This window comes from Streptosporangium sp. NPDC004379 (genome assembly GCF_042873875.1).
Classification (GTDB): Bacteria; Actinomycetota; Actinomycetes; order Streptosporangiales; family Streptosporangiaceae; genus Streptosporangium.
Window position 1 is genome coordinate 1 of the sequence record NZ_JBIAMC010000007.1, and the last position, 111,374, is coordinate 111,374.

At 73.2% G+C, this 111,374-nt stretch carries 109 protein-coding genes and 2 tRNA genes (1 of these 111 running past the window's edge); 39 read left to right on the forward strand and 72 right to left on the reverse strand.

The window, feature by feature from the left end:
- Positions 1–536: 536 nt before the first annotated feature.
- The 10 genes from ACFYSC_RS16655 to ACFYSC_RS16700 all read right to left on the reverse strand — a co-directional run bounded on the left by ACFYSC_RS16655 (position 537) and on the right by ACFYSC_RS16700 (position 7,100).
- Positions 537–1,052 (reverse strand): hypothetical protein, encoded by a 516-nt coding sequence (locus ACFYSC_RS16655; protein WP_389961868.1) that lies wholly within the window; start codon positions 1,050–1,052, stop codon positions 537–539.
- The gene (locus tag ACFYSC_RS16660; protein ID WP_389961870.1) at positions 1,049–1,549 is read right to left on the reverse strand and encodes a hypothetical protein; all 501 of its coding nucleotides are present in this window, start codon (positions 1,547–1,549) and stop codon (positions 1,049–1,051) included. The genes ACFYSC_RS16655 and ACFYSC_RS16660 overlap by 4 nt, the downstream gene beginning before the upstream one ends.
- 373 nt (positions 1,550–1,922) lie before the next feature.
- Positions 1,923–2,318: a 50S ribosomal protein L7/L12 gene (gene rplL / locus ACFYSC_RS16665; RefSeq protein WP_362936767.1), complete on the reverse strand. Its 396-nt coding sequence runs from the start codon at positions 2,316–2,318 to the stop codon at positions 1,923–1,925.
- Between the two features lie 82 nt (positions 2,319–2,400).
- Complete coding sequence (rplJ, locus tag ACFYSC_RS16670; protein WP_362936770.1) at positions 2,401–2,925, reverse strand: 50S ribosomal protein L10; 525 nt, start codon at positions 2,923–2,925, stop codon at positions 2,401–2,403.
- A 448-nt stretch (positions 2,926–3,373) separates the two neighbouring features.
- The gene (locus ACFYSC_RS16675) at positions 3,374–4,225 is read right to left on the reverse strand and encodes a DUF1396 domain-containing protein (protein ID WP_389961873.1); all 852 of its coding nucleotides are present in this window, start codon (positions 4,223–4,225) and stop codon (positions 3,374–3,376) included.
- 198 nt (positions 4,226–4,423) lie between these two features.
- Complete coding sequence (rplA, locus tag ACFYSC_RS16680; protein ID WP_389961875.1) at positions 4,424–5,137, reverse strand: 50S ribosomal protein L1; 714 nt, start codon at positions 5,135–5,137, stop codon at positions 4,424–4,426.
- A 167-nt stretch (positions 5,138–5,304) separates the two neighbouring features.
- Positions 5,305–5,736 carry a 50S ribosomal protein L11 gene (rplK, locus tag ACFYSC_RS16685; RefSeq protein ID WP_362936779.1) on the reverse strand — a complete coding sequence of 144 codons (432 nt, stop codon included), beginning with the start codon at positions 5,734–5,736 and terminating at the stop codon, positions 5,305–5,307.
- Positions 5,737–5,853: 117 nt separating this feature from the next.
- Positions 5,854–6,624: a transcription termination/antitermination protein NusG gene (nusG, locus tag ACFYSC_RS16690; RefSeq protein ID WP_389961878.1), complete on the reverse strand. Its 771-nt coding sequence runs from the start codon at positions 6,622–6,624 to the stop codon at positions 5,854–5,856.
- Between the two features lie 77 nt (positions 6,625–6,701).
- Entirely contained in the window at positions 6,702–6,950 is a 249-nt protein-coding gene (secE, locus tag ACFYSC_RS16695; protein WP_362936785.1) for a preprotein translocase subunit SecE, read from the reverse strand.
- 77 nt (positions 6,951–7,027) lie between these two features.
- A tRNA-Trp gene (locus ACFYSC_RS16700) sits at positions 7,028–7,100 on the reverse strand.
- Between the two features lie 301 nt (positions 7,101–7,401).
- Here ACFYSC_RS16700 and ACFYSC_RS16705 point away from each other — a divergent pair.
- Positions 7,402–8,607: a pyridoxal phosphate-dependent aminotransferase gene (locus ACFYSC_RS16705; RefSeq protein ID WP_389961881.1), complete on the forward strand. Its 1,206-nt coding sequence runs from the start codon at positions 7,402–7,404 to the stop codon at positions 8,605–8,607.
- Between the two features lie 177 nt (positions 8,608–8,784).
- Here the strand turns inward: ACFYSC_RS16705 and ACFYSC_RS16710 are convergent, their stop codons facing one another.
- Complete coding sequence (locus ACFYSC_RS16710) at positions 8,785–9,075, reverse strand: hypothetical protein (RefSeq protein ID WP_389961883.1); 291 nt, start codon at positions 9,073–9,075, stop codon at positions 8,785–8,787.
- Between the two features lie 196 nt (positions 9,076–9,271).
- On the opposite strand from ACFYSC_RS16710, the gene ACFYSC_RS16715 reads away from it, so the two are divergent.
- Positions 9,272–10,291 carry an adenosine deaminase gene (locus ACFYSC_RS16715; protein WP_362936794.1) on the forward strand — a complete coding sequence of 340 codons (1,020 nt, stop codon included), beginning with the start codon at positions 9,272–9,274 and terminating at the stop codon, positions 10,289–10,291.
- Positions 10,292–10,469: 178 nt separating this feature from the next.
- Here ACFYSC_RS16715 and ACFYSC_RS16720 read toward each other — a convergent pair whose 3' ends face one another.
- From ACFYSC_RS16720 to ACFYSC_RS16740, 5 genes are all read right to left on the reverse strand, one after another.
- Entirely contained in the window at positions 10,470–11,402 is a 933-nt protein-coding gene (locus tag ACFYSC_RS16720; protein WP_389961885.1) for a hypothetical protein, read from the reverse strand.
- Positions 11,389–11,991 (reverse strand): RNA polymerase sigma factor, encoded by a 603-nt coding sequence (locus ACFYSC_RS16725; RefSeq protein ID WP_389961887.1) that lies wholly within the window; start codon positions 11,989–11,991, stop codon positions 11,389–11,391. The genes ACFYSC_RS16720 and ACFYSC_RS16725 overlap by 14 nt, the downstream gene beginning before the upstream one ends.
- Before the next feature lie 327 nt (positions 11,992–12,318).
- Positions 12,319–14,679, reverse strand: a complete 2,361-nt coding sequence (locus ACFYSC_RS16730; protein ID WP_389961889.1) for a hypothetical protein — start codon at positions 14,677–14,679, stop codon at positions 12,319–12,321.
- A 436-nt stretch (positions 14,680–15,115) separates the two neighbouring features.
- On the reverse strand, positions 15,116–17,185 hold the full coding sequence (locus ACFYSC_RS16735) for an ATP-binding protein (RefSeq protein WP_389961891.1): 2,070 nt from the start codon (positions 17,183–17,185) through the stop codon (positions 15,116–15,118).
- Between the two features lie 78 nt (positions 17,186–17,263).
- Complete coding sequence (locus ACFYSC_RS16740; protein ID WP_389961893.1) at positions 17,264–19,528, reverse strand: ATP-binding protein; 2,265 nt, start codon at positions 19,526–19,528, stop codon at positions 17,264–17,266.
- Positions 19,529–19,929: 401 nt separating this feature from the next.
- Between ACFYSC_RS16740 and ACFYSC_RS16745 the strand changes: the two genes are divergently transcribed.
- From ACFYSC_RS16745 to ACFYSC_RS16755, 3 genes are all read left to right on the forward strand, one after another.
- Positions 19,930–20,661, forward strand: a complete 732-nt coding sequence (locus ACFYSC_RS16745; RefSeq protein ID WP_389961895.1) for a class I SAM-dependent methyltransferase — start codon at positions 19,930–19,932, stop codon at positions 20,659–20,661.
- Between the two features lie 127 nt (positions 20,662–20,788).
- Positions 20,789–22,663: an acyl-CoA dehydrogenase family protein gene (locus ACFYSC_RS16750; protein ID WP_389961897.1), complete on the forward strand. Its 1,875-nt coding sequence runs from the start codon at positions 20,789–20,791 to the stop codon at positions 22,661–22,663.
- Between the two features lie 377 nt (positions 22,664–23,040).
- Positions 23,041–23,232 carry a hypothetical protein gene (locus ACFYSC_RS16755; RefSeq protein WP_389961899.1) on the forward strand — a complete coding sequence of 64 codons (192 nt, stop codon included), beginning with the start codon at positions 23,041–23,043 and terminating at the stop codon, positions 23,230–23,232.
- An 82-nt stretch (positions 23,233–23,314) separates the two neighbouring features.
- Here the strand turns inward: ACFYSC_RS16755 and ACFYSC_RS16760 are convergent, their stop codons facing one another.
- The 7 genes from ACFYSC_RS16760 to ACFYSC_RS16790 form a co-directional block, all read right to left on the reverse strand.
- A complete protein-coding gene (locus ACFYSC_RS16760; RefSeq protein ID WP_389961901.1) occupies positions 23,315–24,460 on the reverse strand; it encodes an acetyl-CoA C-acetyltransferase in 1,146 nt (381 codons plus the stop codon).
- A 75-nt stretch (positions 24,461–24,535) separates the two neighbouring features.
- Positions 24,536–26,401, reverse strand: coding sequence for a DUF2079 domain-containing protein (locus ACFYSC_RS16765; RefSeq protein WP_389961903.1), 1,866 nt, complete (start codon positions 26,399–26,401; stop codon positions 24,536–24,538).
- On the reverse strand, positions 26,398–27,231 hold the full coding sequence (locus ACFYSC_RS16770; protein WP_389961905.1) for a class F sortase: 834 nt from the start codon (positions 27,229–27,231) through the stop codon (positions 26,398–26,400). Before ACFYSC_RS16770 ends, ACFYSC_RS16765 begins: the two co-directional genes overlap by 4 nt.
- Before the next feature lie 12 nt (positions 27,232–27,243).
- Entirely contained in the window at positions 27,244–28,218 is a 975-nt protein-coding gene (locus ACFYSC_RS16775; protein WP_389961907.1) for a hypothetical protein, read from the reverse strand.
- Between the two features lie 283 nt (positions 28,219–28,501).
- Complete coding sequence (locus tag ACFYSC_RS16780; protein WP_389961909.1) at positions 28,502–29,809, reverse strand: MFS transporter; 1,308 nt, start codon at positions 29,807–29,809, stop codon at positions 28,502–28,504.
- A 107-nt stretch (positions 29,810–29,916) separates the two neighbouring features.
- Positions 29,917–31,323, reverse strand: a complete 1,407-nt coding sequence (locus tag ACFYSC_RS16785; RefSeq protein ID WP_389961911.1) for a glycerophosphodiester phosphodiesterase family protein — start codon at positions 31,321–31,323, stop codon at positions 29,917–29,919.
- Positions 31,324–31,385: 62 nt separating this feature from the next.
- On the reverse strand, positions 31,386–32,930 hold the full coding sequence (locus ACFYSC_RS16790; RefSeq protein WP_389961913.1) for a glycerophosphodiester phosphodiesterase: 1,545 nt from the start codon (positions 32,928–32,930) through the stop codon (positions 31,386–31,388).
- 175 nt (positions 32,931–33,105) lie between these two features.
- Here ACFYSC_RS16790 and ACFYSC_RS16795 point away from each other — a divergent pair, with 175 nt between their 5' ends.
- Both ACFYSC_RS16795 and ACFYSC_RS16800 read left to right on the forward strand, forming a co-directional pair.
- Positions 33,106–33,606: a SigE family RNA polymerase sigma factor gene (locus ACFYSC_RS16795; protein ID WP_389961915.1), complete on the forward strand. Its 501-nt coding sequence runs from the start codon at positions 33,106–33,108 to the stop codon at positions 33,604–33,606.
- Positions 33,603–34,907, forward strand: coding sequence for a TolB family protein (locus ACFYSC_RS16800; protein WP_389961917.1), 1,305 nt, complete (start codon positions 33,603–33,605; stop codon positions 34,905–34,907). Before ACFYSC_RS16795 ends, ACFYSC_RS16800 begins: the two co-directional genes overlap by 4 nt.
- 88 nt (positions 34,908–34,995) lie before the next feature.
- Here ACFYSC_RS16800 and ACFYSC_RS16805 read toward each other — a convergent pair whose 3' ends face one another.
- The 4 genes from ACFYSC_RS16805 to ACFYSC_RS16820 all read right to left on the reverse strand — a co-directional run bounded on the left by ACFYSC_RS16805 (position 34,996) and on the right by ACFYSC_RS16820 (position 39,470).
- Positions 34,996–35,298, reverse strand: coding sequence for a hypothetical protein (locus ACFYSC_RS16805; RefSeq protein WP_389961919.1), 303 nt, complete (start codon positions 35,296–35,298; stop codon positions 34,996–34,998).
- Positions 35,299–35,593: 295 nt separating this feature from the next.
- Positions 35,594–36,073, reverse strand: coding sequence for a hypothetical protein (locus tag ACFYSC_RS16810; RefSeq protein ID WP_389961921.1), 480 nt, complete (start codon positions 36,071–36,073; stop codon positions 35,594–35,596).
- Between the two features lie 715 nt (positions 36,074–36,788).
- On the reverse strand, positions 36,789–37,652 hold the full coding sequence (locus tag ACFYSC_RS16815; protein WP_389961923.1) for a class F sortase: 864 nt from the start codon (positions 37,650–37,652) through the stop codon (positions 36,789–36,791).
- A gap of 15 nt (positions 37,653–37,667) precedes the next feature.
- Positions 37,668–39,470, reverse strand: coding sequence for a hypothetical protein (locus tag ACFYSC_RS16820; RefSeq protein ID WP_389961925.1), 1,803 nt, complete (start codon positions 39,468–39,470; stop codon positions 37,668–37,670).
- Positions 39,471–39,816: 346 nt separating this feature from the next.
- Here ACFYSC_RS16820 and ACFYSC_RS16825 point away from each other — a divergent pair, with 346 nt between their 5' ends.
- Positions 39,817–40,962: an acyl-CoA dehydrogenase family protein gene (locus ACFYSC_RS16825; RefSeq protein ID WP_389961927.1), complete on the forward strand. Its 1,146-nt coding sequence runs from the start codon at positions 39,817–39,819 to the stop codon at positions 40,960–40,962.
- A 101-nt stretch (positions 40,963–41,063) separates the two neighbouring features.
- Here the strand turns inward: ACFYSC_RS16825 and ACFYSC_RS16830 are convergent, their stop codons facing one another.
- The gene (locus tag ACFYSC_RS16830) at positions 41,064–41,606 is read right to left on the reverse strand and encodes a hypothetical protein (RefSeq protein WP_389961929.1); all 543 of its coding nucleotides are present in this window, start codon (positions 41,604–41,606) and stop codon (positions 41,064–41,066) included.
- A 101-nt stretch (positions 41,607–41,707) separates the two neighbouring features.
- Here ACFYSC_RS16830 and ACFYSC_RS16835 point away from each other — a divergent pair, with 101 nt between their 5' ends.
- A complete protein-coding gene (locus tag ACFYSC_RS16835; protein ID WP_362936864.1) occupies positions 41,708–41,869 on the forward strand; it encodes a hypothetical protein in 162 nt (53 codons plus the stop codon).
- A gap of 299 nt (positions 41,870–42,168) precedes the next feature.
- Positions 42,169–42,981, forward strand: a complete 813-nt coding sequence (locus tag ACFYSC_RS16840) for a hypothetical protein (protein ID WP_389961931.1) — start codon at positions 42,169–42,171, stop codon at positions 42,979–42,981.
- Positions 42,982–43,158: 177 nt separating this feature from the next.
- On the opposite strand, the gene ACFYSC_RS16845 is transcribed toward ACFYSC_RS16840, so the two are convergent.
- The 5 genes from ACFYSC_RS16845 to pdxH form a co-directional block, all read right to left on the reverse strand.
- Positions 43,159–43,935, reverse strand: a complete 777-nt coding sequence (locus ACFYSC_RS16845; protein ID WP_389962743.1) for an alpha/beta fold hydrolase — start codon at positions 43,933–43,935, stop codon at positions 43,159–43,161.
- Positions 43,936–44,203: 268 nt separating this feature from the next.
- Positions 44,204–46,444, reverse strand: coding sequence for a SpoIIE family protein phosphatase (locus ACFYSC_RS16850; protein ID WP_389961933.1), 2,241 nt, complete (start codon positions 46,442–46,444; stop codon positions 44,204–44,206).
- A gap of 126 nt (positions 46,445–46,570) precedes the next feature.
- A complete protein-coding gene (locus ACFYSC_RS16855; protein ID WP_362936873.1) occupies positions 46,571–47,272 on the reverse strand; it encodes a metal-dependent transcriptional regulator in 702 nt (233 codons plus the stop codon).
- A gap of 196 nt (positions 47,273–47,468) precedes the next feature.
- Positions 47,469–48,716, reverse strand: a complete 1,248-nt coding sequence (locus ACFYSC_RS16860) for an MFS transporter (RefSeq protein WP_362936876.1) — start codon at positions 48,714–48,716, stop codon at positions 47,469–47,471.
- 58 nt (positions 48,717–48,774) lie between these two features.
- Complete coding sequence (pdxH, locus tag ACFYSC_RS16865) at positions 48,775–49,428, reverse strand: pyridoxamine 5'-phosphate oxidase (RefSeq protein ID WP_389961936.1); 654 nt, start codon at positions 49,426–49,428, stop codon at positions 48,775–48,777.
- 170 nt (positions 49,429–49,598) lie between these two features.
- Here pdxH and ACFYSC_RS16870 point away from each other — a divergent pair, with 170 nt between their 5' ends.
- Positions 49,599–50,705, forward strand: coding sequence for a citrate synthase 2 (locus ACFYSC_RS16870; RefSeq protein ID WP_389961938.1), 1,107 nt, complete (start codon positions 49,599–49,601; stop codon positions 50,703–50,705).
- Between the two features lie 170 nt (positions 50,706–50,875).
- On the forward strand, positions 50,876–51,985 hold the full coding sequence (gene serC / locus ACFYSC_RS16875; RefSeq protein WP_389961940.1) for a phosphoserine transaminase: 1,110 nt from the start codon (positions 50,876–50,878) through the stop codon (positions 51,983–51,985).
- A gap of 50 nt (positions 51,986–52,035) precedes the next feature.
- Here the strand turns inward: serC and ACFYSC_RS16880 are convergent, their stop codons facing one another.
- Together ACFYSC_RS16880 and ACFYSC_RS16885 are read right to left on the reverse strand one after the other, a co-directional pair.
- The gene (locus tag ACFYSC_RS16880; RefSeq protein WP_389961942.1) at positions 52,036–52,698 is read right to left on the reverse strand and encodes a response regulator; all 663 of its coding nucleotides are present in this window, start codon (positions 52,696–52,698) and stop codon (positions 52,036–52,038) included.
- On the reverse strand, positions 52,695–53,822 hold the full coding sequence (locus ACFYSC_RS16885; RefSeq protein WP_389961944.1) for a sensor histidine kinase: 1,128 nt from the start codon (positions 53,820–53,822) through the stop codon (positions 52,695–52,697). Before ACFYSC_RS16885 ends, ACFYSC_RS16880 begins: the two co-directional genes overlap by 4 nt.
- 211 nt (positions 53,823–54,033) lie before the next feature.
- Between ACFYSC_RS16885 and ACFYSC_RS16890 the strand changes: the two genes are divergently transcribed.
- The gene (locus ACFYSC_RS16890; RefSeq protein WP_389961946.1) at positions 54,034–54,441 is read left to right on the forward strand and encodes a DUF6223 family protein; all 408 of its coding nucleotides are present in this window, start codon (positions 54,034–54,036) and stop codon (positions 54,439–54,441) included.
- 132 nt (positions 54,442–54,573) lie between these two features.
- On the opposite strand, the gene ACFYSC_RS16895 is transcribed toward ACFYSC_RS16890, so the two are convergent.
- From ACFYSC_RS16895 to ACFYSC_RS16935, 9 genes are all read right to left on the reverse strand, one after another.
- Positions 54,574–55,182: a GntR family transcriptional regulator gene (locus tag ACFYSC_RS16895; RefSeq protein WP_389961948.1), complete on the reverse strand. Its 609-nt coding sequence runs from the start codon at positions 55,180–55,182 to the stop codon at positions 54,574–54,576.
- Between the two features lie 189 nt (positions 55,183–55,371).
- Positions 55,372–56,025, reverse strand: coding sequence for a rhomboid family intramembrane serine protease (locus ACFYSC_RS16900; protein ID WP_362936900.1), 654 nt, complete (start codon positions 56,023–56,025; stop codon positions 55,372–55,374).
- 328 nt (positions 56,026–56,353) lie between these two features.
- Positions 56,354–57,118 (reverse strand): crotonase/enoyl-CoA hydratase family protein, encoded by a 765-nt coding sequence (locus tag ACFYSC_RS16905; RefSeq protein ID WP_389961951.1) that lies wholly within the window; start codon positions 57,116–57,118, stop codon positions 56,354–56,356.
- Positions 57,119–57,143: 25 nt separating this feature from the next.
- Positions 57,144–57,917 (reverse strand): SDR family NAD(P)-dependent oxidoreductase, encoded by a 774-nt coding sequence (locus tag ACFYSC_RS16910; RefSeq protein ID WP_389961953.1) that lies wholly within the window; start codon positions 57,915–57,917, stop codon positions 57,144–57,146.
- A gap of 37 nt (positions 57,918–57,954) precedes the next feature.
- Positions 57,955–58,302 carry an STAS domain-containing protein gene (locus tag ACFYSC_RS16915; protein ID WP_389961955.1) on the reverse strand — a complete coding sequence of 116 codons (348 nt, stop codon included), beginning with the start codon at positions 58,300–58,302 and terminating at the stop codon, positions 57,955–57,957.
- A 114-nt stretch (positions 58,303–58,416) separates the two neighbouring features.
- Positions 58,417–59,226 carry an energy-coupling factor ABC transporter ATP-binding protein gene (locus tag ACFYSC_RS16920; protein WP_389962746.1) on the reverse strand — a complete coding sequence of 270 codons (810 nt, stop codon included), beginning with the start codon at positions 59,224–59,226 and terminating at the stop codon, positions 58,417–58,419.
- Between the two features lie 86 nt (positions 59,227–59,312).
- Entirely contained in the window at positions 59,313–60,077 is a 765-nt protein-coding gene (cbiQ, locus tag ACFYSC_RS16925; RefSeq protein WP_362936912.1) for a cobalt ECF transporter T component CbiQ, read from the reverse strand.
- Positions 60,077–61,114 (reverse strand): energy-coupling factor ABC transporter permease, encoded by a 1,038-nt coding sequence (locus tag ACFYSC_RS16930; protein ID WP_389961957.1) that lies wholly within the window; start codon positions 61,112–61,114, stop codon positions 60,077–60,079. The genes cbiQ and ACFYSC_RS16930 overlap by 1 nt, the downstream gene beginning before the upstream one ends.
- A 70-nt stretch (positions 61,115–61,184) precedes the next feature.
- Positions 61,185–63,020, reverse strand: a complete 1,836-nt coding sequence (locus ACFYSC_RS16935) for a glycosyltransferase family 2 protein (protein WP_389961959.1) — start codon at positions 63,018–63,020, stop codon at positions 61,185–61,187.
- Between the two features lie 439 nt (positions 63,021–63,459).
- Between ACFYSC_RS16935 and ACFYSC_RS16940 the strand changes: the two genes are divergently transcribed.
- Both ACFYSC_RS16940 and ACFYSC_RS16945 read left to right on the forward strand, forming a co-directional pair.
- Positions 63,460–64,134 (forward strand): hypothetical protein, encoded by a 675-nt coding sequence (locus ACFYSC_RS16940; protein ID WP_389961961.1) that lies wholly within the window; start codon positions 63,460–63,462, stop codon positions 64,132–64,134.
- 266 nt (positions 64,135–64,400) lie between these two features.
- Entirely contained in the window at positions 64,401–65,147 is a 747-nt protein-coding gene (locus ACFYSC_RS16945) for a hypothetical protein (protein ID WP_389961963.1), read from the forward strand.
- A 33-nt stretch (positions 65,148–65,180) separates the two neighbouring features.
- Here ACFYSC_RS16945 and ACFYSC_RS16950 read toward each other — a convergent pair whose 3' ends face one another.
- Positions 65,181–65,612 carry an anti-sigma factor antagonist gene (locus tag ACFYSC_RS16950; RefSeq protein ID WP_389961965.1) on the reverse strand — a complete coding sequence of 144 codons (432 nt, stop codon included), beginning with the start codon at positions 65,610–65,612 and terminating at the stop codon, positions 65,181–65,183.
- 430 nt (positions 65,613–66,042) lie between these two features.
- Between ACFYSC_RS16950 and ACFYSC_RS16955 the strand changes: the two genes are divergently transcribed.
- On the forward strand, positions 66,043–67,293 hold the full coding sequence (locus tag ACFYSC_RS16955; RefSeq protein ID WP_389961967.1) for a glutamate--cysteine ligase: 1,251 nt from the start codon (positions 66,043–66,045) through the stop codon (positions 67,291–67,293).
- A gap of 94 nt (positions 67,294–67,387) precedes the next feature.
- Here the strand turns inward: ACFYSC_RS16955 and ACFYSC_RS16960 are convergent, their stop codons facing one another.
- The 3 genes from ACFYSC_RS16960 to ACFYSC_RS16970 all read right to left on the reverse strand — a co-directional run bounded on the left by ACFYSC_RS16960 (position 67,388) and on the right by ACFYSC_RS16970 (position 72,697).
- A complete protein-coding gene (locus tag ACFYSC_RS16960; protein ID WP_389961969.1) occupies positions 67,388–68,554 on the reverse strand; it encodes an FAD-dependent monooxygenase in 1,167 nt (388 codons plus the stop codon).
- A 196-nt stretch (positions 68,555–68,750) separates the two neighbouring features.
- A complete protein-coding gene (locus ACFYSC_RS16965) occupies positions 68,751–71,981 on the reverse strand; it encodes a BTAD domain-containing putative transcriptional regulator (protein ID WP_389961971.1) in 3,231 nt (1,076 codons plus the stop codon).
- Positions 71,982–72,043: 62 nt separating this feature from the next.
- A complete protein-coding gene (locus ACFYSC_RS16970) occupies positions 72,044–72,697 on the reverse strand; it encodes a CGNR zinc finger domain-containing protein (protein WP_389961973.1) in 654 nt (217 codons plus the stop codon).
- A 68-nt stretch (positions 72,698–72,765) separates the two neighbouring features.
- Here ACFYSC_RS16970 and ACFYSC_RS16975 point away from each other — a divergent pair, with 68 nt between their 5' ends.
- Positions 72,766–73,140 (forward strand): YybH family protein, encoded by a 375-nt coding sequence (locus ACFYSC_RS16975; protein WP_389961975.1) that lies wholly within the window; start codon positions 72,766–72,768, stop codon positions 73,138–73,140.
- A gap of 126 nt (positions 73,141–73,266) precedes the next feature.
- Here the strand turns inward: ACFYSC_RS16975 and ACFYSC_RS16980 are convergent, their stop codons facing one another.
- The gene (locus tag ACFYSC_RS16980; protein WP_389961977.1) at positions 73,267–74,130 is read right to left on the reverse strand and encodes a helix-turn-helix domain-containing protein; all 864 of its coding nucleotides are present in this window, start codon (positions 74,128–74,130) and stop codon (positions 73,267–73,269) included.
- Between the two features lie 159 nt (positions 74,131–74,289).
- On the opposite strand from ACFYSC_RS16980, the gene ACFYSC_RS16985 reads away from it, so the two are divergent.
- Positions 74,290–74,946 (forward strand): NADPH-dependent FMN reductase, encoded by a 657-nt coding sequence (locus ACFYSC_RS16985; protein ID WP_389961979.1) that lies wholly within the window; start codon positions 74,290–74,292, stop codon positions 74,944–74,946.
- A 34-nt stretch (positions 74,947–74,980) separates the two neighbouring features.
- Positions 74,981–75,292, forward strand: a complete 312-nt coding sequence (locus ACFYSC_RS16990) for a hypothetical protein (protein WP_389961981.1) — start codon at positions 74,981–74,983, stop codon at positions 75,290–75,292.
- A gap of 30 nt (positions 75,293–75,322) precedes the next feature.
- Here the strand turns inward: ACFYSC_RS16990 and ACFYSC_RS16995 are convergent, their stop codons facing one another.
- Complete coding sequence (locus ACFYSC_RS16995) at positions 75,323–75,880, reverse strand: TetR/AcrR family transcriptional regulator (RefSeq protein ID WP_389961983.1); 558 nt, start codon at positions 75,878–75,880, stop codon at positions 75,323–75,325.
- Positions 75,881–75,937: 57 nt separating this feature from the next.
- On the opposite strand from ACFYSC_RS16995, the gene ACFYSC_RS17000 reads away from it, so the two are divergent.
- The gene (locus ACFYSC_RS17000) at positions 75,938–76,915 is read left to right on the forward strand and encodes a DsbA family protein (RefSeq protein ID WP_389961985.1); all 978 of its coding nucleotides are present in this window, start codon (positions 75,938–75,940) and stop codon (positions 76,913–76,915) included.
- Positions 76,916–77,159: 244 nt separating this feature from the next.
- Here ACFYSC_RS17000 and ACFYSC_RS17005 read toward each other — a convergent pair whose 3' ends face one another.
- On the reverse strand, positions 77,160–78,728 hold the full coding sequence (locus ACFYSC_RS17005) for a family 43 glycosylhydrolase (RefSeq protein WP_389961987.1): 1,569 nt from the start codon (positions 78,726–78,728) through the stop codon (positions 77,160–77,162).
- Positions 78,729–78,931: 203 nt separating this feature from the next.
- On the opposite strand from ACFYSC_RS17005, the gene ACFYSC_RS17010 reads away from it, so the two are divergent.
- Positions 78,932–79,942, forward strand: coding sequence for a LacI family DNA-binding transcriptional regulator (locus ACFYSC_RS17010; RefSeq protein ID WP_389961989.1), 1,011 nt, complete (start codon positions 78,932–78,934; stop codon positions 79,940–79,942).
- A gap of 14 nt (positions 79,943–79,956) precedes the next feature.
- Here the strand turns inward: ACFYSC_RS17010 and ACFYSC_RS17015 are convergent, their stop codons facing one another.
- The gene (locus tag ACFYSC_RS17015) at positions 79,957–80,613 is read right to left on the reverse strand and encodes a hypothetical protein (protein WP_389961991.1); all 657 of its coding nucleotides are present in this window, start codon (positions 80,611–80,613) and stop codon (positions 79,957–79,959) included.
- A gap of 75 nt (positions 80,614–80,688) precedes the next feature.
- Here ACFYSC_RS17015 and ACFYSC_RS17020 point away from each other — a divergent pair, with 75 nt between their 5' ends.
- The 7 genes from ACFYSC_RS17020 (at position 80,689) to ACFYSC_RS17050 (ending at position 84,705) form a co-directional block, all read left to right on the forward strand.
- Positions 80,689–81,126 carry a MarR family winged helix-turn-helix transcriptional regulator gene (locus ACFYSC_RS17020; protein WP_389961993.1) on the forward strand — a complete coding sequence of 146 codons (438 nt, stop codon included), beginning with the start codon at positions 80,689–80,691 and terminating at the stop codon, positions 81,124–81,126.
- Entirely contained in the window at positions 81,123–81,968 is an 846-nt protein-coding gene (locus tag ACFYSC_RS17025) for an alpha/beta fold hydrolase (protein ID WP_389961995.1), read from the forward strand. The genes ACFYSC_RS17020 and ACFYSC_RS17025 overlap by 4 nt, the downstream gene beginning before the upstream one ends.
- A gap of 171 nt (positions 81,969–82,139) precedes the next feature.
- On the forward strand, positions 82,140–82,418 hold the full coding sequence (locus ACFYSC_RS17030) for a CopG family transcriptional regulator (protein ID WP_362936977.1): 279 nt from the start codon (positions 82,140–82,142) through the stop codon (positions 82,416–82,418).
- Between the two features lie 89 nt (positions 82,419–82,507).
- Positions 82,508–82,837, forward strand: coding sequence for a hypothetical protein (locus tag ACFYSC_RS17035; protein ID WP_389961997.1), 330 nt, complete (start codon positions 82,508–82,510; stop codon positions 82,835–82,837).
- A gap of 163 nt (positions 82,838–83,000) precedes the next feature.
- Positions 83,001–83,414, forward strand: coding sequence for a ribonuclease domain-containing protein (locus tag ACFYSC_RS17040; RefSeq protein ID WP_389961999.1), 414 nt, complete (start codon positions 83,001–83,003; stop codon positions 83,412–83,414).
- Between the two features lie 67 nt (positions 83,415–83,481).
- The gene (locus ACFYSC_RS17045; protein WP_389962001.1) at positions 83,482–83,850 is read left to right on the forward strand and encodes a barstar family protein; all 369 of its coding nucleotides are present in this window, start codon (positions 83,482–83,484) and stop codon (positions 83,848–83,850) included.
- Positions 83,851–84,165: 315 nt separating this feature from the next.
- Positions 84,166–84,705 (forward strand): hypothetical protein, encoded by a 540-nt coding sequence (locus tag ACFYSC_RS17050; RefSeq protein ID WP_389962003.1) that lies wholly within the window; start codon positions 84,166–84,168, stop codon positions 84,703–84,705.
- A gap of 102 nt (positions 84,706–84,807) precedes the next feature.
- On the opposite strand, the gene ACFYSC_RS17055 is transcribed toward ACFYSC_RS17050, so the two are convergent.
- Positions 84,808–85,191: a DoxX family protein gene (locus ACFYSC_RS17055; protein ID WP_389962005.1), complete on the reverse strand. Its 384-nt coding sequence runs from the start codon at positions 85,189–85,191 to the stop codon at positions 84,808–84,810.
- A 179-nt stretch (positions 85,192–85,370) separates the two neighbouring features.
- On the opposite strand from ACFYSC_RS17055, the gene ACFYSC_RS17060 reads away from it, so the two are divergent.
- The 5 genes from ACFYSC_RS17060 to ACFYSC_RS17080 all read left to right on the forward strand — a co-directional run bounded on the left by ACFYSC_RS17060 (position 85,371) and on the right by ACFYSC_RS17080 (position 90,447).
- Positions 85,371–86,351 carry an RNA polymerase sigma-70 factor gene (locus ACFYSC_RS17060; RefSeq protein WP_389962007.1) on the forward strand — a complete coding sequence of 327 codons (981 nt, stop codon included), beginning with the start codon at positions 85,371–85,373 and terminating at the stop codon, positions 86,349–86,351.
- Positions 86,352–86,630: 279 nt separating this feature from the next.
- On the forward strand, positions 86,631–87,503 hold the full coding sequence (locus ACFYSC_RS17065) for an LLM class flavin-dependent oxidoreductase (RefSeq protein ID WP_389962009.1): 873 nt from the start codon (positions 86,631–86,633) through the stop codon (positions 87,501–87,503).
- A gap of 133 nt (positions 87,504–87,636) precedes the next feature.
- Positions 87,637–88,350, forward strand: coding sequence for an ABC transporter ATP-binding protein (locus ACFYSC_RS17070; protein WP_389962011.1), 714 nt, complete (start codon positions 87,637–87,639; stop codon positions 88,348–88,350).
- Between the two features lie 32 nt (positions 88,351–88,382).
- On the forward strand, positions 88,383–89,165 hold the full coding sequence (locus tag ACFYSC_RS17075) for an ABC transporter permease (RefSeq protein WP_389962013.1): 783 nt from the start codon (positions 88,383–88,385) through the stop codon (positions 89,163–89,165).
- Between the two features lies 1 nt (position 89,166).
- Positions 89,167–90,447 (forward strand): erythromycin esterase family protein, encoded by a 1,281-nt coding sequence (locus ACFYSC_RS17080; RefSeq protein WP_389962015.1) that lies wholly within the window; start codon positions 89,167–89,169, stop codon positions 90,445–90,447.
- Between the two features lie 149 nt (positions 90,448–90,596).
- On the opposite strand, the gene ACFYSC_RS17085 is transcribed toward ACFYSC_RS17080, so the two are convergent.
- Positions 90,597–91,313: a hypothetical protein gene (locus tag ACFYSC_RS17085; protein WP_389962017.1), complete on the reverse strand. Its 717-nt coding sequence runs from the start codon at positions 91,311–91,313 to the stop codon at positions 90,597–90,599.
- A gap of 438 nt (positions 91,314–91,751) precedes the next feature.
- On the opposite strand from ACFYSC_RS17085, the gene ACFYSC_RS17090 reads away from it, so the two are divergent.
- Positions 91,752–92,228 (forward strand): lamin tail domain-containing protein, encoded by a 477-nt coding sequence (locus tag ACFYSC_RS17090; RefSeq protein WP_389962019.1) that lies wholly within the window; start codon positions 91,752–91,754, stop codon positions 92,226–92,228.
- Positions 92,229–92,383: 155 nt separating this feature from the next.
- On the opposite strand, the gene ACFYSC_RS17095 is transcribed toward ACFYSC_RS17090, so the two are convergent.
- From ACFYSC_RS17095 to ACFYSC_RS17105, 3 genes are all read right to left on the reverse strand, one after another.
- The gene (locus ACFYSC_RS17095) at positions 92,384–92,536 is read right to left on the reverse strand and encodes a hypothetical protein (RefSeq protein WP_389962021.1); all 153 of its coding nucleotides are present in this window, start codon (positions 92,534–92,536) and stop codon (positions 92,384–92,386) included.
- A gap of 110 nt (positions 92,537–92,646) precedes the next feature.
- Positions 92,647–93,027: a DUF2283 domain-containing protein gene (locus tag ACFYSC_RS17100; RefSeq protein WP_389962023.1), complete on the reverse strand. Its 381-nt coding sequence runs from the start codon at positions 93,025–93,027 to the stop codon at positions 92,647–92,649.
- Positions 93,028–93,070: 43 nt separating this feature from the next.
- Positions 93,071–93,307, reverse strand: a complete 237-nt coding sequence (locus tag ACFYSC_RS17105; RefSeq protein ID WP_389962025.1) for a hypothetical protein — start codon at positions 93,305–93,307, stop codon at positions 93,071–93,073.
- A gap of 194 nt (positions 93,308–93,501) precedes the next feature.
- Here ACFYSC_RS17105 and ACFYSC_RS17110 point away from each other — a divergent pair, with 194 nt between their 5' ends.
- On the forward strand, positions 93,502–93,762 hold the full coding sequence (locus ACFYSC_RS17110) for a hypothetical protein (RefSeq protein ID WP_389962027.1): 261 nt from the start codon (positions 93,502–93,504) through the stop codon (positions 93,760–93,762).
- A gap of 315 nt (positions 93,763–94,077) precedes the next feature.
- On the forward strand, positions 94,078–94,392 hold the full coding sequence (locus tag ACFYSC_RS17115) for a tyrosine-type recombinase/integrase (protein ID WP_389962749.1): 315 nt from the start codon (positions 94,078–94,080) through the stop codon (positions 94,390–94,392).
- Between the two features lie 61 nt (positions 94,393–94,453).
- Here the strand turns inward: ACFYSC_RS17115 and ACFYSC_RS17120 are convergent.
- The 4 genes from ACFYSC_RS17120 to cysS form a co-directional block, all read right to left on the reverse strand.
- Positions 94,454–94,526, reverse strand: a tRNA-Thr gene (locus ACFYSC_RS17120).
- Between the two features lie 185 nt (positions 94,527–94,711).
- Complete coding sequence (locus ACFYSC_RS17125; RefSeq protein WP_389962029.1) at positions 94,712–95,599, reverse strand: DMT family transporter; 888 nt, start codon at positions 95,597–95,599, stop codon at positions 94,712–94,714.
- A gap of 423 nt (positions 95,600–96,022) precedes the next feature.
- Positions 96,023–96,991, reverse strand: a complete 969-nt coding sequence (gene rlmB / locus ACFYSC_RS17130) for a 23S rRNA (guanosine(2251)-2'-O)-methyltransferase RlmB (RefSeq protein WP_389962031.1) — start codon at positions 96,989–96,991, stop codon at positions 96,023–96,025.
- Between the two features lie 23 nt (positions 96,992–97,014).
- On the reverse strand, positions 97,015–98,415 hold the full coding sequence (cysS, locus tag ACFYSC_RS17135) for a cysteine--tRNA ligase (protein ID WP_362937109.1): 1,401 nt from the start codon (positions 98,413–98,415) through the stop codon (positions 97,015–97,017).
- 388 nt (positions 98,416–98,803) lie between these two features.
- Between cysS and ACFYSC_RS17140 the strand changes: the two genes are divergently transcribed.
- Complete coding sequence (locus ACFYSC_RS17140; RefSeq protein WP_389962034.1) at positions 98,804–100,417, forward strand: DUF2637 domain-containing protein; 1,614 nt, start codon at positions 98,804–98,806, stop codon at positions 100,415–100,417.
- A 696-nt stretch (positions 100,418–101,113) separates the two neighbouring features.
- Here the strand turns inward: ACFYSC_RS17140 and ACFYSC_RS17145 are convergent.
- The 4 genes from ACFYSC_RS17145 to ACFYSC_RS17160 form a co-directional block, all read right to left on the reverse strand.
- On the reverse strand, positions 101,114–101,386 hold the full coding sequence (locus ACFYSC_RS17145) for a GlsB/YeaQ/YmgE family stress response membrane protein (protein WP_362940658.1): 273 nt from the start codon (positions 101,384–101,386) through the stop codon (positions 101,114–101,116).
- A gap of 91 nt (positions 101,387–101,477) precedes the next feature.
- The gene (locus ACFYSC_RS17150) at positions 101,478–101,744 is read right to left on the reverse strand and encodes a GlsB/YeaQ/YmgE family stress response membrane protein (RefSeq protein WP_389962036.1); all 267 of its coding nucleotides are present in this window, start codon (positions 101,742–101,744) and stop codon (positions 101,478–101,480) included.
- A gap of 217 nt (positions 101,745–101,961) precedes the next feature.
- Positions 101,962–102,429 carry a 2-C-methyl-D-erythritol 2,4-cyclodiphosphate synthase gene (gene ispF, locus ACFYSC_RS17155; RefSeq protein WP_389962038.1) on the reverse strand — a complete coding sequence of 156 codons (468 nt, stop codon included), beginning with the start codon at positions 102,427–102,429 and terminating at the stop codon, positions 101,962–101,964.
- A 17-nt stretch (positions 102,430–102,446) separates the two neighbouring features.
- Positions 102,447–102,929 carry a CarD family transcriptional regulator gene (locus ACFYSC_RS17160; protein WP_362940668.1) on the reverse strand — a complete coding sequence of 161 codons (483 nt, stop codon included), beginning with the start codon at positions 102,927–102,929 and terminating at the stop codon, positions 102,447–102,449.
- Between the two features lie 261 nt (positions 102,930–103,190).
- On the opposite strand from ACFYSC_RS17160, the gene ACFYSC_RS17165 reads away from it, so the two are divergent.
- Positions 103,191–103,799: a copper chaperone PCu(A)C gene (locus ACFYSC_RS17165; protein ID WP_389962041.1), complete on the forward strand. Its 609-nt coding sequence runs from the start codon at positions 103,191–103,193 to the stop codon at positions 103,797–103,799.
- A gap of 204 nt (positions 103,800–104,003) precedes the next feature.
- Here the strand turns inward: ACFYSC_RS17165 and ACFYSC_RS17170 are convergent, their stop codons facing one another.
- Positions 104,004–104,693, reverse strand: coding sequence for a response regulator transcription factor (locus tag ACFYSC_RS17170; protein WP_362940674.1), 690 nt, complete (start codon positions 104,691–104,693; stop codon positions 104,004–104,006).
- The gene (locus ACFYSC_RS17175; RefSeq protein WP_389962044.1) at positions 104,690–105,886 is read right to left on the reverse strand and encodes a sensor histidine kinase; all 1,197 of its coding nucleotides are present in this window, start codon (positions 105,884–105,886) and stop codon (positions 104,690–104,692) included. The genes ACFYSC_RS17170 and ACFYSC_RS17175 overlap by 4 nt, the downstream gene beginning before the upstream one ends.
- 146 nt (positions 105,887–106,032) lie before the next feature.
- On the opposite strand from ACFYSC_RS17175, the gene phoU reads away from it, so the two are divergent.
- The gene (gene phoU, locus ACFYSC_RS17180; RefSeq protein WP_362940680.1) at positions 106,033–106,689 is read left to right on the forward strand and encodes a phosphate signaling complex protein PhoU; all 657 of its coding nucleotides are present in this window, start codon (positions 106,033–106,035) and stop codon (positions 106,687–106,689) included.
- A 162-nt stretch (positions 106,690–106,851) separates the two neighbouring features.
- On the opposite strand, the gene ACFYSC_RS17185 is transcribed toward phoU, so the two are convergent.
- The 5 genes from ACFYSC_RS17185 to mshA all read right to left on the reverse strand — a co-directional run.
- Positions 106,852–107,595, reverse strand: coding sequence for a phosphoglyceromutase (locus ACFYSC_RS17185; protein ID WP_389962047.1), 744 nt, complete (start codon positions 107,593–107,595; stop codon positions 106,852–106,854).
- A gap of 62 nt (positions 107,596–107,657) precedes the next feature.
- Positions 107,658–108,482 (reverse strand): isocitrate lyase/phosphoenolpyruvate mutase family protein, encoded by an 825-nt coding sequence (locus ACFYSC_RS17190; RefSeq protein ID WP_389962049.1) that lies wholly within the window; start codon positions 108,480–108,482, stop codon positions 107,658–107,660.
- Positions 108,479–109,453 carry a cytochrome P450 gene (locus ACFYSC_RS17195; RefSeq protein ID WP_389962051.1) on the reverse strand — a complete coding sequence of 325 codons (975 nt, stop codon included), beginning with the start codon at positions 109,451–109,453 and terminating at the stop codon, positions 108,479–108,481. The genes ACFYSC_RS17190 and ACFYSC_RS17195 overlap by 4 nt, the downstream gene beginning before the upstream one ends.
- A gap of 56 nt (positions 109,454–109,509) precedes the next feature.
- A complete protein-coding gene (locus ACFYSC_RS17200; RefSeq protein ID WP_389962053.1) occupies positions 109,510–109,989 on the reverse strand; it encodes a YbjN domain-containing protein in 480 nt (159 codons plus the stop codon).
- 171 nt (positions 109,990–110,160) lie between these two features.
- Positions 110,161–111,374: the 3' portion of a D-inositol-3-phosphate glycosyltransferase gene (gene mshA, locus ACFYSC_RS17205; protein ID WP_389962055.1), read on the reverse strand. 70 nt of this gene lie beyond the right edge of the window; only the last 1,214 of its 1,284 coding nucleotides appear in the window; the start codon falls outside the window, past its right edge; the stop codon is at positions 110,161–110,163.

A 111,374-nucleotide genomic window follows, 5' to 3' on the forward strand; every position in this document is an offset into this window, starting at 1 on the left:
GGTCGGGAACCTCAAGCGGTTCCTGGATGCGTGCGAACGACACACGACGGGGACCAGCGGGTACGGCGGAGGCGTTGCGCGAGGCTGCCAACAGATGTCCTTCCGAGGGCTCGCGGCGGACTGACTACACGCACGCCAGACGACCATGCATCGGAGCACCAAAAGAAGCGGGTCGTCAAAGGGCAGCGCAAAGGGGCAGTGTAGCCGAACGGCACACACCTGTCCAGTCCACTCTCGCTGCATGCTCCACGTTGGTCGCAGCATCGCCCGTCAGCGCCGAAACGTCAAGCCCGCGAGCTGACATTTCAGCCGAGGAACGGCCAAGACGCCGGGAGTTCTTCCCGTCGCGAACCACGCGTCACCATCGGCCCCAGGACGATACCCGACGACCCGCCGAGGCTAACGCTCAGTCACACGACGGCTCGAACGCTAGCCCATGCCGGGCCGACGATCGACACTACCGTGGCTCATCTACCCCGCCTGGCACCGAACTCAAACATGAATTTTGCCGACAATTGACCGACGCGCCACGCCGGTCAGGCGGGAGGAGGGGCGCCGAGCAGGGTGGACAGCTCCGCCACCAGCCAGCGCGACCCCTGCTTCACCATGCCGAACCGGGCACGGTTCTGGACGACCTGCCGCCGCGGCTCGCTCTCGCCGGGCGGGGTCCTGACCGTGCCGACGTTCGTGAACAGCAGCACGTCCACCCGGCCGGCCCGCACCGACTCCACCGCCGCGCCCGCGACCGTCACCTGCTGGACCGTGCGTTCCTGCCTGACCTGCGGAGCCAGTGACTTGGCGAGCTGACGGTAGTGCTCGGTGAGGCCGCCCGTGGTGTATCCCGCCGCCCGCGTGAAGTCCTGCTCGATCGTGCGGTAGTCGTACGAGAGCATGTCGGGGGCGGCCAGGCGGGCGGCCGCCAGCGCCTCGCGGCCGTCGGCCTCCTCCTGGCGCAGCCGGCTCAGCTCGCCGTACATGACCCAGGTCACCGCCGCGAGCACGAGCGCGACGGCGCCCAGCGCCGCGGCGACCGTCCGGGATCCGCCCCTCATGAGACCTGCTCCACCTTCGACACGAGCCAGCCTCCGGAGGCCCTGGTCAGCTGCATCCGCCACCGGTAGAACTGCTCCCGGGGGGCGCTCTCGCTCCCCTCCCCCCGGACCACCGCGTCGCCGACGACCAGCGCCTCGGCCGTGTCCCCCCGCAGCGAGACGAGCCCGGAGGCGCGCAGCGCCCCGGTCCGCAGGAGCCTGTCCCCGACCGTGGTCTCCCGCAGGGCGGCGGCGTCGCGGACGTACTCCGCCCGCGCCTGCCCCGTCGAGGTGCCGAGGACGCGTCGCATGTCGGCGTCGACGTTCTGGTATCCGACCGACATCAGGGCCACGGCGTGCTCCCCCGCCGCCCTGAGCGCCGCCTCGCGGTCGCCGGCCGCCGCCCGGGCCTCCCGCAGGCCCATGCCCGCCCACAGGGCCGCCCCTAGCAGCACCAAGGCCAGCGCGCCCAGCACGAGGCCGACGGGCCCCGGGACGCGACGCCGGGAGGCGTCCATCGGCACCGCATCCTCCCCTCCCGGCCCGCGTGACGCGAGCCGGCGGCCGTACGGCGCGGGCCACCGGGCCGGTGAGCCCCGTCGGGCGGATCATAACCCGCCCGCGGCCGGAGCCATCGGCCTTTCGGCCCCGAGGAGCACGCGGAAGACGTCTGGGGCGGAGGGGTGCGGGAGCGGAGGACGGGAGGCGCCGGAGAGGACCGGGAAGGGCCGCGGAGCGCGAGGCGGCGAGCCCAGGGAAGGTCCCGAGGCCCGAGAGACGGGCGGACCCGGGGAGAAGGGGCCGGGAAAGAGCCCGGAGACACAAAAAGAGCGGGCCACCGGCACCTGGTGGACCCGCTCTTCTCGCGGTGATACTGCTTACGTGACGGTCTTACTTGACGGTCACGGTGGCGCCGGCGCCCTCAAGGGCGGCCTTGGCCTTCTCAGCCTGCTCCTTGTTGACCTTGCCGTCGAAGACGGGCTTGGGAGCGCCGTCCACGAGGTCCTTGGCCTCCTTCAGGCCCAGGCTGGTCAGGGCGCGGATCTCCTTGATGACCTGGATCTTCTTGTCGCCGGCGGCCTCGAGGATGACGTCGAACTCGTCCTGCTCCTCGGCCTCCTCGGCGGCACCGCCGGCGCCACCGGCGGCCGGGGCGGCCGCGACGGCGACCGGGGCGGCAGCCTTGACGTCGAAGGTCTCCTCGAAGAGCTTCACGAAGTCGGACAGCTCAAGGAGGGTCATCTCCTTGAAAGCGTCGAGCAGCTCGTCGGTGGTGAGCTTCGCCATGGTTTCCTCCGTATGGATCTAAGAACTTAAGAACTGGGACCGCGGTTCGTGTGCGCTAATCCCCCGGGCCGCCTGCGCGGACCTACTCGCCCGCCTCCGCGCGCTTCGCGCGCAGGGCCTCGGCCAGCTGAGCCATGTTGGTGGGCAGCGCGCTGAAGACAGCGGCCGCGTGGCCCTGCTTGGCCTTCAGAGCACCGGCCAGCTTCGCGAGGAGAACCTCACGCGACTCAAGGTCGGCAAGCTTGCTGATCTCGTCCGGCGTCATCGACTTGCCGTCGACGACACCGCCCTTGATGACCAGGAGGGGATTGGCCTTGGCGAAGTCACGCAGACTCTTGGCAGCCTCGACCACGTCGCCCTTGACGAACGCGATCGCCGACGGGCCCGCGAGCAGGCCGTCGAGCTGGTTGATCCCGGCCTCGTTGGCCGCGATCTTGGTCAGCGTGTTCTTCACCACGGCGAACTTCGCATTCTCACCGAGAGAGACACGCAGCTCCTTGAGCTGCGCGACGGTGAGACCGCGGTACTCGGTCAGAACGGCGGCGCTCGAGCCTTCGAAGCTGCTCTTGAGCTCGGCTACGGCCGTCGCCTTCTCCGCCTTCGCCATGGGCCTCCTTCCAGATGTGCCGCCGGCAAAGGCCCGAGAAAAGAACAAGCCCCGGCGCAGGCGCACGGGGCTCACATAAGGAAGACATTTTCCCAATGGAAACTCACTACACACCTACGCGGGCCGTCCACGACGTGGATCCTTGGGTCGCCACACCATGAGGCATGACGACGACCGGCGGTCTTCGGCACGGACAGCATACGCCCTGCCGGGGCGTGCGCCAAATCGCCGTACGAACCGTGTCCGCCCCCGGCGCTCTCCCCGGTTCTCCGGGCCCTGCCGGACGTACGGCGGCGCGCCCGGATCCGCATGGCACCGCCGGGCCCGTACGGCGCGCACAGGCCCGCGGATCGACGACGCCGCCCTCGAAGCCGTACGGCCCGCGCCCCGGACCACAGGGGGCCGGGGCGCGGGCCGTACGAGAGGCCGGTCGAGCCGGGCGGGGGCGTCAGTTGCCGCCGGTGCGCCCGCGCAGCTCCTCCACCTGCTCGGCGGGGGGATCCGCGATCTGCACGGGCTCGTTGAAGTTCTTGAAGAGCGCCGTCGCGTTGAACGTGGCGCCCTGCTCCGAGCCGCTCAGCGTGACCTTGCGGGGCAGGCTCTGAGCGTCGGCCCACAGGTCGAACTTCACGTCCTTGACCTGCGCGAGCTGGCGCTGGAGCTGCTCACGCCTGGCCGGGTCGGCCGCCTGGGCGGCCTTGTCCACCGGGAAGGTGCCGCTGTAGTGGGTGGTCTCCACGCCGCCGACCGTCTCGGTGCCCACCGCCTTGACGTCCTCGGACGTCGTGAGCATCTTGACCGTCCCGGCCAGGTCGAACTGCTGGGCCTGGGTCATGAAGTCACGGATCTTGGCCTGCTCGCCGGATTCGAGATCGGTGAGCGAGACCTTGGCCCACGGCTTGGTCGTGTCGGCGAACTGCCGCAGGGCATCCGACTTCACGTAGACCGAGTCGCCGGTGAGGACCGCGCGCACCCCGCCGGGGACGTTCTGCCCGCCGAAGGTGATCGTGTTCAGCGTGACGTCCGCGGCGAGAGCGGGCTTGCTCTGGTACCGCACGGTGCCCTGGATCTTGCCCGTCCCGTGGTCACCGCCGGTGGTCTCGGCGACCAGATCGGCGGTGTAGGAGGTGGCCTCCTCCGCCTGCCGCGCGCTCTGCAGCACCGCGTCGGCGGCGGCCAGCTTGATGTTCCCGAGGGAGGCGGCACTCGTCCCCCCGGACCCGGCGCTCTGCGCACCGCATCCCGTGACCGTGACCAGCGCGGCCGCACCCAGCGCGACTGCGGGAGCATATCGGCGCATTAATCATCACCCCTTCGTTTCCCCCTCAACTGCCCTCGACATTACGCGGCGAACCTGTCGTCCGCGTCGTCCGGAGGAACGAAGGAAACACGAAGGGCCTCAACCGAATGGCCGATTCGGCTGAGGCCCCAGGTCCGCGCGGATCCCCGCCGTAGCGGGGATCCGCGCGGGTTCGCGCGTTCGGAGAGGTGATCGCCGTCAGGCGTCGGCGTCGGCGGCCGCCACCCGCGTCACGTTCGGGTCGACGGGGATGCCGGGGCCCATGGACGTGGTGAAGGCGACCTTCTTGACGTAGCGGCCCTTGGCCGCGGACGGCTTGAGACGCAGCACCTCCTCAAGGGCGGCGGCGTAGTTCTCGACGAGCTGACGCTCGGTGAACGACACCTTGCCGATGATGAAGTGCAGGTTCGAGTGCCGGTCGACCCGGAACTCGATCTTGCCGCCCTTGATGTCGGTGACGGCCTTGCCGACGGCCGGGGTGACGGTGCCGGTCTTGGGGTTCGGCATCAGGCCACGCGGGCCGAGCACGCGGCCCAGGCGGCCGACCTTGCCCATGAGGTCGGGCGTGGCGACGACCGCGTCGAAGTCGAGGCGGCCCTTGGCGACCTCGTCGATCAGCTCGTCGGCGCCCACGATGTCGGCGCCCGCGGCGCGGGCCTCCTCGGCACGGTCACCGGTCGCGAAGACCAGGACCCGGGCGGTCTTACCGGTGCCGTGCGGGAGGTTGACGGTGCCGCGGACCATCTGGTCGGCCTTGCGGGGGTCGACGCCCAGCCGCAGCGCGACCTCGACGGTCGCGTCGAACTTGGAGACGCTCGTCTCCTTGGCCAGCTTGACCGCCTCGGCGGGGCTGTAGAGGTTCTCGCGGTCGATCTGGGCCGCTGCGTTGCGGTAACCCTTGCTGCGCTTCACTTGCTCACTCCTGGATCCGAGTGTCCGTGGTACGGGCCAGCGCCTGGCCCCTCCACTTGCTTCGAGATTGTGGTGCCGGCGCGACGTCGGCCGCGCCCGCCTCCGGGACCTCCGCGGGACCGCCGGACCTCCTCGGTCCGCGCCCGCTCACGCCCGGCTCGCCGTGGCTAGTCGGCGATCGTGATGCCCATCGACCGGGCGGTGCCGGCGATGATCTTCTCGGCCGCCTCGATGTCGTTGGCGTTGAGGTCCTGCATCTTGGTCTGGGCGATCTCGCGCAGCTGGTCGCGGGTCAGCTTGCCGACCTTGTCCTTCTGCGGGACGGCCGAGCCCTTGGCCACACCGGCGGCCTTCTTGATCAGCTCAGGCGCCGGGGGCGTCTTCGTGACGAAGGTGAAGCTGCGGTCCTCGAAGATGGTGATCTCAACGGGGATGATGTTGCCGCGCTGGGCCTCGGTGGCAGCGTTGTACTGCTTCACGAAGTCCATGATGTTGACGCCGTGCGGACCGAGGGCGGTACCGACCGGCGGGGCGGGCGTGGCCTGGCCAGCGGGAAGCTGGACCTTGACCAGTGCCGCGATCTTCTTCTTAGGAGGCATGGTTTTCTCCGGGTCCTCTTCAGGTTGACGCGGCTCCCGCGCAGAGCGTGCGGGAGCATGTCGGCGGGCCGTGCTTCGCGGACACGGCCACCGAACGACTTAGTGTATGTGAACCGGTCAGATCTTCGAGACCTGGTTGAACGACAGCTCAACCGGGGTCTCGCGGCCGAAGATCGACACCAGCACCTTGAGCTTCTGCGACTCGACGCTGATCTCGCTGACCGTCGCGGGAAGTGTCGCGAAGGGGCCGTCCATGACCGTGACGGACTCGCCGACCTCGAAGTCGACGGTCGCGGCGGCGGCCTTGGCGGTCGTCTTCTTGGTCTCCTCGGACGGCTCGGGCGCGAGCAGCTTGGCGACCTCGTCGATGCTCAAGGGGCTCGGCTTGTTGGACAGGCCGACGAAGCCGGTCACGCCGGGGGTGTTGCGCACCGCGGACCATGACTCGTCGGTGAGCTCCATCCGGACGAGGACGTAGCCGGGCAGCACCCGCTCCTTGACGAGCTGACGCTTGCCGCTCTTGACCTCGGTCACGTGATGGGTCGGCACCTCGACCTGGAAGATGTAATCCTCCATGTTGAGGGACTGCGTGCGGGTCTCGATGTTGGACTTCACGCGGTTCTCGTAGCCGGCGTAGGAGTGGATGACGTACCACTCGCCGTACTGGCCCCGCAGCTCGCGCTTGAACTCCTCGACCGGGTCGACGTCGGGAAGGACGTCTCCGTCCTCGTCGACGGCGCCGGCCGGGGCCTCCTCGGCCTCGGCGTCGGCCTCGACGTCAGACTCGGCGGGCTCGACCGGCGAGCTCGCCTCGACGTCGACGGCCTCTTCCGGCTCGCTCACCCGCTCCTCGGGGTGCTCGCCGGCCGCCTGTGAAGACTCGGACACGGTGACTCATTCTCTTTCCGTCGATGGCTATTGACTTACCGCGGTACGACGCGGTGACGAACGCGCCCGGAGGCGGATCAGGCTCCGCCGAAGATCCGCAGCACGCCCTCGGTGAGGATCGCGTCGAAACCGGCCACGATCGCGACCATGATCAGAACAAAGACCAGGACGATGACGGTGTAAGAGATGAGCTCCTTGCGCGTGGGCCAGATGACCTTGCGCAGCTCAGCGATGACCTGTCGGTAGAAAAGGGCAGGAGAAGTACGCTTGGCCTTCTTCTCACCGCTCGGCTTGTCTGCGGTTTCGCCGCGCGTGTCGATCGCCACAGTCCTCACCCGAAATCCGTCGTGTCCAACGCATGTCTGCGGCGCGCTAGACGCCCTGATGCGCGGACCGCTCCTCGCAGGGCACGAGGGACTCGAACCCCCAACCGCCGGTTTTGGAGACCGGTGCGCTACCAATTGCGCTAGTGCCCTAAGACATGAACCACCATACATCGGTTGGACCGAAGTTTGTCCGTGGCTCACGGTCTTGACCGCCGATTCACGCGGAAGGCGGTAAGACCATGCCGGAGTCTACGGGTGAATGGCCCGTACGTCGAACCGGGGGACGATCGTCCTGGTCACGCCTCCTTTCCACCCGCCGGGTCGCTCTCCGCCCCGCCCGGGGCGGAGCCGTACGATTTCGGCCCCACGAATCCGCCCGGTCCGGCGCGGGCCGCGTCCACATCATGGATGGGCGTCGGGAGGCGGGCCACGGTTCTGTAACCATGGAGCCATGACCCGTCCTCGCATCTCAGCGCGCATCTCCGCGATCTCCGAGTCCGCCACGCTCGCCGTGGACGCCAAGGCCAAGGCCATGAAGGCGGCGGGCCGCCCGGTCATCGGCTTCGGCGCGGGCGAGCCGGACTTCCCGACTCCCGGTTACATCGTCGAGGCGGCCGTCGAGGCGTGCCGGAACCCCCGGTTCCACAAGTACACCCCGGCCGGCGGCCTTCCCGAGCTGAAGCAGGCCGTCGCCGACAAGACGCTCCGCGACTCCGGCTACCGGGTCGAGGCGGCCCAGGTGCTGATCACGAACGGCGGCAAGCAGGCGGTCTACGAGGCGTTCGCCACGCTGCTCGACCCGGGCGACGAGGTCCTGGTCGTCGCGCCGTACTGGACGACCTACCCCGAGGCGATCAAGCTGGCGGGCGGCGTCCAGGTCGATGTCGTGACCGACGAGACCACGGGATACCTCGCGAGCGTCGAGCAGCTGGAGGCGGCCCGCACCGACCGGACCAAGGTCCTGCTGTTCGTCTCGCCGTCCAACCCGACCGGGGCCGTCCACAGCCCCGAGCAGGTCGAGGCGATCGGCCGGTGGGCCGCCGAGCACGACCTGTGGGTCGTCACCGACGAGATCTACGAGCACCTGACGTACGGCGACGCGAGCTTCGTGAGCATCGCCGCCGCCGTCCCCGAGCTCGGCGACAGGGTCGTCGTCCTGAACGGCGTCGCCAAGACCTACGCGATGACCGGCTGGCGGGTCGGCTGGCTGATCGGGCCCAAGGACGTCGTCAAGGCCGCGACCAACCTGCAGTCGCACGCCACCTCCAACGTCTCCAACGTGGCCCAGGCCGCCGCGCTGGCGGCCGTCTCCGGCGACCTGGCGGCCGTGGCGGAGATGCGCGAGGCGTTCGACCGCCGCCGCAGGACCATGGTCCGCATGCTGAACGACATCCCCGGTGTGGTCTGCCCGGAGCCCAAGGGCGCCTTCTACGCGTACCCGTCGGTCAAGGAGCTGCTGGGCCGGGACTTCGGCGGCCGGCGTCCGCAGACGTCCGCCGAGCTCGCCGAGCTGATCCTGGAGGAGGCCGAGGTCGCGCTCGTGCCCGGCGAGGCGTTCGGCACCCCGGGCTACTTCCGGCTGTCCTACGCGCTCGGCGACGACGACCTCGCCGAGGGCGTCAGCCGGGTCGCCAAGTTCCTCACCCAGGGGCGCTAGCGGTACGGATCCTCGGCGGGCCGGGCCCGGCCCGCGCCGCCCCCTCACCCGGGGGCGCCCGTCCAGGCGCGCCGGCCGTACGGTGGCCGGCCCCGCCGCGGGACGCCCGGCCGGCGGCCCTGCCCGGGGCGCCGGCCGTCCGGCCGCGGGGAGGCGCGCCCCGCGGCCGGGCCGGGCTCACTCGACGGAGACGCTGACCCCCTCCTCCACGACGGCGGCGGTGTCCGGGCTCAGCACGAGGACGACCTCCCCGGTGCAGTAGGGGCCGTTCCAGATGTAGGCGTAGCCGTCGCTCTGGTTGTTGACGTCGAGCGGGAAGACGTCGGAGCCGTAGCAGCCGCTGGGGTCGTAGTAGACCGCTCCGTTGACGATCAGCGCTCCCTGGGCCGCCTGGGCGGGGTGGGAGACGGTCAGCGCGAGCGCCGCGGCCGCGGCGAGGACGCCGAGTGTGGTGGTCACGCGTCTCATGGGTGCCTCCTGCGCGTGCGGGGCCGCCGTCTGCGGCCCGGCCCTCCATAACGTAAAGTAAGCATAAAGAGTCGTAGAGTAACCGCATGGTGAAACCCGTCTTCCCCTGGAGCCCCAATCGTCCCTGCTGTCTCCCGTCGCGGGCCGGCCCGACGTACGGTGCGCGGGAGCGCCGCGGGTAGGGCACCATATGGAAATGGCACGTCCCCTGCGCGCACTGCCCAAGGCCCATCTCCACCTGCACTTCACCGGCTCGATGCGGCACACCACCCTGGTGGAGCTGGCCCGCGAGCAGGGCCTGCACCTGCCGGACGCGCTGGTCAGGGACTGGCCTCCGAAGCTGCGGGCGACCGACGAGCGCGGCTGGTTCCGCTTCCAGCGGCTGTACGACATCGCCCGGTCGGTCCTCCAGCGGGAGGACGACGTCTACCGGCTGCTGCGGGAGGCCGCCGAGGACGAGGCGGCGGAGGGGTCGCGCTGGCTGGAGATCCAGGTGGACCCGTCGGGATACGCCCACCGGTTCGGCGGCCTCACCCCGACCCTGGAGCTGATGCTCGACGCCGCGCGCAAGGCCGCCGGGCACGCGGGGATCGGCGTGGCCGTCGTGGTGGCCGCCAACCGCACCCGGCACCCCCTCGACGCCAAGACGCTCGCCAGGCTCGCCTCCCGTCACATGGACCAGGGCGTGGTCGGGTTCGGCCTGTCCAACGACGAGCGCCGGGGCCGGGCCCGCGACTTCGACGGGGCGTTCCGGCTCGCCAAGCGGGCCGGGCTGCTGTCCCTGCCGCACGGCGGGGAGCTACTGGGCTCCGGCAGCGTGGCCGAGTGCGTCGACCTGCTGGGCGCCGACCGGGTCGGGCACGGTGTGCGGGCGGCCGAGTCCGAGCGGCTCATGGAGCGCCTGGCGGAGCGGGGGATCACCTGCGAGGTCTGCCCGTCCTCCAACGTCGGGCTCGGCGTGGCCGAGCGGGCCGAGGACGTGCCGCTGCGGCGGCTGTTCGACGCGGGCGTGTCGATCGCGCTGGGCGCCGACGACCCCCTGCTGTTCGGCTCGCGGCTGCTGCGCCAGTACGAGCTGGCCAGGGAGGTGTACGGCTTCACCGACGCGGAGCTCGCCGAGCTGGCCCGGCAGTCCGTCAGGGCGTCGGCGGCCCCGGAGCACGTGCGCCGGGACCTCCTCGCGGAGATCGACGACTGGCTGGCGTCCCCGGCCTGAGCCGTACGGCGGGACCCGGCGGGGCGGGGCGGAGGTCCCGGGGGCCGCGGCGGGCTCCGGGATCCGAGCGGATCCGGCCGGTCGGCGAGGCCCCGGGCCGGAGGGCTCGGCGGCCCCGACGGGCTCGATGGGTTCAGCGGGCTCAGTTGACCCGGTGGGCTCGATGGGTTCAGTGGGCTCAGCGGGTCGACCTGGCGATCTCCAGGGCCCGCCGGAGGTCCGCGACCCCCTCCAGGCGCAGGCCCGTCCGCCCCTTCTGCCAGATGAGGGTCGGGTCCGCCCGGCGGGGACGGGCGGGCGCCTCGCCGACCGCCGTGCGGGGCAGGTAGATCAGGCCGTGCGGGCCCGGGATCCACCACCCCTGCGAGGCTCCGACCGTCACCTGCTCGGGCCAGGGCGGTCCCAGTTCCTTGCGGAAGACCACCTGGAGCACCCCGTCGTACTCGTCCAGCCGGACACCCGGCCAGAGCAGCGACACCACCCGCCCGCCGTCGGCGACCCGTACGTCGGCGGGGTCCTCCAGCCCGGCGGGGACCGAGACGGGGAAGGCCGCTTGCCGCCGGGCCTCCTCCAGCGTGACCCGCCGCTCCCCCGGCAGCGGCGCGGCCACCCCGGCGGGCAGCGGTCCGGGGCCGCCGACGCGCAGCTCGATCCCGGCGAACCTCAGGACCCGGGCGACCGCCGCCTGCCCCGCCGGGGTGACCCCCAGGAGGAGGGCGGCGGCGACCGCGACCGCGACGGCCGCGCGCCGCCGGGTGACGCGCCCCGGCCCCCGGCCGTCGCCGCGCCGTGCCGGCGCGCGTCGCGCCCCACGGCGGGCGGGCGGCTCCGGGCGCGGCCCCGCGCCGGTGGGCGCCCCGGCGGGACGGCCCTCCCCGGCGGCTTCGAGCCGGGCCCGTACGGCCGCCGCCACCTCGGCCGGGGGCGGCGCGGATGTCTCCAGGACCTCTCCCAGGGCCAGGAGCGCGGACTCGACGCCACCGACGCCATCGGGGGCACCGGGGGCACCGGGCCTGGCGGCCCGGGAAAAACCGTCATCGGCCGGCACTCGGCCACCGGCTCCGGCGTCCTCGGGCGGGACGCCCCGCGGGGCGTCGTCAGGTGAGGTCACGGTCCACCTCCTCGCGCAGCCGGCGCAGGCCCCGGGAGGTCCGGGACTTGACGGTGCCGACCGGCAGCCCGAGCACCTGCGCGGTCTCGGCCTCGGACAGCTGCAGGAAGTACCGGCAGACGACGGCCTGACGTTCCCGTTCCGGAAGCGCGCGTACCAGGCCGAGGAGGCGGGTGCGCCGGTCGGTGGCGACGGCCGCGTCCTCGGAGCTCTGCGCCGCGCCCGGCGGGTCGAGCTCGGTGACCCGTGCGGTCAGCTCCGCGCGACGGCCCCGGGAACGGGTCAGGTCGTGGGTCTCGTTGGCCACGATCCGCAGCAGCCAGGGGCGGAACGGCGCGTCGCGCCGGAAACCGCCCAGGTGGCGGTACGCCTTGACGAACGCCTCCTGGACGACGTCCTCGGCCTCGTCGCCGGCCCCGAGCATCGCCGCCGTGCGGTGCGCGAGCGCGCTGTAGCGGGCGACCAGGACCTCGTAGGCCGCAAGGTCGCCGTCCAGGGAACGGGCGATCGCCTCGTCGTCGTCCGTCGGGGGGCTCCTTCGGGGGGGCGCCGCCCCGGGATCGGGGCGGGCCCCAAGATTCCACCGCATCGCGGCGTCCCCGGGGAAGCCCCGGACCCGGAGAATCACCGGGACACGCGGAGTCTCCGGGTGCGGGAGGACCCCGGGTGCGGGCGAACCGGGATTCCGGCGAGCCGCTCGGAACGGACGCCGTGCCTCGAATACGGGAGAACCGGGATTCCGGCGTATGACCCGGAACGGACGCGGTGCGAACCCCCGGGCACGTGGAAGAAGCCCGCGGGCACGCGGAGGCCCTCAGGCTCGTGGTGAATCCTCAGTGGTGAACCCTCAGCCGAGGACGGCCGAGGACATGCGCCCCGCGGACGTCCATGGGCACACGCCGATCGTTCCGGAGCCTCAGCCGAGGGCGTGGAGCGCCGCGGAGCCGGGGTCGTCGTCGTACCCCTCGGCGAAGGCGGCGTCGTAGGCGTCGTCACCGAGGAGTTGCCGGGCCGTCCTCTCGGCGACCGTCCCGGGCTCGCACACGCTCTCCCGGCCGGATCCGCGCGCCCCGGACAGGCCGCGCATCCGCTTCTCGGCCCCCTGGAGGCGGGCCGTACGGCGGGCGTCGCCCTGGATCGAGGCGATCACCGCGAGCTGGCCCAGGGTCTCCGCCGCGCCCGCCGTGTCGCGCAGGCGCCACCGGGCGGCGAGCGACCGTCCGGCCGCCCGCGCCGCCTCGTCGGCCTCGCCGAGGCCGAGCCGGGCGATGGACAGCACGTGATCGCACTGGGCGCGGGCCCAGAGCTCGCCGCGGGCCTCGCACAGCCGCCCGGCCTCCTCCAGCACGGTGACCGCCCGGGCGAACTCACCGCGCCAGGTGTCCGCGATCGCCGCGACCACCAGGGCGAGCGGCTCGCCGACGGTCATCACCCCGGCGCGGTGGAAATGCTCGCGGGCCCGCCGTACGGCGGGCCGTACCTCGCCGAGGGCGCCGGTGAGCAGCGCCTGGCAGGCCAGTGCCAGGCGGGCGTGCCCCGCGGCCGCGTGGTCGGACCAGTCGCGGGCGGCCGACAGCGCCGCCTCGGCCCTGCGGTGGGCGCGCTCCGAATCTCCCTGGGCGGCGGCCACGCACGCGTCGGCCCACAGGAGCCGGGGCAGGCCGGGGTCGGCCACCGGCGCGGCGGCGATCGCCCGTCCCAGGTGGCGGCGGCCCTCGTTCAGCCGGCCCAGGCAGTGCCAGACGATCCACAGGGCCCCGGCGAGCTCGGCGGACAGCGGATCGGACGGTGAGCCGAGCACGCGGCGCAGGTCGGGCAGCGAGAACCGCAGGCGGGCGGCCCACTCCTCCTGCGCCGGGCCGTACCATCCGGCTTCGGCGCGACGGGCCAGGCCGAGGTGGTGGTGGCGGTGCCGCCGGACCGTGCGGTCCTCCTCCCCGAGCCGGGCCAGGCGCTCCGCGCCGTACTCCCTGACCGGTTCCGGCTGCCGGTAGCCGCCGGGGACCGGGGTGAGCAGTCCCTTGGCCGAGAGGCCGGTCAGCAGGCCCGGCACGTCGGTGAGACGTTCGTCGCCGCACACCCACCGGGCGGACTCCGGGTCGATGGGCCCGGCGAAGACCGACAGGCGGGCCCAGAGCAGCCGTTCGGCCGGGGAGCAAGACTCGTGACTCCAGTCGATCACGGCGCGCAGCCGCTGGGGCCGGAAGAAGGACGGCTGGACGACCGCTCGGGAATCGAACCGCTCCTCCAGCCGGTCGGCGAGCCACTCCACCGGTCCCGCCGGAAGAGACGCGGTGGAAGGCGAAGCGGCCGGGCCGGTGGGAGCCGGGCCGGGAAGAGGCCGAACGTCCGGGCCGGTGGAGCGCGGAGCCGCAGGGAGGGAGCCGGTGCGGGACGAAATGGCCGGGCCGGTCGGACGTGGGTTCGCGGAGAGGGAGCCGGTGCGGGACGAAATGGCCGGGCCGGTCGGACGTGGGTTCGCGGGGAAGGAGCCGATGCGAGGCGGGGCCGCCGGGAGCTGCCCGGCGGCGAGTTCCAGGGCGAGCGGGACGCCTCCGAGCAGCCGGCAGATCCGCTCGGCGGCCCCGATCTCCGCCTCGCCCGTCACCATGCCGGGCGCCACCGCCTCGGCCCGGTCGAGGAAGACCCGGAGCGCCTCGTCGGTCGCGGCCTCGGCCGGGTACGGGTCCGGGTTCCGCCGCGCCGGGGGCCACGGGTCCGGAGTCCACGGGGCGAAGGCCCACGAGGCAGGGGGTCTCGAAGCCGGGGCCCGCGGGATCGGGGGACGGAACGGTTCCACGGGAAGCACCGCCTCGTGCGGCAGTCCGAGCGGCTGCCGGGAGGTGAGCAGGAGGCGCACGCCCGGCGCCTCGGCCCGGATGCGGGCGGCGAGCCCGCGGCAGGCGGTGGCGAGCCGGTCGCAGGAGTCGAGGACCAGCAGGAGGTGTTTGCTCGCCAGGAACTCGACGAGCAGGTCGTCCTGCGGCCGGGCCGACCGCTCGGGCATGCCCATGACGGCCGCGACGGCGTGCGGGAGCAGGCCGCCGTCGCGTTCGCCTGACAGTTCCACCAGCCAGGCGCCGTCCGGGTGGAAGTCCCGGCACTCCGCCGCGGCCCTGAGGGCGATCCGCGTCTTGCCGACGCCCGCCGCGCCGGTGAGCGTGACCGATGAGGTTTCGGCCAGGAGTTTCAGCGCTTTCGTGACCTCGGCCTGGCGTCCGACGAAACCGTTCGGTTCCGCGGGCAGGTTCCCTCGCCACCATGGATGGGGTTCCACCGGTTCGCGCTCCCTCCTGCTGAATGTGCGTCGTTCAGGCATCGCATCCCGTCAGGGTCACGGACCGGGTCTCAGGCCCCTTTCCGGTGGGGGTTTCCTTCTCCTGCGGCGCAAATCTCACCGCCGCACCGAGGCCGAACTTCCCCCCACGCGTAGGGAAATTACGGAAACATCCCTTTTGCCGGATCAGGGCGACGGCCCGCCGGATCCGATGGCCCTGAACGGGGAACCCAGGGGAGGTCGGGTTCGGGAGGGCCGGCCAAGGTCGGCAAAGGTCGGCGAAGGTCGACGGAGGTCGGCGAAGGTCGGCGAGGCTCGGACACGGGAGAGGTCGGGCCAGGACCGAAAAGCCCCTGGTTCGAGAGGATCGGGGCCGGGAGATCGGGACCGGGAGATCGGGACCGGGAGATCGGGACCGGGAGATCGGGACCGGAGGTCAGGCTCGGGAGGAGGCGCGTCCGGTGGGCGGGTGCACGCCGTCTCCGACCTTCCGGATCAGCGCCACGGCGGTCTCCGGGGCCGTGGCCAGTCCCCGGGCGAACGCCCGGTCGTGCGCGGCGTCCCCCGCGAGCGCCCGGGCCTTCCGCTCCGTCCGCTCCCACCCGACGGCGAAGCCTGGCGTGCCGTGGACCGGCCCGCCGTTCGCCGAGGTGCCCGAGTCCTCCCGCGCCCGCCGGGACGCCCCCAGCAGCCAGGCGGCCCGCCGCCCGTCACCGCGGCGCGCCGCCACCGCGGCGAGCTGCTCCATCGCCAGGGCGGCGCCGGTCCCGTCACCCAGGCGCCACCTGGCGTCGAGCGCCGTCCGCGCACAGGCCTCGGCCGCGTCGGCGTCCCCCCGGCCCAGTTCGGCCAGCGAGCGCACCTGCTCGCCCTCCGCGCGCGTCCACAGCTCACCGCGCACGGCGCGGCGCGCCCGCCGGTCGAGTATCGCCACCGCCCGGTCGAACGCCCCCTGCGCGCACAGGATCCGGGCGAGCGTCACCTCGGCGAGAGCGAGACCGAGGTGGTCCCGGACGTCCCGGGCGGCCCGCCCGAGCCGTTCGAACGCCGCGACCGCGAGGCGTCCGGCCTCCCCCGGGTCGCCGAGGGCGAGGGCGGCCGCCGCGGCGCACTGCAGCGCCCGCCCCGCGATGTCCGGGTCGTCCCCGGCCGTCGCGGCCTCGTACGCCTCCGCGGCTCCGGCGTGGGCGGCCGTCGCGTCGCCGGCGGTGAGGGCCGTCTGCGCCCGCGCCCACAGGGCCAGGGTCCGCGCCGGACCCGGCCGGGTGTGACGGAGCAGCGAGCGGTCGAGGTAACGGCGGCCCGGACCGGCCAGGCCGAGGCAGCACCAGGCGAACCAGAGCGCGCCGGGCAGGTCGGGGTCGTCGCCGCGTTCGAGGGCCGCCCGCAGGTTGGGCAGTTCCCTGTGGGCCCAGACGGCCCATTCCCGCTGGCGCGGGCCGTACCACTCGGCTCCGGCACGACGCGCGGCGGCGAGGTAGTGGTCGCGGTGGCGGCGGAAGAGGACGTCCTCCTCGCCCAGGCGGCGCAGCCATTCCCCGCCGTAGTCGCGGGTCATGCCGAGCATCCGGTAACGGCCTCCCCTGGTCTCCAGCAGGGATGCCTCCGCCAGCCGGGCCAGCGGCGGGTCGGCGAGCGCCTCGTCGCCGCACACCGCACGCGCGTCACCGGCGCCGAACTCTCCGGGGAACACCGACAACCGGGCCCAGAGCAGGCGCTCGATGGGGGAGCACAGTTCGTGGCTCCAGCCGACCGCGGTGCGCAGCGTCCGATGCCGCCCGAAAGGCGCGGGGCCGCCGCCGGTGAGCAGCCCGAGGCGGTCGTCCAGCCGTTCGGCGACCTGCCGGGCCGACAGCGCCCGCAGCCGCCGGGCGGCGAGTTCGATGGCGAGCGGGACGCCGTCCAGCAGCCGGCAGATCCGGGTCGCCTCCGCCTCGTCGAGGGTGATGCCGGGCACCGCCGCGCGGGCCCGCTCGGTGAGCAGCCGCACCGCGTCGGAACCGGGACCGCTCACGTCCAGGGGTCCGACCCGCAGGACCCGCTCGCCGGGCACACCGAGCGGGCGGCGGCAGGTGGCGATCACCCGGACGTGCGGGGCCCGGGCCAGGACCACGCGCAGCAGCTCCGCGCAGGCGCCGGCCAGGTGGTCGCAGGTGTCCAGGACCAGCAGCATCCGCCGGTCGGCGAGGGAGTCGGCCAGCACCTCGGTCTGGGGCCGGGCCGCCTGCTCGGGCAGGCCGAGGACCGCGGCGACCCGATGACCGACGAGTGCGCCGTTCTGCTCGGCCGACAGCTCGGCGAACCACGCCCCGCCGGGAAAGGAGCCGCCGAGCACGCCGGCCGCCCTGAGCGCGAGCCTGGTCTTGCCCACCCCGGCGGCGCCGGTGAGGGTCACCAGCGGCGACCGGGCCACCAGCGCGGCGATCTCCCCGAGCTCCTCGCGCCGCCCGACGAGGCTGCTGATCTCCGCCGGGACGTTCCCCCGGCGCGTGCGCGTCTGCCCCACCGCTTCGCACCCCCCCGCGTGAGGTGGCAAGCCAACCACGGAAGCGGCGGCGGAGCCGACCCGAGCCGGCGGCGACGGTTACGGATTCTTCTCCCCCAGCGCATATTCGACGGCGAAGCCCAGGTCAAAGGCCATTCCCTCGGTGAATCGGGTGTCGAATCCTGCACCACCGAGCGCCCGGACGGCCTCCGACACGGCCCACCGGCGGATCATTGCGTCGATCGGCCGGCAGGCCGCCGGCGACTCCGGTGACTCCCGGGAGCCGCCGGGGTCGCGGACGGACCGGGCGGACCGGGCCGCTCCCAGCAGCCCGGCCGCCACGCGCCCGCCGGCGGCCTCCGTCTCCGCGTTCCCGGCCGGCACGCCCGGGTCGGCGTCCCCCGGCCGCCCGGCACCGGCGTCCGTCGCGCCCGCCGCGTCCATCGCACCCGTCGCGCTCCCGGCCGTCCCCGGCGCTTCTCCCGTCACGCCCGGCGGGGCGGTTACCGTCCAGGCGACCAGTTCGAGGCAGGCCACCGTCAGGAGCGGGTCCCCCAGCCGCCACGCGCCGGCCAGCGCCGCCCGTGCGTGGCGTGCCGCCGTACGGCCGCGGTTCCCTGTCCGCTCGATCCAGGCCAGGGCGTACTCCGTGTGGACGCGGCTCCATTCCCCGCCGGGGTCGTCGCGCGGCCGCCGGTCCCGGGCCAGGATCTCCGCGGCCTCCGCCGTACGGTCGGCGGCCAGCAGGCTCAGGGCGGCCAGCGCGTGGCAGGCCGGCGGCCCCGGGGACATCCCGCCGGCCGCCTGCCGGTCCGCGGCCCGGCGGAACAGCCCGGCGGCACGGGTGAACTCGCGACGCGCCAGGGCGATCAGCCCCTCGGCGTGGAGCGCGTGGCCTGTGGCGCGACCGTCGCGGTCCTCCGCGCGCAGCCGGTCGAGCAGCCGTCCGGCGGTCTCCGGCCGCCCCTGGCGCAGGGCCGCCCACGCCCGGGCCCACAGGACGCGGAACCGCTCCGGGCCGGGCTCGGCGTGCGCCCGGAGCGCCGCGTCCAGGCAGTGGCGGCCCTCGTCCGGCAGGTCGCAGCAGATCCACAGGAACCACAGGGAGCCGGCCAGCGCCGCACCGGCCCGCGCCCGCGCGGGATCGGCCAGGCACAGGTCGAGCGCCGCGCGGAGGTTGTGCCGCTCGGCACGCATCCGCCCGGCCCACTCGGCCTGCCCCGCGGGCCACTCCTCGGCGCAGCGCCCGGCCAGGTGAAGGTAGTGGTCACGGTGACGGCCCCCGACCTCATCGGTCTCCCCCAGCCGGAGCAGCCATTCGGCGCCGAACTCCCGGACGGTGTCCAGCATGCTCAGCCGCGTCCCGGCCGGGTGCTCCTCCCGCCGCACGAGAGACTGGTCGGCCAGCCCGGTCAGCGCGTCGAGCACCGCCCCGGCCGGGAGCGGCCCGCCCGCGCAGACCCGCTCGGCCGCCTCCAGGTCGAATCCGCCTCGGAAGACGGACAGCCGAGCCCACAGGAGTCGCTCGATCGGATCGCACAGCTCGTGACTCCGGCCCACGGCCGCGTGCATCGACCGGTGCCGTACCGGGCCGTCGCCGCGGGGCGGCCCGGTGTGGCGGTCGTCCAGGGGCCGTGCGAGCAGCGCGGGCGAGAACGCGGACGACATGGCGCTCAGCCGTACGGCGGCCAGCTCGACGGCCAGCGGGATCCGGTCGAGCCGCTCGCAGAGCGCGGCCAGCCCGTCCGGGTTCGGGTTCGGGTTCGGGCCGGAGCCTTGGCCGGAGCCGGGACCGGGAACGGGGAAGGGCGCCGGGGCGGGGCCGCCGATGGCCGCGCGGTCGCGTAGCAGGGCCACCGCGTCCTCGGTCCGCATCGGCGGGACGGGGTAGACGTGCTCGCCCGGCGGGCCCAACGGCCGGCGGGAGGTGGCGAGCACGCGCAGGCGCGGCGCGGCCTCCAGCAGGGCGACCGCCAGGCGGGCCACCGGCTCTGCCAGGTGCTCGCAGGTGTCGAGCACGAGCAGCGACCCGCGGGGGTCCAGCCGCGCGGCGAGCGCCTCCAGCCCCGGCGCGGCGAACCCGTCGGCCGGCGCGGCGGACCCGTCGCCCGGCACGAGGCCCAGAAGGGCGGCGACGGCCCGTGGTAGCTCGTACGGATCGGTCAGCGAGGACAGGTCCGCGATCCGGAAGCCGCCGGGGATCTCCGCCCCGATCAGCCCGGCCACACGGCGTGCCAGCCGGGTCTTCCCCACGCCGCCCGGCCCGGTGAGCGTGACCAGGCGGGCCCGCCGTACCAGGCGGGTCACCTGTTCCGTCTCGGCGTGACGGCCGACGAAGGTGGTTTCCGTGACTCCTCCGCTCACCGGAGGGAACGGGCTTTTCGCCTCCCTGGCCGAGGTGGACGGCGGGCAGGGCCCCTGCCCGCGCGGGACGCAGGGAACCGTACCAGGAGCACGGTCCCGCCGCCGGGCGAACCGCGGCCGGGCCGGGTGACGGGCCGGGGGGCGGGTGGTCGCGCGGGAACCCGGCCGGAGCCGCGCGCCCGGGGCGGGAGCCGCGCGGGGATCCGCACCCGGGAATGCGGAAGCCGTGCGGAGACGGGGGCCCGGGGATGTGGAAGCCGGGCAGGGGCGCGCGTCCGGGAGGTCGCGGCCCGTTCGCGAGGCCGCCCCCGGGCGACGGCCACTAGACTCTGAGGCTGTCCATGGCCGCGTGCCCCAGACCGGTGCCGCGGCTCCTGAGTGATCGAGCTGGACGGAACCTCATGTCTGGGTATGACCGCGTAGTGCAACCCGCGGCCGGCGACGAGGCCCTGGAGAACCACCTGGGTGGGGACGAGGCCAGGAACTACCGGCAGTACGAGTTCGACATGGTCGCCCCGCACGTGGGCCGGTCCATGCTGGAGATCGGTTCCGGCCTCGGGCACTTCGCCGAGCAGTTCCTGCCCCGGCTCGACCGCCTGGTGGTCAGCGACTTCGACCCCTACTGCGTGGAGCAGCTCAAGAAGCGCTTCGCCGGCCGCGACGACATCGACGTGCTGAAGTTCGGCCTGCCGACCGACATCCCGATCGGCGAGAAGGTCGACACCGTCGTGATGATGAACGTCCTGGAGCACATCGAGGAGGACGTCGAGGCGCTCCGCTCCCTGGCCGCGGTGACCGCCCCCGGCGGGCGGATCGTCATCTGGGTCCCGGGTTACATGCAGCTCTACGGAGACTTCGACCGCAAGGTCGGCCACGTCACCCGCTACACCCCCTCCACCCTGCGCAGCACGGTCTCCCGGGCGGGCCTGGACATCGACGTGCTCAAGCCGATCAACTTCCTCGGCGGCATCGCCTGGTGGGCCGCGGTCCGCCGTGGTGGCGTGGGCTACCCCGACCCCCGGCTGGTGAAGATCTACGACCGCACGGTGGTGCCCACCACCCGCTTCATCGAGCGCTTCATCCGCCCGCCCTTCGGGCAGACGGTCTTCTGCGTCGCCCGCGTGCCGCGGTAGGGACCCCTGGGGACACAGGGGTTTCCCGCAGCACCGGGAACCTTCCTGCTCCCCAGGGGTGACCTGGCCTCTCTCCGCTCTGTTACCGGGGCGTAACCTCGAAGCATCCGCGTCCGAGGAGGTCAGCATGACCGATTACGCCAAGGCACGTGAGGTGGCCGAGCAGGCCCGGGAGAAGGAGTGGACCCGGCCCAGCTTCGGCAGGCAGCTCTTCCTGGGCGACTTCCGCCTCGATCTGGTCCATCCGGCGCCGGTCCCGCCGGAGGCCGAGTCCGAGAAGGGCGAGCGGTTCCTGCACGCCCTGCGGCGTTTCCTGGAGACACGGGTGGATCCGGCGCTGATCGAGCGGACCGCCCGGATACCCGACGAGGTGATCAAGGATCTCGCGCAGCTCGGCGCGTTCGGGATCACCATCGAGGAACGGTACGGCGGGCTCGGGCTGAGCCACCTCGACTACGGCCGGGCGCTGATGCTCGCCGGGTCCTACAATCCGGCGCTCGGCACGCTGCTGTCGGCGCACCAGTCGATCGGGGTGCCCAAGCCGCTCAAGCAGTTCGGCACCGAGGAGCAGAAGCGGGCCTTCCTGCCCCGCTGCGCGAAGGGCGAGGTGTCGGCGTTCCTGCTGACCGAGCCCGACGTCGGCTCCGATCCGGCGCGGCTCGCCACCACGGCCGAGCGGGACGGCGACGACTACGTGCTGGACGGCGTGAAGCTGTGGACGACCAACGGGGTCGTCGCGAGCCTGCTGGTCGTGATGGCCCGCACCGAGCGGGGGATCTCCGCGTTCGTCGTCGAGGCCGACACCCCCGGGATCACGGTCGAGCGGCGCAACGCCTTCATGGGCCTGCGCGGCATCGAGAACGGTGTGACCAGGTTCCACCGGGTGCGCGTCCCGGCGGCCAACCTGATCGGCCGGGAGGGCCAGGGCCTGAAGATCGCGCTGACCACGCTCAACACCGGGCGGCTCTCCCTGCCCGCCGTCTGCGCCGGGATCGCCAAGTGGGCGGTCAAGATCTCCAGGGAGTGGAGCGAGGCGCGGGTGCAGTGGGGCCGGCCGATCGGCGGGCACGAGGCGGTCGCCACCAAGATCGGCTTCATCGCGGCCACGGCCTACGCCCTGGAGGCGGTGACGAACCTGTCGTGCCGGCTGGCCGACGACGCGCGCAACGACATCCGGATCGAGGCGGCGCTGGCCAAGCTGTACGCCTCGGAGATGGCCTGGCGGGTGGCCGACGAGCTGGTCCAGATCCGCGGCGGACGCGGCTACGAGACGGCCGAGTCGCTGGCCGCGCGGGGCGAGCGCGGCGTCCCCGCCGAGCAGCTGCTCCGCGACCTGCGGATCAACCGGATCTTCGAGGGTTCCACCGAGATCATGCACCTGCTGATCGCCCGCGAGGCGGTGGACGCCCACCTGTCGGCCGCCGGAGGGCTGATCGATCCGTCCCTGGACACGGCGGCGCGGCTCCGCGCCGCGGCGAAGGCAGGCGGGTTCTACGCGCGGTGGCTGCCGACGCTGGTCACGGGTCCGGGCAGCGTCCCCGGCTCCTACGCGGAGTTCGGGCCTCTGGCCGCGCACCTGCGCTACGTGGAGCGGACGAGCCGCCGGCTGGCCCGGTCCACCTTCTACGGCATGTCCCGCTGGCAGGGGAGGCTGGAGCACCGGCAGGGCTTCCTGGGCCGGATCGTGGACATCGGCGCCGAGCTGTTCGCGATCACCGCGACGTGCGTCCGGGCCCGGGAGGACGCCGCCGACCTGGGCGTCAGGGCCGTCGAGCTCGCCGACGCCTTCTGCCACCAGGCGCGGCTCCGCGCCGACGCGCTGTTCGACCGGCTGTGGGACAACACCGACTCCCGTGACGCGCGGCTGGCCGCGCGGGTGCTGGAGGACCGCTACACGTTCCTGGAGGAGGGGATCCTCGACCCCTCGATCGAGGGCCCGTGGATCGCGTCCGCCGAGCCGGGCCCGTCGTCCGCGGAGAACCTGCACCGGCCGATCCGCTGAAGGCCACCGGGAGCACCGGCCCGCCGGGGATCACCGGACCGCCGGGGATCCCCGGGGACGTCGGACCGCGGAGGCCGGAGGAGATCAGAGGAGATCGGATGCCGTTCCCCGGACCGGCCCGGGGGACGGCGTCCCGGCCCCGGACCGGTCCCGGGCCGGTCCCGGGCCGTCGTACCCCGGGCCGCCGCGATAAATGGATTGCACCGTACGGCGGGCCCGCCGTACGGTGGCCGTATGTGGATCAACTCCTAGAAGCGGCGTCGACCGGCGATGACTGGTCCGCCCGCGCTCAGCTCTCTGGCCCGTTCGTCCGACGCGGCGGCTGAGTCTCCGGCACGGCCTTCGGCCGCGTCTTAATGATCTTCGAGGAGTGGCACATGCGAATTCGTTTCAGCCATCGGTCCCAGGACCCCGACCGGCCCGCCGAGGACGGCGCGCCCGAGGGCTCGCCCCGCGCCTCCCTGCCCGGACGGGGGCTTCCGGACGCGCCCCGGCGCGTGTCGATGCCCCGTACGCCGGTCAGGCCCACCCGTCAGCCGCGCCGGATCCCCGGCAAGGGCGGCCGCTGACGTCCGGAAGGCGGCCCCGGCCCGGAATACCGGGCCGGGGCCGCCTTCCGCCTCGCGCGCTCCCTCGGGAGCCTCTCGCGGGTCAGACCCGCTCGATGACGGTGACGTTCGCCTGGCCGCCGCCCTCGCACATCGTCTGCAGGCCGTACCGGCCGCCGGTGCGCTCCAGCTCGTGGACCAGCTTGGTCATCAGGATCGCGCCGGTGCCGCCCAGCGGGTGACCCAGGGCGATGGCGCCGCCGTTGGGGTTGACCTTGGCCGGGTCGGCGTCCAGCTCCCTGATCCACGCCAGCGGGACCGGGGCGAACGCCTCGTTGATCTCGGTGACGTCGATGTCGCCGATGGAGAGCCCGGACCTCTGCAGGGCCTTGCGGGTCGCCGGGATCGGCGCGGTCAGCATGTAGACCGGGTCGTCGCCGGTGAGCGCCAGCGTGACGATCCTGGCCCTGGGGACCAGGCCGTGGTCGCGGATCGCCTTCTCGGAGGCGATCAGCAGCGCGCCGGAGCCGTCGGAGATCTGCGAGGAGGTCGCCGCGGTGATCCGTCCGCCTTCGCGGAGGGTCTTGAGCGACGCCATCTTCTCCAGCGTGGTGTCCGGCCGCGGCCCCTCGTCGTCCTCGACGCCGTTGATCGGGGCGATCTGGTCCCGGAAGTGGCCGTTGGCGATGGCCTTGGCCGCCCGCTGGTGGCTCTCGTAGGCGTACCGCTCCAGCTCCTCGCGTTCGAGGCCCCACTTCTCGCACATCAGCTCGGCGCCGCGGAACTGGGAGATCTCCTGCTTGCCGTACCGCTCGACCCAGCCCTCGCCGAACGGGAAGGGCATGCCCTTCTCCAGGGCGGCGGTGATCGACGAGCCCATCGGCACGACGCTCATCGACTCCACGCCGGCGGCCACCACGAGGTCCTGGGTGCCGGAGAGCACTCCCTGGGCGGCGAAGTGGACCGCCTGCTGGGAGGAGCCGCACTGGCGGTCGATGGTGACGCCCGCGACGTTTTCCGGAAGGCCCGCCGACAGCCAGGCGTTGCGCGCGATGTCCATGCTCTGCGGGCCGAACTGCATGACGCAGCCCATGATGACGTCCTCCACCGCGGCCGGGTCGACGCCGGTGCGGTCGATGAGCGCCCTGAGCGTGTGCGCGGCCAGGTCGGTGGGGTGGACGGTGGACAGCCCGCCCTTCTTCTTGCCGACCGGGGTGCGGACGGCTCCGACGATGTACGCCTCTGCCACAGTGCCTCCTGCTCATGGAACCGAGCAATGTTCGGTTACTAGCAGGTTACAGGAGAAGCCTTCCCGCTGTCGTGCTCAGGAGGGACGGTTCAGGACGATGTATCCGTCGCGGTCATAGACCTTGCGGTAGCCGTTCGCCAGGGCCTCGTCCACCCGGCGCCGTTGCGAGTCGAAGTCGCCGAACGGGTAGCTCCACCGCGCCACGTCCGCCACCACCCAGGGCGCGCCGTAGCTCTGCGGGCCCCACAGCAGTACGGTCGTCCGCGCGGTGAGCGCGGGGCCGACGTTGTTGACCGCCTCGACGACCACGCCGTCCGGGACCGCGGCGACCGCCTCGCGGGCCGCGGCGACGTGCGGCTCGCCCTCGTAGAAGGACGACTCGACGAGGTCGCCCATGGCGAACTTCGGGACGAGCGTGAGGCCGATCACGAGGATCGCGACCGCCCAGTACGGGACCGGATCCCACCGGCCCGGACGGCCCGCCGGACCGTCCGCGGACCCGTTCCCCACGGGCGTCTCCTCTGTGGGCGTGTCCTCCACGGGCGTGTCCTTCCCGGACGGATCGGTCTTCGTTCGCCCGGCATCCGCTCGCCCGGCGTCCTTTCGCCCGCTTCCGGGACGCCCGGCGGCCGTCCGCCCGGCTTCCGCCCGTTCGGCCGCCTCCTCATCGGCCCACTCCGCCTCCTGGCCGGCCCGCCTCTCCGGACGGTCGGCCCTCCTCTCCGGACGGTCGGCGAACCGGCGTCGCAGCCGGTGGACGCCGTCCGCCCCGGCGCAGAACAGGATCCCGACGACGAAGGCGTTGTACTGGAAGTCCGTCCCCCACCACTGCGGCCGGTCCGACAGGAACCGCTCCACCACGAGCGGGACCGCCACCAGGGTCAGCGGCGAGGCCAGCGCGGTCAGCAGCACCGGCCACAGCAGGAAGGCCAGGGTGTCGACCTTGACCTCGGGGCTGACCATCTGCCACAGCGCCCCCGCCGGGTCGCGCGCGACGGCCAGCACGACCTCCCCCAGGCTCGCGCCCCAGGCGCCGTAGGCCCAGTGGAACCCCGACGGGGGCGACCCGGCCATCGGCATCAGCACGCCGCGGATCATCACCAGCGCGCCCAGCGAGAAGAAGACGAACGCGGCTCCTTGGAGCCGCCGCCGGGTGAGGAAGAGGTACACCCCGAACCCCGCGACGAGCAGCCCCATGTCCTCCTTGACCAGCAGCAGGCCGAGGGCGGCCACCACGCCCCAGGCCGGGCGGCCGGCGTCGAACCGCTCGATCATGAGCGCGCTGAGCAGCGGGACGAAGGCCACCTCGTGGAAGTCGAACCCGGCGGCCTGCGCGACCGGCCACGACACCAGGTAGGCGGCCGCCACCAGGTGCGCCGGGACCGGCCCCAGACGGCGCTCGGCGTAACGATGGATCGGGATCGCGGCCAGCGCGAGCAGCACCGCCTGGGCGACCAGGAGCGTCCGCGGGTCGTCGTACAGCCAGTACAGCGGCGCCAGGACCGCGAGGATCGGCGAGAAGTGGTCGCCGAGCTGGAGGAAGTCCATGCCCAGGCCGTAGGTCATGCCGACCGACGGCGTGGCGGGCGGCCCGAAGTGCGCGTAGCCGCGCACCGCCTGGTCGAAGATGACCAGGTCGAAGATGCTCACCTTGAAGGTGGCGAACTTGACCAGGCTCAGCACCGAGTAGGCCGTCGTCGCCAGGGCCACCAGCGCGGTCAGGATCAGCCCGTGCCGCCGCCCGCGGGCGAAGTCCGCGAGGGACCCCCCGGCGGCCTTGACGGTGGCCTTCGCGTCCGCGGTCTTCGCGTCTGAGATCTTCCCGTCCACGGCCTTCGCGTCCGCGGTCTTCGCGACGGCGCCGGGCCTCGGCGCTCCGGAGGACCGGGTGAGGGCGAGCGGGTGCGGGGGCCGCCGGGCGGCCGGGGAGACGGTGCTCATTTCCGCCGCGTTCCCGTCATCGTCGCGTAGACGATGACGTTGTCCGTGTAGTGGCCGGTGGTGCGGTCATAGGTGCCACCGCAGGTGATCAGGTGGAGTTGGGCGTCACGTGACCGCCCGTACACCCGCTGGGTCGGGAACACCGATTTCTCCGCCTGTTCGAGCCCGCCCACGGTGAACATCGCGATCACGCCGTCCTTGCGGTGCACCTCGATGAGGTCGCCGTTGCGGATCTCGTCGAGGCGGCTGAAGACCGCGCTGCCGGACCGGGTGTCCTTGTGGCCCAGCATGATCGCCGGTCCCGCCTCCCCCGCGGTGGGCCCGGAGCGGTACCAGCCGACGAGGTTCGGCTTGCCGATCGGCGGCACCTCGATCGCGCCCTGCCCGTCCAGCCCGACGGACCTGATCGGCGCGCTGACGCCGAGCTTCGGGATGACCAGGCGGACCGGCGTCGAGGGCTGCATCGGGGGCGCGGGCGGCAGGGCCGGCGTGGGCGGCGGCGCGGTCGGGGCCGCCTGGAAGTAGGGGCCGGAACTCGCGTTCACCTGGCTGCGCGGCGGCAGCGCGGTGCGCCGGTCGGCCAGGCCGTACTCCTCGGGTCTGGCCAGCATGAGCAGCAGGCCCACCAGCACGGTGACCACTCCGGCGATCCCCGCCAGGATGAGCACCGACCGGAGCATCCTCCCGCCGTCGTCGGGCGGCCCGCCGTACGGCGGGCCGTACCCGTCGTGCGGCGGGTACGGCGGGCCGCCCGGTCGCCCCGGGTACGGCGGCGGCACCGGCCCGCGGGGGCGCATCGGCGGGCGGCCTGGCGGCGTCGGGAGCGTCACCGGGTCACCGGGTCAGCCCCTGGTCGCCGTGCGGCGGCGCAGCACCAGGCCGCCCACGGCGGCGCCCGCCACCATCAGCACGCCGCCGAGCATGACCATCCGGGCGTCCGGCCCCGCCTCGCCGCCGCCGCCGGTGGAGGCGCCGCCGCCGGGGGTCTTCTCGATCTGCTCGTCCTCGTCCCCGGCGGTACGGGTGCTGGTGACGGTGACCACCGGGTCCGCGGTCTCGGCGCCCGTGTCGGTGGGAGTGGGAGTCGGGGTGGGGGTGGGCGTCGGGGTGGATGTCGCGGTGGGCGTTCCGGTGCCGGTGCTCGTCGCCTGGACGGTCACCAGGGCCGCGGCGGCGGCGGCCGCGGCCGGGTCGACGACGCAGTCGTACAGATCGTTCTCGGCGCCGGTCCCGGTGCCCGTGCCGGTCCCGCCCGCCGGGATGTAGAGGGTGAAGGCGCCGGGGTGGACCGCGAAGACACCGGTCGCGGTCGGCATCACCGTGAACAGCACGGTCGGGAACGACGTGATCGACCCGCCGGAGGGCACCGCCCCGGAGGTGGTCGTGGCCTCGGCCGACGGGGTCGCCACGGGGGTCGGCAGCGGTGAGCCGCTGACGACCACGTCGGCGTCGACGGCGATCCGGTCGCCCGCGCCGATCGCCGTGGGGGCGGCCAGGGCCGGCGCCGGTGAGCCGATCTTCAGGGTGATCACGGCGGCGGAGTTGGGCGTGGGCGCGGTGACCGGGCCTGCCAGCTCCACCTGGAAGGTGTGGGCGGCGCCGCCGGTCCCGCCCGCGACCGGTGTGCAGGTGTAGACGACCGGTTTCGGCGTGGCGAGCAGGGAGGCGACGGCGGGGACGGCGCCGAAGAGGACGCCCGCGCCCGCCATCGCGATCGCGGTCGTCTTGGCCGCGACGCGACGCCGCGTCCTGGACTCCAGCACGGTGCTCTCCGTTCTCTCCACGTGGCCGGTCGGCCGCCCGGGGCGGTCGTCCACGATTCCAAACCATGGTCACGGTTCGGCATAGATCCTATGAACGGCGGCCTAGAGATGCACGCAACTCCACAAAACGGGCACAAATTCCTTCCAGCCCCGTCGCGGCCACCTTCCCCTTGGCCGCGGGGAGGGCTCGGTCCCGCCGTGGCACCGGGAGGAGAGCGCACCCTCCCGGTGCCGCGTTGGACCGCTCCCACGGCTCCGCCGAGCCGCCGGGCCGTTGAACACCGGCCCCCGGGTCAGCCGCCCGACGCCGCCGGGCGGCCGAGCGCCGGCCGCCGGGTCAGCCGCTCCCGGCGCCGCGGGCGGCCGCTCCGGAGTCCCGCCGGCTCGCGAGGAACAGGGCCAGCAGGAGGTACGGCACGGCGGAGAGGGCGAAGATCATCCCGTGCCCGGCCACCGCCGAGGCGGCGGCGTAGACCCCGTACACCCCGAGGCAGGCCACATCCGTGGCCAGACCGGCCACCGACGTCACGGTGGCCCGCGCCGGACCCGCGATGGTGTTCTGCAGCCGCACGTCGACCAGCACGGTCGACGTCTGGAAGACGCAGAAGGCCGCGGCTATGGCGAAGAACCCGAGCGCGTTCCCGGCGGCCGCGCCCGCGCCGAGCGCCACCGCCCCCGCGGCGAGGAGCACGGCGAGCCCCCGGAGGGTCAGACGGCTCCCGGCCGCCACGAGGAAGCCGCCGGCCGCGACCCCCGCGGAGACCAGGAGCACCAGGAGCGGCACGGTCTCCGTGGCCACCCCGACGTCGGCCGCGAGGAGCGGGACGTACTCCTCCAGCGATCCCCACAGGGCCGCCACCGCGGGCACCAGCAGCAGGGCCCGCCGTACGGCCCGGTCGCCGCGCGCCTCCCGCAGTCCCGCGCGCAGCATGCCGAGGTAGGCGCGCGGCGACGACGCCTCCGTGTCCTCCCCGGGATCGCCGTCCCGGTCCTCCGTGAGGTCCCCGCCCGGACCGCCTGTCCCTCGGCGCGTACGGCGAGGGCTGCGAGGGCGGCGTGTGCGGTGTTCGGGGAAGGCCGCCGCGACGGCGGCGCAGACGAGGCAGACCAGGACGCTGGCCACGCCGACCAGCGAATAGCCGCCCGCGGCGAACAGCGGTACGGCCAGCGCGGTGGCCGCCATCACGGCGCCGGTGCCGAGCGCGCGGGCCCGGCCCATGATCCCGGCGTAGCGGCCGGCGGCGTCCTCGCGTTCCAGCTCGGTGTAGACCAGTGCCTCCAGCGATCCCGACTGCAACGCCCCCGAGGTGCCCCAGAGCACGAAGCCCACGGCGAAGGCGCCGTAGGAGGGCAGCAGGAACCACAGGGCGTAGCCGGCCCCGGCGAGCAGCGGCGCCAGGACGAGGAGCAGCCGCCGGGAGACCGTGTCGGCCCACGCCCCGGACGGGATCTCCATCACCAGGGAGGTGAGCGACCAGATGGCCAGCAGCGAGGAGATCTCGGCGGTCGACAGGCCGGTGTCGGCGAACAGCAGGGCGTAGAGCGGGTAGAGCAGGGTGAAGTCGTCGAGGAACGTGTACGCGTAAAGTGCGGCGGCCAGCCGCCGCACGCGTGCGTCCGAGGCACGCGGCAGAGTGATGCTCATGAGGTCCTTCTCACGGGGATGCTTCGCGGACGGGATGCTCGGCATCCCCGGCGGTCCGCGGCAGCGTGCCCCGCTCGGGCCTCAGGTCGTGGATCAATGTCGCCAGGTCATGCCGGGATGATATCCGCCCGTCTTCGGAGCGATCCATCCCTTTCCATCGGATCCTCGGCGGCCCACCCGGACCGCGGGGTCCGCGCGACCCGCGGCCCGGCGGTCCCCGTCCCGGTGACCCTCATCCCCATGTCCCGCGTCATGACGGTCGCGGCGGCCACAGCGGTCCCGGCGGCCCGCGTCGCGCCGCTGCCGGCGCCGGGCGGCCCGATGGCCGCCGGGCGCGACGTCCTGGCCAGATCCAGCCCGGCGCGGGCGACCCCCGGGTCGTCGGCGAAGATCCCGTCCACCCCGAGCCGGCACAGCCGTCCCAGCCAGCCGGCCGCGTCGCCCGGCAGACTCCGGTAGCGCGGGTCCCGGCGGTCGCCCCGGCGGTACTCGGCCGGGAGCCTGCCGTTCTGCGCACGGATCGTCGACACGTGCACCAGCAGCCCCGCGGCGTGGGCGTCCGCGACGAGCGAGGTGGGCGGCAGCGACGTGCCGTGCGGCCCGCGGGGGACGACCCGCCGGGTGACCACCCCGACGCCGTCGGCGTACCGGGCGATCTCCCGCAGGCCCGCCGGGGTGACCATGTCGTCGTAGGTGCGCGGGTCCCCGGCGGCCACCAGGTCGTACGGCGCGCCGGCGTCGGCGATGAACTGGACCAGCCGCAGCCGGGTCATGGTGTGGAGTCTCCTGAGGTTGCCGGTCTCGAAGGACTGGACGAACACCGGGTCGGTCGCGTCGTCCCAGCCGTACCGGGCGAGGGTGTCCAGCAGGGGCTCCTCCAGCGGCAGCCCGATCGAGGCGAAGTAGGAGGGGATCTTGGTTTCGATGTGCAGCCCGGCGCCGCGCCGCTGCGCGAGCCGGACGATCTCGTCCAGGGTCGGGATCCGGTCCAGCCCGTCGTAGGCGGCGCTGCCTGGACGGAGGCCGGGGCAGCGTTCCCGGGCGCGCAGGGTGCGCAGCTCGGCGAGGGTGAAGTCCTCGGTGAACCAGCCGGTCCTCGGGTGGCCGTTGATCACCTTGGTGGTCCGCCGCGCGGCGAACTCCGGGTGCCGGGCGACGTCGGTGGTCTGCGACAACTCGTTCTCGTGCCGGGCCACCAGCACGTGGTCCCTGGTCGAGACCAGGTCGCACTCGATGTAGTCGGCGCCCGTCCCGATGGCGAGGTCGTAGGCGAGGAGGGTGTGCTCGGGCCGCAGCGCGCTGGCGCCGCGGTGCGCGATGACGATCGGCTCCCCGTCCGGGCACGCGCTCCGCCCCGGTCCCGGCACTGGCGCCGGGGCGGAGACGGGTGGCCGGTCGGCCGCCGGGTGCGCGCCGTACAGGGCCGCGAGCGCGGTTCCGCCCGCGAGCACGGCCAGCAGGCCGCCGCGCGTCCTGCTCGGCATCCGGCACCCCCACTCAACGGCGGGGGACATTGATATATCCCTATATACCCGGACTGACCTGGCGAATAACGGACAGGTCGCTCCCCCGGCGGCTACACGCGCGAGAACAGGCGGTCCCGTGCGACACGGGCGACGCCCGGATCGTCGGCGAAGACCCCGTCCACCTTGAGGCCGTACAGCCGGTCCAGCCAGCCCGCCACGTCACCGGCGGCGCCCCGGTATCCCCTGACGGCGGGGTCTCCCCGGCGGTAGTCGGCGGGGAGCCTGCCGTTCTGCGCGCGGACCGTCGACACGTGCACCAGCAGCCCGGCGGCGTGGGCGTCGTCGACGAGCGAGGTCGGCGGTCCCAGCCTCCCGTCGGGGCCGCGCGGCACGATCCGCCGGGTGTTCACGCCGATGCCGTCGGCGTACCGGGCGATCTCCCGCAGGCCCTCCGGGGTGACCATGTCGTCGTAGGTGCGCGTGTCACCGGCCGCCACCAGGTCGAACGGCGCCCTTCTGCCGCCGATGAACTGGATCAGCCGCAGATGCGTCATGGTGCTGAGCTTCTTCAGGTTGCCGGTCTCGAAGGACTCGACGAACACCGGGTCGGTCGCGTCGTCCCAGCCGTACCGGCTGAAGGTGGCCAGCATCGGCTCCTCCAGCGGCAACCCGATCGAGGCGAAGTAACTCGGGAACTTGGTCTCGGCGTAGACGCCGACGCCGCGCCGCTGCGCGAGCCGGACGATCTCGTCCAGGGTCGGGATCGTCGCCCTGTCTCCGTAACCGGCGCCGCCACGCCGCCCGGGGTGCCGGTCCCGGGCACGCAGGGTGCGCAGCTCGGCGAGGGTGAAGTCCTCGGTGAACCAGCCGGTACGGCGGACACCGTTGATCACCTTGGTGGTCCGCCGCGCGGCGAACTCCGGGTGCCGGGCGACGTCGGTGGTCTGCGACAGCTCGTTCTCGTGCCGGGCCACCAGCACGTGGTCCTTGGTCGAGACCAGATCCGGCTCTATGTAGTCGGCCCCCGAGCGGACGGCGAGGTTGTAGGCGGGGAGGGTGTGCTCGGGCCGCAGCGCGCTGGCTCCGCGGTGCGCGATGACGATCGGCATCGTGCCGTGACGCCCGGTCCGGGCGGTCGCCCCGCCCTGCCGCCCGGCCAGGGCGGTCGTGCCGCCGTGGCTCCCGGCCAGGACCGCCGCGCCGCCGTCACGTCCGGTCCGGTGCACCGCGTCGCCCCTGCGTTCGGCCCGGTACGCCACCGGGCTCATGGTCCGGCCGTCCAGCGGGCCCAGGCGCGGGTCCCCGGCTGAACTCACCCGGTGCTCGCTCGTCGACCTCGTGCTGCTCTCGCCGCCCGAGTCCCGGTACTCGTCGGCGTCGGAGTCCTGGTACGTCGCGGGACGACCCACGCCCGGCCGGGTGTGGCGGCCGGCCTCCTGCGCCCGCCGTACGGCCCCCTGCCGCGGGTGCCAGCCCGTCCTCGACCTCGTGCGCCAGCCGCCCGGTGACTTGCCGTGCCTGTCGAACAGCGATCTCACGTGGTGCCGGTCGTCACCCGGCCTGCCGTGCCGTCCACCCGCGTTCTGGTGGTTCAGTGCTCCGATCGCCGCCATCGCGATGAGAAGGGCCGCCGCTCCGGCCCGGACAGTGCTCACAGCGTCACTCCCGCCGCTCGTTCTCACGGGGGGAGACTGATGTCGATCTACCCGTTCCGGCCGGACCGCTAACGGCCGGACACCTACACCACGAGCGCCGAGATCGGTGCTTACCGCCGTGCAACGCATCCGCCCCCGAGGTCGTCCGGGTCATGAAAGCGAGAAGGGACGACCATTGGATGACGCATCCGGGTTCGAGGGCTTCGTGGCGGAGCACGCGGACGCGCTGCTCCGGTACGGCTACGTTCTCACCGGAAACCCCCACGACGCCGCCGACCTGGTTCAGGAGGCGCTGGTACGGCTGCGTGGCGCCTGGCCGAGGGTCCGGCGCAAGGACGACCCGCAGGGGTACGTCCGGACAACGATGGCGCGGCTGCACATCAGCCTGTGGCGGCGGCGCAGGCGCGAACGCCTCACCGGGGAGCCGCCGGAGCGGGCCCGGCACGCGTCCTTCCCCTCCGACGAGGAACAGGGCCTCTGGCGGCGGCTCGCCGAGCTGCCGCGCAGGCAGCGCGCCGTCCTGGTGCTGCGGTACTACGAGCAGCTCTCCGACGCCGAGATCGCCGAGGTGCTCGGCATCACCACGGGAACCGTGCGCAGCCAGGCGTTCCGGGGCCTGGACAAGCTGCGCGCCGCCCTCTCCTCCGCACCGATGACCGACGGGAGCACACGATGACCCACCTCGAAGACGCATTGAGCCGTGTCCTGTCCGGAGCGGCGGACCAGGCGCCGCAGGCATCGGCCGGACTGGTGACGGCGGTCGAGACACGCCACCGCCGCCGCCGGACCCGGACGGCGGCGCTGCTGTCGGCCACGGCGGTGGTGGTCGTGGCGGTCGGCGCGGGCACCGCGGTGAGCGCCCTCCGCGGACCGGCCGCGCCGCCGCCCGCGACGGGCGGAACCGGGTCCCCCTCCCCCGGGGCGACGAAGCGCGCCGAGCCCCCGGTGGACGAGATACCGCCGCCCGTCACGAGGGTGTGGCCGAAGGCCGTGCACGACCTCCCGGCGAAGCTGCCCGACGGCCGCGCGTACGAGCCGCAGGTGCTGCTCGACGATCGCACGCTACTGGTCATGACGGGGGCCTGGGACGGGAAGCGCCAGTTCCTGTGGCGCTACGACCTGGACAGCGGCCGGCCCACCCGGGTCGCCGAGATCCCCCCGACGAAGGGCTCGGCCATCTACGCCGACGGCGTCGCCGCCGGGGGCGGGAACATCGTCTGGTGGGCGTCGTACAAGGAGCCGGGCCGACCACGGGTCGCCCGGATCTGGACGGTCCCGGTGGCCGGCGGCCGGCCCCGGCCGGTGACCGACGTCCCCCTGGGGGACGTCATGAAGGAGGGCCACATCAACGGGCTGGCCGTCGTCGGCTCGGAGGTGGTCTTCGCCTACGAGAAGGGCGGCGTCCACCGGGTGCCGCTGAACGGAGGCCGGCCGCGGCCGGTGAAGGGCGCCGGGCGGCACCATGTCCTGCGGTGGCCCTGGGTGGGCGTCCATCGCGGGAAGGTGGTCTTCCGGGAGCTGCTCGACGTCGAGACCGGCGAGCGGCGCGACGCCGTGGTCGGCCCGGGGGAGGAACAGGTCCGGTGCGGGGTCGAGCGGTGCTTCGGCGTCCTGAGGCGGGACGGCGCCCTCCCGAAGTGGTTCGTCCGCGACCGGGACGGCTCCGGGGAGCGCGAGCTGTCGCCGCGGTCCGCGTCGGGTCTCATGGAGGCGGGCCTGGAACGGTTCTTCATGTTCACCCTCAACGACCGGAAGGGACCGGCGGGGGTGGCGCTGTACGACGCGGACACCGGCAGGTCCGCCGACCTCGGCATACGCCCGGAGGAGCGCACGATCCCCGCGAGGAAGGTCCGGGGGCGGTACGTCGAGGAGGAGACCCAGATGAGCATGGCGATCCCCGACGGCGGTGACGACCGCCTGCTGACCGTCCGCCTCTCGGACAGGATGCGCATCGTGGACCTGGCCGCGATCGACTGACCAGGGTCCGGCCGGTGGGAGACGCGGCGAGGTCCGCGCCTCCCACCGGGTCCGTGCCTGTGCGTCCGGAAAGGCTTCTCCGGCACCGCTACACCAGCGGGTCGCGGCCGGGGCGAAGGCGGTCGACCAGGCCCCGCGCGTAGAAGGTCTCCCAGGGCACCGACGGGTCGGCCGTCGCGTACTCCGCGTCCAGTCTGACCAGCTCGTAGACGAGCCGGCTGCGGAGCGGCTTGATGCCCAGCGCCTCCGGCAGCTCCGAGAGGTTGACCAGCCAGTCGGCGTACCAGTACGGCCAGTCGTCGTCGACGCCGTCGGTGATCCGGTAGACCCGGTGATGCGTCTCGGCCGCCTCGTGCAGGATCCCGCGGACCTGTTCCACCCGCCCGTCCATGCGCGACACCCCCTTCGGCCCCGCCGCGGCCCTCGGCCCCGGCTCCCCGTCCGCGGCACGCGCCGCGGGCGGATACCGCCCCGTTCCCTCCAGGGTAGCGATCGGCCCTCTGACCAGCGGAGACGCCGTACGGCACCGCACGGCGCCGCCGCGCCACCACCGCCGTACGGCGCCGCCGCACCGCGCCGCCACCGCCGTACGACGGCACCGCCGTACGGCGCGCGGACGGCGCGGACCGCGACCCGGACGCTTACGGGGGCCGTACAGGGCCCCCGCGGGGCTCGTACGGAGCCCGTCAGGTCACGAGGCTGATCCCGGGCATGGGGCAGAGCATCTTGTCCTCGGCGTCGAACTTCTTCTTGGCGCTCCAGGGGACCGTCTTGCCGGCGGGCACCTTCACCTGGGTCCGGGCGTAGTCCAGGGTCGTCGCCTTGGTGGTGGTGAAGTACACGACGATCCGGTAGGTGACCGGCTTCTTCCCCGGGTTCGCCGCCGTTCCCGCGGCGCCCCAGCCGCCCGGTACGGCCGCGCACTTCGTCTGGACGATGTTGCTGCGGACATTCGGATCGTTGTGGATCTTCTTCGGAAGCGGGTTCGCCTCGACGGGCCCCGCGACCGGTGTCGCGGCGGGCGCCGCGGCCGGCGCCTTCTTCGTGGCCGCCGAGGCGTCGCCCGTGGCGGTCTCCCCCGAGGCGCATCCGGCGGCCAGCACGGCGGCCAGCATCACCAGCGCAGGGACTTTCGCCGCCGAGGGCGACGCATTTCTCGTGTTCATTGAACGACTCCCGCAGTGTCGGTTCGTCTCCGCCGATATCCGTTTTCCCGGCCGGTGCGGCGTCGCCGCCGCGATTCGGGGTGTCCGCCGGACGCACCGGGCGTCCGTGGCGTATCCGCACTTCACGCTTGAGCCTCACGCATCGGAGGGCCACCGGGATATTCGGTTCACGATTTCCATGAGGCGGTGGATGTCATATCGCTCACGATTCTATGACCGCCCTGCGGGGGCGACATTCCGCATTGTCCGCCGCTGACCCTGATTTGAGGGGATGTTATCACTCACCGATTATACATCTCCCTATATTCCTTGTATGATCGTGACCCTGGAAGAGTAACCCATCGATAGCCGAAACATCGGTCTAACACGGCGTTGAAGGCCCCGCGTGCCATATGGCGCTCGGCAGCGCATTTCTGGCTGCAAATCGGTTTTACCGGACGCCGAAAACGGCGTTTCCCCGCGAATCATCCGTGACGCCGACTGCGTGCCGATGATTTTCTCTAGGGATAGAGAGTTTTATCAGCTTCACGCCATCTTTATCAGGCTAAAGACCGGTTTACCCCAAGATCCAGGGTCCGGAAGACGATCCGCGCGATGGCAGGCCCCCGCGTGGGGGACCCGTGAACTCCATCGGCGAGCGCGGACCGTCCGCACCCGGAACCACCGGCGCGAGGACACGGACGGCACCCGGGCGCCGGTACCCGGAGGACCCGGGTCAGCGGCGGACGACCTTGGAGAGGGTGGCGTAGACGATGATGTTGTCGGTGTAGTGACCGATCCTGGGGTTGTAGACGCCGCCGCAGGTGATCAGGCGCAGGGTGGCCTCGCCCGTGTTGCCGTAGACCCGCTTGGACGGGAACGCCTTCTTGCTGACCTGCTCCACACCGTCGACGGTGAACTCCACCACGGCCTTGTCCGACCGCGACACCCTGATCGTGTCGCCGCGCTTGATCTCCTTCAGGCGGCTGAACACGGCGGGACCGCTCTTGGTGTTCACGTGGCCGAGGATCACCGAGGGACCCTGCTGGCCGGGGACGGGCCCGTACCTGTACCAGCCCGCCAGCTTCGGCTTGCTCAGCGGCGGGGTCTGGACCTCCTTCTTGGCGTCCACCCCGACCTGCGTCAGGGGTGCCAGCAGCCCGATCTTCCCGACGGAGAGCTTGTTCGGCCGCACACCGGCGGCGGTCTTGAGCGGCTCCGGCGGCTGGACCACGGGCAACGGCGGCGGCGCCGTCGGGGCCGCCGCCGTCAGCGGCCCGTCCAGCCCGCCCGGCCCGACGGCCGCCGAGAGCGTCAGCGCGGGGTTCTCCTCCCCCACCGGCGGTGGCGGCGGATTCTGCGCCGCCGTGCCGGTCGCCGACTGCGACTCCGCGGCCCGGTAGTACTCCTCCTCGCCCCCCGGGGACAGGTAGGTGAGCAGCCCTACCATGATCGCCCCGACCCCGCCGAGGGACCCGGCCACGAGCAGCGCGGGCAGCAGCAGCCTCCGCGCGCTCCTGGGCGGGCGGCCCGCGCCGTACGGATCACGGGGATCGTGTCCGTAGGGTCCGGGGCCGCCGTGCGAGGGCCCTGAGTACATCCGGCGCCTCCTTACCTAGCTCCGGCCGCGGAAGTGCGCCGCGCGCCGCCGTACGAGCACCACGCCGCCCATCCCGCTGCCGGCGAGCATGGCGCCGCCGGCGCCGACCAGCATGAGGGCCGAGGTGCCGCCCTCCTGCTCGGGCGCCTCACCGGTCTGGGCGCCGCCCGTGGGAGTGATCACCACCTGCGGGGTGGTGGGGGCGGTCCTGGTCGGGGTGACGGTCGCCGTCACGGTCAGCGTCGGCTTCGGGGTCGACGTGTTGCCGTTGGCGCTGTTGCTCTGGGTCGGCGTGGGGGTGGGGGGCGGCGTGGTCTGCGGGGGGGTCGTCGTCGGCGAGCACGAGACGGTGGGGGTGGGGGTCGGCGTGATCGTCGAGGTGGGCGTCGGCGTGGGGGTGATGGTGACACACGGCGACGGGGTCGCCGAGTTCGAGTTCGTGGGGGTGTGCGAGGGAGTGGTCGGAGGGGTGCTCGGCGAGCATGTCGGGGTCGGCGTCGCCGGCGGCGTCGTCGTCGGGGCGATCGGCATCCGCTCCGTCGGCGGGTCGGTCGGCGCGGGCGTCTCCGGCGGGGTGGGGGTCCTCGCGGCCTTGTCGAAGCCCTCCGGGGACACGTTCGGATCGTCCGTGTCAGCGGGGTCGTTCTCCGTGAGGTCCGGAGTCGCGGTGGGGTCCGGAGTCGCCGTCGGCGTGCCCGTCGGGGTGACGGTGGGGGCGGGCGTCGGCGGACCGGTGGGAGCGAGCGCCGGGGGCGGGGTCGTCGGAAGGCACGTCGTCGGCGGGGTGGTGGTCGGGCCGCCCGTCGGATCAGGGGAGCCCGGCGGGGTGGTGTTCGGCGGCGGGGTGGTCGACGAGGGGTCCGAGATGACGACGTTCACCGACACCGGGTTGCTGACGAGCGTGCAGGTGGCCCGGTGCGCCTTCGGCGGGGCGGACAGCTCCTTGGTGATCACCCGGAACGCGTCGAGCTGCCCCCACTTGCCCTGCTCGTCGTTGACGACCTTGATGGTGTGCTTGCCGTAGTTCAGCCCGCGGAAGCGCCACAGGGTCAGCCCGCCCTTGCCGGCGTCGGTGGACGGGGTGCCGTCGGCCTTCTTGGAGGCGTCGACGTAGGCGGGGGTGGCGACCTGATCGTCGATGTAGAAGCGGACCCTCCCGGCCCGATAGTCGCGCTGGGCGACGTACTCGATGCCGGTGCCGGTGAACGTGAAGGAGGCGTAATCCTCCTTCTCCACGGTGCGGTGCAGGTCGCGCTGGTAGTCGTTGTGCTCGACCGGCTGGTTGTTCCGGTCCTTCCAGCCACCTCCGAAGTACTTCACCCGGGGGTCGTCGTCGTTGACCATGGCCTCGCCCGCCGGGGGCGCGAAGTCCACCACGATGTTCCGCGGCGTGACCTTGAGCGTCCCCGCCTGGTCGGTGTGCGCGAAGTCGGAGATCGCCTCGGGGAGCTTCAGGATGTCGCCCGGCTGGAGCCTGCCGGTCTGCTCCACCGCGCCCACCGGCTTGAGGTTCCCGCTCCAGACACCCGACAGCGCCACCGTGCCGGTGGCGGTGACCGTGGCGCCGGGCTCGAAGTAGCCGGGCGAGCCGAACCTGGCGATACCGAGGTAGCCGAGCTTCCAGCCGATGTTGAGCGGCTCGCCCACGGTCAGCGTCGTCGGGACCGACACATGGGTCCGCAAACGCACCGGACCGCTCTGCGCGATGCTGTCCGTCGGATCGCCGGTGCACTGGTAGTCGACCACCAGCTCGGCGGCGTTGGCGCTCGCCTGTCCCGAGGGGAGCACGACCAGTGCCCCTCCCAGCAGACCCAGCATCGAGACCGCGACAGGCTTACTCAGCCTGGATCGCCACCGAACCACCACAACACTCCGATCGCCGGGACCGCCGACTCGGCGCCACCTCTAGCAAACCAAGGGTAGATCGTACGGTTTTCGACCTCTTTGGCGCAGCGGGATCAGGGAATCCACAGGGGACCGTGGCGCAGTTGTGACCCGCTGTCCCCCGGGGATCACCCGGCGGGAGCGGCCCGTTCCCGCCGGTCGGGGGCCGGACGGGGGCCGCGCGGGCATCGCCGGCCGTACTGTACCGAGGCGGCAACAGAATCGTATTCTGTTGCGCGGGACCGCAGGGACCGTAGAACCACCCCGGGAGGATCCGCCGATGCAGCGAGACCTGTTCGAGGAGGAGCACCTGCTCTTCCGGGAGACCGTACGCGAGTTCCTGGCCCGCGAGGTCGTCCCGCACCACGCCCGGTGGGAGAAGGACGGCATCGTCCCCCGCGAGGTGTGGAAGAAGGCCGGCGAGGTCGGCATGTTCGGCTTCGCGGTGCCCGAGGAGTACGGCGGAGCCGGCATCACCGACTTCCGCTACAACGCCGTGATCGTCGAGGAGGTCGTCGCGGCCGGCGCGTCCGGCCTGGGTTTCTCCCTGCACAACGACGTGATGGCCCCCTACCTCCTGAACCTGACGGACGACGGGCAGAAGGCCCGCTGGCTGCCCGGTTTCGTCAGCGGCGAGCTGATCACCGCCATCGCGATGACCGAGCCCGGCGCGGGCAGCGACCTGCAGGGCGTACGGACGACCGCCGTGCGGGAGGACGACCACTACGTCGTCAACGGCTCCAAGACCTTCATCACCAACGGCATCAACGCCGACCTCGTCGTCGTGGTCGCCAGGACCGACCCGGACGCGGGCGCCCGGGGCATCTCGCTGCTCGTCGTCGAGCGGGGCATGGAGGGCTTCACCCGGGGCCGCAACCTGGAGAAGATCGGCATGCACGCCCAGGACACGGCGGAGCTGTCCTTCGACGACGTGCGGGTCCCCGCCGCCAACCTGCTGGGCGGGCAGGAGGGGCAGGGCTTCTACCAGCTCATGGCCAACCTCCCGCAGGAGCGGCTGTCGATCGCGGTGGCCGCGGTGGCCGCCGCCGAGACCGTGCTGCGGACGACCATCGAGTACTGCAGGAACCGCACGGCCTTCGGCCGCAACATCGGCGGCTTCCAGAACACCCGGTTCGTGCTGGCCGAGCTGGACACCGAGGTCGACATCGCCCGCCACTACGTGGACAGGTGCGTCCGGGCGCTCAACGCCGGGGAACTGAGCGTCGTGGACGCGGCCAAGGCCAAGTGGTGGACCACCGAGCTGCAGAACCGGGTCATCGACCGCTGCCTCCAGCTCCACGGCGGCTACGGCTACATGCTGGAGTACCCGGTCGCCAGGGCCTGGATCGACAGCCGCGTGCAGACCATCTACGGCGGCACCACCGAGATCATGAAGGAGATCATCGGCCGGTCCTTCGGCTTCTGAGCGGCCGGCGCCCCGCCGGGCCGCCGATCCCCCGGCTCCCGATCGCCCGTCCCGGCGTGCGCCGCTCCGGGCTGAACGGGCCCTCCCCGGCGCTCCGCCGGTCACTCCGGGACGATCTCCTCGATCCGCATGGCGAAGCCGTCCTTGACGGTGACCTTGGCGTAGAGGGACGTCCCCGCCTTGAGCGCCTTGCGGAGCTGGTCGGTGGTGCACCGGTGCGGGAGCGGTCCCTTCGTGCAGATGCCGCCCTGCACGTCGAGCACCTCGGTGAACGGCATGAGCTTGGCCCGCCGCGCGGCCTCGCCCTCGGGAGCCACCGTGATCGCGCCGCTTCCATCGAGCTGCACGTCCCCCACCAGGTCCTCGTCCAGACCCCGCATGCCGGAGACGCTCGGCGTCGCGGCGGGCGAGGCGGTGAGCGTGGCCGTGACGGTGGGCACGGAGGAGGTGGGCGGGGCGGTCACGGGCGGCTCCGAGGCCGTCCCGGTCGCGGCGGACGTCTCGGTCACCGTGACGGTGGGTGCCGGCGCGGCTGAGTCACCGTCACCGTCACCGTCGCCGGAGCAGGCGGTCAGGCCCGCCGCGAGACCGGCGGCGAGGACGACGGCCGTCAGGACGCGCGATGTCTTCGGGGAAGCGTTCATGAGGCGCAACGATCTCATGTGAGCGCGTCCGGCCGTTACCCGCCGCGTGATCGGCTCCGCCGACGCATACTGGTCTGCGTGGACTCCCTGAGGCGGTGGCGATGGACAGCGGGCTGATTCTGCTGATCTTCCTGGCGTTCCTGTTCGCCTGGGGTCTCAACCGGGTACGGCGGGCGCTGCGGCTCGGTCCTGTCGGCTACGCGGGCATCGTGATCGTGTTCGTCCTGGTGGCCCTCGCCCTGTGGGCGCAGACGTTCCGCTGACCGCGCCCGGACGCTCCCGGCCGGTGGCCGGCCCGGTTCTTCGACCGCGCCCGGACGCCCCCGGCGGGCGGCAGGACGGATCCTTCCGCGCCTGGTGATCGGGCGTTTCCGGTGACCCGCCGTACCGCCGGGGCGGCCGGGCCACGTGCCGCGGATCACGCCGGCGGCCGGCTCCGCGCCGAATGGGCGGGCCCGTCGGGGGAAGTGAGCCCGTGGGAAGGGCCATCGCGGCACGCGGGAACCCGGCCGGCCGAGACACGGTGCGTCTCACCGGGCCGCTCGCGGTGGGGTGCGGGGACATGGGAGACGGCATTCGGCAGGGCGTGGCACGGCAGGCGCTGACGGCGGGGGCGGTCGTGACCGGCCTGACGCTGGGAGCCACCGGGAACTACGGCGACGCGGAACGGTCGCCGTCGGCGATCGTCCCGCCCAGCCGGGCCTTCGGCATCTGGGGGCCGATCTACGCGGGTTCGCTGGCCTACGCCGTCTACCAGGCGATGCCGCGGCGGCGTGGTGACCACGTTCTGGGCCGCCTCGCCCTGCCCGCCGCGCTGGGCTACCTCGGCGCGGGCCTGCAGAGCCGCGCGCAGGGCACCCGGGCGTTCCTGCCCCTGGTGGGCGTCACCTGGGTGTCGGCGGTGGCGGCCTACGCACTCACCGGCCGGGACACCCCCGAGGACGGTTCCCACGGGGACCACGGCGACCACAGGGACCACGGAGACCGCGAGGACCGCGAGGACCGCGAGACCCCCGAGGACCGCGGGCGGCCGGACGGGTGGCGCTGGGCGGTGCGCGAGCCGCTGGCCGGGTTCGCGGGCTGGCTCACCCTGGCGTCGGCCATCTCGGTGCTCGACGGCGCCGTCGACGGCCCCGCGGCGGCCGACCCGCAGCGCCCCTGGGCGGTCCCGGCGCTGGCCGTGACCGGGGCCGTCGCCACGGCCGTGATCGCCGCCGGTCCCCGCTCGATCTCCTACCCCGCCACGCTGGTCTGGGGCCTGGCCGGCACCGCCGTGCAGCAGCGTCGCCACACCGCGACGGCGGTGACGGCGGGCGCGCTGGCCGCCGTGGTCGCGGGGGTGGCGGCGCTGCGCAACCGCCGCCGCACCCGGTAGCGCGGGAAGGCGCCGGCACCGAACCGGGCGGGAAGGCGCCGGCATCCGGACCGGCCGGGAAGGCGCCGGCATCCGGACCAGCCGGGCGGTGACGCCCGGCCGCGCCGTACACCGGACAGGCGTCACACCGGGCGGACATCGCGAGTCCGGTCGCGTGCCGTACGCCCCGGTGCGGGTTCAGCGGGAGGAGCCCTCCAGGAGGACGCGGGCGACCAGGCCGGGGTCGTCGCTCATCGGCAGGTGCCCGCATCCCCGCAGCAGCCGTACCCGCTGTCCCGACCACCGGGCCGCCCGTACGGCCTGGCGCCGGGGCAGCAGCCGGTCGTGCTCGCCCCAGGCGATGGTGATCGGCGACTTCGGCGGGGCGGGCGGCATCGTCCACAGGAACGCGTCGAGGGTGTCGTCGAACCCCGGGGCGCCGGCGATCGCCTCGGCGGCGGCCGTCACCGCCTCGGCGGACAGCCGGTCCGGGTGGGCCGTCATCAGGCCCATCGTCAGCGTCCGGCCGATCCGGTGCCCGGCGAGGAGGCGGGCGCGTCCGGCCGGCAGTTCGCGCGCCAGCGACCTGATCGCCCGGAGCACCGCGCGGGCGTAGGCCAGCTCGGTACGGTTCCAGAACCCGGCCGGGGAGAGGGCGGTGGCGGTGCGGACCACCCCGCGGGCGGCGAGCTCCAGCGCGACGTAGCCGCCCAGGGAGCTGCCCGCGACGTGCGGCTCACGCAGGCCGAGCACCGCGCAGAACGCCTCGACCGCGTCGGCGAGCGCCTCGGGGGTGTACGGCGTGCCCGGCGGCAGCGGCGGCGAGACACCGAAGCCCGGGAAGTCCACGGCGACGACGTCCCGCTCGGCGGCGAGACGGTCGAGCACCGGCAGCCATCCCTGCCAGTGGTGCCCGATTCCGTGCAGGAGGATCAGGGGCGGACCCACCCCGCGCCGTTCGAAGGCCAGTTCCATGCCCACGAGTCAAGCACCTCGCGTGGAGACCGGCCAGCCGCCCGCGCCGTACCCCGATCCCGGCGAAGGACGCGGCCGGACGCCGCCGGGAGGTTCGGCGGCGGGACGGCGCCTCGGCGGGACCTCAGCGGACCGTGACCTCGGCGGACCACTGGCCGCAGCGGGCCGGGACCTAAGCGGACCGTGACCTCGACGGATCGCGGGCCTCGGCGGACCGGGTCCTCGGCGGACCGCAGGACCCCGGTGGACCCCGGTGGACCGCGGAGCCTCAGCGGGTCTTGGTGGGGATCTCGAACCAGACGGCCTTGCCCTCCTTGGTGGGGCGTGATCCCCAGCGCCTGGCGAGCTGGTCGACGAGGTACAGGCCCCGTCCACCCTCGTCGTTCTCCCCGGCGCTGCGGATCCGGGGAAGCCGCAGGTCCTGGTCGAAGACCTCCACCCAGACCGAGTCGCGGCCCCGGCGCAGCCGGAGCGTGAACTCCTTCTCGGCGGTGACCTCGTCGTCGAAGTCGGGGCCGTCGCCCCAGGTCTCGTCGAACGACAGGGACGACAGCGAGGGGCCGTCCACCGGCAGCTCCCGCCGGGGGACGGTGGCGGTGGCGGCGTGCAGCACGACGTTGGTCACCACCTCGGAGACCAGCAGGCAGGCGAGTTCGGCGCGTTCCTCGGGGACGTTCCAGCCGGTGAACGCGTCCGACGCCATCCGGCGGGCCTCACCGACCATGATCGGCTGGGCCGGGAACGTCCGCTCCTCGACGTCGAGGTCGTCGGGGGCGGACCTGACCACGAGGATCGCCATGTCGTCGTCGATCTCGCCCGGCACCGCGAACGTCGCCACCTCGGCGAGGTGCTCCACCGACGCGCCGGCCTCCTCGGCGAGCCGCCGGCGGAGGATGTCGAAGGTCTCCTCCTCGGTGGGTGCCCGGCCGTCGGCGTCGCGCACCGGGCGGCGGTCCACGAGGCCGTCGGTGTAGAGGACGAGCGCGGCGCCCGGCGGCAGCGTCCGGGTCTCCTCCTTGTAGACCAGGTCGGCGTGCATGCCCTTGGCGCGGACGCCGAGGGGCTGGCCCACCTCCTCGATCTGCAGTTCCCGGCAGACCCCGCCGTGCAGCAGCAGCGGCGGGGCGTGGCCGGCGTTGGCGAAGGAGAGCTGCCGCGACCAGGCGTCGTAGACGAGGTACTGACAGGTGACGATGGGCGGGACGCTGACGTCGGTGCCGCTGTCGTCGCGCTCGGGGGTGGCGATGATGCGGGTCCACTCGTCGAGCTTGGCGAGGATCTCCGCGGGCGGCTTGTCGTCCTGGGCGAAGGCGCGCAGCGCGGCGCGCAGCTGGCCCATGACGGCGGCGGCCTTGGCTCCGCGGCCCTCGACGTCGCCGATGACGATGCCGACCCGGCCCGCCGACAGCGGGATGACGTCGTACCAGTCGCCGCCCACCTGGGTCTGGATGCCCTGGCCGTGGCTGGCGAGCGGGGCCGCCGGGTAGTAGCGGACCGCGATCTCCAGCCCGTCGAGCTCGGGCAGCGGCGCGGGAGGCAGCAGGTACTTCTGGAAGGACTCGGCGGTGTGCCGCTCCTCCTCGAACAGCAGCGCGTTGTCCACGGCCACGGCGACGCGGGTGGCGATGGCCCCGACGAAGTCGCGGTCGAAGGCGTCGTAGTGCGGGCTGCGCCGGTCGGTGAGGTTGGACAGCCCGAGGTACATCAGCCCGAGGGTCTCGCCGCGAACGCACAGGGGCGCCACGATGGCCGAGGTCAGGCCGATCTCGGCGGCCAGGCGGGTGTTGGCCTCGCCGGGGCTCGGGTAGTTGGTCTGCGCGAAGTCCTCGACCAGGACGGTCTCCTGACGGCGCAGCGCGATGTCGGCGTAGTGGCCCGGGGGGTAGCGGATCTCCGCCCCGAGCGGCGCCCACGTGTCCGGCGGCGGGCTCCAGCCCTGGACGTGGGTGGAGACCCTGCGGGTCAGCCGGTCGCCCTCCATCAGCTCGATGAAGCAGTGGTCGGCGAACTGCGGGACGAGCATCTCGGAGACCCGCTTGAGCGTCTCCTCGACGTAGAGGGATCCGGCGAGCCGCTCGCCGATCCGCTCCAGCAGCCCGAAGCGGTCCTTCTCCCGCTCGTTGCTGCGCATCGCCTCGCGGGCGGTGATGACGATGCCGCTGACCGATCCGGACGGGTGCCGCAGCGGTACGGCCTGCGCCCGGACGTAGATCATCGTCCCGTCGCCGCGGCGGACGTCGAACGTGCCCTCCCAGACCCCGCCCTTGAGGACGTGCTTGGCGAGCTCACCGGCGAGCGGATGGTCCTTCTCCATGACGCCGAGGGAGAAGGACTGTTCCCGGGAGGCCGCGGCCGCGGGGCGGCCGAAGAGCCTGTCGGCGAACGGGTTCCGGTAGAGGATGTTGCTGAATCTGTCGGTGACGACCACCGCCATCTCGGCGTGGTCGAGAACGGAACCGGCCGTCAGGTGGTCGGCGGTGTCCGGTGAGAGGTCCCCCCACCGCTTCATCCGGTGACCACCCCTTGAGGACGGGTGTGCGCAAAGCGAACCACGGTTGCTCCAGCTGCAGTCTCGGCCTGGGAGTGGAAGCGGAGGGGCTCCCCAGGGGGATCCAACCAAGCAGAGGGGCCCTGGTCAGCGAGTGGAGACGAAGACGTGCGCGGCGATCTCCCGCGGAAGCTCCGCAAGATTGTTCTCCGCCTCGTCGTCACCTGTCACCCGCACACCGTCGTCGCTCGCCGCGAGCGTTACCTCGCGTCCGGGTTGTATCCCAACTTGCTTGAGTTTAAGCATCACAGCCGGATCGCTTTGCACTTGTTCGCTAATTCGGCGGACGACGACGGGTATATCTCTGGGTCCGGCCAGAGCGGCCATCGACGGCAGCGACTCCCAGTCGCTCCCGGCGCCCTCGACGCCCAGCTCGTCGAGGCCGGGGATGGGGTTGCCGTGGGGGTCCTCGGTCGGGTTGTTGAGCAGGGAGACCAGCCGGGCCTCCACCGACTCCGACATGACGTGCTCCCAGCGGCACGCCTCGATGTGCACCTCCTCCCAGGGCAGCCCGATCACCTGGGTGAGCAGGCATTCGGCGAGGCGGTGCTTGCGCATGACGCGCGTCGCCAGGGTGCGGCCGAGGTCGGTCATGGCCAGGTGGCGGTCGCCCTCCACGCGGACGAGGCCGTCGCGCTCCATGCGGGCGACCGTCTGGCTGACGGTGGGGCCGCTCTGCTGCAGCCGCTCGGCGATCCGGGCCCGCAGTGGGACGATCCCCTCTTCCTCCAGCTCGAAGATGGTGCGGAGGTACATCTCCGTGGTGTCGATCAGGCCGTGTGCGGTCAAGGCTCCTCCGTCCTATCTCGATGCCTCCTCGTCCATCACGCGACGTTCCGCGAAGGGCGGTGCGGGACGGAAGAAGTCTCAGACCCCGACCCTATTGGGAGTATCGGGTCCGCGGTGGCAAAGGACGGCAACACCGGAGCGCGCCCGATGCTTCCCGGATGCCTCCCGGGTGCTTCCCGGACGCCTCCCGGACCGGTCAGACCTCGCGTGTGCCCGCACGGTAACCCCTGAACGAGGGCACCGCCAGCCCCACCGCGAGTACGGCGAGCGCGCACGCGATCCCGCCGCCCACCCAGGCCCCGGTGGCGCCGAACCACGTGGCGGTGGCCCCGGCGCGCAGGTCCCCGAGGCGGGGCCCGCCGGCCACCACGACCATGAACACCCCCTGCATCCGCCCGCGCATGTCGTCGGGCGCGTGCGTCTGGAGGATCGTCTGCCGCCACACCGAGGAGACGAGGTCGGCGGCCCCGCCGAAGGCGAGCAGCGCGACCATCGCCCACAGCGCGCCCACCAGCCCGGACGCGGCGACGCTGAGCCCCCAGGCGGCGATCACGAAGGTGAGCGCCAGGCCCTGCCGCCGGACCCGGCCCACCCAGCCCGACATCAGCCCGCCGGCGACCGAGCCGATCGCCATGCTCGCCGACAGCCAGCCGAACGCGATCGGCGAGCCGCCGAACCGCTCGGCCACGATCTGGGGGAACAGCGCCCGGGGCAGGGCGAAGGCCATGGCGATGATGTCCACGACGAACGACATCATCACGATGGGATGGCCGGAGACGTAGCGCAGGCCGTCCAGGACGGACCGGAGGCCGGGGCGGGTCACCTCGCCGAGCGGCGCCAGGCCCGGCAGCCGCAGCGTGGCGTAGAAGCCGGCGGTGAACAGCACGGCGTCGGCCAGATAGGCGGCGGCGAGGCCGCCCCGGGCGAGCACGACCCCGGCGACCAGCGGGCCCACGACGCTGCCGACGCCTCCGGCGAGGTAGTTGAGCGTGTTGGCGGCCGGGACCATCTCCGGCGGGACGAGCCTGGGGATGATCGCGCCGCGGGTCGGGCCGGTGATGGCGAAGCCGGTGGCGTGCACGGCCGTGGTCGCCAGCAGCAGCCCGACGTTCGCGGTGCCGAGGACGGCCTGGGCCAGCAGGGCGAGCGTCGCGGCCCAGGCGATGACCGATCCGGTCAGCAGCAGCCTGCGCCGGTCCACGGCGTCGGCGACGGCGCCGCCCCACAGCCCGAAGACGATCAGGGGGATGAGGTTGGCCGGGCCGAGCATGCCGACCCAGAACGAGGAGGAGGTGATGTCGTAGATCTGGGCGCTGACCGCCACCGCGGTGAGCTGGAAACCGATGAACGACACGCCCTGCCCGGCCCAGAGCCGCCGGAAGGCCGGAACGGCGAGCGGACGGGTGTCCACCGCGAGCCGCCGCACCATGTCCCCGAACGCCACGATTCCCCCTCATCAAGGCTGATATATGCGGATACATCAGCAACGAGAGAGTAATGCGTCAGGGAGCCAGGCGTTCCACGACCCATCCGTCACCCGCGCGCCGGTACCGCAGGCGGTCGTGCATCCGGGAGACCTGGCCCTGCCAGAACTCCACCTCCACCGGCACGACCCGGAACCCGCCCCAGAAGTCGGGCACCGGCGGATCCTCCGGCCAGCGCGCGGCCAGCTCGGCGTAGCGGGCGTCGAGCTCCTGCCGCGAGCCCACCACGGCCGACTGCCGCGACGCCCAGGCGCCGATGCGCGAACCGTAGGGGCGGGAGCGGAAGTAGGCGGCCGACTCCTCGCGTGGCAGCCGCGTCACCGTGCCCTCCACCCGCACCTGGCGGCGGATGGGGTGCCAGGGGAACAGCAGGCCGGCCCTGGGGTTCTCCCGGAGGTCGCGGCCCTTGCGGGACTCGTAGTTGGTGTAGAAGACGAATCCCCGTTCGTCGTAGCCCTTCAGCAGCACGGTGCGGGCCGTCGGCAGCCCGCCCGCCGAGCAGGTGGCGAGGATCATGGCGTTGGGTTCGGGGAGCCCGGCGTCCAGGGCCTCACCGAACCAGACGGTGAACTGCGTCACAGGATCGGGCGCGAGATCCCCCTCCGACAGAGGGGCGCCCTCGTAGGTACGGCGAAGGCCCGCGAGCGACGGCGGGCGCGAGGTGGCATCCACGGTTCGGTATTCTCCCGTGGTTGACACCAAGAGCATGCGCGCGCCCCCTACCTGGGACGATCGCGTTCCGGCGGGTCCGGGGCCACACCACTGTCCCCCACAGGGTTGAATATGACCCGCCGGTATCTCGACATCAAGGCTTTGACTTCAAGAAAGGGAGGCGGCCGAGAATGTCCGACTTCAAACCCGGGCTCGAAGGCGTCGTAGCTTTCGAGACGGAGATCGCGGAACCGGACAAAGAAGGGGGCGCCCTTCGCTACCGGGGCGTCGACATCGAAGAGCTGGTCGGCCGCGTCTCCTTCGGACACGTGTGGGGCCTGCTGGTCGACAACGAGTTCCAGCCGGGCCTGCCCCCGGCCGAGCCGTACCCCATTCCTGTCCACTCCGGTGACATCCGCGTCGACGTGCAGAGCGCGCTGGCCATGCTGGCCCCCGCGTACGGCTTCAAGCCGCTGCTCGACATCGACGACGACGAGGCGCGCGACAACCTCGCGCGCGCCAGCGTGACCGCCCTCAGCTTCGTCGCCCAGTCGTCGCGCGGCCTCGGCCAGCCGATGGTCCCGCAGAAGCGGATCGACGAGTGCGAGAGCATCGTCGAGCGGTTCATGACCCGCTGGCGGGGCGAGCCCGACCCCGCCCACGTCAAGGCCATCGACGCCTACTGGGTTTCGGCGGCCGAGCACGGCATGAACGCCTCCACCTTCACCGCCCGCGTCATCGCCTCCACCGGCGCCGACGTCTCGGCGGCGCTGAGCGGCGCCGTCGGCGCCATGTCCGGTCCGCTGCACGGCGGCGCCCCGGCGCGCGTGCTGCACATGATCGAGGGTGTCGAGCAGGTCGGCGACGCCAAGAAGTACGTGCAGTCCGAGCTCGACAAGGGCCAGCGCCTCATGGGCTTCGGCCACCGCGTCTACCGCGCCGAGGACCCCCGCGCCCGCGTGCTGCGCCGTACGGCCAAGGAGCTGAACGCGCCGCGCTACGAGGTCGCCGCCGCGCTGGAGAAGGCCGCTCTGGAGGAGCTGCACGCCCGCAAGCCCGACCGGGTGCTCGCCACCAACGTCGAGTACTGGGCCGCGGTCATCCTCGACTTCGCCGAGGTCCCCTCGCACATGTTCACCTCCATGTTCACCTGCGCCCGCACCGCGGGCTGGGCCGCCCACATCCTGGAGCAGAAGCGCACGGGCAGGCTCGTCCGCCCCAGCGCCAAGTACGTGGGTCCCGCGCAGCGTTCGATCAACGACGTCCCCGGCGCCGCCGAGGTCGTCCGCTCCGTCTGAGCCGTCGCGGCCGGCTTTCCGGACCGGGCTCCCCCGCCCGGCCCCGCCGGCCCTCCCCCGCGGCCGCCGCGCGATCCCCTCGCGCGGCGGCCGTTCCGCTTGTCAGACACGAATGTCTCATCATGCGGACCTCGTACGAGTCACGCGGCATGGCTCAGTAGTCTTGCGGGGTGGCTGACATCGTGATTCCCACTGACATCAAGCCCGCCGACGGCCGCTTCGGCTGCGGGCCCTCGAAGGTGCGCCCCGAGCAGCTGTCCGCTCTGGCCGCCTCCGGATCGGCTCTGATGGGCACCTCCCATCGCCAGAAGCCGGTCAAGTCGCTCGTCGGGCGGGTGCGCGCGGGCCTCTCGGAGCTGTTCTCCCTGCCCGAGGGGTACCAGGTCGTCCTCGGCAACGGCGGCACCACCGCGTTCTGGGACATCGCCGCCTTCGGGCTCGTCCGGGACAGGTCGCAGCACCTGCACTTCGGCGAGTTCTCCTCCAAGTTCGCCGCCGTCACCGCCAGGGCCCCGTGGCTGGGCGACCCGACGGTGATCAAGTCGGACCCCGGCAGCCATCCGCAGGCCCGCGCCGAGGAGGGCGTGGACGTCTACGCCCTCACCCACAACGAGACCTCCACCGGCGTCGCCATGCCGATCCGGCGGGTCGGCGAGGACGGCTCGCTGGTCCTGGTGGACGCCACCTCCGGCGCCGGCGGCCTGCCCGTCGAGGCCGGCGAGTTCGACGTCTACTACTTCGCGCCGCAGAAGAGCTTCGCCTCCGACGGCGGCCTGTGGATCGCCCTGATGTCCCCGGCCGCGCTCGCGCGGGTCGAGGAGATCGCGGCGAGCGGCCGTTACGTGCCCGACTTCTACAGCCTGCCGACGGCGATCGACAACTCCGCCAAGGACCAGACCTACAACACCCCGGCGGTCGCCACGCTGTTCCTGCTCGCCGAGCAGATCGAGTGGATGAACGGCAACGGCGGCCTGGCCTGGACCACCGCCCGCTCGGCCGAGTCGGCCCGCCGCCTGTACACCTGGGCGGAGAAGACCTCCTACACCACCCCGTTCGCGGGTCCGGAGTTCCGCTCCAACGTGGTCGGGACCATCGACTTCGCCGACGGGGTGGACGCCGCGCAGGTGGCCAAGGTGCTGCGCGCCAACGGCATCGTCGACACCGAGCCGTACCGCAAGCTCGGCCGCAACCAGCTGCGCGTCGCGATGTTCCCGGCCATCGACCCCGACGACGTCGAGGCCCTGACCGTCTGCATCGACCACGTGGTCGAGCGTCTCTAGGTTCCGTTCCCGCGGCCCGGCCCCCGGCCGGGCCGCGACCGGGGAGGACCTCAGGAGCCGTTCGGGACCACCAGGCCGGACTCGTAGGCGAGGACCACGAGCTGGGCGCGGTCGCGGGCGCGGAGCTTGGTCATGGCGCGGTTGACGTGGGTCTTCGCGGTCATCGGGCTGATCACCATGTGACCGGCGATCTCGTCGTTCGACAGTCCCCGCGCGACCAGGGCGACGGCCTCGCGCTCGCGGTTGGTCAGTTCCCCCAGCGCCGCGGCGGCGCCGGTGCGGGGCGGCTGGGCGACGTACCGGTCGATCAGCCTGCGGGTGATCGACGGGGCGAGCAGCGCGTCGCCGCGCGCGGCGACGCGCACGGAGTGCAGGAAGTCCTCCGGCAGGACGTCCTTGACGAGGAACCCGGCCGCTCCGGCGCGCAGCGCCTCGAAGACGTGCTCGTCCAGGCCGTAGTTCGTCAGGATGACGACGTGCACCCCGGCCAGGGCCGGGTCCGCGGCGATGCGCCGGGTCGCCTCGATGCCGTCGAGGACCGGCATCCGCACGTCGACGAGCGCGATGTCGGGCAGGTGCTCCCTGGCCAGCTCCAGGCACTCGCTCCCGTCACCGGCCTCCGCCACCACCTCGATGTCGTCCTCCAGATCGAGGAGCGCGCGGAACCCGCTGCGGATGAGCGGCTGGTCGTCGGCCAGCAGGACACGGATCACGACGCCCCGTCCACGGGAAGCTCGGCCTGTACGGTGAACCCGCCTCCGGCGCGCGGCTCCGCGCGCAGGCGGCCGCCGAGGGCGGTGACCCGCTCGCGCATCCCGAGCAGCCCGACGCCGGGCGCCGGGGCGTCGTCCGGCGTGGCCGCGCCGTCGTCGTCGACCCGGATGACCAGGGCGCCGGGACGGTAGTCGATGCGGACCGACGCCGTCGCGGCGGCGGCGTGCCGGGCGACGTTGGTCAGCGACTCCTGGACGATCCGGTAGGCGGTCCGGTCCACCGCGGCCGGCACGTCGTGCCGGCGTCCCCCGACCGTCAGTCTCGCGTCCAGGCCGGTCGCGCGGGCGCGCTCCACCAGTTCCGGGACGTGGCCCAGCCCGTGCGGCGGGGTCCTGGCGTCGTCGCGCAGCACCTCCAGGGTCGCGCGCAGCTCCCGGGCCGCCTCGCGGCCGGCCTCCCGGATCGCCAGCAGGGCCTCCGGCACCTCTTCGCCCCGCCTGCGGGCCACGTGGACGGCGGCCTCCGCCTGCACCTTGATGACGGAGATCTGGTGGGTGAGCGAGTCGTGCAGCTCCCGCGCGATGTGCAGCCGCTCCTCGTCGGCGCGGCGCCGCGCGGCCTCCTCCCGGGTGCGCTCGGCCTCCTCCGCCCGCCGCTCGGCCTGCCGCAGCGCCTCTCCGGCGGCCCCGGCCGCGATCAGCCAGGCCAGCTCCAGGGCTCCCCGGGCCCGCGCGAACGCCTCACCCGTGTCGTGCATGCCCGAGACCAGGGCCGCCACGGGCAGCAGGCCCAGCATGGCCACGCTCGCCCCCACCGTGACGGCCCGGTGTCCCGCCCGCACGGCGGCGTACACCGCGAACAGGTACGGCACGGCGGGCACGTCGAAACCGGCCGCCTGGTAGCCCACCGCGCACAGCCCGGTGACGGCCAGGACGGGCACCGGGGCCCGCCGGCGCGCGGCCAGCGCCAGGCCGCCGACGGCCAGCAGCGCGTAGCCGAGCAGGTACGGACCCGTGGCGGGGTGCCGCCCGGACAGCCCCGTGACCAGCAGCACCGCCGCCATGCCGACGGCGATCGCCCAGTCCGTGGCGTCCGCCCGCGCCCCGGACCGTCCTGTGCTCATGCGCGCACCCTAACCCGAGGCCCGCGCGGGCGACTCCTCCGTGCGGATGACCGCCCGGCTACCGCGCCCGCGGTATCCCCACGTCGGCCGCGTCAGCCTCGGCGGCCGGCTGCCGCGGCGGCGGCAGCGCGGATCGTCCGCGTCCGGCGGACGACCGGCGGCGGGTCCGGCGGGCATGATCGGCGGCATCCGATCGCAGGAGGAGCACTTCATGTCGTCCGTCCGTCACCTGCTCGCCGCCGCCGGAACCGCCCTGACCGGAGGTTCCGAGCACGCCGCGTCAGTGTCCGCGCAGGTCCTGGCCCAGCCGGTCGGCGTCGGCTACTTCACCGCCGGGCGTATCTGGGCCCTGGTCGCCATGGCACCGGCGCTGGCGGGCGTGGTCGCCGGCGTGTCGGCCCTGCGCGCCGCCGACCGTACCGGCGCCGCGCGGAAGGCCGCCGCGGCCCTGGCGTCGGGGCCGGCCGGCATGGTCGTCGGCGGGCTGGTCGTGGTCAACTCCGAGGGCGGTCCCGGCACCGGCGGCGGGATCGTCGGGGGTTACCTGGCCCTGGCGCTGGGGGCGGCCGCCGTGATCATCGGCTGGCGGGCCCTGGCCCACTCCCGCCGCACCGCCTGACCGGCCCGGAGACCGCGCCGCGTGACCGAACCGGTCAGGTCGCGCCGCGTGACCGAGCCGGAGGCCGCGCCGCGTGACCGAGCCGGAGGCCGCGCCGCGTGACCGGGCGGGAAGCCGTGCCGTACGGCCGGCTCAGAACTCGTCGGCGCCGGTGACCTGGGCGATCGGGAAGACGTGGCGGGAGGCCGCGCAGACGGTCTCCAGGACGTGCACCGGCGTGCCGTCGTCGCCGTAGGCGGCGCGCACGATCCGCACCACCCACTCCCCCGGGTCGAGCCGGAGCGCGGCGGTCTCGGCGCCGGTGGCCGGCAGGGCGACGAGATACTCCTCGGCGTGACCGAAGCGGTGCCCGAGCGCCTCGATCCCGGCCTGCAGGGTCGGCGTGACGAAGCCGGGCGCGCAGATCGGGGTGCCGCCGAAGACGTCGAGGCGGAAGAAGCTCGTGGCGATCCGCACCGGCACGTCGTCCGCCAGCAGCAGCTTGCGGCGCGCCAGGACCTCCGTGCCGGGCTCGACGCGCAGGGCCTCGGCGATGTGCCCGGCGGCCGGTTCCGGGCCGACGTGGAGCATCTGACGACCCGGACGGACGCCCTGGGCGCCCGCCTCGGTCATGAAGAGCGACGCCGAGCCGCGCACCGCGGGCTCGGTGGGCAGCGCGCGCCTCACCAGCACGCCGCGGGACGCCGTACGGCGTCCTCCGGGGGCGTCCGCGGCGCGGTCGTCGGGTGTGGTGTCGTCCACGGATGCTCCGCTCCCCCGGGGCCGGCGTTCGTCCGGACCACTCTAGCCAGGCGCCCCGTCCGGACACCCCGGCCGGCCCCGCCGGGCGGCCGCCGTACGGTCCCCGCTCCCGTCCGGACACCCCGTCCGGGCATCCTCCGTCCGGCGCCCGCCGTATGGTCCCGGCTCCCGTGCCGCGCGCGGGGCGTCTCAGTAGGCGGGCAGGGCGCGGCGCCTGCGGCGCAGGACCCCCGCCGCCACGATCCCGCCGAGCAGCCCGAACAGGTGCCCCTGCCAGGAGATGCCCGCCTGGCCGGGCAGCACGCCCCAGATGATCGAGTAGTACGCCACCGCCACGCCGATGCCGATCACGATGTCCAGGGCGCGGCGGTCGAACAGGCCCCGGGCCAGGACGAAGCCGAAGTAGCCGAACACCAGCCCGCTCGCGCCGACCGTGACGTACGTCGGCGGGCTGGTGAACCACACGCCCAGGCCGCTGATCACGATGATGATCAGGCTGGCGGCCAGGAAGCGGCCGATGCCGCGCAGCGCGGCGAGGAAGCCGAGGATCAGCAGGGGCAGCGAGTTGGCCATCAGGTGGCCGAAGCCCGCGTGCAGGAACGGGGCCAGGAGGATGCCCGACAGTCCCTCCGGGTTCCAGGAGCGGATGCCGTAGGCGTCGAAGTCGGCGGGCAGCACGTAGTCGGCGATCTCGCTCGCCCACATGACCGCGACGAGGAGGATGTTGACCACCGCCGCGCCCGCGGCGCTCGCGGCCAGGTCACCGGCCCGGCGGCGGAACCGGGCGGTGGAGGACGGGTTGGACGGGCCGGTCGGGCGGACCCCGGTCGGGTGGTCGTTCATGCACTCTCCTGGCCGTCGGAGCCTCGCGTGGACATCACGTGCCCCCGCCCGGGTTGTCCACACCTTTACGGTATGCACTTCACGGCGGAAATGCGCTCATCTTCGGGACCCGTTTCCCGGCGGCGGAAGCGCCGGCGGGAAACGGGTCCGGGACGGCCCGAGAGCGCGCCGCCGGGAGACGGCCCGGGACGACCGGGCCGCAGGCCCCGGACGGCCCGAGCGCGCCCCGGGACGGCCCTGGCAGGAGGCCCCGGACGGCCGGGGAAGAGCCCCGGGGACCGGGAGACGGCGGGCCCCGGAACGGCCGGGAGGCGTGCGGCGCGGAGCGCTACTCGCCCCGCCACCGGGGGGCGCGCTTCTCCGCGAAGGCCGCCGCGCCCTCCATGGCGTCCTTGGAGCCGAACACCGGGTTGATGATCTCCTGCTGCCGCGCGAACATCTCCTCGGTGCTCCAGTCGGCCGACTCGACGATCACCCGCTTGGTCGCGGCCAGCGCCAGCGGGGCGTTCGCCGCGATCCGCCGGGCCAGCTCGACCGCCCTGGCCAGCGCCTCACCCGCGGGCGTGACGTGGTTGACCAGGCCGGCCTCCCGCAGCCGGGAGGCCGGGAAGTGGTCGCCGGTGAGGGCGATCTCCATCGCGAGGTGGTACGGGATGCGCCGCGGCAGCCGCATGACCCCTCCGGCCCCGGCGACCAGGCCGCGCCTGGGCTCCGGCAGCCCGAACTTCGCCTCCTCGGAGGCGATGACGATGTCGCAGGCCAGCGCCAGCTCGAACCCGCCGGCCAGGGCGTAGCCCTCGACCGCGGCGATGATCGGCTTCTTCGGGGGAGCCTCCACGAGACCGCCGAACCCCCGGCCCTCCACGACCGGGAAGTCACCGGTCAGGAAGCCCTTGAGGTCCATGCCGGCGCAGAACGTGCCGCCGGCGCCGGTCAGGACGTAGGCGGCGACGTCCTTGCGTTCCTCCAGCTCGTCCAGGGCCGCGGCGACGCCCCGGGCCACCGCGCCGTTGACGGCGTTCCTGGCCTGGGGGCGGTTGATCGTGATGACGGCGACGCCGTCCTCGACGTCGACCAGAACCTCGTCAGACACCGGTCACTCCTCCCTGGGCTGGAAACTACTTGGGCTGGAAGCGGATGCCGCCGTCGAAGCGGACGACCTCGGCGTTCATGTAGTCGTTCTCGATCAGCGCGCGTACCAGGTGGGCGAACTCCGAGGGCCGGCCCATCCGCTTGGGGAAGACCACCGGCGCCACCAGCTTGGCCTTGAACTCCTCGGCGTTGCCCGAGAAGCCGTAGATGGGGGTGTCGATGATGCCGGGGCAGATCGTGTTGACGCGGACGCCGATGGCGGCCAGGTCGCGCGCGGCCGGGACCGTCATGCCGACGATGCCGCCCTTGGACGCCGAGTAGGCCACCTGGCCGGTCTGGCCCTCCAGCGCCGCCACCGAGGCGGTGTTGATCACCACGCCGCGCTGGCCGTCCTCGTCGGCGGGCTCGGTCTTGGCGATGGCCGCCGCGCCGATGCGCATGAGGTTGAAGGTGCCGATCAGGTTGACGTCGATGACCTTGCGGTAGGAGGCCAGGTCGTGCGGGGAGCCGTCGCGGTTGACCGTACGGGTGGCCCAGCCGATGCCGGCGCTGTTCACCACGACGCGCAACGGCTTGCCCGTCGCCACGGCGGCGTCCACCGCGGCCTGCACCTGCTCCTCGTCGGACACGTCGGTCTTGACGAACAGGCCGCCGAGCTCGTCGGCGATGGCCTTGCCGCGCTCCTCGTTGAGGTCGGCGATGACGACGGTGGCGCCGTGCGCGGCGAGCTCGCGGGCCGTGGCCTCGCCGAGACCGCTGGCTCCGCCCGAGATGATTGCTGCTGCTCCGTTCAGGTCCATGAGCGGACTTTAACGCGGGGACCGAATGAAGTTCTACTCAGGGTGGCCAAATCTCCCCCACGGCGCCGTCCACGTCGGGGTAGACCTTGATGCGCCGGTCGAGGCCGGTGGTGCGCAGGATCCGCGCCACCGGGGTCTGCGGCGAGGCCAGGCGGACCCCGCCGCTCTGGGCCGTGGTCAGCCGCCAGGCCTCGATCAGCACGGACAGGCCGCTGGAGTCCATGAACGACAGGTCGGTGAGGTCGAGGACGAGCCGTGGGCCGTCGAGCTTGATGGCGTCGCGGATCTCGTCCCTCAGGAAGGGAGCGGTGAACAGGTCGAGCTCTCCCTCGACGGCCACCACCACGGCGTCACCAACGGGACGGCGAGCCAACCGCAGCTTCATCACTCCTCCTCGGGACCCGTGAGGCAGCCCCCACTTTACTTCGGCATCACCGCCTGTGAGGTCCCACGACCGTGCGGATCATCCCGCTGGCTCAGGAGTTTTCCCTACAATCCATCACATATCACCGGCGCCGCCCGCACGTTCCATGCCGGCGCCGTCCGGGATCGCGAAGCCGTACGGCAGCTCCAGGCGGTGGGCGGCGAGCAGATCCGGGTCGGCGAGGAGCTCCCGCGTCGGCCCGTCGGCGACGATCACGCCCCCGGAGAGGATGAGCGAGCGCTCGCACAGCTCCAGCGCGTACGGCAGGTCGTGCGTGACCATCAGCACGGTCACGTCCAGGCTCCGCAGGATCTCGGCCAGCTCGCGGCGGGAGGCCGGGTCGAGGTTCGACGACGGCTCGTCCAGCACCAGGATCTCCGGCTCCATGGCCAGCACGGTCGCCACCGCGACCCGGCGTCGCTGGCCGAAGGACAGGTGGTGCGGCGGCCGGTCGGCGGCGTGCAGCATGCCCACGCGCTCCAGCGCGGTGACGACCCGGCGCTCCAGCTCGTCGCCCCGGACGCCCATGTTGGCCGGGCCGAAGGCGACGTCCTCGCGGACGGTCGGCATGAAGAGCTGGTCGTCGGGGTCCTGGAAGACCAGCCCGACCCGCCTGCGGATCTCCTTGAGCGAGTCTCCCCCCACCGGCAGCCCGGCCACGGTCACCGTGCCGTGGCCGGCGGTCAGGATGCCGTTGAGGTGCATCACCAGCGTGGTCTTGCCCGCGCCGTTCGGGCCGAGCAGCGCCGCCCGCTCCCCCCGCTCCAGGCGGAGGTCGACGCCGAACAGCGCCTGCGTGCCGTCCGGGTAGGCGTACGCCAGCCGGCTCACCTCCAGCGACGGCACGGCGCCCGTGCCCGTCTCCGCGCCCGCGCCCGTGCCCATGCCCGTCTCCGCGTCGGCGCCCGTACCCACGCCCATGCCCGTCTCCGCGCCCGCGTCGGCGCCCGTACCCGCGCCCGTCCCAGCGCTCACGCCAGCCCCCAGACTCCCAGCAGCGCCGCGAGCGCCACGCCAGGCAACATACCGGCGGCCAGCCACTGCCGCGACGAGGCGGACGCGTCGGCGAGCACCGGCATCGACCCGGTGTAGCCGCGGCTGAGCATCGCCAGGTGCACCCGCTCGCCCCGCTCGTAGGACCGGATGAACAGCGCGCCCGCCGACCTGGCGATCACCGGGATGTGCCGGACGTCCCGCGCGGCGAACCCCCGCGACTCCCTGGCCACCCGCATGCGCCGCATCTCGGCGAGGATCACGTCCAGGTAGCGGAGCATGAACATGGCGATCTGCACCAGCAGCTGCGGCAGCCTGAGCCGCTGCGCGCCCAGCAGGATCATCCGCGGGTCGGTGGTGGCCGCGAGCAGGACGCTCGCCAGCACCCCCAGGGTGGCCTTGACCAGGATGTTCCACGCCGCCCACAGGCCGGCCACGCTGAGCGACAGCCCGAGGAACGGCGTCCGCCCGCCGGACCCGACGAACGGCAGGGCCACGGCGAACACCACGAACGGCACCTCGACCGCCATCCGCCGCAGCAGGAAGCCCGGCGGGACCCGCGCGATCACCGCCACGGCCGCCAGCAGCGCGCCGTAACAGGCGAACAGGCCGAACCACTCGCGCGGGGTGGCGACCACCACCAGCGCGAAGCACACCACCGCCGCCAGCTTGCACTGCGGCGGCAGCCGGTGGACGGGTGAGTCTCCCGGCAGGTGGAGGCGGTGGTGGTGCCCGGCGCCCATCAGGCCGCCGCCCCCTCCCGCGTACGGCGCCGCACGGCGGTGAACAGCCCGCCGCCGACCGCCAGCGTCACCCCGGCGCCGAGCAGGCCCGCCACCCCGACCGGGAGGCCGCCCCGCTCGCCGTAGTCGGCCAGCGGCTGGTCGCCCAGCGCGTGGTCGGTGGCGCGGCCGGCGAAGCCCTTGTCCTCGGCGACCCGCTCCAGGCCGTCGGGCGAGGCGGAGGCGTAGAAGCTGAGGCCGCCGGCCAGCACCGCGGTCAGCGCGATGGCGGCCGGGGCGAACCAGCCGAGACGCCGGCGCGGGGCGATCGTCGTGTTCCCCGGGTTCCCGGGGTTCCCCGGGAACCCGGTCTCGACCTCCTGGCCGCCGGGGCCGCGCAGGACCAGCGGGGCGGCCAGGCCGCGCGCGCCGTACACCAGGTCGGGGCGGACGGCCAGGACGGTGCTGACGGTGACCGCGGTGATCAGGCCCTCGCCGATGCCGATGAGCGTGTGCACGCCGCCCATGGCCGCGGCGACCGTGCCGACCGCGACGGGCGCGGTGCCGCCAAGCCAGAACAGCAGGGTGAACGCCAGCGCCGTGACGGGCACCGAGAGCAGCGCGGCGGCGAAGGAGGCGGCGACGACCGCCCCGCGGCCGCGCGCGACCCGGGTGACGAGCCGGAAGACGCCCCAGGCCACGAGGACCGAGACGATGCCCATGAGCGTGATGTTGACGCCCAGCGCGGTCAGGCCGCCGTCCGCGAAGAAGAAGCCCTGCACCAGGAGCACGACGGCTATGCACAGCACCGCCGTGTACGGTCCCACGAGGATCGCGGCGAGCGCGCCGCCGAGGAGGTGGCCGCTGGTGCCCGCCGCCACCGGGAAGTTCAGCATCTGGACGGCGAAGACGAAGGCGGCGACCAGGCCCGCCATCGGGGCCGTCCGGTCGTCGAGCTCGCGGCGGGCGCCGCGCAGCGCCACCGCCACCCCCGCCGCGGCGACGACGCCGGCCGACAGTGATACGGCCGGGGTGAAGAATCCATCGGGTACGTGCACGGCGAACCTCCCAAGTGCGGCATCGCCCCCATACTTTAGGCCATTGACTTGTAGTTGCAATTAAGTGGCATTAACGGAGCAGTCTCCGGACGAACGTCCCGGGGGTGAGGGTCCGCACCGCCGTGCTCAGCCGCCCCTTGCCCGCCGTCGCGTAGGGGCGGACGTTCCGCCGGACCAGGCCGCGCCACCAGGTGCGCGGCGGCGCGATCGCCTCCGCCGACGCCTCGATCCGGAAGAGTGCGGGCGGGCCGCCGAGATCGAGCTCCAGGTAGGCGTCCCAGGTGCCGGGCCCGAGCCGGCTCGCCGCCTGCCGTACCGCGAACGCGCCGCCCTCCCCGGCGACGACCGGCTCGCGGCGCTCCCGGCCCGAGCACCGCTCCCGCCAGACCAGGTGCCGTACGGCGCGCGCCGCCGGCCGGGCCGCGCCCACCGTGACCTCCCCGTCGATCGCCAGCCGGTGGCCGAACATCCAGCGGGTCCGCGTCAGGCGCACGTTGCCCGGGACGCTGACCACGTGGCCGCCGACGTCGACGCTGAGGTTGCCGTGCGGCCGGGTGAAGTACGGCAGCGCCACGACACCGCCCGTCACCCGGGGCGTGGGCGGGACGACCAGCCCGGCGCGGTCGGAGCCCAGCCGGGCCAGCCGGGCGACCCCCTCGCACTCGATCCGCACGTGGACGTCCCAGACGCCGGAGGACAGCGCCGCGACGTCGATCGGCCCGACGAAACCCTCGGGCCCGCCGGTGACCGGGACCACGACGTCGCGGGGCCGCTCCGGGCCCTCGTGACGCCGCCGCAGGACCAGCGCGAGGCCGCCCACCTCCGGCTCCGGGCCGTCGCCCCCGACCGGCGCGCCGAACGCCACACGGCCGGAGACGGCCAGCCGCCCCTCGGCGTCCCAGCGCAGGCCGGTGAGCTCACGCCGGATCGCGGCCGACTCGACGTGCGCCAGCCGGACGAGGCGGTCGATGTCCCGGAGCGCGGCGAGCCGGCTGCGGTCGATGGCCCGCAGCCGGTCGCGGACCCCGTCGGTCAGCCAGCGGTCGCACAGGTCGGCCACCTCGGCGGCGATCTCCTCCCGCTGGGCGGGGCCCGCCTCCAGGAACGGCCTGCCCAGACTGCCGAAGGCGTCCATCCGGAAGTGCCGCCGCAGCAGGTGGTCGCGGAGCGCCCCCGGCCGGACGTGGGAGGTCATCACCTCGATCGGCTTCCTGATCATCCGCAGCCAGGCGACCGGGTCGCGGCTGCCCGGCCGCTGCATGATGCTGCTGCCGTCGGGCCGGTCGACCAGGTGGTAGCAGTCGTAGTCGGCGACCACCGAGATCACCTCGGCGTGGCAGTAGGCGTGGGTGGTGAAGACCACGTCCTCGCCCACCAGCAGGCTCTCGTCGAAGCGGATCGCGTGGCGTTCCAGCATCTCCCGGCGGAACAGCTTGAAGCAGCTCAGGCTGTTGTAGACCGCGCTGTCGCCGAGCGGCACCCGGTCGGCGTTCTCGTGGAACATCGAGACCGGCGCGCGCCGGCCGTGCCCGACGATCTTCCCGAGGACGATGTCGGAGCCGTTGCGGTCGGCCATGGCGAGCATCCGCTCCAGCGCCTCCGGGCCGAGGTGGTCGTCGGCGTCGCAGAAGAACACGTATCTGCCGCGGGCGTGGGAGAGCCCGACGTTGCGGGGACGGCCCGCGCCGCCGGAGTGCCCCTGCCGGAGGACCCGCACCACTCCGGGATGGCACGCGGCGTAGAGGTCGAGCAGTTCGGCGCCGCCGTCGGTGGAGCCGTCGTCCACCACGACGATCTCCCGGGAGACCCGCTGGACCAGGATGGACGTCAGGCACCGGTCGAGGTAGGGACGGCAGTTGTGGACCGGCACGACGACGCTGACGTCGATGTCGCGCAGCACGTCCACGCGGGGCGGGGCCCCCGCGCGGGCCGCCCCCCGGCGCCCGGCCCTTCCCGCGGGGCCCGCTCCCGTCGTCTCCCCGGCCTCCCCGCCATGGCCGGTCCGGACTCGCTGAAGGATCGTCCCCGTCACCGCCGCGCCCCTCGTCGGTTACTTTCCGCTTTCTTGGCGTTACAGTATGCGTCGTGGAACCCTCCGCCCGTGGCGGATCCGCGGTGTTGGTCCGCCGGTCTTCGGGCCGCCGCGCCATCGGAGGCGGAGAACACCCGGTTCGTACGGTTCGCCGCCGCACCGGCGTCCGGCGGGCGGGTCCGCGGGGACCACCGTGGTGATCGTGTCAAGGACGCCGGACCGTTCCGGGCCGGGACCCGGGGCCGGCGGCCTGTATGCATTCATGATCACGACATGAGTTTGCCTTGCCGCCCCACCAGCCAATCTCCACGACATGAACGTGACACCGAACACCCACGGCATGACCGGAACACACGTCCACGACGCGACCGGGGCGCCGGACGGCGACCGGCGCCCGGAGGGCCGCCCCGCCGTCTCCGCCCGCGCGCTCGTCCTGACGGCCTGCGCGATGTCGCCCGCGCTCTGCCTCCCCCTCCCCGCCTCGGCCGCCGCGCCGGTCGCCGGTCCGGCGGCCGCCTCCGCCCCGGCCGTCGCGGTCCCGGCCGCCGGGCCGCAGGGGCCCGCCGACGGGAGCGCGCCCCTGCGCTTCCGGCTACGGTCGACGGCGAACTCCAGCCAGGTCAACGGCGGGGCCCGGGAGTTCAGCATCGGGGTGGACGTGCAGAGCCTCAACAAGGGACCCGTGACGCTCGTCGGGATCGGCCGCAGCGGCCCGGGGCTGCGGCTGATGTCCGCCGACGACACCCCCCAGACAGTCCAGCCGAAGGAGCGGGTGAGCTACGAGCTGCGCTACCGGGTGACCGACTGCGACGCCGTGCCGCGGAAGGACTGGCCCGTCCCGGTCCGCGTCAGGCAGGGCGCGAGCCGGCGGGTCGTCGAGGTCCCGCTGGCCGGGTTCGACCGGGACGCCATGGAGGGCGGCGAGGGATCCTCGGCGACCGTCCCCTGGCAGGCGGCCATGGCCGGGGAGGTGTGCCGGATCTTCTGACGGCCTCCCGTACGGACGTCCCGACGGCGCCCGGCGTCTCCCGTACGGACGTCCCGACGGCGCCCGGCGTCTCCCGGAGACGTCGAGGGACGGCTCCGGCCGGGTAAAACGTTCCGCGGTTCGATGCGGAACGGCGTCCTCCGCCGGGCGGCCCGGAGTACCTTCGGGGTGCTCCGGGCCTTCCCGAAGCCGGCGCCGTACGGCCAGGCGGCCCCGTTCCGCGTCCCCTCCCGCCAGGGCGGAGAGGCTCCGCGTGGAGGTGATCGATGACAGTCGTCGCGGCGGTGCTGCTCGCGACCGGCCTGGCGGTCTCCGGCTGCGAGGCCGGCGGCGCCGTGGTGCCGGGAGGACTCACCGGGCCCGTGCCGCCCGGCGGTCCGGGCGGCCCCGGGGGCTCCGAGCGGCACGAGACCGTCTCCTACGACGTCGCCGGCCCGCTGACCGGCCTGAGGGTCGCGACCGCCGGGACCATCGAGGTGACGGAGACGTCCCGCCCCGGGGCCCACGTCACCGAGATCCTGCGGTGGACGGACCGCAGGCCCGTCACCCGGCATCCCGTGCTGGACGGCACGCTGACGCTCGACTACACGTGCCCGCCGGTGTCCGACGGGATCGGCCGGACGTGCGTCGTGGACTACCGGGTGGAGATCCCGCGCGGCCTGCGGGTCAAGGCCGACAGCGGGGCCGGGCGGATCGGGCTGCACGGCCTGTCGGGCCCGGTGGAGGCGAGCTCGGGGGCCGGTGACGTCGTGGCCGACGGCCTGACGGGCCGGCAGGTGGCCGCCGCGGCCGGGGCCGGCGCCGTACGGCTGGGGTTCGCCGGCCCGCCCGACGCGGTGGACGTGCGGACCGGCACCGGCGACGGCGTGGTACGGCTGCCGCCCGGGACCTACCGGGTCGTCACCGGCACCGCCACGGGGCTCACCCGGGTCGCCGTCGCCGACGACCCGGCCTCGCCGCGGCTGGTCCGGGTCCTCACCGGCACGGGGAACATCGACGTCTCCCCCGCGTGACCCGGCTCGTCCCCGCTGCCGGCGGATGGCGCCTCAGCCTTCGGATGACCCTCCGGGGACGGTGACCGCCCTCCCGGGCCTCCCGGGCCCTCCGGGAGCGGTGACCGCGCGGAAGGCGTCGACGAAGGTCGGATGGATGTCGAAGACGTTGTGCAGCCCCGTGGCCAGCAGCAGCCGCTCCAGGCTTCCGTGGACGCCGCTGAGCGCCAGCCGCAGCCCCTGGTCCTCGCTGCGGTGCAGCGCCAGGACCAGCTCGCTCATCCCCACCGAGTCGCAGAAGGAGACCTCCGCCAGATCCACGACCAGCGCCGGGGCGGCGGGCCGCTCCGTGGCCTCCCGCAGCCGGTCGCGCAGCACCGGCGCCGAGCCCAGGTCGAGCTCCCCGCGGGCGCGGAGGATGACCACTCCGTCACGCGTCTGGGACGAGATGGTGAGCGCCGTGGCGCTTTGCGGCTGGGACGCCATGATCATTTCCTCATATCCGTATTCCGTGATCCGCAACAGGTGACGGGCACGTCCGCCGCCGGACGCGGCGGAACACGGGGATGTCACCCTCGTGACCGGCCGGATCGCTGGACGAACGCCGAAAAAAACGGTGTTATCCGCTCGTGGACCCCCTCATCCGCACGCGATGGCCGACCGTCGCCGGCGACCGGTCCCGCTCCACACCGGATCACGCCGGAGTGGAGGCAACCACGCCTCCCTACCCGATCACCGTCCTGTCACACCGGTTCCGGGAGACGTCAGCCTTTCAGTTGTCTCCCAATGGCATCCCCAAAATCAGGAGAAAGACCCCAAAAGCACCCATAAATCCTGTTTTAGGGATGGATGTCCGGGCAGACGTGCCTCGCCCGGGGCCTCCCAGGCAGGTCCGAAGAAGGAGCCCCGATCCGCCGTGCCCGATCGCCACGACCCGCAGCAGGAATCCCCGTTCACGGCCACGCGGGAGCCGGGCACGCCGACGGCCACCGTCCCCGGGAGGGCCGCCGCCTCCGAGCTCACCCTGGGCATCGAGGAGGAGCTTCTGCTGGTCGATCCGCGGACCGGCCTGGCGCTGCCCCTCGCGGAGGAGGTGCTCGGACGCGTGGCCGGCCCGGCCCGCGGCCGGATCGTGCCGGAGCTGACCCGGATGCAGATCGAGGTCAACAGCGGCGTCCACACCGGGCTGCGCGACCTCGCGGACGACCTGCTGCGGCTGCGCGGCGCCGCGGCCGAGGCCGCCGCGGGGGCCGGAGCCGCTCCGGCCGCGTGCGGCACGTGCCTGGCGGGGGACGGCGGCATGCCGCCGCTGACGGACTCCCCCCGCTACCACCGCATCCACGGGCACTACCGGGCGCTGCTGCGGGGCCAGGTGGTGTGCGGCTGCCACGTGCACGTCGGCATCCCCGACCGGGAGGAGGCCGTCCAGGTCATGAACCACGCGCGGCCCTGGCTGCCGACCCTCCTGGCCCTGTCCGCCAACTCCCCCGTCTGCGACGGCGTCGACACCGGGTACGCGAGCTGGCGGGCCACGCTGTGGTCCCGGTGGCCGAGCGTCGGGCCGCCGCCCGTCTTCGAGTCCGCCGCGCACTACGACGCCCTCGTCGAGACCCTGTGCGAGAGCGGGACCATCCTGGACCGCGGGATGCTCCACTGGCTGATCAGGCCCTCCCACCACCTGCCGACCCTGGAGTTCCGCACCGCCGACACCTGCGCCACCGTGGAGGAGGCCACGGTGCTGGCCGGGCTGGTCCGCGGGCTGGTCGCCGCCCTCCTCGCCGACGTGCGGCGCGGCGTCCCGCCGCCCCCGGTCGACCAGACGCCGCTGCTCGCCGCGTACTGGCGGGCGGCCCGCGACGGCATCGAGGGCGACGGGGTGGAGCTCCCCTCCGGCCGCCGGGCGCCTGCCTGGGAGCAGGCCGGCCGGCTGCTGGACCGCGCCCGCCCCGGCCTGGAGGAGAGCGGCGACCTCGGCCTGGTGGCGACCGGGCTGGATCGGATCCGGCGCCTCGGCTCCGGCGCGGCCCGCCAGCGCGCCGCCTACCACCGCCGCCGGCGGGTGACCGACGTGGCCGAACTGGTCGTCCGGCAGACCCTGGCCGTCCCCGGTTTCCTCACCGGCCTTCCCCCGCGGCCGCGCCCGGCCGCCGCCGACCTCCCCTTCTGACGGCGGGCGCGGGGGCGGAGGGGGCCGTTCACGGCGGCGGGGGCCGTTCACAACGGCGGGGGCCGTTCACGGCGGCGGGGGCGGAGGCCCGGTGTCACCTCGCGGCGGAGGCCGCGACGAGCGACGGATAGTCCTTCAGCTCGATGTCCGTGGCGAACCGGTCGGTCAGCTTCACCATGAGCGCGAACATGAGCCGGCGCCGGAACATCCAGTTCCGCATCCTGATCCTCCCGCGGGTCGACGGGGCGAGGAAAGCGCCGGCGTCGCCCTCCCGGGTCACCTTGGCGTAGCCGCGGAGCAGCTCCTCGTACCCGCGGAACCCCGCCCGGTGGTCGCCGCCGGCCAGCGCCAGCTCCCCGGCCAGCACGTACGCGCCCACGACGGCCAGGCCGGTGCCGAAGCCACCGAGGGTGTTGCCGTAGGCGGCGTCGCCGAGCAGCACCACCCGCCCACTGGCGTACCGGTCGATGTGGACCCGGCTGATCGAGTCGAGATAGAGCTCGCGGGCGTGCGGCAGACGAGCGAGGATCTCGGGCACCCGCCAGCCCGCGCCCCGGTAGGCGTCGACGAGGATCCGCTTCTGCGCCTCGACGTCGTAGCGGTCGTAGTCGATCGGCGGGGAGGCGAAGACGAAGAAGACGGGCGAGCTGGGGCCGCCGAGCGAGACCATCCGGCCGGGCTCGTTGTACATCCCGGTGCCGAGGCCGGCGCCGAGGTCGGCCAGCGCGTAGTGGTACCCGAGGAAGCGCACGTACTCGGACTCGGGGCCGAAGGCCAGCCGCCGCACGTTGGAGTGGATGCCGTCCGCGCCGACCACCAGGTCGAAGGTGCGCGGCGCGCCGCGCTCGAAGGTGACGTGCACGCCGTCCGCCGTCTCGGTGAGCGAGGTGATCGAGTCTCCGAAGACGTACTCGCAGCGGCCCGCCGTCCTCTCGTACAGCAGGGCCGACAGGTCGCCGCGGAGGATCTCGACGTCGCCGCCGGTGAACTCGCCGGGCAGGACCGCCAGCCGTCGTCCGGCGGCGTCGACGATGTCCTGGTCGGTGCCGCCGGTCTGACGGCGCCGCACCTCCTCCAGGACGCCCATCCGCCTCAGCACGGAGAGCTGGGCCTCGCCCTTGAAGTCGACGGCCTGCCCTCCGGGGCGCAGCGAGGGCGCCCGCTCGACGACGGTGACGGCGCAGCCGTAGCGGTTCAGCCAGTAGGCGAGTGCGGGGCCGGCGATGCTCGCGCCGGAGATGAGGACCGTGGTGTTCTTCATGCCTCCGACCTTCGCCGGGGGCGCTGACAGCCCGCGGACCACCGGCTGACACCCGCGCTCCCCGGCCGCCGCGCACTGTCAGCCGCTGTCAGCGCCGCCGCCCCGCACGTCCGCGCCCCGCGTCTCCGCGGGTTCGTCCTCGAGTCCCGCGTCTCCGTGTCCTCGCCCCGGATCCCCGCACGTCCGCGCCCCGCGTCTACACGGGGCCGCCGTCCTCGTCCGCCTCGGCGGCGAGCATCGCCCGCGCCTCGTCACGGCCCATGGCGGCCCCGCGGGCGAACGCCGCCGCGAACGCCTCCGCCCCGGCGAGGCCCCTGGCGTCCGCGGCGGTCCGCGCGACGTCGCGATCCCCCGCCACGGCCAGGCCGCGCACCGCCACCGCCGCTCCCAGCAGCAGGGCGGCCCGCTCTCCCGCCTCCCGTGCGCTCTCCCCGGTCCCAGCGCTCTCCCCGGTCCGCGTGAGGCCCGCCGTACCCGCCGCGGCGTCCCCGGTCGTGGAGCCCCCGGCGGCCGTCACCGGCTCTCCCCCGTGCCTCGGCAGTACGGCGTCCGCCCACCCTTCGGCGGCGGCGGCGAGGTCCGGCGTCAGCGGTGACCTGCGGGCCTCGGCCAGCGCCCGCCGGTGCCGGAGCCGTGCCCCGGCGACGTCGCCCTCGGCTGCGGCCAGCCGCCCGAGCGCGGTGAGCGCCCGCGCCCGCGCCCCCGCCGCCAGGGTCCCGCCCTCCGCGACGCGCAGCGCGGCGCCGGACAGCCGGCGGGCCTCGGCGAGGTCGCCCCGGTCCCACGCGATCCGGCCCAGGCCCAGGTGGACCTCGGCGGGCGCGTCCGGCCAGCCCGCCTCGCGGGCGAGCTCCGCGGCCCGCCGGTAGTCGCCGTCGGCGGCGGCGAGGTCGCCCTGGCGCACGAGCGCCTCGGCCCGGTGCGCGAGCAGGTCGGCGCTCTCCTCCAGGGCTCCGAGCTCCTCCAAGAGCCGCAGCGCCTCGTCCCACAGTTCCCGGGCCCGCGCCCACTCGCCGCGCAGCCCCGCGATCAGGGCCAGCCCGTCGAGCGCCTGGGCGGTCCCCCAGCGCTCGCCGAGTTCGCGGAACCGCGGCAGCGTCTCCGCGAACTCCCGCTCCCCCCGGGCGACCTCGCCGCCGAACACCGCCAGCAGGGCCCGGCTCAGCCGTCCCAGCGCCCGGTTCCACGGGTCGGAGCCCAGCAGCCGCTCCGCTTCGGGCCCGATCGGCTCCGACGACCCCGACGGCCCGGCGAGCATGCCCCACAGCGCCACGGTGAACGGTTGGCGCGTCGGCCGGTCCAGAGACCGCATGATCTCCCCGGCCCGCTCCCAGTGCTCCGCCGGCGCCCGCGGCACGGCGTGCGCCACGCACACGACGTACTCCTCCTCCAGCCCCCCGGGCGGACCGCCGGCCGCGTCGAGGAGTTCGGCGGCGGCCTCCCCGGCCTGGCTGCGCCGCCCGCTCAGCCACCAGTAGGCCGCCAGCGCGGCGACCAGCCGCATCGCCGTCTCCCGGTCCCCGTGTACGGCCCAGCGCAGCGAGGCCATCAGGTTGCCGTGCTCGGCCGACAACCGCTCCAGCCACTCGAGCTGCCCGGCCCGGAGCAGGTGGGGGCCGGCGCGTTCGGCGAGTCCGAGGAAGTGGCGGGCGTGGGCGGCGCGCAGACGCTCCTCCTCCCCGGCTTCGGCCAGCTTCCCGGCGCAGAACAGCAGGATCGTGCTGAGCATCCGGTAGCGGTCGCCGTCCGCCTCGACCAGCGACCGGTCCACCAGGTCGGCCAGCAGTCCGGCGGCGTCGTCCACGCCACAGACCTCCTCGACCGCCTCCAGGGACGCGCCGCCGGTGAACACGGCGAGCCGCCGGGCCAGCGCCCGCTCGTCGGGGGTGAGGAGGTCCCAGCTCCACTCCACCACCGCGCGCAGGGTCCGGTGCCGGGCCGCCGCCGTACGGTCGCCGCGCGACAGCAGCCGGAACCGGCCGTGCTCGGCCAGCCGCGTGGCGATCTCCTCGGCGGTGAACGACCGCAGCCGCGCCGCCGCCAGCTCGATGGCCAGCGGCAGGCCGTCCAGCGCCGCGCAGATCCGGACGACCGCGGCCGCGTTGCCCGGCTCCACCTCGAAGCCGGGCCGTACGGCGGCCGCCCGGTCGGCGAACAGGCGGACGGCGGGGTAGGCGGCCGCGTCCCGCGGCGGCGGGCCCGGGGGCGGGACGGCCAGCGGAGCCAGCGGCACCAGTGTCTCACCGGTGATGCCGAGGGGCTCGCGGCTGGTGGTGAGGACGCTCAGCCCCGGGCAGTCGGCCAGCAGCTCGCGGACCAGCGCGGCGGTCCCGGCGACCACGTGCTCGCAGTTGTCGAGGACGAGCAGCGTCTCCCGGCCGGCGAGCGCCGTCACCAGGCGGCCGACGGGATCGGCCGCGCGGGGTGACTGGAACCCGGCCTCGCGCAGCCCGAGCGCGCCGAGCACCGCCCGGGACACCTGGTCGTCGCCGGCGGCGGAGGTCAGGTCGGCGAAGCACGCCTCGCGCCGGTCCCTCCCCGCCGCCTCGATCGCGAGCCGGGTCTTGCCGGTGCCGCCCGGACCGGTGATCGTGACGAGCCGGGAGCCGCGCAGAGCGCCGAGCCGCTCCAGTTCCGGCTCGCGTCCCACGAAGCTGGTGAGCTGGGCCGCGAGCCGCCGCCTCGGCGGCGGCGCGGGCTCGGCGGCGCGCAGCACGGCCAGGTGGACGGCCGCCAGTTCCGGGGAGGGGTCGGCGCCGAGCTCCTCGGCGAGGGTCCGCCGGGTCTCCTCGAAGACCTCAAGCGCCTCGGCCTGCCGTCCGGCCGCGTGCAGGGCCCGCATGAGCTGGCCCCTGAGCCGTTCCCGCAGGGGGTGCGCGTCCGCCAGCCGCCGCAGCCCGGCCACCGAGGTCCCCTCGGGGAGGGCGAGCTCGGCCTCGGCGAGATCCTCCGCGGCGACGAGCCGCAGCTCCTCCAGGTGCGTCTCCCGGGCCCGGCGGAACGATCCGGGCGGCAGGTCGGCCAGGGCGGGCCCCCGCCACAGGCCGAGCGCCTCGCGCAGCGTGCCCGCCGCGGCCTCGTGGCGGCCCTCGGCCAGCAGCCGACGCCCCTCGCGGGCGAGCCGTTCGAAGCGGTGGACGTCGACGTCGCCGGGATCGGCCGCGAGGCGGTACCCGGTCCCGTGGAACTCCACGGTTCCGGCGGGCAGGCTCCGGCGCAGCCGGGACACCTGGGCCTGCAGCGCGTTCGCGGCGCCGGCCGGGGGGTCGTCGCCGTACTGGCCGTCGATCAGCTCCGTCACGCCGACCACCCGGCCGGCGTTCAGCAGCAGCATCACCAGCAGGGCGCGCGGCCGGGGACCGCCCACCGGGATCTCCTCACCGGAGGCGGACCGCACCTCCAGTGGCCCCAGAACGCCGAACCGCACGTGCCGATTGTCCCTCATATCCGGCGTGTCCCGCCGACCTGGAACCTCAGGGCTCTTCGGCCCTACGGCTCCTCCGTCGCGGACCGCGGGGCGCGGTCGCGGCGGGTGCGGAGCTTGTGCCGGTTGCCGCAGCGGTCCATCGAGCACCAGCGGCGGGCGCCGGGACGGGAGGTGTCCAGGAAGACGAGGAGGCAGCGCTCCCCGCCGCACACGCGCACCCGGGAGGCCATCGGCCCGCCGAACAGCTCGACGGCGTCCCTGGCGACCGCGGACAGGAACTGCGCGCCGGTCACCGGCGTCGCCCAGCCCAGCCGGAAGGACGGCGTGATCAGGGGTGCGGGAGGCGGGGCGGCGGCGAACTCGTTGAGCACGGCGGGCGCGCCCCGCGGATCGACGGCGGGCGCGCCCCGCGGATCGACGGCGGGCGCGCCCTGCGCCTCCGCCGCACCCTCCGTCCCCGTCGCGCGCTCGGCCAGGGCCTGGATCGCGGCGCGCAGCCGTTTGGCCCCGGCCAGGTCGGCCTCGCCGACCACGATCCGGTCCGGCAGGCCGAGCCTGGACCGAGGGATCCAGGCCGCCAGGTCCTCCGGCGTGTGCAACCGCTCCCACTGCGGGAGCGAGCCGGTGAGCAGGAACTCCAGGCACAGCGTCCCCGCGTCGAAGCGGAAGGTCTGACCGTCCCCGGGTGTCAGGAGGATGCCGCTTGCGTTGTTCACCCCGCCAGTCTAGCCTCTGACACCAGTTAAACCGGTGTCACCATCCGGTGCGAACGAGAGGCGGGGTCATGCGGGAGATCATCGATCTGATGGACCGGGCGTGGGAGGCCAACCGGAACGGCGACGCCGCCTTCTACGACGGCTTCCTCACCGACGAGCCGGTCAGCGTCTCACCGTGGGGCGTGGTGACCGACCGGGACGCGATCCTGAAGGGGTTCGCCGAGAACCGGAACCCCTACACCCGCACCGAACAGTCGGACCACCGGGTGATCACGCTGGGCCCCGGCAGCGCCGTGCACACCAGCAGGGTCGAGATCGACATGCTGGTGAACGGCACCGACCCGCAGACCATGACGGTCTTCGCCACCACCGCGCTGACTCGGAGCGCGGACGGGGCCTGGAGGGCGGCCCTCTTCCAGATCACCCCCGCGCCCGCCCGCTGACGCGGGTCGCCGGACCGGCCGGGCGGATCCCGCGCGGGGTGACCACGAGCCGGCCGGTGGCCACCCGACGCCGGACGGCCGCCGGACCGGGCCGGGAGCGCGGCGCCGTACGGTCGCCGGGCCGCGTCAGCCGGCCACCGCGCGCAACGCGCCGGGCGCGCGGCCGGCGAGGCGGTCGAGGGCGGCGGACGTGGCGGCGTCGGCGGGGAGGTACACGACCAGGCGCTGGCCGTCCGCGCCGGACGGTTCGAGGGTCTCGCGCACCAGCCGCAGCTCACCGGCCTCCGGGTGGACCAGCCGCTCGGCTCCCATGCTCCCGGCGACCCCGGGAGGGGCGGCCGGCGCCGCCATCCGGGCGGCGAACGGCGCGCCGGCGACGACCGTCAGCTCCTCGGCGAACCCGGCGAAGTGCGGGTCCGCCGGGAAGCACGCGGCCCGCAGGACGGCGATCTGCTCGTCGGCGACCCGATCCCAGTCCGGGTAGGCGGTCCGGGCCCGGGCGTCGGTGAACAGGTGGCGGACGACGTTGGGCGACCGGCCGTCGAGGAGCCCGATCGGGCCGGCGAGCCGCTCGTAGCCCCGGGTGAATGCCAGCACGTCCCCCAGCCGGTTGAGCACCACGGCGGGCGCGGGGTCGAGCCGGTCCAGCAGCGCCCGCACGGTGGGGCGGACCGACCGGGCCGGCGGCGCGACCCCCGGGCAGGACAGGAGGCCACCGCTCATCTTGGCGGCGCGCAGGAGATGGAAACGCTCATCGGAGGAGAGGCGCAGCGCGTCGGCGAGCGCGGTGAGCACCTGCGGGGACGGATGCCGGTCGCGCCCCTGCTCCAGCCGCGTGAGGTACTCGACGCTGACCCCGGCGAGCGTGGCCAGCTCGGCCCGGCGCAGCCCGGGGGTACGCCGCCGTACCCCTTCGGGGAGCCCGACCTCGGCGGGCGTGACGGCCTCGCGGCGGGCGCGCAGGAACATGCCCAGTTCGTTGTCACTCACAGCCGGAATGTACCGTCCGCGCCGCCGATGAGGGTGGCCCCGCGAGGGCCAGTCTCACGCCGGTCTCCCTCCGCCGCGTACGGCCCGGCAGGTTGGTGGTCGTCCACCGGAGCGTCCTCTCCGACGCCCCGGAACCGCGAGCACGAGGAGACACCCCAGATGATCCGCATAGCCGTCGTCGTCGGCAGCACCCGTCCCGGACGCCGGGGCGCGGGCGTGGCCCGCTGGGTCGAGGAGGCCGCCGGACGGCACGCCGCCGCCAAGGCCGGCGAGGCGGCCGTCGAGCTGGTCGACATCGCCGAGTACGGCCTGCCCCTGCTGGACGAGCCCCTTCCGGCGATCTTCGGCGACTACCGCAACCCCCACACCGTGCGGTGGGCCGAGACGATCCGCTCGTTCGACGCGTTCGTGTTCGTCACCCCGGAGTACAACCACTCCGTCCCCGCCGCATTGAAGAACGCGATCGACTACCTGTACGCCGAGTGGCACGACAAGGCGGCCGGGATCGTCGGGTACGGCGTCGAGGGCGGGATCCGCGCCGCGGAGCACCTGCGGCTGGTCCTGGCCGAGACGAAGGTCGCGGTCGTGGGCACCCAGGTGGCGCTGTCGATGTTCACCGACATCGTCGTCACCGATCCCGCCGACCCCGGCGTGCTCTCCCCGACGGAGCGCCAGCAGAAGGCCATGACGGCCATGCTGGACGAGGTGGTCGCGTGGTCCCGTGCCCTGCGGCCGCTGCGCGAGCCCGCCGGGACGGGGGACGGTCTCCCGCCGGTCTCCCTCAGCGCGGCGCGACCGGGCGGTTCGGCACAGTGATCTGCGACGGCCCACGACGCGGAGGAAACCGGCCATGTGGGTGATGATCCGTTACCGGATCCGGCCGGACCGGCTGGAGGAGCACCTCGAATCGTTGCGCGCCGTACAGGAGGAGATGGCGGCGCTCCGCCCGGAGGGCGTGCGCGAGGCGGTCTTCCGGCTCACCGATGAGGTGGGCTTCGTGCACCTCGTGGAGGTCGAACACGGCCCGGAGGTACTGGGCCGGCTGGAGACCTTCAGACGCTTCCGCGCGGCGCTCGACGAGCGGTGCGACGAGCCTCCGGTCATGACCGAGTTGCACCCCTCCGGCGCGTACCGCTTCCCCGGGTTCCCCGCGTCTTTCTGACCGGGCCCGTCCCGGGCGACGGGCGGGACGTCAGGCGCGGAAGAGGCGCCAGAACGCCAGTGCGACCTCCTCGGCGGGCGCCGGGGGGTCGCCCGCGACCCAGTGCGCGATCACACCGGTGAGGGCGCCGGCCAGGTAGGCGGCGTGCGTCTCCGCGGGGACGTCGCCGGGCCCTCCGGCGCGGGACCCGCTGGCGAGGCGTCCGGCCAGCTCGGCGGTGAGCCGTTCGCGCATGCGCGTGACGAACAGCGCGCTGCCCTGGGGCCCCAGCATCCGCCGGTACAGCGGGGCCGCGGCGGCCACGTGACCGAACAGGACGGTCAGCGGCTCGGGGGTCCGGTCGCGGGGCGCGTCGCGCGGGCACAGCGCGGCGGCCCGGGCCACCTGGGTCACCGCCTCCTCCATGGCGTCGGTCACGAGCGCGTCGACGTCGGGGAAGTGCAGGTAGACCGTCGCCCGGTTCACCCCGGCGCACCTGGCGACCTCCGACACCGTGATGGCGCCCACGTCCTTCTCCGCGGCCAGGGTGAGAACCGCTGTGCGCAGCCGCGCGCGGGTGCGCCGTACTCGGGGGTCGTCCGCCTTCATGCCGGGACTATACAACAGGTGTTGCATAATCGACACATGTCGTATAAGTTGCCCGTCATGCGAATCGAGATCTGGGCGGACGTGGTCTGCGGATGGGCGTACATCGGCAAGCGGCGACTGGAGGCGGCACTGGCCGGCCCGGCCTTCGACGGCGTCCCCGTCGAGGTCGTGTGGCGGCCGTTCCGGATCGATCCCACCGCGCCGGCGCGGTCCGTCCCCCTTGAGGAGGCGCTCGCCGACCCCGCGGTGGACACCGCGCTGCGCGTCTGCGCGCCCGGCCTGTCCCCGGAGGAGAGCCGGACGCGGGTCTCGGACATCGCCGCCGCGGAGGGGATCGGCCCGCGCTGGGGCGCGGCCTGGCGGGCGAGCAGCCACGACGCGCACCGCCTGCTGTTCCTCGCCCACGAGCACGGCGGCGCGGAGCTGCAGAACGCCGTGGCCGAGCGGGTGATGCGGGCCCACTTCGTCGACGGCGCCGACATCGCCGACCGCCGGACCCTCGCCGCCGTCGCGGCCGAGGCCGGCTTCGCCGACGGCGGCGCGCTGCTGGAGACCGGAGCGGGTGAGGACGAGGTGCGGGAGCTGCTCCTCATCGGCAGGGCGCGCGGCGTGACGACCTCGCCGACGATCGTCGTCGGCGACCGCGCGCTGGCCGGCGCTCAGCCGGCCGAGGTGATCCGCGACTTCGCCGCCCGGGGCGGAGACCGCCGTGAGCTGCCCGAGGAGGTGGAGCGGCTGCGCCACGCCGAGGCCCTCCTCGACCGGCGCGACCCGCTCGGGGCGCTGGTCCTGCTGCGGCCCCTGCTCGGCGCGCACGGCGACGACCGCAACGTGCTGATGCCGGCCGCCCGCGCCTACTTCGCCTCGGCGCAGCTCGGCCGGGCCCGCGCCACGCTGGAGCGGCTGGTCGCCGCCGCACCGGACGACTCCTACGCCCGGCTCCTGCTCGGCCGCACCCTGCGGCGGCAGGGCCTCGCGGAGGAGGCCGCGGCGCACCTGAACATGGCCGCCGCCATGTCCCCGGAGTACGGCTGAGCCGCGCCCGTCCCCGGCACCGGGCCCAGGACGTGACACCGGCCGCACGATGAGCGGCCGGTGTCACGGGCGGCGACCCGGGCGGCCGGTCTCTCCCCGCGACGGCCGGGAGGGACCGGACGGGCAGGGCGCCGTCCACCACCGGCCGGCTCGGACGCGCTCCTCGGCCGAAAGAGACCAGGCGGGCAGGACGCTGTCCACCATCCGGCGACTCGGACGCGCCCCTCCCACGAAGTGCCGGCTCTCAGGAGGTGCCGGCCGCGATCTCGAACGAGACGTCGAACCGCCGGAAGGAGGCGCGGCCCGCCTCTCCCGCCCCTCCCGCCTCTCCCGCCGCGAAGAGCCCGAGGACCGCGCCCACCCACACGCCCGCCACCGCGTCGAAGACCCCACCCGCGCCGATGTCCCCGCCGGCGCCCCCGCCGGCGCGGAAGACGCATCTGCCGCGGGCGTCCACCTCGACGCGGAGCTCGGCCTCCGGCCGTTCCAGCGGCACCGGCGGCGCCAGGTCCCGCTCCGCCTCCCCCTCGCCCGCCGTACGGCAGGCCAGCACCGGGCCGGCGGCGGTGAGCTCCACCCCGAGCCAGGCGTAGGCCCGGCCGAGGACCACCAGCCCGGCACGGGCGCCCGGCCCGGCGTCGAGCGTCAGCCGCGTGACGGCGGCGAACGGCCCGGCGGGCAGCCGCTGCGCCAGGACCCCACCGTGTTCGCGCAGGTCACCGGGACCGGGAAGACAGATGATCGTTAACATCCCATCGCCGGACGAACACTGTCCCGGGCGCGGGTTGACCGGCCGGTGCCACTGCGGGCCGGGTTCCGGGCCTGCGAAGTCGTCGCTGACCGGCGGGGCGGCGGGCTCGCATCCGGCGACGGGCTTGCGCCCGCCCGGCACGGGACGCCCGCCGTCGCCGACGACCGGCCAGCCGTCGGCGTCCCAGCGCAGCGGCTGCAGGTGGACGATCCGGCCGAAGGGCCCGCGGTCCTGGAAGTGCAGGAACCAGTGCGAGCCGTCGGGGGCGTCCACCCACGCGCCCTGGTGCGGGCCGTTGACGTCGGTGTCCCCCTGCCGCAGCACGATCCGGTCCTCGTACGGCCCGTTGATGTCGCGGGCGCGGAAGACCGACTGCCAGCCGTCTGCCACTCCCCCGGCGGGCGCGAAGATCCAGTAGTGACCGTCGCGCCGGTAGAGCTTGGGCCCCTCCAGCGTCCGGTAGCCGGGCAGCCGGTCGCCGTCGACGACGATCCGGCCCTCGTCCAGCAGCCGCGTGGCGTCCGGCGTCATCCGGTGCAGGGTCAGCCGGTTGTTCACCCCGGCGCGGCTGCGGGCCCAGCCGTGCACGAGGTAGGCGCCGCCGTCGTCGTCCCAGAACGGACACGGGTCGATGAGGCCGAGCCCGGCCTTGAGCAGGCGGGGTTCGCTCCACGGGCCGCGCGGATCGGCGGCGGTGAGCACGTGGACGCCGCGGTCGGGGTCACCGTAGAAGATCCAGAACCGGCCGTCGTGGTGGCGCAGCGAGGGCGCCCAGACCCGGCGGCCCGGCTCCGGCCTGGTCAGCCCGGCGAGCGTGGGCAGGGCGTGCCCGATGAGGGTCCAGTTGACCAGGTCACGCGAGTGCAGGACGGGCAGGCCGGGCACCTTGGAGAAGCTGGAGGCCGTCAGGTAGAAGTCCTCACCGACGCGGATCGCGTCGGGGTCCGACCAGTCGGCGTCGAGCACGGGGTTGCGGTAGGTGCCGTCTCCGAGGTCGGCGGTCCGGGGGCCGGTCCTTCCGGTCCGGGGGCCGGTCCTTCTGTCCGTCGGGGCGGTGGGCATGGCCGGACACTCCTTCGTGGGCTCCACGGGCGCCGGCCGCGCGCCACGCGGCCGGTCTGCTGGAAACCCTGCGGCAACGGGACTCCGGGGTCAACGGCTCGCCGCCCGCCGCACCCGCGCCACCTGCGCGAATGCCGGAATCCCGAAATTTTCCGATTCGTCGGGCTGGCCCTCGCCTCGTGCGGGGCGGGAAAGTGGTGGGCATGCCCCCCGAGGACGGGTCCGCCCCGTTGCCGAAGCTGACGGTGATCGCCCGAGAGGCCGGCGTGTCCGTCGCCACCGTATCCAAGGCGCTCAACGGCCGGTCCGACGTCTCCTCGCGCACCCGCCGTCTCATCAACGAGGTGCTGGAACGGCGGGGCCACCGGCCACGGCCCCGTCCCCGCCGGGGGACCATGGTCGACGTCGTCGTGCCGGGTATGGGCTCGCCGTACGCCATGGCCGTCCTCGGTGGCGTGGAGGACGCCGCCTGGCGGCTCGGCGTGGACCTGGTGGTCTCGGCCGTGGCGGACCGCACCAGGAACGGCCGGCCGCCACCCGCCTGGCTGGACCGGATCGGCGCCCGCGACAGCGCGGGGGTCCTCCTCGTACGCACCTCGCCGACCGCCGCGCAGCGGGCGTGGCTGGCCGACCACGGGATCCCGGCGGTGATCATCGATCCGCGGCGCGACGCCCCGCCCGGCGTCCCCGTCGTCGCCTCGGCCAACCGGGCCGCGGGCCGGGCCGCCACCGCGCACCTCATCGGACTGGGACACGAACGGATCGCGATCGTCACCGGCCGGCCGGGCGTGCCGTGCGCCGTCGAACGGCTGGACGGCTACCGCGAGGCCATGGCCACGGCCGGACTACCGGTCGATCCGGGCTGGGAGACGTGCGGTTCCTTCCAGAGCGAGCCCGCCCGGCAGGCCACCGTCGCGATGTTCGGCGCCCTGCCGGTCCCGCCGACCGCCGTCTTCGCCTGCTCCGACGCGATGGCCGTCGGGGTCTTCCAGGCCCTCGCCGAACTCGGTCTGCGCGTACCCGGCGACGTGAGCGTGATCGGTTTCGACGACTCGGTGGCGGCGGTCCACGTCACCCCCGCGCTGACCACCGTCCGCCAGCCCTGGCCCGAGCTGGGAGCCGCCGCGCTGGCCGCCCTGCTGTCGGGAGATCCGCCGGTCCGGGCGGAGCTGCCCACCGGCATCGTCGTACGGCACAGCACCGCTCCCGCCTGAGCACCCGCCCGCGGCTACGGCCGCGGCTCGCCGTACCAGCGCCAGGAGGTCAGGCGGGGGCGGCCGGGGAGTTCCCCGCGCCCGGTGGCCCACAGCAGGGTGGCCCAGGGGCCGGCGTCCCGCGGGGCGTCGGGGAACAGGCGGGCGAGCACCCGCTCGCACAGGCCGGCGGGCGGCGACCAGCCGAGCCCGAGCCCCCCGGCCACGTCGTGGATGTGCACCAGGGTCTCCACCATCCCCATCGCGGCGAAGCCCTCGGGGTCGGAGGCCCCGAAGATGTGATGGGCGCGGACCGCGGGCGGCGTCGTGCGCACCATGGCCGACAGCAGCGCACCGCTCGTCTCCAGCACCTGCGGCAGCCCTTCGGGCCCCGCCGCGCGGTCGGCGTGGATCGCGTTCCGCGGGCCACCGGGCCTGAGCCGCTCCAGGCGGAAGGGCACCTCGCGGTCGCCGGGCGGTGTGCGGAGGCCGAGCTGTACGGCGTAGGCGAAGAGGTCGTCGCTCAGGTGCTCGACGGTCTCCCAGCGGGTCCACTCCAGCGAGCCCGCCATGTCGTCCCACGCGGTCGCGGGCACGCGGCGGACGACCTCCACGGCGAGCCGTACGGCCTCGTCGACGTCGTCGGCGGTGACGGGGGATCGGGGCGTCGCGGTTTCGCGGGGCTGTGGCATGCCACGGACCATACCGCCGCGCGGACCGCGGGAAAGTAACTTGCTTTGGCTAAGTTAGCTTGCTAACTTAGCGGCATGGAACACAGCCTGAGCCTGAACCTCCACGTACTCACCGCCCGGCTGGACCGGGCGGCCGACCGGATCCTGCGGGCGGAGTACAACGTCTCCTACAGCCGCTTCGTGGCGCTCACCCTCGTGGGGGAGCTGGGAGCCTCGACGCAGCGGACCCTCGCCGAGTACCTCGGCGTGACCGAGCCGTCGGTGAGCCGCATGACCTCGGTCCTCGCCGCCGAAGGTCTCCTCGACGTCCAGCCCGACCCCGCCGGAGGGAACCGCCGGCGGCTCAGCCTCACCGACGAGGGAAAGCGGCTGGTCACCTCCATCCAGCAGGGCCTGGAGGGCAAGCTGGCCGGGATCGTCGCGCGCAGCGGCGTGCCGTACGACGAGTACGCCGAGCACACCGCGCGACTGCTGGCGACGTTCGAGGGACTGGAGAGGGAGACCGGAAAATGAGCGAGAACCTTCAGACCCCGCTCTCCACCCTGCGCACGGCCGTCTCGGCCGACGGCACGGCGATCGGCTACCGGACCATGGGCTCCGGGCCCGACCTCATCGTGCTCGGCGGAACACTGAAGACCGCGGAGGACTACCTGCCGCTGGCCGCCCCTCTGGCCCGGTCCTTCACGGTGCACGTCGTCGACCGGCGAGGCCGCGGCGCCAGCGGTCCCCAGGGCCCCGGCTACTCCCTGGAGAAGGAGGTGGAGGACCTCATCGCCGTCCAGGCGGACACCGGGGCGCGACTGGCGTTCGGGCACAGCTACGGCGGCCTCGTCGTCCTCGAGACCGCGCGGTCGCACTCCCTGTTCGACCGCATCGCGGTCTACGAGCCCGGGGTGGCGTGCGCCCCCGTCCCCACCGCCTGGATGGCCCCCTTCCGGGAGCGACTGGCCGCCGGAGACCCCTACGGGGCGTTCATCCACTTCGTCCAGGGGTCGGGCGGCGCGCCGGCCTTCATGACCAAGCTGCCGCACTGGTACCTGCGGATGGTGTTCCGCGCGGCGTTCCGCGGACCGGCCTGGCAGCGGATGCGCCCTCTTCTGGAGTCCTGCGCGCGCGAGCACGAGCAGATCGCCGCCCAGTACGGCCGGCTCACCGAGTTCGCGGACGTCACCGCCCCGGTTCTGCTGCTGGTGGGCGGCCGCACCCCGCAGAGGCACCGGGAGGAGTTCGTCATGCTCCGCGACACCCTTCCCACCGCCGTGCTCGAAACCCTGGACGGCCTCAACCACATGGGCCCGTCGGAACGGAAGCCGGCCCCGGCGGTGGCCGAACGGATCCTGCCGTTCCTCCTGTGAGGCCCGGCCCTCCCGGAGGTCCGGGCCGGCGAGGCCCGGACCTCTCGCGACGCCTCGGCCGAACGCCCGCGGTTCGGCTCGCCCGCATGCCGTCGTCGGCGAGAGGAAGGTGCGGCTACAGCACGCCGAAGCGCTGGTAAGGACATCGATACCGGGAGCATGGTCATTGGTATGGCGACCAAGAAGATAACGGTGACGATTCCCGAAGAACTCCTTGATGAGATCCGCACGGATGCGGCCGAGCGGGGATTGTCGGCGTACGTCGCCGAGGCGTTGCGCTTCAAGCGTGACCGGGATCGGCTTCTGGAGGTGGTGAACTGGCTGGAGGAGGAGTACGGGCCGGTCACCGAGGACGAACGCGCAACGGCGCTGCACGAACTGGAAGACCTCGATGCCGAGCACGAGCGCCGCCGCGCCGGGGGGAAGCGGAACGCGGGAGAGGCCGCGTGAGGAAACGAAGCAGCGAGCGTGAACAGCCGTTACGGATCTTCGTGTTCGACTGCCGAGCCTTGTCCCTGGCCGTTCGGGGTGACAGAAAAATGATCGCCTGGCTCGATCTCGCGGCCCGGGGACAGGCGGAGGTGGTGACGTCTCCGATGACCGTGATCAAGGCGTACGACGGCAGGATCACCGAGCAACGCTGGGACTGGGTCCTTTCCCGGATCAACGTCGCCGACATCGGAAAGGACGAGGCTCGTCAGGCCCGCCGGCTTCTGGCGGACGCCGGACTGCACGGCCACAAGTACGCCATCGACGCGGTGCTGGCGGTCATCGCGCGACAGCAGAAGGGACAGGTGACCCTTTTCACCTCGGATATGGACGATCTGGAGAAGCTGGTCCCCGATTCGATCGTCCTGAAAAAGGTGTGACGTTCTCCGCCTCGCCATTTCGCAGGCCCATTCGAAGGCCCCGGGTGAACACCTCGGCAGGTGTCGTGTGAAATTCATGGGTTCGTAGCGCTCTGACCCTTTGTTCTGACTCACCCCGTAAGAGATGCTGACGGTGCCCTCTCCCCCCAGCAAGGAGGACCCCGTGCCCCCCACGCACCGCTTCCGGCCGTCCTGGGCGAAGCGACTCATGGTCGTGATCGCCGCCGTCGTGTCCCTGACCGGAGTGACCACCGCCGTCCCCGCCCACGCGTCGGTCTACGCCTCCTGCACGATGACCCGCTGCGCCGACGCGCGCTCGGCCGACTCGATCTGGGCAGGAAAGGGATATCCCACCACCGCCGGCTGGTACTCCTGGTCCGACGGCAGGTACAACTACACCGGCGGGCGCTTCTACAACCGGGAGGGCCAGCTGCCCAGCGGCGCCACGTACTACGAGTACGACGTGTACTCCCGGGCGTACGGCGCCGCGCGCGACGCGTACCGGATCGTCGTCAACCGCAGCACCGGCGTGACCTGGTTCTCGCCGAACCACTACACCGACTTCTACCGCCTCTAGGCTCCGTTTCACGGATCCTCGCCGTGGCGAGGATCCGCGGACCTCTCAGAACCCCTTGGGACCTCTCATGACCTCCACCGCACGTCCGCTGCCGCCGTGGCTGACGGTGACCACCGCCCCGGCCCCGGCGGTGGTCGACGGGCGGGCCTGCCGGACCCGCGCGGCCTTCTTCGAGGAGGCGGCGCGGGCCCTGCGCCTGCCGGACCACTTCGGCCGCAACTGGGACGCCCTCACCGACTGCCTGCGGGACGTGGGAGAGGTCCGGCTGATCGTGGAGCACGCGGAGGAACTGCTGGGCGCCGAGCCGCCGGAGCAGTTCGCCGTCCTGCTCGCCGTACTGGCCGGCGCCGCCGAGGCCGGGCTCACCACGGTGCTCCACACCGACCCCGCGAAGAAGCCCCTGCTCCGCGAGCGCATCGTCGCCGCCCTCCCCTGACCCGGCCGCCGCGCTTCGAGTCCCAGGATCATTCCGCGAAGACCGTCATGTGAAACGGCCAGAGCCTACGTGGCACGTGAGCACCGGCAACGGCTTTTCCGGATGGCCGCGACAGGCCACCGCCTTCACACGCAGGGGCAGATCACCGTGGCCGATCGGGGATGGACATGATGGTCCCTGGTGGCCCAAGGTGAGGACATGGCACGGAGAGTGACGTCTTTCGGGGACCAAATCGGGGACTCGGCACGTAAATACCCCTGGCAGGAATGGGCGGATGGGAGCCCGTGGGAGATCCGGCGGGGCGAGGACTACGACGTGGCGACAGAGAACATGCGGGTCAACCTCCACATGAAGGCGAAGCAGCTGGCCTGCAAGGTGCAGACCCGCAAGATCACAGGCTCGGGCGGAGAGGGCCTGGTCTTCCAGTTCCTGCGATTCGAGGCGGAGAAGGACATGGATGAATCCGTATCGGCGGCTGACAGGGCGGCGGCTGCCGAAGCCCTGTACGAGGACTGCCGTTACATCTATGAGACCGCCCGGCAGGAAGTGACGATCCCCCGCAGCGACGGAACCCGGCAGAAGTACGCGGCGGTTCGCTTCATGCAGCAGATGAAACGAGCCCACGAGGAAGGACGGCTGATCGATGCCGTGGCGCAGACGGTCGAGAGCCGCACCCAGGGGTTCGGGCACCTTGAGGCGGCCGGTCGCGACGACCTCATGCTCGAGAGCTTCGTGCTCGACGAGGGCAGGCCGTACCACCACCTGTTCGGTGATCAGACGGTGAGGGTGGCACAGGCCCGTATGACCGAGTACTACCGTCGACACCCTCGCCGGTACGGCCCCTCGTCCTCATGACCGCCGGCCTTCGGAAGGCGTCGGCGGGTCAAGGACGGTGATTCCCCACGCGGCGCCGTTCCGTGGCTACGGTGTACAGCGGCGGCCGGGGCCGGGGGCGGGTCAGCCGGTGAAGGACTCCGGACCGAAGCGGCCCCACGCCACGAACACGGCCATGGCGAGATAGACCAGGTCGGGCACGATCGTCGCCCTCTCCCCACGGCGGAGACGCATGGTCGCCGCGCCGGCGAACAGCAACGCCACGCAGACGGCGGTCACGGGCACCATGACCGGCGCGACGCCGAGTACGGCGGGCAGGATCAGACCCGCCGCGGCCAGGATCTCGAGGACTCCGATGCCGCGGAGAGCGCCGGGGCTGAAGTCCAGGACCCATTCCCCGGCGTGGCCCACGGAGGCGATCTTCTCCCTGGGCACGAACATCTTCGACGTGCTGACCAGCAGGACGGCGGCCAGCACGCCGGTGACGATCCACAGCGCGAGGTTCATGAGGATCTCCATACGAGGTCGTCGACGGTTTCCGTTCTCCGGTCAGAAGATGCCGGCGACCCGAACCCTGTGACAGCGTGGTCATGTGACATACGCCATCGATCCCGGGTGTCACAGAACGGCGGGGACCGGCATCTCGTGTACGGCGTGATCCGAGGGCGAACAGGCAGGAGCCGGTCATGAGCGAGTACGGCGAACACGCGGCGGACACGGCCGGACCGTCCGCCCGTGGCGACCGCGTGGACCCCGCCACGGAGGTGTTCCTCGCGCATCGCAACCTGCTGTTCACGGTCGCCTACGAGATGCTCGGCTCGGCCGCCGACGCCGAGGACGTCCTGCAGGAGACCTGGCTGCGATGGTCGGGCGTCGACCTGGACACCGTGCTGGATCAGCGTGCGTACCTGGTCAAGGTCGCCACCCGTCAGGCGCTCATGCGGCTGCGCGCGCTCGGCCGGCGCAGGGAGTCCTATGTCGGCCCCTGGCTGCCCGAGCCGCTGCTGACCACGCCCGACGTGGCCGAGGACGTCGAGCTGGCCGAGAGCGTCTCGATGGCGATGCTGCTGGTGCTGGAAACGCTTCAGCCGACCGAGCGGGCGGTGTTCGTGCTGCGCGAGGTGTTCGGCCTCGGCTACGACGAGATCGCCGAGGCCGTCGGAAAGAGCCCGGCCGCCGTACGGCAGGTCGCCCACCGGGCCCGGACGCACGTCGCCGCCCGCCGGCCGCGCGGCACCGCCTCCCCGGCCCAGACCCGCGACGTCCTGGCGGCGTTCCGGCGGGCCGTCGAGACCGGTGACCTGCAGAGCCTGCTCGACATCCTCGCGCCGGACGCCGTCCTCCTGGGCGACGGCGGCGGAGTCGTGCAGGCCGTGCCGCGGCCCGTCGTGGGGGCCGGCAAGGTGGCCCGTCTGCTGGCCGTCGGGCTGGGCAAGGCCGGCGCCGCGATATCGCTCGAACCGGTGCAGGTCAACGGTGGCCCGGCGTTGCTCGTCCGGCTCGACGGACGGATCGACACCGTCATGGCGGTCCGCGTCGACGACGGCCTCGTCACCGGGCTCTACGCCGTACGCAACCCGGAGAAGCTGTCGCGCATCGCACGGGAGACTCCGCTGAGCCGCCGGCGGTTCCCCTCGCTCTCGGTCAGGTCGGAGAGCACGTCGTAGTCCGGAGCCGACAAGCCGGAGTCGCGCCGGAGGTCGCGGACGATCTGCGCGTCCAGCAGCGGGCGCATCCCGCGGTAGCCCGTCCACGCTCGTTGCTCCCGGTCGCTCAGCCAGCGCGGCGGCGCGTCCGCACGTCCCGGCCTGGAGCGTTGGTTGACATGTAACCGATCAGCGGCCTAGCTTTTCGGTTACATGTAAACAAAAATGATCCGGTGTGACGCCTTCGGTCCCGGCAGTACGGGACACCGGGCGCTTCCCCCGGTGAAAGGCGGTCACATCATGGGTGGATCACTGTTCGGGGTGGGTCTCTCCCCCGCGGCCGGCCCGGGAACGGACCCGGTTCGCGACGCCGTGGCGGCTGAGGAACTGGGCTTCGACTTCGTCTCCACGTCCGATCACCCGTGCGGCGACTCGCCGACCCATGAGACCTGGACGATGCTGACCTGGGTCGCCGCAGCCACCTCCCGGATCCACATCGCGACCCGCGTGCTGGGCGTGCCCTACCGTCCGCCCGCGATGGTCGCCAAGATGGCCGAGACGCTGCACCGGCTGTCCGGCGGCCGCCTGATCCTCGGGCTCGGCGGCGGCCACTCCGACGACGAGTTCCGCGCCTTCGGCCTGGACGTGCCCTCACCCCGCGAGAAGGTCGACGGGATGACCGACGCCGTCCACATCCTGCGCGGCCTGTGGTCGCAGCAGCGGTTCACCTACCGGGGCGACCGCTACCACACCCAGGCCGCCGAACTGGAGCCGAAGCCGGACACCCCCATCCCCATCTGGCTCGGCACCTACGGTCCCCGGGCGCTCGCGGCCACGGGACGACTGGCCGACGGCTGGATCCCGTCGCTCGGCTTCGCCCCGCCCGAGCAGGCGACGGCCATGCGCGAGCGTGTCCTGGCCGCCGCCGCCGAGGCCGGCCGGGATCCGGCGGAGATCGCCTGCGTCTACAACGTCCCGGTGTGGATCGACGGTCCCGAGGACGACGCGGCCGTCCTCGGCGGCCCCGCGCAGGCGGTGGTCGAACGGCTGACCGGCTTCGCGAAGCTGGGGTTCACCTCGTTCAACTTCATGCCGGCCGGTCCCGAACCGCACACGCAGACCGAACGCCTCGCCCACGAGGTCCTTCCGGCACTGCGCGCCGCCCTGTCCTGACGCCCCCTGCCGACCCGGGTCCAGGGCCGGATCGACCCGGGTCGAGATCCCGGGCGACGAGCCTGGACCCGGGTACGGCGGCCCTCGCCCCAGGACCGATGACCGGCGGCCCCGCCTGCGGTGAACTGGACCAATGATCGAGTTCAGCCACGTCAGCAAGGTCTACGGAGAGGTGAGGGCACTCGACGACGTGTCCTTCACCGTCGAGGCGGGGAGCGTCACCGGGTTCCTCGGCCCCAACGGCGCCGGGAAGTCGACGGCCCTGCGCGTCCTCCTCGGCCTCTCCCGCGCCACCTCCGGCTCGGCCACCGTGCTGGGCCGGCCGTACGCCGAACTGGACAGCCCGGCCTACCAGGTCGGCGCGCTGCTCGACGCCGGCGCCCAGCACCCCGGCCGCACCGGCCGGGAGATCCTGACCCTGGGCGCGATGACCCTCGGCCTGCCGAGATCGCGGGTCGACGAGGTCCTCGACATGGTCGGGCTGAGCGCCCGCGAAGGCGGCCGGACCGTCCGGGGCTACTCGCTCGGGATGCGGCAGCGGCTCGGCATCGGCCACGCCCTCCTCGGCCGTCCTCGGGCGCTCGTCCTGGACGAGCCCGCCAACGGCCTCGATCCCCAGGGACTCCACTGGATGCGCGGGCTGCTGCGCGGACTGGCCGAGTCGGGGTGCGCGGTGCTGCTCAGCTCGCACCTGCTGCACGAGGTGGAGCGGATCGCCGACCGCATCGTGATGATCGGCCACGGCCGCGTCCTCGTCCAGGGCCCCGTCGAGGAGCTCGGCCGGGGCCGGAGCCTTGAGGAGGCCTTCCTCGAACTGACCGCGGGCACCGGCCGGCACCCGGCATGACCACCCCCGACACCCTCGCGTCCAGGAGCATCATGAGCGACACCACGACCGTCGGCCCGGACACCGCCGGCATCGACCGGACCCGGACACCGACCCCGTTCCGGCGGCTGCTGGCCGTCGAGACCCGCAAGCTCTTCGACACCCGCAGCGGAAAGATCATGACCGCGGTCATGATCGTGCTGACCGTGGGCGCCATCGCCGGACGTGGCCTCTACGCCGGCCCGCGGCTGGAGGTCCTGATCGGCACCGCCGGGCTCAGCCTCGGCACCCTGCTGCCGGTGCTCGGCATCCTCACGGTGACCGGCGAGTGGAGCCACCGCACCGCCCTGACCACCTTCACCCTCGAACCCCGGCGCGGGCGGGTGCTGGCGGCCAAGTGCCTGCCGCCGCTGATCGCCGCCGTGGCGGCCTCCGTGTTCGCGATCCTGGTCGCGGTGCCGGTGACGGCCGCCGTCTCCGCCGTCCGGCACGTCCCGGCCGACTGGGACGTCGCGCCCGTGGCGCTGCTGGGCTGGACCGCCGTGAACGTCCTCGTGGTCGCGATGGGCCTCGCCCTGGGCATGCTGCTGCTGAACGCCCCCGCCGCGATCGTGATCTGCCTGTCCGCTCCCGCGCTGTGGAGCGCGGTCGCCAGGATCGGCTCCGTCGGCGAGACCCTGGCCGGCTGGCTCGACCTGAACACCACGGCCGGCCCCCTGGTGGAGGGGCACATGACCGGCGGCGACGTCGCCCGGCTGGCCGCCTCGGTGTCCTTCTGGATCGTCGTCCCGCTGGCGGCCGGTACGGCGCGCGTGATCCGCAAGGAGATCGGCTGAGATGGGAGACGCCCGCACCCGCACGCCGCTCACCGCCGCACTGGCCGCACTGGCCGCACTGGCCGCGCTGGCCGCGACCGGCTGCGCGGCCACGAAGGTGGACACCTCCCACGTGACGTCCGACGCCGTGGTCGCCGTCGGCGAAGCACCGCTCGACGCCGCCGCGGCCAGACGCCTGGTCGGGATCGGTGAGGCCACCCATGGCAACAGGGAGTTCGCCCAGGTCCGCCTGTCGATCATCCGTACCCTGGTGCGCGAGCACGGTTTCCGCGCCATCGCCCTGGAGGCCGACTTCGGCGGCACCGCCGCCGCCGACGACTACGTCAGGGAGAACCGGGGCAGCGCGGAGGAGGCCGCCACCGCGCTCGGCTTCGACATCTACCGGACCAGGGAGACCGCGGACCTCCTCACCTGGATCCACGACCACAACGCCACCGTCTCCGACGCGGACAAGGTGCGCCTGTACGGCTTCGACATGCAGCGCTACGACCTCAACAAGAAGCGGCTGCTGAGCTACCTCGCCCAGGTGGATCCGGCGCTGGGCCGGCAGGCGGAGACGTCACTGGCCGGCCTCACCGACGCCGGCCGGGCCACGCAGGACGAGAAGAAGACGGCCGCCGCCGCCACGGCCGCCGAGCGGATCGTCGCCCAGATGAGAACCGGCCGGGAGAGGTACGTGAAGGCCTCCTCTCCGGAGGCGTTCGTCCTCGCCGAGCACCACGCCGAGACCATCCTGCGCGGCGCGCGGCTGCAGACCTCCGGCGACCGGTACGCCGCCGAACGTGACGCCTGGATGGCCGAGAACGTCACGTGGATCACCGACGTCGAGGCCGGCCAGGGGCGGAAGCAGCTCGTGCTGGCCGGTCACAACGGCCACATCGACAAGAGCGGTGCGGCGTTCTCCTACGAGTCGATGGGCCGGCGGCTGGCCGCCGCGTACGGCGGCGACTACTTCACGATCGGCACGGACTTCGGCGAGAGCACCTTCATCAGCAAGGACGAGGCCTCCGGGGAACGCAGACGATTCAGCGTGACCAACCCCTCCCCCCTGGCCAAGCTGTTCGGCCGCGAACCGCTGGGCTACGTGGACATCAGGCGGGCCTCGGCGCAGCCCGCCAACCGGAAGCTGCTCAACACGGAGATCCCGATGGGCAGCGTCGGCGACGCCTTCCAGTCGGCCTACAGCGGCGTGCTCGCGGCCTACACCGTGAAAACGGTCCCCGCCAAGGCGTACGACGCCCTGGTCTACGCACCTCACGCCTCGCCGGTCACCCCGCTGTGACCTCGGAACCGGCCGGTTCGCGGAACAGCAGGCGGCCGGGTCCGACAGCCGCTCCGGCGGGGTGTGGATGATCGCGCCGGGCGCCGGGCGAGACCGCTCCGGTGGTCCTGCGGGGACGCCCGCCCGCGGCGGGGCCTCCGTGGCGGATCTCAGTGGTTCGCCCGCTCGAAATACCCGAGGGCCGCGCCGACCGCCCTGCAGGACTCGACGTCGTCGCCGCCCGGAACGATGCGGTACGGATGCCAGACCTCTACCCGACCGGCCCCGACCCGCGCGTACAGGCAGGTGCCGTCGGCCCCTTCCCTGAGGGCGACACCGATCGTCCCGTCCCTGACGGTGATCTCCTGCGTGATCCTCCGGTCCAGGTCCAGTCGTGACACGGCCTGCCGGACCTTCGCCGGATCCGCCCGGCGGGGCAGGGTGTCCCGCAACCGTTCGATGATCCGGGCGGGAAACCTGGGCGGGCCGGGGAAACGCAGGGGCGTTCGCCGGGGGCAGTCGACGTCGTCGACGGCGACGTCGGATCGGTAGACGCCGATCTCGAAGCACCTGACGGCATCCGGCGGCGGGGTGGACGCCCCAGGACGGGCTCCGCCCGCCGCACCCGTGGCCGTGCCCACGACCCGCACCACCAGCCTCAGCGGATCGGCCCTGTTCCGCTTGTCACCGCCGATGGCCAGAAGGTCCACACCCTCTCGCCGGGAGACGAAGAACCCGAAGTCCTCCGTCTTCCAGGACATGACGTTCCCGAGCGCCTCGGCCAGGCTTTCCGCCTGTGCCCGGGCATTCTCCTCAGCGGCGTCACCGGTGGTGCCGCACCCCGACATCAGAAGGACCAGAACGACCGAGCAGAGAAAAGGGCGCACATGTCATCCGTACCCCATGACGGCACGGCGGGCCGGACGATCCCGCATCGACCGGTGAACGACCACTCTCTTCTGGTGACGCTGACCTTTCAAGCTCGGTGCCATAGGCTCTTGCGCATTCCAAATGGCGGGAGAGACGAACAGCCCGGCTCAGGCCTTTCGAAACGACGGGTCCCTGACGGCACGGCTCCCGTCATCGACTTCCTCCTGCGGGCCTGCATCGATGCCGATGAAAGAGACCTGCGGGCTTGAACCGATGCCGATGAAAGAGAACCGCGCCCCCGCGTACGCCGACCGGCGGCCCGCCGACTCCCGCTGCGCCGGACGAAATCCGGTCGATCCTGCGATATGCGGAGAAAACCGAATTCACATGCCAACCTGCACCGCGGGGCAACCGTCTCACATTTGCCTCATACCTCACATGCCGAAGGACTCACGGTGCGCCCCCTCCCTCTCGCCCTGTTCGCCGCCGCTCTGACCTTGCCGTTCGTGTCCGTCGCACCGGCACAGGCCGCCACGCTCCCCGTGGTCCAGTTCGTGAAGATCTACTACAACTCCCCCGGGTCACCGGACAACGGGGCGAACACCAGCCTGAACGGCGAATGGGCGCAACTCAAGAACACCACCCGGAAGACGATCAACCTCAAGGGGTGGACCCTTCGCGACAAGACGTCCGCGCCGGACCACGTCTACACGTTCGACGCGTTCACCCTCGGCGCCGGGAAGACGGTCACGGTCCGGACCGGCAAGGGCAGGAACACCTCGACCGTCCGCTACTGGGGCCGGTCCGGGGGGACGTTCGCCTACATCTGGAACCAGACCTCGGACACGGGCTACGTGCGCAACCCGTCCGGAAAGCTCATCGACTCCTGCTCGTACAACAACTCCCGAGCCGCGTCGGTCAACTGCCTGTAGCCGTAAGGAACGGGCCCGCCGGCCGGCGCATCCCCTCGCGGAAGGAGCCGGGAGTCGGAATCACTTCGGGGAGACAGCCCGAATTCCAGGAGCGACGAAGTTCCCTGTTGTTCCCCACCCATCGGGTACGGCCGACAGGCTCGTCACAAGGACATTCAGCAGTAGAGCAGCTGATCGTCATCCCTCGCGCGACGTGCCAGACCGACGAGATCCTTGGTGAGCGACAGCATGTACCCGTCGTCATCATCGGTGAAGCGGGAGAACTCCTCGATGGCCGCCCACTGCTCCGCCGGCAGAGGCGAACGCACCTTCCCTGGCCGGAGGCGGACATCGAATGAGTCCTCGGCCCCCTTGTCCTCGCTGGGCGGCTTCGGGCCGCCCGGCAGTCACCGGCGTCTTCGCTCAGGCGGTCGAGGGCTCAACCTGAGGCCTCGTTTTCCCTCAAGGGCTCTTCCCCGTCGGAGAGCCCCTTCCCATTTTCAGCGTCGTGCTCTCCCGGCCAGGCGGCGAGGATCTCGATGCCGATCACCTTGCCGTCCTCGTCGAGGTCGAAGTTCACCATCGCGTCGTCCACCGTGACCGTCCTCACCGCGGCGCCCGGAGAGATCGGGCCGTGCAGATAGACGTAGGTGCCTTCGGCTTCCGGATCGTAGGTCCACATGCCGGGATGCCTCTTCAAGGCCGCCGTTCCTCCCGCTGTCAGCAGAGCGTTAGAAAGACCAAGAATGGGTGGCTCCCAAGCCGGCTCCCAGAATCGGAGTGTCGGCGGGGTTCCGGAGGACTGCGCTTCGAGGAGCATGCGCCCACGAGCTCATTCGGAGTGTCCCGTGGTTGCCGTCAAGCTAGCGTCCATGCTCCCGAATCGCCGCCTCGATCCGTAGGCCGACGCCGACGACAGCGAAGATCAGCGTTCCCATGAGAGCCTGGTCCGGCAGTTCGCCGTCATTGGCGATGAGGGGCAGGAGAGCCAGTGCCGCCCCGAGAGCGAAGGCCGCATTCCCATAGGCTCTCACGGTCTCCAAGTCGCTCTTTTTCTCGCTCGGAGGGACCTTCTCCGGCTCGTTCACAGCGAAGATCATCCCATGATGGCAGGTCACAGCGAAAGAGCGCGGAAACGCCGTCCGCAGATCTCGCCTGCCGGATCTTTCCATCGCCGTCGCCCTGCCCTCCGGGGAGCAGGCCGAGGCCAGAGACCCTCACCGAAGGCAATAGACGGCATGGGATGGATCGGGCAGGCTTGATCGAAATGATCGGATGCTGAAACCAGGGCCGGGTGAACGAGTTGAGAGAGCTGTTCGTATGGCTGTGGGGAGTGCTTTCGTGGTTGTTCTCAATGGTGGTGCTGTTCTTGGTGATCTACGTGGCGATAAGGCTGGCGCTCACGCATGATCGCCGAGGACAGCTTTCACGTCAGCGCGATGCGGCGGACGCGGAGTCGCGGGAGCGTGTGGCGGCGGAGAGAGCAGCGCAGAAGCGGGAGGCGGAGGAGCGAGCGGCTCGACGACGTGAGGCGGGAGAAGGCGATGACGCGTAGCGGCGGTGGGCCGGTGGCCGGCAGGTCAGCCGGGTACGGCGGGCGCGCGGTACGACTGCGGCTCGGGCCGCCGCCTTTTCTCTCGCCGCCCATGACCTGACAGAGCCAGGATCCACAGCCGGCACTGCGGTACTCGTACTATCAGCCGGTCTCGCCGTAGCGGCTACATGTCTACTGGCATTCCCGCTGAATGAGTCTCAGAAATCTTCTTGATCGCTGTCAAAGACGCTGGCCGGCTTCTTTGAGAGCGGCATCCAGACGGCACACAACGCCTAGCGGTTCCAAGCGGACGAGTCCTGGACCGAGCACGGTCCGATCTTCCGGACCGCGTTCGGCAACCCCTCGGCCCCGGGCACCTTCACGCACCTGTTCGCCAGGCCGACGCGCAAGGCCGGCCTGGGGCATTGGCACCCGCACAAGCTGTGGCATCCGGGCGCCTCGCTCATGCTCGCCCAGGGCACTCCCCTGCACGTCGCCGCCGAGATCCTCGGGCACGCGAGCATCTCGATCACCAAGGACGTCTACGGCCATCTCGTGGAAGGCGAGAAGCGCGCGGCGACGGCGATCTCCGGGGCTCTGCTGGGCGGACAAAGACCGGTGGCTCCCAAAGACGCCGAGAACACCGGCTGAGCACCGGATACAGGAAGGCCCCTGACGGCATATCGCCTGTTCAGGGGCCTTTCTCTTTGCGAGCCGACGAGGGGAATCGAACCCCTGACCTTCTGTTTACAAGACAGATGCTCTGCCGATTGAGCTACGTCGGCATGGTCGCCTCCTGAGTTTAGTCGGCTCCCGGCCTGGACGTCACCAACCTGACGGCCCGGACGCCGTCGACCTGAAGGCGCGGACGTCGCCGGGCCGACCACCCGGACGTCACCGGCCCGGGGACCTGGGAACCTGGAGATCACCGCTCCGGAGGAACAACGAAGCGACGAGGGAGATGAGCGCATCACCGGGTTCCCGGATGCGGCTCCGAGCGCGGGGGCGCGGCCTGCTCCGACTTGGCCAGGAACGGTGAGCGGCCGAGGATGAAGATCCCGGCCACCATCGCGATCAGACCGATGACCTCTCCCGCCAGCGCCCCGGACGTGACCCGCACCTGCTCGGAGAAGATCACGATGCCCAGCACGATCCCGACGATCGGCTCGGTGGCGGTGGCGGCGGGCAGCGAGATCCGGAGCGGCGCGGCGTCGAAGGCGCTCTGGCCGAGCAGCAGGCCGACCAGGGCGACGCCGACCAGGACGTACGGCTGCCAGCTCGCGGCGAACACGTCCGCGCCCTCCCGCAGCCTGAGCAGAGAACCGCGGGTCAGCACGTCCTGCACGCCGTACAGCATTCCGGCGGCGCCCGCCAGCAGGGACGCCTCCACCTGCAGGGGGCGGCGGAGCCCGACGGCGACGAGGACGGCGGCGATCGCGACCACGAGGAGCAGTGCGAGCCAGCGCGCGGAGTCCGGGCCGGGTGAGCTGCCTCCCTGTGGCTGCCCGAAGACCAGGAAGAGCGCCACCCCTCCGCTGACCAGCGCCGCGCCCAGCCATTCCATCCGGCTCAGGTGCTCCTGGTAGACCACGTGGGCGGCGGCCAGGGCGAACAGGAGGCTCGTCGCCAGGAGCGGTCCCACCTTGGTCAGGTCGGCCTGGTACAGCGCCACCGCGGTGACGACCTGGCCGGCGAACATCAGGCCGATCCCGGTCAGCCAGAGGCGGGAGCGGATGAGGTGCATCAGCAGACGCGGGTGGAGGATCTCCCCCAGCGGCTCACGGTACGCGGCGTGCTGCTGGGCGACGAACCCGAGGCCGAGCAGGCACGCCGAGACGAGAGCGATCAAGAAGATCAACTTCTGTCCTCCGGGGCTCGGCCCGCCGCCGGCCGGGCGGGCGCCGCGAGAGAGCGTCTCCTCTCCCGGACCCCGCGGGTCCGCCGGAGGCGGCGCTCCCACCTCTCTGGGAGATCTCCCGCCCGGCGGGCCGTACGGCTTCCGCGGGCGGTCGCCGTCGAACGGGTTTCCCGCCCCCTACCTACCCGGGACGCCGAATCCCTACCTGACCAGGGAAGACTCCTTCAGGGAGCCGCCGACCGGCCGCGCCGTACCCGGCCGGTCGGCCGTGCGGCACCACCCCGCGCCCGGCCGGCCGCGCCGCGTCCGGTCGGCCGTACGGCATGGCCGCGCGTCCGGCGCCTGGACACGGTCGCACGCCGGATCCGGAGGCCCGCCTCCGTACCCGGAGGCACGAAGGCGCGGAGGCGGAGGGCCGGTGCGTCAGCGCTTGCGGTGGCGGGAGACCTCGTAGAGGGCGATGCCCGCGGCGACGCCCGCGTTGAGGGACTCGGCCGCGGCGTTCATCGGGATGCGGACCACCAGGTCGCACGCCTCGCGGACCAGGCGGGACAGGCCCTTGCCCTCCGAGCCGACGACCACGACCAGCGGGCCGTCGAGGAGGTTGGCGTCGGCGAGCTCGACGGTGCCCTCGCCGTCCAGGCCGACGACGAAGAGCCCGGCCTCGCGGTACTCGCGCAGCGCGGCGGTCAGGTTGGCCGCCCGGGCGACCTTCAGGGTGGCCAGCGTGCCCGCGGAGGTCTTCCAGGCTCCGCCCGTCACCCCGGCCGAGCGGCGGGAGGGGACGAGAAGGCCGTGGGCGCCGAACGCGGTGGCCGAGCGGGCGATGGCGCCGAGGTTGCGCGGGTCGGTGACGCCGTCGAGCGCCACGATCAGCGGCACCTCGGCGGCGTCCTGGGCGATGGCGACCAGGTCGTCGGGGTGTGCGTAGTCGTAGGGCGGGATCTGCAGGGCCAGGCCCTGGTGGATCCCGCCCTCGGTGAGGCGGTCGAGCTTCTCCCTGCCGACCTCGAGCATCGCGATGCCGCGGCCGGCGGCGATCCGCATCGACTCCTTGACCCGGTCGTCGTTGTCGATGCGCGTGGCGACGTAGAGGGTGCTGGCGGGCACCCCGGCCCGCAGCGCCTCCACGACGGGGTTGCGCCCGCCGATGTACTCGGGGGCGTCGTCGCCGCGCTTGGCACGGGCCGGGGTGCGCGAGGAGGAGGACCTGCCGGTCCGATCCTCGCGCTCGATCCGCTCCGTGCGCGCCTTGTCCTTGAACCAGTGCCGCATGTGCGCCGGCGGGGTCGCCCCCTTGCCCTCGAGGCCACGGCGGACGTTGCCGCCCGTGCCCTTGGTCGGACTCTTCTTCTTCGCGGGCCGCCCGGACCCTCTACCCCCACCAGCCATGCTGTATAGGGTACGGCCTGCTTTTACCGGGACAGTTCCCAGCGGGGGCCCTGGGGGGTGTCCTCCACGGTGATACCGGCCTGGGAGAGCTGGTCGCGAATGCCGTCGGCCGCCGAGAAGTCCTTGCGGGCACGGGCCGCCTGGCGCTGTTCCAGGGCCACACCGACCAGCGCGTCGACGACGGCGCGCAGCCCGGTGTCGCCTCCGGAGGAGCGCCACTGCTCGGAGCGCGGGTCGAGACCGAAGACGTCGAGCATGTTCTGCGTCTCGGCGAGAAGCCTGGCGACCTGCTCCTTGTTGCCCTGGGCCAGCGCCACGTTGCCCTCGCGGACCACCTCGTGGACGACCGCGAGCGCCTGGGAGGTGTTCAGGTCGTCGTTGAGGGCGTCCACGAACGACTCGGGCAGCGGCGCGTGCGCGTCGACGTCGTGGATGACCTCGGCGGCACGGGTGACGAAGCCCTCGATGCGCTGGTAGGCCGCGGCGGCCTCGAACAGCGCCTCCTCGGAGTACTCGATCGCGGAGCGGTAGTGCGGGGCGGCGAGGTAGTAGCGCAGCTCGACCGGGCGGATCTTCTTGGTCACCTCGGGCACCAGCAGGGAGTTGCCGAGCGACTTGCTCATCTTCTCCGCGCCGATCTTGAGCATGCCGTTGTGCATCCAGTAGCGGGCGAAGCCGTCCCCGGCCGCCTGCGACTGCGTCAGCTCGTTCTCGTGGTGCGGGAAGACCAGGTCGACGCCGCCGCCGTGGATGTCGAAGGTCGGCCCGAGGTACTTGGTGGCCATGGCCGAGCACTCCAGGTGCCAGCCGGGGCGGCCGCGGCCCCACGGGGCCGGCCAGCTCGGCTCGCCGGGCTTCTCGCCCTTCCACAGCGCGAAGTCGCGGGGGTCGCGCTTGGCGGTGTCGGTGTCGGTGTCCGCCGCAGCGCGGAGGTTCTCGAGTTTCTGGTTGGACAGCGAGCCGTACCGGTCGGCGTAGGAGACCACGTCGAAATAGACGTCGCCGCCGGAGGCGTAGGCGTGGCCGCGCTCGATCAGCCGCTCCATGAGCTCGACCATCTCGGGCACGTGGCCGGTGGCCCGCGGCTCGACGGTCGGCGGCAGGCAGCCGAGGATCTGGTAGGCCCAGGTGAAGGCGCGCTGGTTGCGCTCGGCGACGACGAACCACGGCACGCCCTCGGCCGCCGCGACTCGGATGATCTTGTCGTCGATGTCGGTGACGTTCCGGCAGAAGGTGACGTCATAGCCCGACCGGGTCATCCAGCGGCGGAGCACGTCGAAGTTGACTCCGGAGCGGATGTGCCCGATGTGGGGAGGAGCCTGCACGGTGGCGCCACACAGGTAGATCGACGCCCGGCCGGGTTCGACCGGAACGAATTCGCGGACCGTACGTACGCTGGTGTCGTATAGGTGCAGGGTGCTCACGAAGGAAAGGCTAACGCCTCACCTCACCTCACAGGCCGGGTTACGCGACGTTGACGTCGCTCAGGCGAGTCTTTTGCGACCATTGACGGCCAATGGCATCAATGCCCATTTACGCGTGCTTCGTGATGAGCGCCCCGCCGATGACGCGACCGCGCCCAGTCTCTCCTGCTTCCCTGCCGGTCCCGGCCGCCCGGCCTGCCTGTCTCCCGGCCGGCCGGCCTGCCTCCTGGTCTCCCTGCCGGCCGTGCCACCCTGCCTGCCGGTCGGCATGGTCGCCGCCGGGCCGACCGGGGTACGGCGGGCCCGCCGTACCGGACGTCCGCGCCGGTCGATCACACAGTTCGCCGGACCGATCATTCCGTGCCCGATTCTGTAGGCTCGAAGGGCCATGGACGTGAAACCCCCCGCGGCGGCGGACCCTGTCTCCCGCCCGTCTGCGCCCCTGCCCGCACCCGCCCGGCCGAGCAGGGCGGCGGCCGCGTTACGACGCGTCGGAATCGCCCTCGCCGGCCTCTGCGTGGCCGCCCTCACCGCCGCCGCGTGCGTGCTCTCCTTCAAGGATCTGCGCGCCCTCGCCGTGACCGGCGAGGCGGATCCCGGGCTGGCCTACCTCTATCCCGCGGCCTTCGACGCGCTGCTCGTCATCGCGATGACCACCGTGCTGCTGCTGCGGAAAGGCCGCTGGCCGGCCCGCCTGCAGGCGGCCCTGGTTCTGGCGCTGCTGCTCGTCGCCGCGGCCGCCGCCGAGGTGATCACGGCCGTGCGGGCCTCGCTGGACGTACGGCAGGCGGCCGTCGGGGTGGCCGTCTCGCCGTGGGTGATGGTGCTGCTGGCACTGTGGCTCTGGTTCCTGCTGATCAAGCACGGCGCCGGCCGGCGGGCCGCCGCCTCCGGCCCGGGTACGGCGAGCCGGGACGGCCACGGCGGGGACGCGGGAGGCGCCGGGGCCGCCGGGAACGTGGCCGGGCGGCGGGACCGCGGTGACATCGTGCCGTTCCCGGACGCCGCCTCGGACTCCGGCGCGGGCGGGTCCTCCGCGATCGCAGGCAGGCCTTCCGCGGACACCGATTCCGGTTCCGCCTCGCGCGGCTCCTCCCCCGTCGCGGGCACGCCCTCCCCGGACTCCGGCGCGGATGCTCCCTCCGCCGTCACGGGGACGTCTTCACCGGGCGCCGTCCCATACGCCGCCCCGACCGGCAACGCGATCGGCGCAACCGACACGAAGGACGGCGCGGCCGGCGGCGAGCGTCCGCGGCCCGCCCGCCCCGTGGAGCGGGCCCCGCACACTCCTCCGGGGGAACCGGTCCACCACGCTCCGGTGGAGACCCCGCTGGATCCGCAGGCCGCCCCGCCGCTGGAGTCGGCGCCGCACCACGACCTTCCGCCCGCGGTTCCGCTGATCGGCCCCACCCCGGCTCCGGTGACCCCCGAGGTCGACGAGCTGCCGCCCATCGACGCCCCGGACCCGGACCCCGCCCCGGACGGGGACGCGGACCCGGACCCCACCCCGGCGCCGCCCACGGCCCCCGAAGCGCCCACCGGCTCCGGACCCTCCGCCGGCTCCGAGCCCTCCGGTTCCGAGGACCGTACCGGCTCCGGTTCCGCGGTCTCACCGGCCGCCGGGCCGGCCGCGGTCCCCGCGCCCGGCAGGCCGGTGCGCTGGGGGGATCTGCTCCGGCCCTCGAAGGGGGACGTGCTGGTCCATCCGCTCCGCCCCGCCGTACCGGAGGCCGTGGCCGAAGAGCAGGAGGCCGACGAGCGAGGGGCCGACACCCAGCCGATGCTCGCGATCTCCGACGCGGACGAGAACGGAGACGGGAGCGGGGACGAAGAGCGGGACCCGGCGGGGAGGTCCGGCACGCCGGGCCCCGTTCCGGATCCCGATCCGGCACACGGCGCCGAGACCGCCGACCCCGATGAGGAGCCCGCAGACGGCGGCACGGCCGCGGCCCCGCCGCCCTCGGGGCGCATGCGGAGCACTCCCACCCCGCCGGACGAGTGAGGTCCTGACCGGCCGTCCCCGCGCCGCCGGACGATGGAAGCCGCACCATAGGAGCCGCACCGCGGGAGCCGTACCACTCGATGGGATCCGGAGCCGCCGCGTGTGGGCGTACCGACGCGGGTGGGCGCCCGTACCGGCGCGTGACGGGAACCGGGGACGCCGGGGCATGCGGTGGGGCCGGAGCACCGGGTGGAGAGAACAGGGTGGAGAGAACGGGGCGGCCGTAGGGCCCGGATGTCACCGCATGAGAAGAGGGCGGTGGCCGCGTAACGACGCGGCCGCCGCCCTCTTCTCCGATGCCGGACCGGCCCGCAGCTATTCGCTCACACTCGGTGAGCGGCGCCCCGCTGCGGGCCGGCGCCCTGCTCACCTCCGCGCCCGTCCCCGGATGGACCAGGGCCAGCCATTTCATGAAATGTCTAGAAATGGGGGAAACGGTGGTGACCCACTCTCCTGGGGCATGCCGAGCGGGTCACCCGCGAGGGCGGCGACATCGTGCGGGCCGCTGCCCTCACCTCCGGGCGGGAGGGCGTTCGTCCGGGTCACGGCGAGACCACCGGGGTCGGGTGCCCCGCCGTACCGGTTGTTCTCCGACCGCCCCCGGGTCCTGTTCCGTGGATCCCCCCGAAGCAGACGGGACGATCCGCGGGACAGGGCCCGGCGGCGGCTCGCTTCGCGGGCCGTCGGGCCGGTGACTCACACCCTGGAGTGCGGCCGCTTCAGAGCGGCGACCAGGCCGACACCGACGGCGGCGAGGACGACCTGCATGACGAGCTCGATCCAGTCGATTCCGTCCGTGGTGGCCACGCCGAGGGACTGGGCGATCGCGGTGCCGATGAGCGCGGCGACGATGCCGACGGCGATGGTCAGGAACCAGCCGATCGGCTGCCGGCCGGGAAGCACGAGACGACCGAGGGCGCCGACGACGGCACCGATGACGATGGCCCCGAGGATGGACGCGATGGTCATATGAACCTCCTCAATGGGATGAGATCTTCACCTCACGGGAGGTTGGCTACCCTCCGGGCCGGAGTTATGCGTGACGGCTGGGAATTCGAGGTCACAGAGTTTTCTTCTGTCGCAGCTGGGCCACGGCCAGCACCCCGATGACCGCGAGGGCGAGCTGGATGATGTGCTCCCACCAGTTGATCCCCGGCGTCCGGGCGAGCCCGAGGGCGGCCGCGATGGCGGTGCCGATGAGCGCGGCGACGATGCCGACGATGACCGTCAAGCCGACGGAGATGTTCTGCCTGCCTGGAAGGATGAGGCGCGCCAGCGCCCCGATGACGGCACCGATGATGATCGCGGCGATGATGGATCCGATCATGTCCGGCTCTCCCCCCGGTACGGAACATGTCATCAGGGGATTACCCAGGACGTTCACCGGTCACTCAGGAAAGGTGGTGGCCCGCACCGCGCCAGTTGACGGGCCACCGCCCCGGATGTCTCGGCGGGCATTCCGCGCCGCCCGCCGGAACGCTTTCGCGTTCGTACAGAAGACGTCCGTCTCCCCGCTCGGGTTCACCCGCCGGGGGAGATCCTCCCTACGAGGGAGCCCGGTTCATCACGATCGCGGTCGCGACGGCCGCCACGCCCTCGCCGCGCCCGGTGAGCCCCAGACCGTCGGTCGTGGTGGCGCTGACGCTCACCGGCGCGCCCACGGCGGCGGAGAGCACCCTCTCCGCCTCGGCCCGGCGCGGCGCGAGCTTGGGCCGGTTGCCGACCACCTGGACGGCCACGTTGCCGATCTCGAAGCCGGCCGCGCGCACCGTACGGGCCGCCTCACCCAGCAGGGTGACACCGGAAGCGCCCGCCCAGCGGGGATCGGCGGTGCCGAACAGCCCGCCGAGGTCGCCCAGGCCCGCCGCGGACAACAGGGCGTCACAGGCGGCGTGGGCCGCCGCGTCGCCGTCGGAGTGCCCGGCGAGGCCGGTCTCGCCGGGCCAGTGGAGCCCCGCGAGGTGCAGTTCGCGGCCGGATGCGAACGGGTGGACGTCGACTCCGACGCCCACCCGTGGAAATATCGTGTTCAGGAGTTGAGAACCTCGTCCAGAAGTGCCTCGGCCTTGTCCTCATTGGTCTTCTCCGCGAGCGCGAGCTCGCTGACCAGGATCTGCCGGGCCTTGGCCAGCATACGCTTCTCTCCCGCGGAGAGCCCGCGCTCCTTGTCTCGTCGCCACAGGTCGCGAACGACCTCGGCCACCTTGTTGACGTCACCGGACGCCAGCTTCTCCAAGTTGGCCTTGTAGCGGCGGGACCAGTTCGTGGGCTCTTCGGTGTGAGGCATGCGAAGCACGTCGAAAACGCGCTCAAGACCCTCTTGCCCGACGACATCGCGAACACCGACGAGTTCGGCGTTGTCTGCCGGCACCTGGACGGTAAGGTCGCCCTTGTCGACCTTGAGAACCAGGTAGGACCTTTCCTCACCCTTGATGGTCCGGGTCGTGATTGCTTCGATCCGAGCAGCCCCGTGGTGGGGGTAGACGACAGTGTCGCCGACCTGGAAAGTCATGTGACAAGTACCCCTTCCGCTGTACTCAAGAGTACCACGTATCCACAGCCTCCCGGAACAGTGAAATCACCATAACTGCAGGTCAAAGCGGCGTCTTATGGCTTGACAAACGCCCGCCCCTGTGAATCGCCAGGCTGAAAAGCGGTCCCGGCCTGCATTCGGCGTCCTTCCCCGAGCGGGCGGGCCGCCGGAAAACCCGGTATTGGACACGGATAGGGTTGGCCCTGTTCTGCATCCAGTGTGACAAGGAGACCCCGTACCGTGACCCGCAACAGCCGTCGCTGGGCGACCGTCGCCGCCGCGTTCCTCGCCGCCGCCCCCGTCCTGGCCGGCTGCGGTACCGGAATGGACGCCAACACCAGCAGGCCCTACCACGCGACCGAGGCCGTCACCGTCCGGCAGAACGGCATCGACGTCTCCCAGGCGTTCTTCCTCGGCCCCGAGCCCGGCTCGCAGATCGCGGCCGGCGGGGCGACCCCCCTGTACATGTCGCTGGTCAACAGCGCGCAGGCCCCCGACCAGCTCGTCGGCGTCGGCGTCGACCCGGCCGTGGGTACCGCGAAGATCCCCTCGCCGGTCGAGCTCAAGCCGGGCCAGGGAGTGCGGATCGGCACGCCCACGCCCACCATCGTGGTGGACGGTCTGAAGCAGCCCCTGCGCGGCGGGGAGAGCATCAAGATCCAGCTCCAGTTCGCCAACGCCGGCATCATCCCGGTGACGGTTCCGGTCATCACCCGCAGCCGCGAGTTCGCCACCCTGGCGCCGGCGTCGGGCGGGGGCCAGGGCGCCACGCCGTCGGCGAGCCCCTCGGCGAGCCCCACGGAGGGCGCGACGGCGTCGCCGTCCCCCAGCCCCTCGACCACCGAGTGACCGGCGGCCCGCACGCCGGAGCCGGCGGAGCGGGCCCCGACCGGCATGCGAAAGGGCGGACGGGGGATCACCCCGCCCGCCCCTCTCCCGTTCTCCACGTCCTCCTCACGGCCCCGCCGCGGCCGTGGGCGGGGCCGGGGACGGACCCCGGCCGTACGCGATGGCGACGCCGGCCGTACGCGGGGACGGAGCCCGCGGGCGGCGTCAGCTCTCCACGGGGTCGAACTTGTAGCCCAGCCCGCGGACGGTGAGGATGCAACGCGGGTTGGAGGGGTCGGCCTCGACCTTGGCGCGCAGCCGCTTGACGTGCACGTCCAGGGTCTTGGTGTCGCCCACGTAGTCGGCGCCCCAGACCCGGTCGATGAGCTGGCCCCGGGTGAGCACCCTGCCGGCGTTGCGCAGCAGCACCTCCAGCAGCTCGAACTCCTTCAGCGGGAGCTGGACCTGGTCCCCGCGGACGGCGACGACGTGCCGGTCGACGTCCATCCGGACCGGGCCGGCGGCGAGCACGGCCGACTCCGGCTCCTCGGCGTCGCCCTGGCGGCGCAGCACCGCGCGGATGCGGGCCACCAGTTCCCGCGAGGAGAACGGCTTGGTCACGTAGTCGTCGGCGCCCAGCTCCAGCCCCACGACCTTGTCGATCTCGCTGTCCTTGGCGGTGAGCATGATCACCGGGACGTTGGAGCGCTGGCGCAGCGAGCGGCAGACCTCGGTCCCCGGCAGGCCGGGCAGCATCAGGTCGAGCAGCACCAGGTCGGCGCCGTTGCGGTCGTAGGCGTCCAGCGCCTCGGGGCCGGTGGCCGCTACCGCGACCTCGAAGCCCTCCTTGCGCAGCATGTAGGACAGGGCGTCGGAGAAGGACTCCTCGTCCTCGACGACAAGCACGCGAGTCACTGCGCGGCCTCCAGGGGGATCGGGGTGGTACGGGGTACGGCCACCGCCGTCCCGCCGAAGGCGGGCAGGCGGAGGGTGAAGGTGGAGCCGGAGCCTTCCTTGCTCCACACCGTCACCGCGCCGTTGTGGGCGGCGGCGACGTGCTTGACGATGGCCAGGCCGAGGCCGGTGCCGCCGGTGGCGCGTGAGCGGGCGGCGTCGACGCGGAAGAACCGCTCGAAGATCCGCTCCTGGGCGCTCTCCGGGATGCCGATCCCCTGGTCGCTCACGCTGATCTCGACCGACTCGTGGTGCGGGCCGACGGCCCGCGCGCTGACCACGACCCGGGTCTGCTCGGGACTGTAGGCGACCGCGTTGTCGATGAGGTTGCGCAGCGCGGTGACGAGGAGCTCGTCGTCACCCCAGATCCGCAGGCCCTCGACGCCGCCGGTGACCAGGCTGATGTTCTTGGCCGCGGCGGTGGTGTTGCAGCGGTCGACGGCCTCGTGCACGGCGTCGTCGACCGGGACGGGCCCCGGGGTGGGGATGGGTTCGGCCCCCTGGATGCGGGAGAGCGTGATGAGGTCCTGGACGAGGTAGTTCAGGCGTGCGGCCTCGTGCTGCATCCGCCCGGCGAAGCGGGTGACCGCCTCGGGGTCGTCGGCGGCGTCCTGGATGGTCTCGGCCAGCAGTGACAGAGCGCCCACCGGCGTCTTGAGCTCGTGGCTCACGTTGGCGACGAAGTCGCGGCGCACCGCCTCGACCCGGCGGTGCTCGGTCTGGTCCTCGGCGAGCACGAGCACCTGGCCGTAGGAGCCCAGCGGGGCGACCCGGACCGCGAACGACGTGGAGTCCTGGCCGAACTTGTGCCCGGCGACCTCGATCTCGCTCTCCCGGATCTCGCCGTCCCGGCGGACCCGCCTGGCCATCGCGAGGAGTTCGGCCACCACCAGGTGGTCGCCCTTGACGAGACCGAACGCCCGCGCGGCCGAGCTGGCCCGGAGCACCCGGTCGTCCCTGTCGAGCACGACCGCCGAGGACGGCAGTACGGCCAGCACGGAGGCGACGCCCGGCGGCAGCGCGCCGGGCGCGACGTCGTCCACCGGCGTCAGCACGACACGACGGCTTTCGACGTTGTGCCGGACGACCATCACGGCCAGCGCCCCGACGACGAAGCCGGCCAGCGCGGCCAGGCTCGCCAGCAGCTCACCCATAGGGTCCTCCTGTAGGCTTCACGGTCCCGATGGTAGGCGGGCGTTTTCCTCTTCAGGCAGCTCAGAGCGGCACTACAACGGCCTTTCCCACAATGTTCACTTTACGGTCGGGGTTCGTTCACCGTCGCCCGCGTACGTTGAGGGCCATGCGCGACCTCTACCACGAAGAACTCGACGCCCTCACCGACCGGCTGATCGAGATGACCCGCCTGGTGCGATCCGGGATCTCCCGGGCCACCACCGCACTGCTGGACTCCGACCTCCAGCTCGCGGAGAGCGTCATCTCCCAGGACGAGGAGGTCGACCGGCTCTTCACGGAGATGGAGGCGTCGATCTTCGACCTGATGGCCCGGCAGCAGCCGGTGGCCGTCGACCTCCGCATCATCATCGCCGCCCTGCGGATGGGCACCGACCTGGAGCGGATGGGCGACCTCGCCGAGCACGTGGCCAAGGTCGTACGGCTGCGCCACCCGGAGTCGGCGATCCCGCCGGAGCTGCGCGCCACCATCCTGGAGATGGGCCAGGTCGCCGAGCGCCTGGTCACCAAGACCGGCAGCTGCATCGCCTCGCGCGACGTGGAGTCCGCCATGGAGATGCACGGCGACGACGACGCCATGGACCGGCTGCACCGCAGGCTGTTCAAGACCCTGCTGGCGGACGACTGGAAGCACGGCGTCGAGCCGGCCATCGACGTGACGCTGATCGGCCGCTACTACGAGCGCTACGCCGACCACGCGGTCCGCGTCGCCAACGACGTGGTCTACCTGGTGACCGGCTCCCGTCCGCAGGACGGCGTTCTGTAGGCGCCCTGCGGCGGAACTCGGGATCGGGGCCCGGAGCCCGTCACCACGGGAGCCGGGGCACGGGATCGGGGAGATCGAGGAAGATCGGGGGAAGGGGAAGGGCCCGCCGTCGCGGCGGGCCCTTCCCCTTCGTTCTCTCCTCGCGTGTTCCCGCGGCCCGGGCTACCTGCCCTGGTTGGCCACGGCCTCGATGGCGGAGGCGGCGGCCTCCGGGTCGAGGTACTCGCCGCCCTTGGTCACCGGGTGGAAGTCGTCGTCCAGCTCGTAGCGGAGCGGGATGCCGGTGGGGATGTTGAGCCCGGCGATCTCGTCGTCGCCGATCCGGTCGAGGTGCTTGACCAGCGCCCGCAGCGAATTGCCGTGCGCGACGACCAGGACGGTACGGCCGGCCGCCAGGTCGGGAACGATCCGGTCGTACCAGTAGGGCAGCATCCGCTCGACGACGTCCTTGAGGCACTCGGTCCGCGGCAGCAGCTCACCCGGCAGCAGGGCGTAGCGCGGGTCGCCGGCCTGCGAGAACTCGTCGTCGTCGGCGATCGGGGGCGGCGGGACGTCGTAGGAGCGGCGCCAGAGCATGAACTGCTCGTCGCCGAACTCGGCCCGGGTCTGCGCCTTGTCCTTGCCCTGGAGCGCGCCGTAGTGACGCTCGTTGAGCCGCCAGGAGCGGTTGACCGGGAGCCAGAGCAGGTCGGCGGCGCCCAGCGCGAGGTTCGCGGTCTGGATCGCCCGGGTCAGCACCGAGGTGTGGACCACATCGGGCCGCACCCCGGCCTCCAGCAGCAGCCGCCCGCCGCGCCGTGCCTCCTCCTCGCCCTTCTCCGACAGCCCGGCGTCCACCCATCCGGTGAACAGCCCCTTGGCGTTCCATTCGCTTTCGCCATGCCGCAGCAGCACCAAAGTCGCCATGCGGCCAAGCCTAGAGCGTGCCCGCACCCCGGCACGGAGCGGCCACCGCATCGGAACCCTCCTCACCACCGGAGCCCGTCGGCCGCCGGGCCCTCCCCGTCACCGGGACCCGCCAGCCGCTCGACCTCCTCGTAGGAGGGCGCCTCGGCCACCGGGTGGCCGCCCGCGGCGACGGCCAGCGCCGTACCGGTGACCGCGCCCAGCGCCGCGCGGAACAGCAGCGAGCCGAAGCTGATCCGCCGCACCCCCGCCTCCGCCAGCCGGGACGGCGGCACCCCCGGCTGGACGAGCACGTTCAGCGGCACCCCGGCCGCCGTGGCGAGCGCCTCCAGGTCCCGTCCGGCGGTCGCACCCGGGACGAACACCCCGTCGGCTCCGGAGTCGGCGTAGATCCGCGCCCGCCGTACGGCCTCGGTGAGGGCGCCGGGCATGCCCAGCCAGAACGGGTCGGTGCGGGCGTTGACGAACAGGTCCGGCGCGCTGTCCTTGATCGCTCTGATCAGCCTCCCCTGCTCGGCGGGACCGGCCAGCCGGGCGCCGCGGCCGTCCTCGACGTTGACGCCCGCGATCCCCATGGCGGCCAGGTTCCCGGCCAGTTCGGCGACCTCGGCGGGCGAGCCGCCGAAGCCGTCCTCGATGTCCACCGTGACCGGGACGTCCAGGTGCGCGATCCGGCGGGCCAGCGCCAGCGTCTCGGCGCGGGTCGCGCCCGCGGCGTCCGGCTTGCCCGCCGCGGCCGCCACTCCGAGGCTGGTGGTCCCCACGGCCGCGAACCCGGCCGCCGCCAGCACCGCGGCCGAGGCGTGGTCCCAGGCGTTGGGAAGCACCAGCGGCTCGGGGCCGTGGTGCAGCGCCCTGAAGCGCTCGAACACCGTCTCCGCCGTCATCGCCGTACCGCCTCGACCACGCCGGCCGCCAGTGCCAGCGCGATCCGTTCGGCGGGGCAGGGCCGCGGTCCGGCGCCGAAGGTCAGGTGCCGCGGGGAGCGGCCGGGCCGGAAGCGGTCCGGATCGTCGAACACGCGCGGGTCCCGGTTGGCCGCGGCCACGTCCAGCAGAACCGTCGTCCCGGCCAGGACTCCCCCGGCGGCCCGCCGTACGGCGACGCGGCGCAGCATCCGCACGGGCGGGTCGTGGCGCAGCGTCTCGGTCAGCAGGCTCTCCACCGGGCAGAGGCCGGCGCCGGCCTCCGGCGTACTCCCGTCGGGATCGGCGGTTCCCTGCGCTTTCCGAGCGGCTCCGCCCGCTCCCGGCGTGTTCCGGGTGGGTCCATCCGCCGCCAGGGCGTTCCGGACGAGACCCGCGGTGGCCGCGCACGCCTGGGCGAGCAGCCCGGCCAGTACGGCGAGCCGCTCCGGCTCAGGGTCGCCGAGCAGCCGTGACAGCTCGGCCAGGCCCGCGTCGGCCGCGTCGTCGTCCGCAGGGGTGGACGGGGCGGCCTGGACAGGTGAGGTGGGCGGGGTCGCGGGGGGCGGATAGGCGGGGGCGAGCGCCGCGACCGCCCGCGCCGCCCGCGCGCCGTCCTCGGCCCGAACGCCCAGCGCGACGGCCAGCACCTCCACCGGCACCAGTTCCGGGCTGGAATGCCCCGCCGTACGGCGGAACGCCTCGGCGCGCAGCGTCCGCTCGTCCAGTCCGTCGAGCACGCGCACCGCCGCGGCCCGGCGGGCGGCGTGCACGGGGCCGTCGGCGAAACGGCCGACCGCGCCGCGCAACCAGGCGACGGTCAGCGAGAAGGGCGGTCGCGGCACCTCGGGCACGGTCAGGGCGGGGTCGGCCAGGAGCGCCCGCACCTCGTCGTAGCGGCTCACGACGATCGGCTGGGCCGGCCGGGCCGTGCTGTTCGGCTGAGAGGTCATGACCCGCACGCTAGGCGCGGAACCCTTCGGCGCCGGCCGAAACGTCCGGCGGGGGATCAGTCGCCGGGTTCGGCGAACCGGGCGAACGCCCTGAGGTTGGCCAGCGACTCGCCGCGCTTGGCGCGCCACTCCCACTCGCGCCGGATCGAGGAGGCGAAGCCCAGCTCCAGCGCCCGGTCGAAGCCCTCGTCGGAGTAGGTCAGCACGCAGCCCAGCAGCCGGTCGATCTCCTCCTCGGAGACCGCGCCGAGCGGCGCCCGGCCGACGAGGTAGACGTCGCCGACGGGGTCGAGGGCGAAGTGCACGCCGTACATGGAGCCGTTCTTGGTCAGCAGCCAGCGGTAGAACTCGATGTGGTTCTCGTCCGGCTGGCGGCAGAAGAACGCCTCGACGTGCAACGCCTGGTCACCGACGATCAACCACGTCATGGTGGCGAGCTTGTGCTGGCCGGGGAGCTTGACCAGGAACGCCCCCGGCCGGGGTTCCTCGTAGGAGACCTCTGCGCCTTTCAGCGCCGCCTCGATCACTTCGCGCATGCGTCCACCCTACGAGCCGCCCGCGCGGAGGGACGCGGAGCGGGGGACGGCGGGCGGGACGGGGAACCCGGAGAGGCGTGCCCCGCCGTACGGCGGAGGGACGACGGGCGGGACGGGGAGCCCCGGAGAGGCGTGCCCCGCCGTACGGCGTACGGGCGGCGGGGCGCGGGATCAGCAGGAGACGGCGATCGGGACCCGGTGCAGGTGCGCCATCGCCCCGGCGTAGACCTCCGAGAGGCGGGCGGCGGTGGCCGACCACCCGAAGGCCGCCGCGTGGTTCACCGCGCCCGCCGACAGCGCGTCACGCCAGGCGGGCCGGTCCACGAACCGGGTGAGCACCCGTCCCCAGTCGTACGGGTCGTGGCCGTCGACGAGCACGCCGGAGACGCCGTCGCGCACGGCGGTGCGCAGGCCGCCCACGGAGGCCGCGGCGACCGGGGTGCCGCAGGCCTGCGACTCCAGGGCGACCAGGCCGAACGACTCGTTGTGCGAGGGGACGGCGGTGACGTCGGCCGCGCGGTACCAGTCGGCCAGCTCGGGCTGGGGCGCTGGCGGGACGATCCTGACGACGTCCTCGATGTCCAGGGAGGCGGCCAGGTCGGACAGGTACGAGGGACGGCTCCGGCCGTTGCCGCTGAGGCCGCCGACGCAGGCGACGACGAGTTTCTCCCGGAGCGAGGGGCGCTCGGCGAGCATCCGGGCCGCGGCGCGCAGCAGCACGTCGGGGGCCTTGAGCGGCTGCACCCGGCCCACGAACAGCAGCACGTGGGCGTCGCGGGGCAGGCCGAGCCTGCGGCGGGCCGCCCTGCGGGATCCCGGCCGGAAGACGCCGAGGTTCACCCCGGGGTTGACGACGGCGACGCGGCCGGAGGCGGCGCCGTACAGGTCGACGAGCTCGCGGGCCTCGGTCGGGGTGTTGGCCACCAGGCGGTCGGCGACCTGGACGACCTGCTCCTCGCCCAGCACCCGCCCGGTCGGCTCGGGCTTGTCGTCCTCGGCCAGCAGGAGGTTCTTCACCTTGGCCATGGTGTGCATGGTGTGCACCAGCGGCACGCCCCAGCGCTCCTTGGCCAGCCAGCCCACCTGGCCCGACAGCCAGTAGTGGGAGTGGATCAGGTCGTAGCGTCCCGGGTCGTACATCGCCTCGGTGCGCAGCACGCCCGACAGGAACGCGCAGAGCTGGCCGGGCAGGTCGCCCTTGTCGAGCTCCTCGTACGGTCCCGCGGTGATGTGACGGACGGAGACGCCCGGGACGATCTCGGCGACCGGGGGAAGTTCACGAGCCGTCTGCCTGGTGAAGATCTCGACCTCGATCCCGAGATCGGCCAGGCGCTTGGCCACCTCCACGATGTAGACGTTCATGCCGCCGGCGTCCCCGGTCCCCG

Bases quoted from the DNA above. Each gene is read 5' to 3' on its own strand.
- rplK (WP_362936779.1), bottom strand. From the start codon at position 5,736: ATGCCTCCTAAGAAGAAGATCGCGGCACTGGTCAAGGTCCAGCTTCCC.
- ACFYSC_RS16885 (WP_389961944.1), bottom strand. From the start codon at position 53,822: ATGAGCACAGGACGGTCCGGGGCGCGGGCGGACGCCACGGACTGGGCG.
- ACFYSC_RS17150 (WP_389962036.1), bottom strand. From the start codon at position 101,744: ATGATCGGATCCATCATCGCCGCGATCATCATCGGTGCCGTCATCGGG.
- ACFYSC_RS16660 (WP_389961870.1), bottom strand. From the start codon at position 1,549: ATGGACGCCTCCCGGCGTCGCGTCCCGGGGCCCGTCGGCCTCGTGCTG.
- ACFYSC_RS17015 (WP_389961991.1), bottom strand. From the start codon at position 80,613: ATGCCACAGCCCCGCGAAACCGCGACGCCCCGATCCCCCGTCACCGCC.
- ACFYSC_RS16995 (WP_389961983.1), bottom strand. From the start codon at position 75,880: ATGAAGGCGGACGACCCCCGAGTACGGCGCACCCGCGCGCGGCTGCGC.
- ACFYSC_RS17075 (WP_389962013.1), top strand. From the start codon at position 88,383: ATGAGCGACACCACGACCGTCGGCCCGGACACCGCCGGCATCGACCGG.
- ACFYSC_RS17035 (WP_389961997.1), top strand. From the start codon at position 82,508: ATGATCGCCTGGCTCGATCTCGCGGCCCGGGGACAGGCGGAGGTGGTG.
- ACFYSC_RS16780 (WP_389961909.1), bottom strand. From the start codon at position 29,809: ATGAGCATCACTCTGCCGCGTGCCTCGGACGCACGCGTGCGGCGGCTG.
- ACFYSC_RS16810 (WP_389961921.1), bottom strand. From the start codon at position 36,073: ATGAACACGAGAAATGCGTCGCCCTCGGCGGCGAAAGTCCCTGCGCTG.
- ACFYSC_RS17010 (WP_389961989.1), top strand. From the start codon at position 78,932: ATGCCCCCCGAGGACGGGTCCGCCCCGTTGCCGAAGCTGACGGTGATC.
- ACFYSC_RS16815 (WP_389961923.1), bottom strand. From the start codon at position 37,652: ATGTACTCAGGGCCCTCGCACGGCGGCCCCGGACCCTACGGACACGAT.
- ACFYSC_RS17145 (WP_362940658.1), bottom strand. From the start codon at position 101,386: ATGACCATCGCGTCCATCCTCGGGGCCATCGTCATCGGTGCCGTCGTC.
- ACFYSC_RS17005 (WP_389961987.1), bottom strand. From the start codon at position 78,728: ATGCCCACCGCCCCGACGGACAGAAGGACCGGCCCCCGGACCGGAAGG.
- ACFYSC_RS16915 (WP_389961955.1), bottom strand. From the start codon at position 58,302: ATGAAGCTGCGGTTGGCTCGCCGTCCCGTTGGTGACGCCGTGGTGGTG.
- ACFYSC_RS17020 (WP_389961993.1), top strand. From the start codon at position 80,689: ATGGAACACAGCCTGAGCCTGAACCTCCACGTACTCACCGCCCGGCTG.
- ACFYSC_RS16750 (WP_389961897.1), top strand. From the start codon at position 20,789: ATGACCGATTACGCCAAGGCACGTGAGGTGGCCGAGCAGGCCCGGGAG.
- ACFYSC_RS16705 (WP_389961881.1), top strand. From the start codon at position 7,402: ATGACCCGTCCTCGCATCTCAGCGCGCATCTCCGCGATCTCCGAGTCC.
- ACFYSC_RS16710 (WP_389961883.1), bottom strand. From the start codon at position 9,075: ATGAGACGCGTGACCACCACACTCGGCGTCCTCGCCGCGGCCGCGGCG.
- rplL (WP_362936767.1), bottom strand. From the start codon at position 2,318: ATGGCGAAGCTCACCACCGACGAGCTGCTCGACGCTTTCAAGGAGATG.
- ACFYSC_RS17105 (WP_389962025.1), bottom strand. From the start codon at position 93,307: ATGATCTTCGCTGTGAACGAGCCGGAGAAGGTCCCTCCGAGCGAGAAA.
- ACFYSC_RS17030 (WP_362936977.1), top strand. From the start codon at position 82,140: ATGGCGACCAAGAAGATAACGGTGACGATTCCCGAAGAACTCCTTGAT.
- phoU (WP_362940680.1), top strand. From the start codon at position 106,033: ATGCGCGACCTCTACCACGAAGAACTCGACGCCCTCACCGACCGGCTG.
- ACFYSC_RS16850 (WP_389961933.1), bottom strand. From the start codon at position 46,444: ATGAAGCGGTGGGGGGACCTCTCACCGGACACCGCCGACCACCTGACG.
- ACFYSC_RS16755 (WP_389961899.1), top strand. From the start codon at position 23,041: ATGCGAATTCGTTTCAGCCATCGGTCCCAGGACCCCGACCGGCCCGCC.
- ACFYSC_RS17140 (WP_389962034.1), top strand. From the start codon at position 98,804: ATGGACGTGAAACCCCCCGCGGCGGCGGACCCTGTCTCCCGCCCGTCT.
- ACFYSC_RS16655 (WP_389961868.1), bottom strand. From the start codon at position 1,052: ATGAGGGGCGGATCCCGGACGGTCGCCGCGGCGCTGGGCGCCGTCGCG.
- ACFYSC_RS16960 (WP_389961969.1), bottom strand. From the start codon at position 68,554: ATGAAGAACACCACGGTCCTCATCTCCGGCGCGAGCATCGCCGGCCCC.
- ACFYSC_RS16940 (WP_389961961.1), top strand. From the start codon at position 63,460: ATGAACGTGACACCGAACACCCACGGCATGACCGGAACACACGTCCAC.
- ACFYSC_RS17195 (WP_389962051.1), bottom strand. From the start codon at position 109,453: ATGACCTCTCAGCCGAACAGCACGGCCCGGCCGGCCCAGCCGATCGTC.
- ACFYSC_RS16840 (WP_389961931.1), top strand. From the start codon at position 42,169: ATGGGAGACGGCATTCGGCAGGGCGTGGCACGGCAGGCGCTGACGGCG.
- ACFYSC_RS16890 (WP_389961946.1), top strand. From the start codon at position 54,034: ATGTCGTCCGTCCGTCACCTGCTCGCCGCCGCCGGAACCGCCCTGACC.
- ACFYSC_RS16805 (WP_389961919.1), bottom strand. From the start codon at position 35,298: ATGGACGGGCGGGTGGAACAGGTCCGCGGGATCCTGCACGAGGCGGCC.
- ACFYSC_RS16920 (WP_389962746.1), bottom strand. From the start codon at position 59,226: ATGGGCACGGGCGCGGGCGCGGAGACGGGCACGGGCGCCGTGCCGTCG.
- ACFYSC_RS16845 (WP_389962743.1), bottom strand. From the start codon at position 43,935: ATGGAACTGGCCTTCGAACGGCGCGGGGTGGGTCCGCCCCTGATCCTC.
- ACFYSC_RS16785 (WP_389961911.1), bottom strand. From the start codon at position 31,323: ATGTCCCCCGCCGTTGAGTGGGGGTGCCGGATGCCGAGCAGGACGCGC.
- ACFYSC_RS16835 (WP_362936864.1), top strand. From the start codon at position 41,708: ATGGACAGCGGGCTGATTCTGCTGATCTTCCTGGCGTTCCTGTTCGCC.
- ACFYSC_RS17185 (WP_389962047.1), bottom strand. From the start codon at position 107,595: ATGGCGACTTTGGTGCTGCTGCGGCATGGCGAAAGCGAATGGAACGCC.
- ACFYSC_RS16725 (WP_389961887.1), bottom strand. From the start codon at position 11,991: ATGCGGTGGAATCTTGGGGCCCGCCCCGATCCCGGGGCGGCGCCCCCC.
- cbiQ (WP_362936912.1), bottom strand. From the start codon at position 60,077: ATGGGCGCCGGGCACCACCACCGCCTCCACCTGCCGGGAGACTCACCC.
- ACFYSC_RS16985 (WP_389961979.1), top strand. From the start codon at position 74,290: ATGATCCGCATAGCCGTCGTCGTCGGCAGCACCCGTCCCGGACGCCGG.
- ACFYSC_RS16900 (WP_362936900.1), bottom strand. From the start codon at position 56,025: ATGAACGACCACCCGACCGGGGTCCGCCCGACCGGCCCGTCCAACCCG.
- ACFYSC_RS16675 (WP_389961873.1), bottom strand. From the start codon at position 4,225: ATGCGCCGATATGCTCCCGCAGTCGCGCTGGGTGCGGCCGCGCTGGTC.
- ACFYSC_RS17025 (WP_389961995.1), top strand. From the start codon at position 81,123: ATGAGCGAGAACCTTCAGACCCCGCTCTCCACCCTGCGCACGGCCGTC.
- ACFYSC_RS17080 (WP_389962015.1), top strand. From the start codon at position 89,167: ATGGGAGACGCCCGCACCCGCACGCCGCTCACCGCCGCACTGGCCGCA.
- ACFYSC_RS16765 (WP_389961903.1), bottom strand. From the start codon at position 26,401: ATGAGCACCGTCTCCCCGGCCGCCCGGCGGCCCCCGCACCCGCTCGCC.
- ACFYSC_RS17160 (WP_362940668.1), bottom strand. From the start codon at position 102,929: ATGACTTTCCAGGTCGGCGACACTGTCGTCTACCCCCACCACGGGGCT.
- ACFYSC_RS17190 (WP_389962049.1), bottom strand. From the start codon at position 108,482: ATGACGGCGGAGACGGTGTTCGAGCGCTTCAGGGCGCTGCACCACGGC.
- ACFYSC_RS17055 (WP_389962005.1), bottom strand. From the start codon at position 85,191: ATGAACCTCGCGCTGTGGATCGTCACCGGCGTGCTGGCCGCCGTCCTG.
- ACFYSC_RS17000 (WP_389961985.1), top strand. From the start codon at position 75,938: ATGCGAATCGAGATCTGGGCGGACGTGGTCTGCGGATGGGCGTACATC.
- ACFYSC_RS17060 (WP_389962007.1), top strand. From the start codon at position 85,371: ATGAGCGAGTACGGCGAACACGCGGCGGACACGGCCGGACCGTCCGCC.
- ACFYSC_RS17065 (WP_389962009.1), top strand. From the start codon at position 86,631: ATGGGTGGATCACTGTTCGGGGTGGGTCTCTCCCCCGCGGCCGGCCCG.
- ACFYSC_RS16745 (WP_389961895.1), top strand. From the start codon at position 19,930: ATGTCTGGGTATGACCGCGTAGTGCAACCCGCGGCCGGCGACGAGGCC.
- ACFYSC_RS17175 (WP_389962044.1), bottom strand. From the start codon at position 105,886: ATGGGTGAGCTGCTGGCGAGCCTGGCCGCGCTGGCCGGCTTCGTCGTC.
- ACFYSC_RS16820 (WP_389961925.1), bottom strand. From the start codon at position 39,470: ATGCTGGGTCTGCTGGGAGGGGCACTGGTCGTGCTCCCCTCGGGACAG.
- ACFYSC_RS17070 (WP_389962011.1), top strand. From the start codon at position 87,637: ATGATCGAGTTCAGCCACGTCAGCAAGGTCTACGGAGAGGTGAGGGCA.
- rplJ (WP_362936770.1), bottom strand. From the start codon at position 2,925: ATGGCGAAGGCGGAGAAGGCGACGGCCGTAGCCGAGCTCAAGAGCAGC.
- ACFYSC_RS16870 (WP_389961938.1), top strand. From the start codon at position 49,599: ATGTCCGACTTCAAACCCGGGCTCGAAGGCGTCGTAGCTTTCGAGACG.
- rlmB (WP_389962031.1), bottom strand. From the start codon at position 96,991: ATGGCTGGTGGGGGTAGAGGGTCCGGGCGGCCCGCGAAGAAGAAGAGT.
- ACFYSC_RS16825 (WP_389961927.1), top strand. From the start codon at position 39,817: ATGCAGCGAGACCTGTTCGAGGAGGAGCACCTGCTCTTCCGGGAGACC.
- ACFYSC_RS16910 (WP_389961953.1), bottom strand. From the start codon at position 57,917: ATGGACCTGAACGGAGCAGCAGCAATCATCTCGGGCGGAGCCAGCGGT.
- ACFYSC_RS17100 (WP_389962023.1), bottom strand. From the start codon at position 93,027: ATGCTCCTCGAAGCGCAGTCCTCCGGAACCCCGCCGACACTCCGATTC.
- ACFYSC_RS16830 (WP_389961929.1), bottom strand. From the start codon at position 41,606: ATGAACGCTTCCCCGAAGACATCGCGCGTCCTGACGGCCGTCGTCCTC.
- ACFYSC_RS17200 (WP_389962053.1), bottom strand. From the start codon at position 109,989: ATGCGCGAAGTGATCGAGGCGGCGCTGAAAGGCGCAGAGGTCTCCTAC.
- ACFYSC_RS16800 (WP_389961917.1), top strand. From the start codon at position 33,603: ATGACCCACCTCGAAGACGCATTGAGCCGTGTCCTGTCCGGAGCGGCG.
- ACFYSC_RS16975 (WP_389961975.1), top strand. From the start codon at position 72,766: ATGCGGGAGATCATCGATCTGATGGACCGGGCGTGGGAGGCCAACCGG.
- ACFYSC_RS17045 (WP_389962001.1), top strand. From the start codon at position 83,482: ATGACCTCCACCGCACGTCCGCTGCCGCCGTGGCTGACGGTGACCACC.
- ACFYSC_RS16945 (WP_389961963.1), top strand. From the start codon at position 64,401: ATGACAGTCGTCGCGGCGGTGCTGCTCGCGACCGGCCTGGCGGTCTCC.
- ACFYSC_RS16950 (WP_389961965.1), bottom strand. From the start codon at position 65,612: ATGGCGTCCCAGCCGCAAAGCGCCACGGCGCTCACCATCTCGTCCCAG.
- ACFYSC_RS16990 (WP_389961981.1), top strand. From the start codon at position 74,981: ATGTGGGTGATGATCCGTTACCGGATCCGGCCGGACCGGCTGGAGGAG.
- ACFYSC_RS16715 (WP_362936794.1), top strand. From the start codon at position 9,272: ATGGCACGTCCCCTGCGCGCACTGCCCAAGGCCCATCTCCACCTGCAC.